Source organism: Dactylosporangium sp. NPDC000521 (assembly GCF_042898305.1).
In the GTDB taxonomy this organism is placed as follows: Bacteria; Actinomycetota; Actinomycetes; order Mycobacteriales; family Micromonosporaceae; genus Dactylosporangium.
In genome coordinates this window covers 1-100,501 of record NZ_JBIAYW010000030.1, presented here as the reverse complement: position 1 = coordinate 100,501, position 100,501 = coordinate 1, and the positions used below count along the sequence as shown (strand labels likewise).

The window sequence follows — 100,501 nt, the reverse complement described above, 5'->3', positions numbered from 1 at the left end:
CTCCCTGGTCGTGTCCCTCCCCGTCGTCATCGGCTTCACCATCCTCCAGCGCTATCTGGTCGCCGGCCTCACCGCCGGCGCCGTGAAGGGCTGAACACCCCGCCCTCTTCCAGGAGATCCGCATGTCTCTGTCCCGCCGCACCATGCTCAAGATCGGCGGTCTCGGCGCCCTCGGGACGACGCTCGCCGCCTGCGCCCCCTCCACCAACACCCCCACCCCGGCCGGCACCGAAGGCCTCAAGGACGACGGCGTCAAGGAGTTCCCCCTGACGAGCTGGTCGTTCAACGAGGCGGTCACGAAGGAACCGATCCAGGCCCAGATCGACAAGTACACGGCCGCCAACGCCGGAACGAAGATCAGCACGCCGTCGTACCCGTACAACGACTACCTCAACCAGCTGCTGCTGCAGGTGCAGGGCGGCCAGCTCACCGGCGCGGTCCAGCTCGACGTCGCCTGGCTCGCCACCCTCGCCGCCACCGGCAAGCTCCTGGACCTCAAGAGCGTCGCGACTGGCCAGGACTACGCCGCCGCCCCGCTCGCGCTCGGCCAGTCCAAGGGCGTGCAGTACGGCCTGCCGTGGACCACCGCCGGCATCGGGCTCATCAGCAACACCGAACTGCTGACGAAGGCCGGCGTCACGAGCGCCCCGAAGACGATCGCCGAGTTCGAGGCGGCGCTCACCGCCGTCAAGGGCCTCGGCGGCGGGGTGGTGCCGTGGGCCGGCATGACGAAGGTCGACCAGCTCAAGGACATCATCCCGTGGCTGTGGGAGTTCGGCTCCCCGATCGTGGAGAACAACAAGGTCGTCATCGGCGACGACCCGTCGGTCGAGGCGCTCACCTGGTACAAGAAGCTCTACGACCAGAAACTCATCGCCCCCGACGTCAACCGCGTCGACGCCCGCGCCCTCATGTCCCAGGGCAAGACCGCCTTCTACGAGGACGCCATCGGCGGCCGCGCCGCCGTCACCAAGTCCTCACCCGACAAGGACCTCGGGACGAAGATGGTCCCCGTCGCCCGGCCCGTGCTCAAGCAGGGCGACAAGCCGCGGCACCTCGCCTGGGGCCAGGTCATCGCCGTGATGAACGGTGCCGGCGCCGCCGCCGCCGCGAACTACGCCAAGACCGTCACCACCGACGCCGGGTACAACATCGACTGGTTCAAGAAGACGGGCCTGCCGCCGACCACCAACGCCGGCCTCGCCGACTCCGCCGTCAAGAACGACAAGTTCGCCACCGACTTCACCAGCCAGATCGGCGCCAACTCCAGCGCCAGCCCGTTCTGGATCTACCCGCAGTTCTCGCAGATGGAGAAGGTCCTGGCCGAAGAGGTCCAGGCCATCCTCATCGGCAAGAAGACCCCGAAGGACGCACTCATGTCCGCCCGCGACCGGATGAACGCCCTCATCAAATGAGCTTCGACGACCTGCTCCGCGGCCGCCCTCTGGTGGCGATTCTGCGAGGTGTACCGGTCGCGCGGGCCCTCGAGATCGCCCGCGCCGTGTGGGACAGCGGCCTCGGCGTGGTCGAGGTCCCGATCCAGACCCCCGAGGCGGTCGAATGCCTGCGCGCCCTCGCCGCCGAGGGGCACCCCGTCGGCGCCGGCACGGTCCGCAGCGCGGCGCAGGTCGAGACCGCCGCCGAGGCGGGCGCGGTGTTCACGGTCGCGCCGGGCCTGGACCTCGACGTGGTGCGGGCCAGCCACGCGGCCGGGCTGCCGCACCTGCCGGGCGTCGCCACTCCTTCCGAGGTCCACCACGCGCTGCAAGCGGGTTGCGAGTGGCTCAAGGCGTTCCCGGCCGGGGCGCTCGGCCCCTCCTGGCTGCGCGAGCTGCGCGGCCCGTTCCCCGAGGCGAAGTTCGTCGCCACCGGCGGCATCGGCGCCCACAACGCACCCGAATACCTGGCCGCCGGCGCCCGCGCGCTGGGGGTCGGCGGCGCCGTCACCGCCGACGGCGGCCTGCCACCGCTCCTGGAGGTCCTCCGCCGAACCTGACCCGCCCCAACGCTCACGAGACGCCACCGCGGCCTGGCCCACGCCACCAGGCACCCCCGCGCCGCAACCACGGCAAGTGCCGCTTCGCACCGCGCGTCGCATGCCCCGCTCCGCGGCGGGCGTCGCCTGCCGCGCGTCGTGGGTCGCGCCGTGCCGGCGTCTCGTGAGCCGGCCCTGAGGAAGGGATCCATGCACAGAGCCGCCCTGGTCGCCGCCACCGCCATGGCGACGGCCCTCGTCACCGTGCCCGCAACCGCCGTGCACGCCGCTCCCGCCGCCGTCACCCTGGTGCCGTACGGCATCGACAGCTCCAACCAGGCCGCCTGGTGGTCGCCGCTGGACACGTACACCCCCGGCAACGACTACGCGTATCTGGCGTTCAACGAGCCCGGCTCCACCGCCGGCACGCACCGCGTCGCCATCGCCCGCCGCGACACCGCCGGCGGCTGGACGAGGCTGCCCGTCATGAACGGCGCCGTCCAGGCCGAGTACGCCGACGACATCGGGCACAACCAGCCGTCGGTCGCGCGGGACGGCAGCGGCCGGCTCCACGTGTTCGCCAGCATGCACAACAACGCCTGGCGCTACTTCCGCTCCGACACCGTCGGCGGCGCGCCGGCCAACCACGCCGCGGACCTGCCGGACCAGGGGGTCGGCGTCACGTACCCGGTGCTGACCACCGCGCCGAACGGCGACCTGTACCTCATCGCGCGGCTCGACGGGAGCACCGCCCGCTCCGGCCGGCTGTACCGGTGGAACAACGCCGCCGCGACGTGGACCCGGGTGGCCGTCTTCGCCGAGTCCGCCAACCGCGCCGTCTACCCCGACGACCTGCAGTTCGACACCGCCGGCAACCTGCACGTCCTGTGGGAGTGGGGGCTGTACCCGGCGACCGCGTTCCGCCATCAGCTCAGCTACCTGCTGTACCGGCCCGCGACCGGCACGTTCGCCGACCACACCGGCGCCGCGGTCACCGTGCCCGTCACCACCGCCACCGCCGACGTCATCCAGCCGATCGAGGCCGGCGAGGTGTACCAGGGTAACGACGGCACCGGACCGGCCGTGCAGAGCGCCAAGCTCACGGTCGACGGCACCAGCCCGAAGGTCGCGTACCGCTACCGGAGCGCGACCGACTTCATGGTCCGCTACGCGTACGTCTCGGGCACCACCTGGGTCCGGGACACGGTGTACTCCGCCGCGCAGACCAGCGCCGCCATCGACATCACCTGGCACCCGACGGAGCAGAAGCGCGTCTACTACACCACCGCTGCCGGGGCGATGTACGTGGCGACCAAGCCCGGCACCGCGTGGACCGCCGCCGCCGTCGCGCCCGGGATCCCCGTGCAGCGCTTCGCGGTCGAACGCACCACCGCCGGCGTCGACGTCCTCTACCTCGTCGACCTCACCAACCTTCGCCTGTACTACGGGAGGAACTGATGCGCCGCCTGCTCGCAATCCTCTTGCTGGCCCCGGCCGCCGCCCTCATCCCCGCGGCCACCGCCCACGCGGATCCCACCGGCACCGGCTACACCCTCGTCTTCGAGGACCAGTTCAACGGCACCGCGGTCGACACCGCGAAGTGGAACTACCGCACCGACTCCAAGGCGTACAGCACCCAGCGCCCGCAGAACGTGTCCGTCAGCGGGGGAGCGCTGAACATCGCCCTGAGGAAGGAGACGTACGGCGGCAAGGACTACACCGGTGGCGGCGTGGTCAGCAGGCAGACGCTGCGCTACGGCTACTACGAGACCCGGGCGAAGCTCAACGACGGCGCCGGCTGGCACAGCTCGTTCTGGCTCATGGCCGGCGACGGCTCGACGACCTACCCGGCGTCGCAGCGCACCGAGATCGACGGCTTCGAGATCGACTCGATCAGCCCGACGCGGATCCATCACGGCGTGCTGACGTGGAAGGGTGGCGGCGTGTCCGCCGGGAAGTCGTACGGCACCACGTACACCAGTGGCACGACCGACTCGAGGGACTGGCACGTCTACGGCATCGACTGGTCCGAGACCAGCACGAAGTTCTACGTCGACGGCGTGCTCAAGTACACCGCGCCCTACCTGCCGACGGACTGGACGCACGACTACACGAGCATCTGGCTCACCAGCATCGCCTACGGCAGCGTCCCCGACGCGAGCAGGTTGCCGGCCGCCGTGCAGTTCGACTACGTGCGCTACTGGCAGAAGGACCACTACGTCGACGACGACGGCCCGGCCGCGTACGGCTACAGCGAGACCGGCACCTGGTCGCCGTCGACGCTGACCGGCTGGACGACCGGCTCGCCGACCCGCTACGCGGCCTGCAACTCCGGTGGGAACACCGCGACCTGGCGCCCCAACCTCCGTGCGGCGGGCACCTACAAGGTCTCCTACTACAAGGTGACGGCCGCCAACAGCGACCCTGCCGCGAGGCTCGCCGTCGCCGGCACCCAGACGACGGTCAACGGCACCTCGGGCACGTCCGGCTGGGTCGACCTGGGCACCTTCACGCTGCCGGCCGGCACCGGCACCGCGGTCACCCTGACCAGCTCGGGCACCGGCTGCGCCCGCGCCGACGCGGTCAAGTTCGTCAGGGTGTGAGCCGCCGCGCCGGTCGCTCAGCGGACCACGCCGCAGGCCCGCGAGCGACCGGCGCGGCCCGACCAGGACCAGGACCACGCCGACGCCGGCGTGGCCCAGCCGGAACCCCGCAGCGGCCGGTCCGGCCACCGCGCGGGGACTGAGCAGAGATTGTTGACTTGCGGAATACTTTCCACGCAAGTACCGTTGCAGCAGGCGACAAACCCGCTCAGCCCTGGAGGCACGAGATGCCCGCGATCACCGTCGAAAACGTCCTTGCGCTGCCCCGCGTGTCCACCCCGGACCCCGTGTCGGCGCGCCCCCGCCCGGTGGTGTCGGTGACGACGGCGCCGAAGGGTTTCGAGGGCGAGGGCTTCCCCGTCCGGCGCGCGTTCGCCGGCGTCGACCTGCGCACCCTCGACCCGTTCATCCACATGGACCAGATGGGCGAGGTCGAATACGCCCCGGGCGAGCCGAAGGGCACCCCGTGGCACCCGCACCGGGGGTTCGAGACCGTCACGTACATCATCGACGGCGAGTTCGTGCACAACGACTCGCACGGCGGTGGCGGCGTCATCCGTGACGGCGACACCCAATGGATGACAGCCGGAAGTGGCTTGCTGCACATCGAGACCCCGCCCGAGCACCTCGTCGTCAGCGGCGGTCTCTTCCACGGCTTCCAGCTGTGGGTCAACCTGCCGAAGGCCGACAAGTTCGCCGCCCCGCGCTACCAGGACATCCGCGGTGGCCAGGTGGCGCTGCTCAGCTCGCCCGACGGCGGCTCGCTGCTGCGGGTCATCGCCGGTGAGCTCGACGGCCACGCCGGCCCCGGCAACACCTACACGCCGATCACGATGATCCACGCGACGATCTCGCCCGGCGCGTCGCTGACCCTGCCGTGGCGCAAGGACTTCAACGCGCTCGCCTACACCCTCGCGGGCAAGGGCAGCGTGGGCACGAAGGGCCGGCCGGTGGAGCTGGGTCAGCTCGCGGTCTTCGGCGAGGGCGACAGCATCACCGTCACCGCCGACGCGAAGCAGGACCCGCGCCACCCCACGATGGACGTGCTGTTCCTCGGCGGAAAGCCGATCCGCGAGCCCGTCGTGGCGTATGGTCCGTTCGTCATGAACACCAAGGCCGAGGTCGTCCAGGCGTTCGAGGACTACCAGGCGGGCCGGCTCGGCACGATCCCGGCCGCGCACGCCGCCGTGCGGGGGGAGGCGTCCTAAGTGGACATCGAGGTCGTCGACGACCCGCAGCAGCACCGCTTCGAGCTGCGGGTCGACGGAGCGCACGCGGGTGCGGCCTACTACCGGCTGCACCCGGGTGAGATCGTCTTCACCCACACCGAGGTCGACCAGGCGTACGAAGGTCAGGGCCTCGGCAGCAAGCTCGCCGCCGGCGCTCTGCAGCAGACCAGGGAGCGGGGCCTGCGGGTCGTCCCGCAGTGCCCCTTCATCGCCGCATACCTGAAGCGGCACCCGGAGCTCAGCTGAGCGGCTGCAGCCCGATCGGGTTCGGGTGCCGTAGCAGCGCCGACGCCTGCACGGCGATCGGGCGCAGCAGTTCGGCACAGCGCGCCGTGGCGGTCTCCCCGAGGGCCCGCCACGGCGTCGCGGCGAGGGCGTCCGTCGTGCGTTCGACGGAGGTGTACGCCTCCCGCGCCCGACCGGTCGCCTTCCCCTCCGGGTCCAGCCATCCGCGGCCGCGCAGCCGGTCGATCGCCGCGGCCCACTCCTCGTCGGTCCAGCCGCGGGCGGGCTGGTAGAACTCCCGGCCGCCCCCGTCGAGCAGCGCGACCCGCCAGGCGTTGCATTCGGCCCCGTCCAGGCCCTCGACCAGCAGCGCCGCGTTGTGCCCGTCGCCGCGGTGCTCCCGCAGCACGGTCGCCGCCTGCCACAGCACGCCGGCCGGGTCCTCGGGCCACGGCAGCATCGCGTTGGCCGCGCCCAGCACCCGGCCGTGCAGGTCGGCCGCCTCCGCAGCCGCCCGCAACAGGCTTGCGACCTCGGTCAGGTCGCCGTCCACCTTCAGCAGGACCCGCCGCGACCCTTCCAGCCGCGCGGCGAGGGCCGCCTCCGGCGTGATCCGCGTCCACACGTCCGGCAGCGCCCGGGTGACCATCCGGGGCGCGAACCCGTAGAACGCCGCGATCACCGGCCCGGCCGGCACCGCGCCGAGCGGGGCGCCGCGGCCGGCGAAGTACCCCCGCCAGAACCCGCGCAGGCCCGCCTCCTCGAACGCGCCCAGCGCGTCCGCGGCGAAGTAGGTGACCGCGTGGACCGGCTCGAACAGGCTCCACATGCGACGTTCGGTCGACAACTCTGTCATGGACCTGACGGTATACGCGGACTCCCCCCGGAGGGCCAGGGACTTTTTCACAATGAGGGGAACCATTCCCGGCATGGCTGTGACGTCGTTCACCGGGGTGAGGTGTACGGAACCGTTTCGTACCCGCGCCGCACGGGAGTAGGGTTCCGATACGAAACGGTTCCGTACACCTGCGATCCAGGACTTGCGGAACCCGGCCCTCGCAGCTTAGGAAGTGGTCATGTCTCCCGCGCCGAAGCCCGACCGCCGTGAAGCGATCTGCGAAGCGGTCTTCGAGCTGCTCGGCGAGGTCGGATACGACCGCATGTCGATGGATGCCGTGGCGGCGCGGGCGCGCGCCAGCAAGGCGACCATCTACCGGGGCTGGCCCAACAAGCCCGACCTGGTGATGGACGCCTTCGAGCACCGGTTCGGCGGCTCGTACGAGCCGCAGGACACCGGGACGCTGCGCGGTGACCTGATGGCGTTGCTCACGGCGGCGTGCGAGGTGGCGAACAGTCCCGACGGCGACGTCATGACCGGTCTGCTGACCGCGGCCACCCGGAACCCGGAGCTGGCCGAGACGTTCCGCCGCTGTGTCTACGAGGCGAAGCGCTCCGCGTACGAGACCATCGTGCGACGCGCGGTGGACCGTGGCGAGCTGCCCGCCGGCACCACCTCCGACCTGCTGCAAGAAATCCTGCACGCACTGGTGCTCAACCGGACCATGTGGCACGAGGGGCCGCTCGACGAGGCCTTCGCCACGCGGGTCGTCGACCGGGTGCTGCTGCCCGTCCTGCGCCAGCCCGCCTGACCGTATTCCTGCCTGAATTCCTGCCTGCTGAAGGCCCACCCGCGAGCCGGGTGCGGTCGCGATCAACCATGCCTTGGGAGGCACAAGCTCATGTCGAACCAATCGGGGGACACGACCGTCGCGGCGACGGCCGGCCCCAGACGCACGGCCGCTGAGGCCACGGCCGACCCCAGACGCTGGCTCGCCCTGTCGGTCATCGCCGTCGCGCAGCTCATGGTGGTCCTCGACGCCACCGTCGTGAACATCGCCCTGCCGTCGGCGCAGGAGGCCCTGCACATCTCCACCGCCGACCGTCAGTGGATCGTCACCGCGTACACCTTGGCCTTCGGCGGACTGCTCCTCCTCGGCGGCCGGATCGCCGACTTCTTCGGCCGCCGCCGGACCTTCCTCGTCGGCCTCCTCGGCTTCGCCGGCGCCTCGGCGCTCGGTGGCGCCGCGGTCAACGCCGAGACGCTCTACGCCGCCCGCGGCCTGCAGGGTGCCTTCGGCGCGCTGCTCGCCCCGGCCGCCCTGTCGCTGATCACGGTCACCTTCACCGAGGCGAAGGAGCGGGCCAAGGCGTTCGGCGTCTTCGGCGCGATCTCCGGCGGCGGCGCCGCCATCGGCCTCATCTCCGGCGGCCTGCTCACCCAGTACGCGAACTGGCGCTGGACCCTGCTGGTCAACATCCCGATCGCGATCGTCGCCTTCGTCGCGGCCCTGCCGGTGGTGCGGGAGAGCAAGGCCACCGGCGACACGAAGTACGACATCCCCGGAGCGGTCCTCGCCACCGTCGGCCAGGTCGCGCTCGTGTACGGCTTCACGAAGGCCGCGACCGACGGCTGGAGCTCCGGCGTGACCATCGGCTGGCTCGCCGCCGCCGGCGTCCTGCTCGCCGCGTTCGTCGTCTGGGAGGCGCGCGCGAAGCACCCGCTGCTGCCGCTGCGCGTCCTGTGGGACCGCAACCGCGGCACCTCGTTCGTCGTGTCGGTCCTCGTCGGCGCGGGCATGCTCGGCATGTTCCTGTTCATGACGTTCTACCTGCAGCAGACGATGGGCTACTCGGCCCTCAAGAGCGGCGTCGCCTACCTGCCGTTCTCGGCCGGCATCATCGTCGCGGCCACCCTCGCGGCGCGCTTCCTGCCCCGCGTCGGCCCGCGCGTGATCATGGCGGTCGGCGGCGTCCTCGCCACCGCGGCCATGATCTGGCTGACCCGTCTCGACCTGCACTCCGACTACGTGGTGGACATCCTGCCCGCGTTCATCGCGATGAGCGTCGGCATGGGCCTCGTCTTCGTCCCACTGAGCAGCGTCGCCCTCACCGGCGTCGCCAACCACGACGCCGGCGTGGCGAGCGCCCTGGTCAACACCACCCAGCAGGTCGGCGGCTCCCTCGGGACCGCGCTGCTCAACACCATCTTCACCACGGCCGTCACCGGCTACCTGACCACCCACGGCGCGGAGCCGCTCCAGCAGGCCGAGGCGGCGATCCACGGGTACAACGTGGCCTTCACCGCCAGCGCCGTCCTGCTCGGCGTCGCCGCCCTGCTGGTGATCCTGTTCATCCGGCGCACCCCGGCCGACGCCAGCAGCACCACCGACCAGGAGCAGGTGCCGGTCCTGGTGCATTGACGCCTCATGTACGACAAGCCAGAACCGTAGCCGACCCGACGCTCGGGCCCTCGCACCGTCACCGGTCGCGGGGGCCTGCGCGGTCCGGCTCCCCGGCGCTCAGCCGGGCGGGGCGGTGCTCTCGCGGACGATCAGGTCGGCCGGGATGAGAATCTGCTCGGCGGTCGGGAAGGTGCCGGCACGGGTCTCGGTGATCGAGCGGGTGAGCGCGGCGGCGGCCGCCCGGCCCTTCGCGAGGACGTCCTGGCGGACGGTGGTCAGCCCCGGCCGCATCCGGGCGGCGAGGGGGCTGTCGTCGAACCCGACCACCGACAGGTCCTCGGGCACCCGCAGGCCCAGGTCGTGCGCGGCCTGGACGACGCCCTGGGCGATCGCGTCGGAGAAGCAGAGGATCGCGGTGGGGCGCGGGTCCTGCGCGAGGAGGACCTTGGCGCCGTCGTAGCCGTCCTCGGGCTGACCATGCGCGAGCCGCACCACCGGCGGGGTGATGCCGGCCGGGGTCAGCGCGTCGAGCCAGCCGAGGATGCGTTGCTGCGCCACGTACCCGTCGACGACCGCGGCATCCTCGCCGACCGCGGGGCCCGGGATGACGGAGCCGGCGGGCAGCAGGCCGTGGGCGCCGCGCACGCCGCTGGTGACGAAGGCGACGCGGCGGTGGCCGAGGTCGACGAGGTGCTGGGCGGCGGCGCGGGCACCGGGGCGGTCGGCGACGTTGACGCACGGGATGCCGTCGGCGGGCACCTGGTCGATGAAGACGAGCGGGATCCTGCGCCGGATGAGCCAGTCCACGGCCGTGGACGCCGGGTCGCACGAGTAGACCATCGCGCCGTCCATGGCGACGTCCCTGGCGGGCACCACGTCCTCGCGGGCGGCGGCGGTCAGCAGCGTCAGGGCCAGGCCCGTCGGGGCCAGCTCCTCCGCGATCGCGCCGAGGAACGTGGTGGCCACCTCGTCGTTGAACGCGTACCGCAACGACTCGGTCAGCAGCACGCCGACGGCGCCGGTCGTTCCGCGGGCCAGGGCGCGGGCCGCGGGGTCGGGCCCCACGTAGCCGAGCTCCGAGGCGACCGCCAGGATCTTGTCCCGGAGGGTGGGGGAGAGCTGGTCAGGCCGGGAGAAGGCATTGGAGACGGTCATCCGGCTCACACCGACCTGGTCGGCGATCGTCTGCAAGGTGACCCTCGCCATGCGCACCTCCCGGCTGTCGTCGCACTGCCCCCGTCAGGGGTCCCGCCGACGATATCCTGCCTCAGCTCGCGGGTCTGCACGCGGCAGCCGGGGCGACCGCGCCGGCGGCCCGGTCCTCAGTTCGCGGGGCCGCCCGCAGCAGCGGGGCGGCCTGCCTCAGCTCGTTGGGCTGCGCGCGGCGACCGCGTCATCCTGCCTCAGCTCGCGTGGCCGCATGCTGCGGCGGGGCGACCGCGTCGGCGGCCCGGTCCTCAGTTCGCGGGGCTGCATGCTGCGGCCGGGGCGGCCTGCTTCAGTTCGCTGGGCTGCGCGCGGCGGCTGGGGCGACCGCGTCATCCTGCCTCAGCTCCGCGTGGCCGCACGCCGCGGCGGCGGGCGACCGCGTCGGCGGCCCGGTCCTCAGTTCGCGGGGCTGCATGCTGCGGCCGGGGCGACCGCGTCGGCGGCCCGGTGCAGGGTCGCCGCGAGCGCCGCGCGGACCCGGCGTGACCTGGCGGCGCGGCCACCGATGAGCGGGGCGGCGGGCGCGACCACGGGCGCCTGGGGCAGCGCGCTGCGGACCTCCCGGGCCATCGCGTTCTGGGACTCGATCATCGCGAACGGGAACATGGCCGACCTCCTCGAACCTGGCCTGCCGGTACTGTACCGGTCCAGTGCCTTGACCGGTACAGTACTGCGATGCACTGTACCGGTCAAGCGGATTCGGGCGGTCGGAGGCAGCGACGCACGTCACTTGCGGCGCGGGGTCGTCCTCCGGGAGGAGGGCTTGCGCTTCACGCTCGCCGCCGACCGCCGGTGGAACAGCCACGCGGCGAGGCCGGTGAGCGCCACGACGCCCAGCACGTACCAGACCCAGGTGTACGACGTCCGCGGCGCCGGCGCCGGAGGTGGTGCCGCCGCGGCCGGGGGTGGCGCGCAGACGATGTCCTGCGGCACGCCGTCGGAAGCCACGTGCAGCACGCCCTGGCAGCGGCCGATCGCCGGCGTGCCCATCTCGGCCACGACCGTCCAGTCGCCCGCGGCGAGCGTGCCGGCGAACGTGAGCGCGTCACCGTTGCGGCGCAGGCCGGCGGGGCCCTCACGGCGCCCGTCGGCGGTCGTGGCCAGCAGCGTGATGCCGACGGCCTCGGTGACCGGGTGGCCGTCCTGCCAGGTCGCCGTCACCCACACCGAGCCGCGGCCGTCGCCGTGCAGGGTGAGGATGACGCCGTCATGGGCGGCGGCCGGCGTCGCGGTGCCGAGCACCGTGCCGAGGGCGAGGGTCAGGGCCGCCGCCACGCAGGCCGCGGCCCGGCGCCACAAGGGCGCCGGGCCGCGATCGGTTGAGGACCGGTTCACGTGCGCTGCGGGATCCAGCTCTGGTACTTGGCGCCGCTCGGCTTCTGCAGGACGAGCAGCCGGCTGCCGAAGTACTGGTTGTTGCTGACGCCGACGACCAGGCCGCTCGCGGACTGCACCGAGATGCCGAACTCCGTCTTGGTGATCGTCCACTGCAAGGCCTTCGCACAGTCGCCCTGGACCAGGGTCGCACCGGCGACGTCCTTGTCACCCGTGGTGGTGATGCAGGCGTTCGTCGCCTTCGAGCGGACCACGAACTTGCCGCCGGCCACCTGCTCCAGCTTCCACTGCTGGTTCGCCCCGCCGTGCTGGCGGTAGATGATGATCGGCGTGCCGGCCGCGCTGCGGGCGCCGAACACGTCGGCCACCCCGCCGGTCAGGCTGTTGCCGAACACCATCCAGGCGCCGGCCGTCGGCGCCGGAGCCGCCGTGGTGTGGACCTTCACGGTCGTCGTCCACGGGGTCAGGGTGCCGTTCTGCGCGAGCGAAATCCCGATCTGGTAGTCGGTGTCGGGGCGCATGCCGACGATCCGGACGTTGGTCGAGCCGACCTGGCCGATGGAGCGTCCATTGAGGACGACCGCGTAGCGGCTGCCGGCCGCGGCCGCGTCCCAGGACAGCCGCACCGAGTTGGCGGTGGTGTCACTGACCCGCAGCTCCTTGAGTCCCGTCGGCGGCTTCGTCGGCGTCGGCGACGCCGTCTTCGTGGGCGTCGGCGAGACCGACTTCGACGGCGAAGGCGTCGGCGACACGGTCTTCGACGGCGAAGGCGTCGGCGACGCCGTCTTCGTCGGGGTGGGGGACGCCGTCGGCGACGGCGGCGGCGGGGTGGTGCCGCCGGGGCCCGCGATCAGGAACTGGTTGTTGGCCACGTTCCAGTTGTTCGCGAGGTAGCTGCCCGGGCTCGGGTTGGTGTTGTAGTAGTCGTCGTGGTTGCAGTCCATCCGGTTCTCACCGGCCTTGTCGGTGCAACCGGTCCGGACCGACGTCTTCAGGCCACCCGAGTCGTTGTAGCACATGATGTCGTACTCATCGAGGCAGTGCCCGGCCTTGCTGGAGTTCGGCGCGTTGTTGTTCACGGCGCCGAGGTTGTGCCCCAGCTCGTGCGCGGCGACGCTCGCCGTCCAGCAGCCGGAGTCGCTGCGGCCGTAGCCGGGGCCGCCGTTGCTGCGGTTGTTCACGCCCGGCTGGGTGTCGCCGTTGAAGGTGCCGATGCCACAGTAGACCTTCGACTCGCCGAAGATCATGTACTTGCGGTCGGTCCGGTTGTACCCGAGGGCCTTGAGCCCCTGGATCGTCGCGTCGAACGTGGCGAGGCCGCCCGCGGGCAGCTCGACCTCGCGCACGTCGACCTTGCAGTCGGCGGTCGTCACGAAGCGGACGTGCCGCTCGCCGCCGGTCTCCTTGGCGCTGGTGTTGTAGATCGCGTCGACGCCGGCGCTCCAGGTGCGGAAGCTCTCCAGGTACTGGTTGAACCGGCTCGCCGTGTTGGCGTCGCGCACGTACAGCACCTGCACGCGCTTGCCGGCCACGCCGTCGCCGTCGCACGCCACGCCGGAGGCGCCGATCGTGTAGCCCAGCGCGGTGTCGGCGCCGGCCTCCGGTACCAGAGCGAAACCGCCATCGGAGGAGACTGAGCCGTCCTCGGCGGTGACCGTCTGTTCCAGCGGGGCGGCCGCCGTGTCCGTCTCGGGGACGACCTGCGTGGGTCCGGCAGCGGTGATCGGGGCGATCGTGCCCCGGACGGTCAGGCCGGACGGCGGGACGTCAGGGCCGTGGCTGCACTGGCCGCGCTCGGTGAGCTGGTACCCGCCGACGCACGGCTGGCCCTTCTTCGCCGGCGTCAGACCCGCGTACACCAGGCCGAGCTCGGGGTTGTCGGCCGGCACGCGACTGATCGCGGCCGGCCCCTTCTCGTTGAACAGGTCGTCGATCGCACCTGGTCCGGCGATCGCCGCACCCGTGCCGACCACCGCGACCGCCACGGTCACAGCCACGCGGCGCAAGACTCGAGACACGCTCGGTTCCTCCGGAGGGGAAAGGGGCGCGCGGCGGGGACGGGCACAGGGCAGAGGTACCCGTCCCCGCCGCGCGCGGGACGGCCGGCCTTCGGGGTGGCAAGGCGGGTGAGTGCCGGTCCGTCCACGTGGGAACGGGCTGACCATAGCGATCCGTCAACGTGCCGTTCCAGCCCAAACGACCCAATTAAGGGACTCATAACCGAGACTTGTGGCAGTCCTGCGTTGCCGCTTTGCCAGGTGGCGTTTCACGTCCCGCGGGCTCGGCGGCCGCTGAACAGGCAGGCATCCTTCCTGTTCAGCGGCGGTGCTCACGGCGGGTGCGCGCCCGCTCCCTCTGCGTCCCCCGCACGATCCGGAAGAGTTCGTGTCGTCGGAGCAACACAAGGTCTTCCGGATCGTCTGTCTTCCGGATCGTCTCGCGTGGGAGGCAGGGGTGGGTTCAGGCGGGCTTGCCGCGGCGGCGGCGTTCGTTCGGCTCCCTGGAGAGGCGGCCGACGAGGCCGAACCGGCTCTGCGGCGGCTGCTCCTTCGGGGCCGGGTCGGCGTCGGCCATGACGATGACGACGCTGGCGCCGCCGAGCGTGGCGGACGTGCCGATGTTGACGGTGCCGTTGCCCTCGATCGCGACCCGCCGCACGATGTCCAGGCCCAGCCCGGTCGACCCCTGGCCGCTCTCGCCGCGCTGCAGCGCCAGCTCCGGGTCGGGGATGCCGGGGCCGCCGTCCTCCACCCGCAGCACGACGTAGCCGTCGTCGCGCCGGGTGACCGCGACCTCGAAGGGCACGCCCTGGGGGGTGTACCGGATGACGTTGCCGATCAGCGCGTCCAGCGCGGCGGCGAGCTCGCTCTTCGCGACGTGGACCGGCGCCGGCCCCTCGGTGCCGATCGCCTTGCAGTCGCGCTCCTGGTCACCGGCGACCGCCGACCAGAACATCATCCGGTCCCGGACGACCTCGGCGACGTCGCAGCCCTGCTCGCCGGTCGACGCGGCGGCGCCGTCGCTGCGCTCGCCGCGGTCGGGGGTGGGGGAGTGCGCGTCGATCGGCTCCCGCATCGCGCGGATGAGCTTGTCGATCTCGACCTCGAGCGCGGCGATCGCGTCGCGGATCCGCTCGGCGTCCTGGCCGTCGTCGAGGGTCTCGGCGTCCAGCCGCAGTGCGGTCAGCGGCGTGCGCAGCCGGTGCGACAGGTCCGCGACCAGCTCGCGCTCGTTGGTCAGCAGCGCCATGATGCGGTCGGCCATCACGTTGAGCGCGAAGCTCGCCTCGGCCAGCTCCCGCGGCCCCGACGGGTCGAGGCGCACGTCGAGGTACCCCTCGCTCAGCGCCCCCGCGGCGCCGGCGAGCTGGCGGGCCGACGCGGTGACCTTCGCGGCGAGGCGGTCGCCGACCCAGACGGAGGCGATGACCAGCCCCAGCGCGACGGCGGTCAGCGCCCACCAGGCGCCGCTCACCCCGTTGGACAGCTCATCCTCCGGGATGAAGACCTCCACAACCGCCGTGCGGCCCGACCCGACGTCCACCGGCTCCAGGTAGGACACGCCGCCGGTGACGTCCGCCGTGACCGGGGCCGCCTGGTCGGCGGCGTGCGCGAGGTCCTTCGGGGCGGCGTGCCCGCTGCCGATCTCGAGGCCTTCCTCGCCCAGGTTGTGCACCGAGACGCGGCTGACCGCCGGGCCACCCGTGCTAGCGATGGCCCGCTCGATCGCCAGGGGGTCGGTGGTCACGGTGAGGACCGCCACGACCACGGCGGTCTGGCGTTCGGCGTCGGCGAAGGCACGCTCGCGGGCGAGCTGCTGCACGACCAGCCCGAGGGGGATCAGGAACGCCAGGGCCACCATCGTGGTGACCGCGACGCAGACGTAGGCGAGGGTCCGCCTCAGTCCGGGGCCGCGAACCTGAAGCCCACGCCCCGCACGGTGTGCAGGTATCTGGGCGCCGAGGCGCTCTCGCCAAGTTTCCGGCGTAGCCAGTACAGATGCACGTCGATCGTCTGGTCCTCGCCCACTGAGGGTTGCCGCCATACCTCCTCCAACAGCTCACGGCGTGAGACCACCCGTCCGGGACGGGCGGCGAGGTACGCCAGCAGGTCGAACTCTTTGCGGGTCAGCGTCAGCGGCTCGCCGTGCAAGTGTGCCTGCCGCTGTCCGATGTCGACGCGCAAGCCCCCCACTTCGATGGCGGTGGGTTCCTCGCGGCTCGCCCGGCCGGTGCGGCGCAGCACGGAGGTCATCCGGGCGTCGAGGTGGGCGGAGGTGAACGGTTTGATCATGTAGTCGTCGGCGCCGGCCTTGAGCAGCCGCACGATCTCCGCCTCGTCGTCGCGGGCGGTGGCGATGATGATCGGCGTGTCGGCGATGCCGCGCAGCATCCGCAGCGCGTCGGCGCCGTCGAGGTCGGGCAGCCCGAGGTCGAGCACCACCAGGTCCGGCGTCTCGGCGGCGAACCGCCGCAGCGCCTCCAGCGCGGTGCCGACCGCGTGCACCGTATGACCCCGGTCGGTCAATGAGCGCAACAGGGCGCCCCGCACGACATGGTCGTCCTCAACCAGCAGCACCGTGGCCATGCGAAGAACATACGTCCTGGCGCAAGTGGCAGCTTTCGCGGTCGATGGACGAATCCGACATGTCCGGGTTTTTCGGGGGTGGTCATCCTCCGTTCGCCGGGACTTCCGTTCGTACGGGTACCGGCGGGTAGCCGTGTGCCGTACAACTGCCGGGCATGACGGTCGATGCATTGACGCGCCGCGCCCTGCTGGTCACCGGCGGCGCCACCGCGGTCGCCGGCGGCGCCACCGCGGTCGCCGGCGGCGCCACCGCGGTCGCCGTGATCACGGCCGCCGGCGCGCACGCCGCGACCCCCGGTCTTTCTGCGCGGCGTGGCTCCGGTCTTTCTGCACGGCGTGGCTCCGGTTTTTCTGCACGGCGTGGCTCCGGCGACCCGCTGCCTGGCGGCGCCCTGCTCTGGGCCAGGTGACACCCACGCCGTCGGCCACCCCCGGCTCGGGTGCCGGACCGCCGGTCGCGGTGACCTGGCAGATCGCCGCCGGCCCCGGGTTCGCCGGCGTGGTCGCCGAGGGCACCGTCACTACCGGATCCGAGCGCGACCACACCGTCAAGGTCGACGCCCGCGGCCTGGCCCCCGCGACGACCTACCACTACCGCTTCGGCGCCGCCGGTCTCTGGTCGCCGGCCGGCCGCACCCGGACCTCGCCCGCCGCCGACGCCGATCTCGCTCTGCTGCGCTTCGGGGCCGGCTCCTGCGGCAACTGGGAGACCGGCTACTTCGCGTCAGCCTGGCCGACCACCGCGTCCGGCACGCGCGGTACGGGACCGACCCCGACGCACAGGCCTTTGGTGGCGTGTCACGGCTGGTCGTCCAGTAGCCGCCCGATCACCTGCAACGCCTGTTCGACGTCCGGCTCGCCGTCGGCGATCGCGTCCGCGTAGAGGAAGCTCTCGCCGATGCGGACCAGGACGAAGGCCAGGGTCCGCGCGTCCATCCTGGGGATGAAGGCGCCGGCCGCGATCTCCTCCTGGATGAGGCCCTCCAGGTGCGCGCGGACCCCCGGCTGGACGACACCGTGCTTCGACGTGAGGATGCGCAGCGCCGCCTCCGGCTCCGCGTCGAGGAAGTGCCGCAGGCTCGGCTGCTCGATGACGCCGGCGAGGAAGTTGCCGATCACCGCGACGATCCGGTCGGCGCCGCGGCGGCCCTCGGCGTGCTTCACGGCCCGCTGCAGGCTGCGCTGGGTGAGCTGCCACAGCACCGCGCCGAGCAACTGGTCGCGGCCGCCGGCGCGCCGGTACAGCGTGGCGCGGCCCATGCCCAGCTCGGCCGCGAGCGAGCGCATGTCGACCCGGCGCTGCTCCAGGAACCGCCGCATGGCCGCGTCGAAGATCTCGTCGGGCGGCATGCCAGGCAGGTTACACGCCTTGAGACAGATCCTGAACTGTCTCAGTGGCGGCCTGGGCGGTCAGGTCGGACGGGTCGGTGTTCGCCCCGCAGAGCACCACCGCCACCCGCCCCGCGTCATCGAGCTGCCCGAGCCCCGCGTAGGCGGCGGCCGCGCCGAGCTCGACCACGATCCGGTGCTCCGCCCACAGACGCCCGCGAGCGCGGACGATCGCCTCGTCGTCCACGAGCACGCTCCGCACCCCGTGACGGACGGCCGAGGCGAGCGCGATCGTCCCCACGCGCCGCGCACCGAGCGAGTCGGCGGCGACGCTGTCCACGGCTACGTCCACGGGACGACCCGCGGCGAGGGCCGCGTGCAAGGTCGGTGCGCCGGCCGGCTCGACGGCGACGACCCGCACCCGGTCGCCGATCGCCGCCGCGATGCCACCGACGAGCCCCCCGCCGCCGGTGGCGACCAGGACGGTGTCCACCTCGGGCAGCTCGAGCGCGAGTGTGCCCTGCCCGGCGACGATCTCCGGCTGGTCGTACGCGTGCACGAACAGCGCCCCGGTCTCCGCCACCCGGATCGTCGAGGCCGCGTAGGCCTCCGCGTACTCCCGCCCGTGCTGGTGCACGACGGCGCCGAGCTGCCGCAGCTTGCGGACCTTCACCGCCGGCGCGACCGCCGGCACGAACACCTCCGCCGGGATGCCGAGCCGCGCCGCCGCGAACGCCACCGCCAGCCCCGCGTTGCCGCCCGACGCCGCGACGACTCCCGCCGCTGGCAGCTCGCCCGCCTCCCGGGCGGCGAGGATCCGGTTGAACGCGCCGCGCGCCTTGAACGAGCCGCTGTGCTGCAGGAGCTCCAGCTTGAACCAGAGCCCGGGCGCCACCTCGACCGACGGGGTGCGCCGCACGTGCCCGTCGATCCGCCGCGCCGCCGCCTCGACCGCATCCCTGTCGACCATGCGCCCACCCTACGTCCGGGCCGCCCGCCTCCCACGGCGCGTCCGGCGGTTCGTGTCGGTGCTGACACCAGTCTCAGCGCGGCGTCCGGGTCGCCGGGGCGGGTACCGCATGGCGGGCCGGCTGCGGGTCAGGGGATGGCGGCCGGCCGCGGGTCAGAGGGTGGCGGGCCGGTCGCGGGTCAGAGGGTGGCGGGCCGGCCGCCGCGGCCCTCCCCGGCGGCGAACCTGGCGGCGCCGCCGGTGGCACCCGCGTGGAGCGAGGCGACGCCGAGGCGGTGCTCGATCGCGAGGGCGTCGTCGAGGGGCCGGCCCAGCGACTCGTACACCGAACGGCGGTCGTTGCGCAGGCACTCCTGCGGCAGGCCGGCGAGCGTCGCGGCCAGGGCCTCCGCCGCGTGCCTGGCCTCGCCGGGCGGCACGACGCGGTCCGCGAGGCCGATGCGGTGCGCCTCCGCCGCGTCGACGGGCCGGCCGGTCAGGATCAGGTCGAGCGCGCGGCCGACCCCGATCAGCTGCGGCAGCCGGACGGTCCCGCCGTCGATCAGCGGTACGCCCCAGCGCCTGCAGTACACGCCGAACGTCGCGGTCTCCTCGACGACCCGCAGGTCGCACCAGATCGCCAGCTCCAGCCCGCCCGCGACGGCGTGCCCGGCGACCGCCGCGATCACGGGCTTGCCCAGGCGCATCCGGGTCGGGCCGAGCGGGCCGTCGCCGTCGGGCTCGACGCGGTTGCCCGCGCCCGCTGCGACCGCCTTCAGGTCGGCGCCGGAGCAGAACGTGCCGCCGGCGCCCCACAGCACGGCGACCGCCGCGGTGTCGTCGGCGTCGAACTCGCGGAACGCCGCCGCGAGCCGCGCCGCCGTGTCCCGGTCGACGGCGTTGCGGGTCTCCGGCCGGTCGAGCACGACCGTCCACACGGACCCGGACCGTTCGATGCGCACACTCATACCGGCCAGTGTCGCCGGAAGGGCGACGGCCGCGCCCGCACCCCGTTCCCGGGTCGGACACGGCCGTGCAAGGTCCGTGCGGTGAGCACACTCAGCGGCGCCGCCGGCGGTAGTTCCCGTAGCGGGTGTGCCAGGTGCCCGCGCCGGCGAGGTGCAGGGCGACGCACAGGAACCCGGCCAGGCTCAGGGTCCCCACGTCGAGCACCGGCCCGGCGTCGGCCCCGAACAGGTCCATCAGCAGCGCGACAGCGAACAGGATCGCGGCGATCACAGCGAACACAACGGCCTCCTTCGTAGTGGTCGCTGAGTACCCAACGGCCGCAAAACCTAATCGACGCCGTCGATGCCGAGCAGGTCGGCGCGGGTGGGACCAGCCTGACCCGTCCCGGCCTGATCCGCGTGACCCGGCCGCGGTCCGGCGACGTTCGTGAGGTCGGGTGCTGACGCGGGGCGCGGGGCTAGTCGATGCCGTCGATGCCGAGCAGGTCGGCGAGGGCGGTCCGGCCGTCGGGCGTGACCCGCACGGCCCGTCCCGACCCGATCCGCGCGACCCAGCCGCGGGCCAGGAACCGCTCGCACAGTCGCGCCCCGGCGACCCCGGCGAGGTGCGGGCGCCGCTCCGTCCAGTCGAGGCAGGCGCGGGCCACCGGCCGCTTCCCGCCGTCGAGCCGCAGGCCCTGGCCGGCCATCCAGCGCAGGCCCGCCTCCGTCAGCGCGAACCCTCCCGCCTGGTCCAGCAGCCCTCGCACCGTCAGCGCGTCCGTGACCGCGACGCCGAGCCGCCCGGCGAGGTGGTCGTAGCAGGTCCGTCCCCGCGCGAGGGCCGCCGACGCCGTCACCGCGCGCAGCCCCGCGGGCCGCGTCACGTCCGGTGCCAGCCGCGCCGACATGTCCTCCAGCAGCGCGGCGACGGAGGCGTCGGCGAGCCGGACGTACCGGTGCCGCCCCTGCCGCTCCTCGGTCAGCAGCCCGCCGGCCGTCAGCCGGTGCAGGTGCTCGGTCGCCGTGGACCGCGCGACCCCGGCGTGCCGGGCCAGCTCGCCGGCGGTCCACGCCCGGCCGTCGAGCAGCGCCAGGCACATCGCGGCCCGGGTCTCGTCGGCGAGGAGTGCGGCGAGCTGCGCGAGCGAGGACGGTGCCGTCATACCGCCCATTGTCCGCGCCGGTCAGTTCGTCCCGGGCCGAACGGTCGCGGTCCTACCGTCGCACCATGCAGACGATCGACGACCCCGGCGCCGCCCTCGCCGTGCTCCACGACCCGGCGTTCGTGGTCCCGCCGGTGCCCGCCGCCACCCATGGCATCGCCTGGCTGCGATCCGCGGTCGGCCGGTTCAGCGGCGGCGACGCGTACACCCGCCGCCGTGCCCTCAGCGAGTCTCTGCTGTCCACAGTGGACCTGGCGGCGCTCCGGGACGCGGCCGCGTCATCCCCGTACCTTCACCCCGTGCAACTCCTGTGCACCGCCCTCGGCCTGCCCTCCTCCTCACGAACGACCCTCGCCGCGGTCCGCACGGTCGCCGCCGCGTACCACCCGGGCACCGGCGACGAACCCGCCGCCGACGAGGCGGTGCGCGAGCTGGTGGACCTGTGCGGCGGCACACCGGACGAGGCCACCGCCGCGCGGATCGGCCTGCTGGTCCAGGCCTGCGACGCGACGGCCACCTTGATCGCCCGGGCCCGCGCCACGAGCCTGGAAGCGGCGCTCCGCGACGACCCACCGGTCCCGGCCACAAAGCGCATAGCCACCCGGCCGGTCACCCTTCCGCCCGGCCACCCCGAGCCGGCCGGCCTCCCCGGCGTCCGCTCCGAGCCAGACAACCGAACGGACGCCCGCTCCGAGCTGGACAACCGAACGGACGCCCACGTCGAGCCCGGAAACCGAACGGGCGTCCGCGTCGAGCTGGACGACCGTCCCAGGACCCGCGTCGAGCCGGACGACCTTCTCGAAGTCCGCGTCGAGCCGGCCGGTCGTTCCGGGACCCGCGTCGAGCCGGGCGACCGTTTCGAAGTCCGCGTCGAGCCGGACGGGCCTCCCGAATCCCGCGTCGAGGCGGGCGGTCGTGGCGGCGTCCACGTCGAGGCGGGTGAAGTGGTGCGCATCAGCCTCCGCGGCATTCCGTTCGGGGCGGGTCCGCGGCGTTGCCCAGGCCGGGCCCACGCGCTCGCGATCGCCGAGGGTGCCGTCAGTGCCTCGGTGTCCGGGAACCCGGGAGGTGGGCGGTGAGCGACTTCCGGTCCCTGCACCGCCCGGGTGCGCCGCTCGTCCTGCCGAACGCCTGGGACGTCGCGTCGGCCAGGATGCTGGTGCGGGCGGGGTTCGTGGCGGTCGGGACGACGAGCCTCGGGGTCGCCGCGGCGAACGGCGTGCCCGACGGGGAAGGTGCCACCGACGCGGACGCGCTGCGGCTCGTCCGGAGGATCACCGGGCTGCCCTGCCACGTGACCGCCGACATCGAGCGTGGCTCGGTGGGCCTGGCGGTCGCGGTCGCCGCCGCGGGGGCCGCCGGGGTCAACGTCGAGGACGCGATGGGGCCGGTCGAGACGCAGGTGCGCCTGATCAGGGCGGTGAAGCGGGAGGTGCCTGAGCTGTTCGTCAACGCGCGCACCGACACGCACTGGCAGCGGGCCGGCGACCTGGGCGAGGCGGTGCGGCGGGTGCGGGCGTACGCGGACGCCGGCGCCGACGGCGTGTTCGTCCCGGGGCTGCGGGAACCGAGCGGCATCGATGCCGTCGTCCGTGCGGTGGACGTGCCGGTCAACGTCCTGCACGACCCTTGCGGCCCCACGCTCGCGGAGCTGACGGAGCTGGGCGTGCGGCGGGTGAGCACCGGGTCGCTGCTGTTCCGTGCGGCGCTCGCCGCGGCCGGGGCAGCTGCCCGCGCGGTCCGCGACGGCACCCCGGTGAGCACCGCCGGCCTGCCGACGTACGCCGACATCGCCGCCACAGGATGACCGAGAACCACGCCGCCAAGGGATGACAACGGGCCGAGCCGTCACAGGACGACAACGGTCGAGCCGCCGAGAGGGATCCGACGGCAAGCGGCCAAAGGCCGGCGACGGCAGGGCTGCCGCCGCGCGTCGCCGGGGACCGGCAGCGTCAGGTGGCCAGCGGCGCTGAGGACTCGCGGTGCACCAGGGTGGCGGCCGCCGGCTCCACGCGGGGCGTCCGCGCCCTGTCCTCCAGGGCCATCGTCATCGCCCGCGCCCCCATCTCCGTCAGCGGCAGCCGGACCGTGGTCAGCGCCGGCGTCACGTCCCGGGCGATCGGCATGTCGTCGAACCCGACCACGCTCATCTGCGACGGCACCGCGATCCCGCGCTCGCGCAGCACGCTGAGCGTACCGACGGCCATGGAGTCGTTCAGGGCGACGATCGCCGTCAGGTCGGGGGAGTCGTCCAGCAGCCGGCGGGTGGCGGCGGCGCCGCTGTCGCGGTCGAAGTCGGCGAAGACGATCCGGCGCGGCGGCAGCGTCCGCCCGTACTGCTTGGCCGCCCGGCGCAGCCCCGCGAGCCGGTCGGTGGTCGTGGTCAGCACCTTCGGGCCGGCGATGACCCCGACCTTGCGGTGCCCACCGCCGAACACCTCCACCCCGGCGAGGTGCCCGCCGTCGGCGTTGGCGGGCATGACCGCGTCACCGGGCAGCTCGTGCCGGCCGATGACGCTGACCCTGCCGCCGGTACGGGTGTAGGCGGCGAGCTTGCCGGTCAGCGCCTTCGTGAACGCCGGGTCGTGGTAGCCGGAGCCGGCCAGGATGATCGCGGCGACCTGCTGGGCCCGCAGCAGCTCCACGTACTCCAGCTCACGCGACGGGTCGCGGTAGCTGTTGCAGATGATGACGAGCCGCCCGTTCGCCGTGGCGACCTGTTGCAGCCCCCGGGTGATCTCGGCGAAGTACGGGTCGGACACGTCGTGCACGATCACGCCGACCGCGGTCCGCTGCGCGCGGGCGAGGAACTGCGCGTGCGCGTTCGGCACGTACTGCAGCTCGTCCACGGCACGCAGCACCCGCTCGCGCAGCTCGTCGGTGACGAGTTTCGTGCTGCCGCTGATGATCCGCGAGGCGGTCGCGGGGGACACGCCGGCACGGCGGGCCACGTCGGCGAGCGTCGCCATCATCCGCCCCCTTCCATTGACTCGTTCGCAGCATACGGGTTAGCGTCGACATCACCAGAGGAAAGCGTTTTCCTGGAGGATCGAAGATGGACCAGCTGCCCGGTGGGGTCGGGATCTCCCGGCTTTCCGTCTACGACTCGCTCGCCCCCGACGGGCTGCTCGGCGGGACGCCGCACATGCACCTCACCTGCTCGGAGGGGTACGTGGTGACCGACGGCGAAGGCCACGTGCAGACCCTCGCGGCGAGCGGCTACCGCGAGACGCGACTCGAGCCCGGCACCGTCGCCTGGTTCCCGCCCGGCACGATCCACCGCCTCGTCAACCAGGGCGGCCTGCAGATCGTCGTCGTGATGCAGAACAGCGGCCTGCCCGAGGCCGGCGACGCGGTCCTGACGTTCCCGCCGGAAGTCCTCGAGGACCCCGCCGCCTACGCGGAGGCCGCGCGGCTGCCCGAGGGCGGCGTGCCGGGCACCGACCTGAGCGCCGCCTTCCGCCGCCGCGACCTGGCCGTCACCGGCTTCCTCATGCTGCGTGACAAGGGCACCGCGGCGCTCGGCGAGTTCCACGCGGCCGCCGCCCGGCTGATCGCCCCGAAGCTGCCCGCCTGGCGCGAGAAGTGGGAGCGCGGCGCGCTCCAGGCCGCGCTGGAGACGGGGAAGCAGATCGACGCGCTCGCCGCCGGCGACGCGAGTCACCTCGGCCACGGCGGCATCAGCGTGCTGCCGCAGCCGAGCGAACACGGCCGGCACGGCATGTGCGGCCTGCTCGACACCTACCACGCCACCGCCGCCTGAGGAGTCCTGTGTCCCGCATCCCGATCGGTATCGTGCTCAACGGCGTCACCGGCCGCATGGGGTACCGCCAGCATCTGGTCCGCTCGCTGCTCGCGATCCGCGAAGAGGGCGGCCTGCCGTCCCGCGACGGCTCGCTCATCTGGCCGGAGCTCGTCCTCGTCGGCCGCAACGCGGACAAGCTGGAGCAACTGGCCCAGCGGCACGGCCTGACCGAGTGGACGACCGACCTCGACGCCGCGCTCGCCCGCCCCGACGTGCAGATCTACTTCGACGCGCAGGTGACCCAGCAGCGGGAGAAGGCGATCCGCGCCGCCATCGACGCCGGCAAGCACGTCTACACCGAGAAGCCGCTGGCGGAGGACACCGACGCCGCCGTCGCGCTGTGCCGCGCCGCCCGGGCCGCCGGCATCAAGCACGGCGTCGTGCAGGACAAGCTGTTCCTGCCGGGCCTGCGCAAGCTGAAGCGCCTCGTCGACGGCGGCTTCTTCGGCCGGATCCTGTCGGTGCGCGGCGAGTTCGGCTACTGGGTCTTCGAGGGCGACTGGCAGGCCGCGCAGCGCCCGTCGTGGAACTACCGCGCCGCCGACGGCGGAGGCATCGTGGTGGACATGTTCCCGCACTGGCAGTACGTGCTGGAGCAGCTCTTCGCCCCGATCCGCTCCGTGCAGGCGACCATCGCAACCCACATCCCGACCCGGGTGGACGAGCTCGGCCAGGAGTATGAGGCGACCGCCGACGACGCGGCATACGGCACGTTCGAGCTGGAGGGCGGCATCGTCGCGCAGATCAACTCCTCGTGGGCGGTCCGGGTCCGCCGCGACGAGCTGGTCGAGTTCCAGGTCGACGGCACGCACGGCAGTGCCGTCGCGGGGCTGCGCGAGTGCCACGTCCAGCACCGCGGCACCACCCCGAAGCCGGTGTGGAACCCGGACCTGCCGGTCACCGAGCCGTTCCGCGCGCAGTGGCAGTCCGTGCCGGACAACGAGCCGTTCGACAACGGCTTCAAGGCGCAGTGGGAGCTGTTCCTGCGGCACGTCGTCGACGGCCCTGAGAACGGCGCGGCGTTCCCGTGGGACTTCGCCGCCGGTGCCCGCGGCGTCCAGCTCGCCGAGCTCGGCCTCCAGTCCGCCCGTGAGGGCCGCCGCCTCGACATCCCGGCCCTCGACCTGTGAACACCCGGCAGCTCGAACGGTTCTCGCTGAACCAGGCCACCACCAAGCGCTGGCCGGTCGACGAGACGATCGCCGGGTGCGTACAGCAGGGAGTGACGCAGATCGGGCTGTGGCGCGACCAGGTGGACACGTTCGGCCTCGAACGGACCGCCGCCCTGGTCCGCGCCGCCGGCATGAGCGTCACGACCCTCTGCCGCGGCGGGTTCTTCACCACGCCGGGCTGGCTCGACGACAACCGCCGCGCGATCGACGAGGCCGCGACGCTCGGCGCGCCGGTGCTGGTCCTCGTCAGCGGTGGCCTCCCCGACGGCAGCCGCGATCTGGACGCGGCCCGCCGGAGCGTCGGTGACGCGATCGGTGAGCTGGTCCCGTATGCGGTCGCGGCAGGTGTACGACTGGCGATCGAGCCTCTGCACCCGATGTTCGCCTCGGACCGCTGTGTGGTGTCCACCCTGTCGAACGCCCTGGACCTCGCGTCACCGTTCCCCGCCTCGGCGGTGGGGGTGGCCGTCGACACGTACCACCTGTGGTGGGACGACCAGGTCTGGACCCAGCTGGCCAGGGCGGGCGCCGAGGCGCGCATCGCGTGTTTCCAGGTCGCCGACTGGATCACGCCGCTGCCGGAGGGCGTGCTGCTCGGCCGCGGCCTGCCGGGCACCGGCTGCGTCGAGCTGCGCCGGTTCCGCGAGGCGGTCGACGCCACCGGGTACACCGGCCCGATCGAGGTCGAGGTCTTCCACGACACCGTGTGGTCGCGCCCCGGCGCCGACGTGCTGGCCGAGTCGATCGAGGGTTACGTCACGCACGTCCTGTGACCACCCGTGCGGGGGCGGCGTCCGGTTTCCCGGCGTCGCCCCCGAGCCATGTCAGGCGCCCAGGTTGCCTTCGACGACCGTCGGCGGGTCCGAGACCGGGGCGGAGGTCGGCGGCGTGGTGGTCGGCGGTGTCGTCGGCGGCGTGGTGGTCGGCGGCGTCGTCGGGTCGGTCGTCGGCGTCATCGTCGCCGTGGGCACGGCGGTCGACGTGGCCGTCACGACCCCGGACGCGGTCGGGACCACCTGCGGGCCGTTGGTCGGGTTGCCTTCGCCGGCCGTGGTGCCCGGGTTGGGCCGCTGCACGGCGGTCACCTGCGGGTTGGGCGCCGGCGACAGGTTGGTGCCGACCTCGTCGCCGGTGGTGCTGCCGCGGTGCGTGCCGGAGTCGGACTTCCCGCCCATCATGTCGGACGTGGTCTCCGCGGCGGCGAAGACGAGCGCCAGCGCCATCGGCACCGCGATCGCCATCGACGTCACCCGGCGGCGCGACATCTGTGTCGTGCCCCGCAGCCAGCGCTTCTGCGTCGGCAGTGGCGCCACGTCGAGGTCGTCCACGGCGAGGCCGAGCAGCAGCTGCCGGGCGTCGGGCCGGTCGAGCGGGTCGCGGCTGAGGGCGGCCGCGACGAGCTCCCGCACCGGGTCGGGGATGCCGTTGAGGTCGGGCTCGCCCTCGAGGATCTTCCAGGCGCGGGCCGCCGCCTCCTCGCCACCGTACGGGTGACGCCCCGTCGCCGCGAACGCGACCAGGCAGCCCCAGCCGAAGATGTCCATGGCGGCCGAGGGCTCCTCGGCGCGCAGCTGCTCGGGGGAGGCCCAGCCGAGGCTGCCGACGATGTTGCCGGTGCCGGTGATGTCGCTCGCGGCGTCCATCGCGCGGGCGATGCCGAAGTCGATGATCCGGACGCCACCGAGCGTGACCATGAGGTTGCTCGGCTTCAGGTCGCGGTGGACCAGGCCGACGTTGTGGATCGCGGCGAGCGCGGCCGCGACGCCGAGCGCCACGCTGTGCAGCATCGCCGGGTCGAGCGGGCCGTCGTCGGCGACGAGCCGCGACAGGGGGATGCCTTCGAGGTACTCGGTGACCAGATACGGCCGGTCCTCGTGCATGCCGGAGTCGAGCACGCGGGCGGTGCAGAAGCCGGGGACCCGCTGGGCGGCCCGGACCTCGCCGGCGAACCGCACCCGGAACCTCGGGTCGCGCGCGAGGTGCGCGTGCACGAGCTTGACCGCGACGCGGGAGCCGTCGGGGGACTGCGCCAGGTAAACGGTGCCCATGCCGCCGATGCCCAGCTGGCCGATCAGCCGGTAGTCGTCGATGCGGATCGGGTCGTTGGCGGTGAGGTCGCCGATGGTGGCCCGGCGTGCCGGGGCGGCCGAGCGCAGCGGCAGGTCCGGCGTGCCGGACTCACCGGCGCCGTCGTGCGTGCCAGCCTCGGTCATCGGGGTCCTTCCAGCCACTGGGCACAGGTCCCATGCAGTTTGATCCGTCCACCGCGAGATGGAAAGACCACCCTGGATGCAACCCTCGTGCCCGTTCGGGCAGATTTGCCCAGGCGGCATCCACACATGGTGTCTCGACAGTAGTCGAGAATTGCGCGGACGTCCGCGCCGGAGGTCACACCTTTGACCCCCCAGCGTTCAACGAATGACGCCCGATCAGATGACGCGCCCCGCCCTCAGCTCAGCGTGGTCGCTCCAGGTGAGCGATCATTCCACGCAGCGCATTCGTGACGACCGCGAGCTGGGCCGGCTCCAGGTAGGACAGGGCGAACACCTCCGCGCTCTGCGACTCCGGCAGCAGCTCTCGGATGAGGCGCTGGCCCTTGCGGGTCAGCTGCAGCACCACGAGCCTGCCGTCGTCGGGATGAGGGCTGCGGCGCACCAGACCGCGGCCGGACAGTGTGTCGACGACGCCGGTCAGCGTCGCCTTGGAGATGCCCGCCTGCTCGGCGACGTGCCTGGTCTCCATCCTGCGCGCGGCCCACACGGTGCGCAGGACCACGAACCCCGTCCACGTCAGCTGCCGCGGACGCAGCACCACCTGCTCGACGTGCTGCCTGACGGCGTTGGCCGCCCGGTGCAGGTGCAGCACGGTCTCCGTCGCCGTCGAGTCAGCGGCGACGTCCTGCATCGCGGTCACCTGTCGTCACGCAACCGCTCATGTCTCGAAACAACACCTCTCATGCCCATGTGGGCGGCCCCCCTCCGGTCCCCATAGAGCACCCAGAATATCGAAAACATAGCGGTTGCGTTGCCCCGTCATCACCCTCAGCAATTCCATGAACGCGAAACGTAGACCGTCTTCGTGCTGTTTGCCCGCTTTGTCGCCACAATTTATCGGCTATCGGATGAATTGAAACTTCTAAAGTGCCCGACTGTACCGATCCAGGGCTCCATCGACGACACTAAAACCATGCGGGTCGCGCTGATGGCCGCCACGACGCTGCTCGGTCTGACCGCGGGCGGCGCCCTGGCGGCGTGCGACGGGCCCGCCGAGCCGGCGCGGCACCAGACCGCCTCGCCGTGGCGGCGCCTGCCGGACGCGCCGTCGGAGCGCACCGAGATCGCCGCCGCCGTCACCGGCGCGAAGATCGTGGTCGCCGGTGGGTACCAGCGCGACGGCGGCAGCGTCAGCACCGTCGAGATCTACGACACCGCCGCCCGCACCTGGACGACCGGCCCGCCGCTGCCGCTCGCCGTCAACCACGCGACGGCCGCCGCTGCCGGAGGGGCCGTCTACGTGTTCGGCGGCTTCCTCGCCGACGGCACCCCGAGCGCCGCGGCGTTCCGCCTGCCCGCCGGCGCGCAACGCTGGGAGTCGGTCGCGGACCTGCCCGAGGCCCGGGGCGCCGGCGCCGGCGCCGCACTGGGCACGTCGATCTTCGTGGCCGGCGGGATCGGCCCCGGCAAGGACGTCCTGGCCGCGTCGATGCTCGTGTACGACACCGCGACCGACCGGTGGCGCTCCGCGCCCGGACCACCCACGCCGCGTGAGCACCTCGGCGGCGCGGCCGCGGGCGGCCGGTTCTACACCGTCGGCGGCCGCGTCGGCGGGCAGCTCCTGGCGGCGGTCGAGTCGTTCGACCCGGCCACCGGCACCTGGACGAAGCGCCCCGACCTGCCGACCGCCCGCGGCGGCCTGGCCGCGACCGGCACCTGCCACGGCTGGGTCATCGCCGCCGGGGGCGAGGGCAAGGCGACGTTTCCGCAGGTCGAGCTCTACGACCCGGCCGCCGACAGGTGGCGCGCCCTGCCGCCGATGCCCAACCCGCGGCACGGCCTGGCGGTGGTGACCGTCGGCGGCACGCTCTACACGCTGCCGGGCGGCCCGAAGCCGGGCCTCTTCGTCGCCGCCACCACCGAGTCCCTCGACCTGGACCCCTGCTGACCCCAGCCCCCTGGCCGGCGCCGACCGGGCCTTTCGCGGTGGCCGGGCCTTTTCGCGGTGGCCGGGTTTCTTCGCGGTGGCCGCTGGTCAGTCCTGGTCGCGGTGACCGCGCCGCAGCAGCCGGTTGCGCTGCCAGATCAGGAACGCGAACAACGCGATCAGCAGCATGATCACGCACAGGAACTTGGCCATCGCGACAGCGTACGACCCCCTCCGCCCCAACCCTGTTCCCGGCTCCCCGCTTCCGACCTCCTTCTTATGGCCTCCGCTCTTCGGCCTCCGCTCTTCGGCCTCCGCTCTTCGGCCTCCGTCCTTCGGCCTCCGTCCTTCGGCCTCCGTCCTTCGGCCTTGCTTGGAGTGGTGCTGTTTCAACGTCCGTGTCCCGTCTGGGCGGCGATGGCCGGGCTGCCCGGCGTGGGCGGGGCGGTTTCCTGCCCTACCGTTCGGCTTCCGGCTTGCGACTCCCGCCTTTCGACCCCGGCGGTTCGGTCACCGCCTTTCGACCCCGGCCATTCGACGCCGGCCGTTCGGTCCCCGCCTGTGACGCCGGCTGTTGGCAGCCGCCCGTCGGCCTTCGTCCCGCCTTGTCCCGCCTTCGGTCGCCGCCATCGGTGGCCGGGCTCTGGCGTTCGGTCTGTGGGCTGCGGGCCCGGCGGTTGTTCCTGCTTCGGGTGGTGCTTTCAGCGTCTGTGTCCCGTCTGGGTGGCGGTGGCCGGGTTCCCGGCGCGGGTGGTGTCCTGGCCTCTGCGCCTGGCCAGCCGGGCGAACGCGACCGCGTCGTCGACGGCGGCGCCGCCTGGGTCGTTGTTGAAGTACACGTACGAGTCGTCGAAGCAGTCGGCCAGTCGGCCGGCCCAGGTGTCGAGGGCGGACCGGCCGTACCGTGGCCACGGCGTCGCGCGGCCCTCGTGCAGGCGCAGGTAGCCCCAGCCGCCGGTCGCCCACAGTGGCGTCACCGGCCGGCTGTGACGGTCCGCCCAGCACAGCGCCGCCCCGCGGGCGTCGAGGACCTGCCGGACCTCGTCCACCCACCAGGTCTCGTGCCGCGGCTCGACCGCCACCCGTACCCCGGCGGGGAACGCGGCCAGCGTCTCGTCCAGCGCCGCCACGTCGAGCTGCATCGTCGGTGGCAGTTGCAGCAGCACCGGGCCGAGCTTGCCGCCGAGGCCGCGGGCCCGGTCCATGAGCCGCCCCACCGGCTCCTCCGGGTCGCGCAGCCGGCGCACGTGCGTCAGGTACCGGCTGGCCTTCACCGCGACCACGAAGTCGTCCGGTGTCCGCTCCCGCCACGCCTCGAACGTCGACCGTTCGGGCAGCCGGTAGAACGCGTTGTTGACCTCCACCGTGGCGAACGCGGTCGCGTAGTGCTCCAGCCAGCACCGTTGCGGCAGGTCGGCCGGGTACAGCCGGCCCTTCCAGTCGCGGTACTGCCAGCCCGACGTGCCGATGAGCATCATGCTGACCGGTTACCCAGAAACCCGGGGGCTGCCCGCGTCAGTGTCGCCTACGTGTACGTACGTCGGTCGCCCGGCCGACTACGTATGCCGCCCCGAAACGATTAGGTAAGTGTTACCGATGTCGCGCGGACCTTACGGCGCGAGGATGGTGTCACAACAATCCAGAGGAGCCCGCAGTGAACGTCCACCCGATCCTTCTGACCGAGATCGTCCGCCAGCGCCAGCTGCACATGCTCGACGAGGCCAAACACTGGTCAAGCCGCGTGAAGCTGCGCCGCAGAGCGGGCCGCTCCGGCACGGCGGCCTGACCGGCCCGCACCGCCGTCACCCAGCAGCCCCGGACCTCGCGTCCCGGTCACCCGATCCCTCCCGGGTGGCACGGACGTCGACCGGTCCGGGGCTGCCGCGTGTCCACCCCTCGGCGGCGGTCCTGAAACGCTGTGGGCCAGCCACCGGTATGCGCGGCCCGGACGGCCGTGTCGTGACCGCGGTGGCGGAACCAGTCGCGCCGTGGCCTGGTGGCCGGACCGGTTGCGTCGTGGCCTCGCCGGCCGGGCCGCGAAGGCGCCCAACCGGCGCCGTGTTGCCGCAACTGCACGCGGACCTGGCAGGGAGAGCCGCCTAGGCCCGACCGCTGGCTGATGGGAGCGACGGTCGTGCCCACGACAGCACGTGACTACGTGCCGCCGACGGCGGCTAGGTATCGCCGCGGTGCTCAAGATACGTAACAGGTACAGATGGAAACTGCTCCTTACGCGGCCAGGATTGGGACATCACCGAGTCAAGGAGTGGTCATGATGCACCCAGTGTTCCTGTTCGTACAGGTCCAGCACCGCCAGGAGAGCCTGCTCGGCCTGCGCCGGCGGCCGTGGCGCAGCGGCGGGGACGACCGGCCTTGGTGGCGCAGGTCGCGTCCGTCACAGCCAACGCACAGGCTGCCCGCCGGTAGGCTGGTGGCGTGCGGGCCAGCCGTAGCGGAGTGAGCCAGGTGATGGTCGGCCGCGACGACGAGCTGCGCAGGTTGCGCAAGCTTCTCGACGGGTCCGAGCCTTCCATCGCCATGCTCGGAGGCGAGCCGGGCATCGGCAAGAGCCGTCTGGTGCAGGAGCTGATCGCGGGGTTGCCCGAGACGGTGCCGGTGCTCGACGGGCAGGCCGATCCCGGCACGCTCAGCCGGCCGTTCGAGGTGCTGCTCGACGCGATCGACAGCGGCCACCGTTCGGTCAAGCTCGACCCGGAGCTGCTTGTGACGGTCACCGACGCGTCGCGGTCCATGATCGACCGGATCCAGGCCGGGCTGGAGATCGTGCGGCTGCTGACGACGCCGGGGCCGTCGGTGGTGGTGTTCGAGGATCTGCACTGGGCCGACTCGGAGAGCGTGGCGCTGTTCGAGCGGATCGCGGACCTGCCCGGCACCAGGCTGCTCGTCGGCACGTACCGGCCCGACGAGGTCACCCGCCGGCACCCGCTCGCCGACCTGCTGACCCGCCTCGAACGGCGGTACATGGTGACCAATGTGCGGCTGGAGCGGCTGAACCTCGCCGAGACGTCGCGGTTCCTCAAGTCCGTCACAGGGCGCCCGCCGACGTACCGGACCGCGCTGTCGCTGCAGAACCGCACCGGCGGCAACCCGTTCTTCCTCGAAGAGCTGATCAAGGCCAACGGCGACGAGGACCTCGACACGCTGTGCGACCGGCCGCTGCCGTGGAACGTCGCGGAGGCCCTGCGCCGGCAGCTCGACGACCTCGACCCGACCGAGAAGCGGATCGTCGAGGCCGCCGCCGTGCTGGGGCGCAAGGTGCCGTTCGACCTGCTCGCGGCCGTGACCAGCCACAGCGAGCCGGAGCTCATCGACGCCCTGCGCGACCTGGTGCGGCGCGGGCTGATGGTGGAGACCGGCGACGACGAGTTCAGCTTCCGGCACGCGCTGACCCGTGAGGCGCTCGCCGACGAGCTGCTGGCCCGGCAGCGCCGCCGCCTGCACGAGCTGGCCCTGGAGACGCTGCTGTCGACCGGCAGCAAGGACTACGCGCTGGTGGCGCACCACGCGCGCGGCGCCGGCCGCTACCTCGACATGGTCGAGGCCGCCCGGCGCGGGCTCTCCAAGTATCTGGCGATGGGCTCGCCGTACCAGGCGCTGCAGCTGGCCGAGATGGGCCTCGACGAGCTGCCCGACGACGTGGAGCTGCTGTCGTGCGGCGCCCGCGCCGCCTGGCTCGCCGGGCTCCTCGACGACGCGCAGGAGCTCGGCCGGCGCTGGCTCGCCGCGGCCGGCACCGGCGACGAGCGCGCCGACGCGCTGCGGCTCCTCGTGCGGCTCAGCTGGGAGGTCGGCAGCAGCGGCAGCATGCAGCAGCGGGCCGAGGAGCTGCGGGCCGAGATCGAGCACCTCGGCGACGGGCCGTCGAAGGCGTACGCGTACGCGGCGATCGCCCAGGCGTACATGCTGATGGACAACACCGAGTCCGCCATCGAGTGGGCCGACAAGGCGATCGGCCTCGGCGAGCGGCTCGGGCTCCCCGGCGTCTGGCTCGCCGGCAAGGTCGAGAAGGGCTCCGCGCTGGTCAACTTCGCCGCCGGGGTCGACGACGGCATCAAGCTGCTCAACGAGGCGGCCCAGGAAGCCGAGCAGGCGGGGGAGTGGCTGCTCGCCGCGCGGTCGCTCAACAACCTGTACAACCTCCTGCCCGGCGGCCCGGCCGACTGGGCCGCGGCGCTGGAGCGCATGCGCACCTTCGCGGAGCGGGCCGGCTTCGAGTCCCTGGCCGTCGCCGCGTACTTCCAGGGCCGTGCCCGGCTCGCCGTGCAGGAGGGCAACCTCGGCGGCGCCCTCGCCGAGCTGGAGTCCGCCCGCCGCCGCGACCGCGGCCTGCTGCGCACCCGCAACGGCATCGACTACCACGGCGTCTTCTTCGCCGGCCTGCTCCTGGAGGCCGGCGAGCTCGACCGCGCCGACACCGTCATCCGCGGCATGGTCGAGGCCACCGACACCTACACCATGCTGACCCAGACGTCGGTGCCCGGCCTGCAGTTCCACCTGACGGCCCGCCGCGGCCAGACCGAGCAGGCCCGCGAGCTGCTCCGCGCGGTCCTCGACGCCGTCCGCGTCACCGGCGTCACCGGCCGCGACTTCGCCCACGACCTCATCTCCGCCGGCCTCGCCGGTGGCCTCGCCGTCGACGAGCTGCGCCCGGTCGCCGCCGCCATCGACGACCCGTTCTTCGACGACGCGTGGCGCTGGCTCGCCGACGCCCAGATCGCCGAGGCCGCCGGCGACCATCAGGCCGCTCTCGGCGGGTACCGCCGCGCCGTCGCCGAGCCGTCCATGCTCCTGCCCGCCACGAAGGGCTCCGGCCACGTCGGCGCCGCCCGCTGCCTGCTCGCCCTCGGCGACCTCGACGCCGCCCGCCAGCACGTCCGCATCGCCGAACCCCTCCTGGCCCGCTGGTCCGGCTGGCGCGTCGCGGAGCTCTCCGCCCTGCGCGGCCGGCTGGGCCTCGCCGCCCCCGTCGCCGGTGACCAGGCGCTGACGCCCCGCGAGCGCGAGGTCGCGGTGCTGCTCGCGGAGGGCCTGACCAACGCCGAGCTCGCCCGCCGCCTCTACATCTCCCCCCGCACGGCGGCCGTGCACGTCTCCAACATCCTCAGCAAGCTCAACCTGGAGTCCCGCACGCAGGTCGCCGCCTGGGTCCGTGCCGGCAGCTGACTCCTGTCGCGTTTGCCGCCGATGTACGACTCCCGCCCGCCCGTCCCGCAATGCACATCCACCCGGCCGCTTCCCAACCCTCGCACCTTCTGCGGCTTCCGCGACATGGACGTCGCGCGTTCTCTGCCGGTGAGATGATCGCGCAACGTCGATCCGCGCCGGTGAAGCTGGTCGTGTGTCGGGTGCCGTGGGCGGCCGGGCATCGTATCGTGGGCGGGTGCTGGTCGTCACGAACGAGCTCGCCGGCCGGGCCGAGGCCGAGGCGGTCGAATCCGCCCTCGACATCCTGCGCGAAGCCGGCGACGTCGAGACCGCGACCTGCGGCCACGTGGACGACGTCGACAGGATCCTCGACGCCCGGCGCGGCCGGCGGCTGGTCGTCGTCGGCGGCGACGGTTCGCTGCACACGATGGTCGGCGCCCTGCTGCGCCGCGGCGAGGCCGCCACCTGCGAGGTCGCCCTCATTCCCCTCGGCACCGGCAACGACTTCGCGCGCGGCGTCGGCATCCCCGTCGACGACCTGCACGCCGCCGCCCGGATCGCCGCCGCCGGCATCGCCGGCCCGATCGACCTGATCGTCGCCGACGGCGACGGCGTCGTCATCAACGCGGTCCACGTCGGCGCCGGCGCCGAGGCGGCGCTGAAGGCCCGCCCCCTCAAGCGGCACCTGAAGATCGCCGCGTTCCCGATCGGCGCGGTCCTCGCCGGGTTCACCGCCAGAGGCTGGCGCCTGCGCGTCACCGTCGACGGCACGCTGGTGTCCCGCGGCCACCGGCGGGTCCTGATGGCAGGCCTGTCCAACGCCCCGACCATCGCCGGCGGCACGGGCGCGCTCGCCCCTGACGCCGACCCCACGGACGGCCTCGCCGACATCACGGTGTCGTTCGCGGTCGGCCCGCTCGCCCGGGTCGGCTACGCCCTCGCCCTGCGCAGAGGCCGCCACCCAGGCCGCGACGACGTCGTCCACCTCCGCGGCCGCGACGTCCGCATCGAGGGCGAACCCTTCCACGTCAACGCCGACGGCGAACTCACCGGCCCCTTCCGCACCCGCCACTGGACGGTCGCCCCAGGCGCCTGGCTCCTCGTCCGCTGACTGTCGGCTCCCTTCGGGGCAGGCGAAGCCCACCCGGGTGGCTTCTGACGCCTTCCGCTGATCCCAACCCAGGCCGCACCCGCCGCAACCACCCCTCAGACCAAACCGAGAGCCCAACGAGGCCGACCATCCGCGAGACGGAAGCCGACTGGCGGTGACCGGAAGGCGGTGGCCGTCAAACCGGGGCCGCGAGGCGGTGGCCGAAAGACCGGGGCCGGAAGGCCGAGGCCGGAGTGCGGGGGCCGAAGTGCGGGGGCCGAAGGATGTCGGCTGGAAGGCCGGTGCCCGTGCGGCGGTGGCTGAAGACGGAGTCCCGGATGCCGGGCGGTGGTGGGCGGAGATCGAGTCCCAGATGCCGGGCCGGAAGGCGGTGCCCGGAACGTAGCGGCCGGAAGGTAGCGGCCGGAAGGCCGGAGTCGGGAGGCGGTGGTCGGGAGATCCAGGGGCGGAAGACCCAGGCCGGAATCACCAGCCTGGGGAACCGAGTCGTCGGGCCCCGCGGAGACTTGCCGGGAGTGTGAGCCGGCGCGGGAGGTTGAGGCGGACGACCGAGCCGCTTGCACCGCTCGACGCGGTCGTCCACCCAACCGGGGCTTCGGCGCAGGGGCACTGTCAGGTCAGGTCAGGTCAGGCCGGCCAGGCGGAGCAGCAGGCCCTTCACCTCCGTCGCGTCGACCGAGTCCAGGGACAGCGACGGATCGCCGCACATCCAGACCGGGCCGTCTTCCACGGTTGAGGGGAGGAGGCCGTGGGAGCCCTTGACCGCCTTGGCGCCGGCGTCCAGGCCCACGACGCTCATCATGTAGCGCATCCCCAGCTTCTTCCGAGCCAGTGCGACCCCCGCACGGGCCTTCGCCGCGCCCGGGGCGGCGGGGTCGAAGAAGAGCTCGGCCGGGTCGTACCCGGGCTTGCGGTGGATCTCGACGAGCTGGGCGAAATCGGGGCGGCGGGCGTCGTCGAGCCAGTAGTAGTAGGTGAACCACGCGTCGGGCTCGGCGAGCAGGACCAGCTCGCCGGCGCGCGGGTGGTCGAGCCCGGTCCGCGCCTTGCCGGCGGCGTCCAGGACCTCGCCGACGCCGGGCAGGCCCGCGCACAGCTTCTGCACCACCGGCAGGTCCGCCTCGTCGCGCACGTAGACGTGGGCGATCTGGTGGTCGGCGACGGCGAACGCCCGTGACGTCCACGGGTCCAGGTACTCCATGCCGTCCTGGGTGTAGACGTTGAGCAGACCCTCCGCGCGCAGGAGGCGGTTGACGTCGACGGGCCGGCTCGCGTCGGTGATGCCGTACTCCGAAAGGACGACGACGGTGACGTCCCGGGCGGCAGCGGCGGCCAGCAGGGGAGCGACCACGTTGTCCAGCGCCGTGGCGGCCGCGGCGGCCTCCGGGGAGGACGGGCCGAAGCGCTGCAGGTCGTAGTCGAGGTGCGGCAGGTACACCAGGGTCAGGTCCGGCGACTTCTCGACCATGATCTGCTCGGCCGCCCGGGCGATCCACTCCGAGGACGGGATGCCGGCGCCGGGACCCCAGTAGGTGAAGAGCGGGAACTCGCCCAGCCGGGCGGTGAGCTCGTCGTGCAGCGCCGGCGGGTACGTGTAGCAGTCCGGCTCCTTGCGGCCGTCGGCGTAGTAGATGGGGCGTGGGGTGACGGTCCAGTCGACGTCGGCGCCCATCGCGTACCACCAGCAGACGTTCGCGACCGTGTAGCCGGGTTCGGCCCGGCGGGCCGCGTGCCACAGCTTGTCGCCGCCGACGAGCGCGTTGTGCTGCCGCCACAGGAAGATCTCGCCGAGGTCGCGGAAGTACCAGCCGTTGGCGACGACACCGTGGTCGGACGGGAGCGTCCCGGTGAGGAACGTCGATTGCACGGAGCAGGTGACGGCGGGCAGGACCGGGCGCAGCGGCACGGCGGCGCCGACGGCGGACAGGTGCGGCATGTGCGGCAGCAGCCTGGGCGTCAGCCCGACCACGTCGAGGACCAGCAGGGGCTTGCTCATCGAGGCTCCAACGTTTTGAGACCGAGGTCGTGCAGGATGTCGCGGGCATAGGCGAGCTCGGCGGCCATCCCCGCGGCGAGCTGTGCGGGGCCGGTGGGGCGCTGGGACTCCGGCAGCACACCCCAGGTGTAGGTCTCGACCTCGAGGTGGTCGCACCCGGCGACCGGCCCGCCGAGCAGCGCCGCGAGGCCGGCCCGCAGCACGTCGGTGGTCGCCTGCAGCGGCGGCTCCGGGGAGGCGTGCAGCGGCACGTGGTAGTGCACCCGCCACGGCCCGCCGTCGCCGCTGGCGAGGGCCTCGTCGAGGTCGTCGAAGGACGCCGCGCAGCCACGGGAACGGGTCTGGTGCATGAAGCGCGGCTCGACGTAGGCGGCGAGCGCGGGCACGGACGGGTCGTCGACCGCGAGCGCCGCCGACACCTGCACCTTCACGACCGGCAGGCCGGTGCGGGCGAGCCGCTGCACCGCGGTGACCGGGTTCTCCCACGCGCAGGCCAGGTGCGCGAGGTCCAGGCAGACCCCGAGGTACCTGGGGTCGATCCGGGCCAGGTGCACCGTCGCCTGGAGGGTGTTCTCGATGACGCACCCCGGCTCCGGCTCGAACGCGACCCGGACCGGCCGGTCCAGGAACGACAGCCCGTAGGCGAGCTGGTCCAGGGCCCGGTGGACGGCGGCGACCTGCGGGCCGTCCCACGGGTCGCGCCAGCCTAGCGGCAGCGTCGAGATCGAGCCGCGCTCCGCGTCGTCGGGCAGCAGGTCGACGAGGACCCGGGCGAGGTCCATCGTGTACCGCAGCCGCCGCGGGTCGGCCCAGTCCGGCAGGTACACCGCCTTCTTCACCACCGGCGCCTGGAACGCCTCGTACGGGAACCCGTTCAGGGTCACCACTTCGAGCCCGCGGACGTCCAGCTCGTGGCGCAGTCGCCGGCGCAGCGAGGCGTCACCGGCGAGGGCGGCGGCCACCGGCGCGGCGAGCCACAGCCCGAGGCCGAGCACGGGCGTGTCGAGGCACGACCTGACCCGCGCCGCGTAGACATCGAGTTGCGTCAGGATCCCCGGCAGGTCCTCCGCGGGGTGGACGTTGGTCCCGTAGGCCAGGTGGACCACCTGGCCGTCGGGGTGGCGCAGCCGCATCACGACCCGCCGCGGAGGATCGAGTTCCCCTCGAAGGTGGCATCGACGGAGGCCAGGTCCGAGACGTCGAGGCGCTTCGACTGGCCGTAGAACTCGACCGGGTTGCGCCACAGCACCCGGTCGACGTCGTCGTCGCTGAACCCGGCGGCCAGCATCGCCTCGCCGGTCCGCAGCGTCAGCAGCGGGTCGGAGCGGCCCCAGTCGGCGGCCGAGTTGACCAGGACCCGGTCCAGGCCGTGCTCCTGCAGGATCGCGACCATCCGCGACGGCGTCATCTTCGTGTCGGGGTAGATGGAGAACCCCATCCAGCAGCCGCTCTCGGCGACCCGGGCGACGGTGACCTCGTTGAGGTGGTCGACGACGACCCGGCCCGGGTCGATCCCCGACTCGCGGACCACGGCGATGGTCCGGTCGGTGCCGCGGGCCTTGTCGCGGTGCGGGGTGTGCACCATCGCCGGCAGGTCGTGCTCGACGGCGAGGGCGAGCTGCGCGGCGAACACCTCGTCCTCCTCCGGGGTCATCGAGTCGTAGCCGATCTCACCGACCGCGACGACGCCGTCCTTCTCCAGGTACCGGGGCAGCACCTGCAGCACGTCCCGGCAGCGCGGGTCGTTGGCCTCCTTCGGGTTGAGCGCGATCGTGCAGTGGTGCCGGATGCCGAACTGCGAGGCCCGGAACGGCTCCCACCCGACGAGGGAGTCGAAGTAGTCGGTGAACGAGCCGACGCTGGTGCGCGGCTGCCCGAGCCAGAACGCGGGCTCCACGAGCGCCCGGACGCCGGCGGCGGCCATCCGCTCGTAGTCGTCGGTGGTGCGGGACGTCATATGGATGTGCGGGTCGAAGATGCGCATCACGAGACCTTTTCCTGGAGGCGGTGCAGCAGCGCGGTGGCGTCGTCGGCGACGGCGCGACCGGCGGCGTGCCGCTCCTCGACGAGCCCGGCGAGCATCGTGGCGAGCTCCGCGTCGGCACGGGTGTCGAGGTCGGCGACGTCGGCGAGGGGCAGGCCCATGAAGACCGCCTTCAGCACGCCCTGCCGCCACGCGGCGGCGGGCAGGCACGCGGCGGCCGGCCCGAGCGCGGCGGCGACGAGCCGGGTGTCGTTGGTGCGCAACGCGTCGAGCAGGATCGCCGGGAACGCGTCCTGCACCGGCAGCAGCGGCAGCGCCCGCAGCACCGCACGCTTCTCGGCGGCGTCACCGTACCGGTAGAGCGGCTCCAGCTCGGTCTGCAAGGCGCTTGCGGGCAGCCGGGTCAGCAGGAGGACCCGCGCCGCGTCGTCAACCGTCCACCCGGGCAGCCCGGCGAGGGCCCACCGGCCGCAGCGGCGGCCCGCGGCGGGGAACAGCCGGCCGATCGCCGACGGCTGGCGGGCCACGGTCTCGCACGCCGTGTCGAGCCACACCGTGTCCGTCAGCTCGGCGGTGAGGGAGTCGTACAGGTTCATGGCACCTCCTGGAATCGGTCCAGTGACTGCGCTTCGGCGGCGCGCAGGAAGGCGAGGGAGTCGCGGGCCACCGTGGGCGCCGCGTGGCTGTGGCGGGGCAGCTCGACGGCGACGAGGCCGCCGTAGTCGGTCTCGGTGAGGGCGCGCAGCACCGCGGGGAAGTCGACCTCGCCGGTGCCGAACTCGAGGTGCTCGTGCACGCCGCGGCGCATGTCGTCGATCTGCACGTTGACGAGCGACCCGGCGACCCGGCGCACGCAGTCCTCGGCGGGGATCGGCTCCAGGCAGCGGCAGTGGCCGATGTCGAGGGTCAGTCCGAAGTGGACGGGTGCGCCGAGGTCGGCCCGCAGCCGCTCCCAGTCGTCGATCGACTCGACCAGCATGCCCGGCTCGGGCTCGAAGCCGAGCATCATCTCCGCTCCCTCGGCGGCGGCGAGGACCTCGGCGCTGCCGGTGACGAGCCGCCGCCACGCGAGGTCCGGCGGCACCGCGGGCGGGCGGACGCCGGCCCAGAAGCTGACCGCCTCCGCGCCGAGGTCCGAGCCGATCCGCACGGCCCGGCTCAGGAAGTCGATCCGCGCCTCGGGTTCGTCGTCCAGCAGCGTCGGCGCGTGCTTGTGCCACGGGTCGAGCAGGAAACGGGCGCCGGTCTCGATGACGACACCGAGGCCGAGCTCGGCGAGGCGGTGGCCGAGCGCGCGGACGTGCCGCCAGAGGCTGGCGTCGTACGGGTCCAGATGATGGTGGTCGAGGGTCAGCGCCACGCCCGTGTAGCCGAGCCCGGCGATGACGGTCAACGCGTCGTCGAGCCGGTGGTTGCTGAAGCCGTTGGTCCCGTAGCCGAATCGGAGGCTCATGTCGGTGACAGCCACTTCGCGAGGCGCCGTCCGAGCGGTGCGGCGGCCGCGACCGCGATCCCGGCGAGGGGCGCGCCGGCCCGGGCGGTGAGCGCGCCCTGCAGCGTCGGCAGGTTCACGATCCCGGCGCCGACGGACGCGCGGATGTTGCTCGCCGTCGGCTTCTCCAACGCTTTCAGCTGCGCCTCGCCGTAGCGTTTCGCGTACCAGCCCGACAGCGCGGCGGGAATCCACGACCACCGCCCGACGGGGCGCGACGGCAGTGCCGCCGAGACGGCGACCGCGGCGGATCCGGCGAGCGTGGCCGCGGGCAGCGCCGGCGTGGAGCCGTGGACCTCCGCTCTGGACAGGGCCGTCACGGTGTACGTGTGGGCGAAGACCGTCGCCGCGGGGTACACGGCCGAACGCAGCCGCCCACCGCTCGCGCCGAGCAGCACGTCGAGGGCGCGGCAGGCGGCCATCGCGGCGGGGCCGGCCGGGGTGTTCTTCAGCTTCAGGTCGTACGCCCAGACGGCACCGGCGAGCGGCACGGCGACGGCGAGGGCGCGGCGGCCACCGGCGAGCCCGGCGAGGCCCACCCCGGCGGCGGTCAGCCCGGCGGCGACCCCGAACGCGGCGCCGGGGGTGACGCGGCCCGAGGGGATCGGCCGCTCGGGCCGCTCGGTGGCGTCCAGGTCCCGGTCGGCCCAGTCGTTGGCCGCCATGCCCGCCCAGTACAGGAGGACCGACGACCCGGCGAGCACCGGCGTGCGCGGCCCGAGGGTGCCCGCGGCCGCCGCGCCGGCGACGACGTCTCCGGGCACGCTCAGCGCCGCGGGGGCACGGACCAGCTCGGCCAGGGTCCGCCAGTCGGGACGGCCGGTGTTCACAGCGACCGCACGAACGCGGCGAGGGCCTCGAACTGGGCGCCGAGGGCGTGGTCGACCTCGCCGAGCGGGTCCTTGAAGAAGAACGCCAGCTCGGTCAGCGGCCCGGTCCGGCCGGCGGCGTGGGCGGCCGCGGTGAGCCGGGCGAGGTCCAGGACGAGCGGTGCGGCGAGCGCGGAGTCGCAGCCGTGCCAGGTGAACTCCATCCGCATCGGCGTGCCGAGGAAGCCGGCGAACGTGATGAGGTCCCACGCGGTCTTGAAGTCGCCGATGTCCGGCACGTACTCGATGCGGGTGTGGCCGTCGGGCTGGTACCCGAGGGTCTCGCTGAGGACCCGCTGCTTGCTGGCGGACTTGGCGGCGTTGGCGGCGGGCTCGGCGAGGGTCGCGCCGTCGCCGCCGCCCAGCAGGTTGGTGCCGGACCAGGACTTCACCCGCAGGTTGCGCATCGCGAACATCGGCGCCAGCACCGACTTGATGAGCGTCTCGCCGGTCTTGCCGTCATGACCCGCGTACACGACGTTCCGGGTCTGCGCCAGCTCGTGCAGTGCGGGCAGGCGGGCGCCCGTCGACGGGGTGAAGTCGACGAACGAGCAGCCGGCCTCGAACGCGGCGTACGCCATCAGCGAGCTCGGCGGCAGCGTGTCCAGCGCGTCGCGCAGCGTGTCCAGCGAGTCGTGCGCGGGGTGCGGCGTGGCGGCTGCCTCGGTCGAGGCGACGTTGACGACGACCACCCGGGCGAGGTTGTGCCGCCGCCGGAAGTCCAGCAGGTCGGCGGTGACCGCGGCGGCGACCTCTGCCGCGGTGCCGTGCGGCAGCGGACGGATCTCCTCGTCCACCGCCGACAGCTCCGGGTGCAGCGTCGCGACCAGTCTGGCGGGCACGACCCCGGCCTCGGCCAGAGCCTCGGCCTTCTTCACCACACCGATGGTGGCGATGTCGTGCCCGCCGAAGACGAGGTCGCCGAACCCCGGCAGCGCATCGCTGCGCAGCGCGGGATGCTCGGTGGCACAACCGATCGGCTCGGTGAGCCCGGCGCGCACTGCTGCGGCACCGACGATGCTGGTGACGGCGACAGAGCCGCGCGCGCCTACCAGCCACACACCCGTTTGCACCGGGCCCTCCCAAAGGCGGTTGGAATTGTGTGACGATCTTGTGGCGACATCGCCGATTGTCGCTGATTTGGCAGCGTAGAACGCGTGTCCGCCTTCCGCTAGTGGCAACCGAACTTTTATACAAACGAAAAAAACTTCGCACATGTACGTGCAAAAGGCCGCCGGGCTCAACGCCGGGCGACGGCTCGCTCGACGGCGGTCCAGACCCCCGACGTGACCAGGTAGATCCCGGCCGCAACGGGTGTGATCACGGAAAACGCCACAGTGCCGAACGACAGGAGGCGCACCAGAACGGGCGAGTCCTTGGGCAGTTGCCGCACGTTCCAGACGGCGATGGCGGTGAGCGCGGCGGCGATCAGCCACCCGGCGGCGATCGCCGGATGGTCGAGCAGCCTGGCGGTCAGATCGGCACCGAGCAGGGTGTGCCCGCGGACGGCGTCGCCGGTGAACTCGCGGTACAGCAGCCAGATGAACGGCGCCTGAGCCAGCATCGGCAGCAGGCCCGCGAGCGGCCCGGACCCCTCCGCCCGCATGAGCTCGGCGGTCTTCTCGGCGAGGACGACAGGATCCTTGCCGTGCCGCTCCCGCAACTTCGCCAGCTGCGGCGCGAGCTTGGCCCGGACCTTTTCGGCGCGGTACGCGCGGAGACTCAGCGGCAGGAGTGCGGCCCGGACGGCGAGGGTGGCGATGACGATGGCGGCGGCGACGGATCCGGTGGAGTTGGCGAGCAGGGTGAGGACATGGTGCAGCACGGTGGGAGCCCTTCGGCTTGGACGCGCGCACGCACGCGCCGGCCGCCGCACGGGTCGGCAGGGCAGGAGAGCGCGCGGGAAGTGGACGAACGGAGTCGGGAGAGGACTACCGCTGTCCGGGCGCGCGGGGCCGGGGCCGTCCGGCCGCGTCGGGGTCCATGGCCCGGGTCGGCTGCGCCCGCCGGGATCGGGCCCTGGCGGGGACGGGCACCACCCGCCGCGCCGCCGCGGGCGCGCCGGTGAGCAGTCGCGCCGCGAGGACGATCGCGAGCGCCGTGAGCACCGCCGTCGCCATGGCGACGGCGTCGGCCGGCGAGGTCACCGAGGACCACGCGGCGAGCAGAGTGGTCAGCGACCACGACATGCCCCCGAGAATACGACACGGCACCACCCCCGCGCCGCCCTCATGTCCGGTGAGACGGCTCGCCGCACGTACCGCCGTCACGGCAGGTGAGGCGTCGGCAGCGGGGCGTGAAATGTCGGAGATCGATTTTTCCGGCGGGTGTAGAGTGCCAGTAGAACTGCCCGGCACGCACCTCGCAGTGGCGTGATCCGTCCGGTGAGCCAGACGGCTCCATGGCGGAGACGGTCCTGAAGGCGGACCGCCGTGCTCGCGCGGGTACGTGTTTCGGCATCGGTCAATGCGCAAGGGTTGGTCCGGGGGACGGTCGCGACGCGCAACGGGGTGTCGCGGGCGGCTGCGGAGACGTCGCGGCCGCGGCGCGAATGCTCGCGTCTGACGCGCCAGGCGGCGCCGGACACCGGGCAAGGCCGACCTGGCCGTGCTGGAACGCTACGCCGACCCGCGGCTGCTGCGCGCCGGCCGCACGCGCCTGACCGCGCTGATCGCCAAGGTGTCGAACAACCATCAGGGCGCGGTGCGGGCCGAGCAGTGGCTGGCCGCCGCGCAGGCCGCCGTCGACCTCTACGGCGAGCACCCGGCGGTGGCGTTCACCGACCTGGCCGCGGAGATCGCCACCGAGGTCCGGCTGCTGCGCGCGATCGAGGCCGAGCTCGCTGGGCACGAGACCGAGCGGGAGACCTGCTACCGGTGGACCGACCCGGCGCAGCTGGCCCGCAGCCTGCCCGGCCTGGCCCGGGTCGGCGGTCCCGCGGTCACCGCCGTGATCGGCGACCCCAGGCGGTTCCCGAGCGCCGCGCACTTCAAGTCCTACCTCGGGCTCGCGCCCCGCGCGTCGGAGACCGGCAACACCGACCGCAAGGGCCAGCCCATGTCCAAGGCCGGCTCCCGACTCGCGAGGGCCACCCTGATCCGCGCCGCGGACTGGGCCCGCAAACAGGACCCCCAGCTCGCCCGGGTCTACTACCAGCAGATGACCGAACGCGGCGCCGACCACCTCAAAGCCAGCTGCGTCGTGGCCGCCCGCCTCGCCGAACGACTCTGGACCGTCATGCACCGCCGCATGCCCTACGTCATCTGCGACCTCGACGGCACCCCCGTCACCCCCGAACAGGCCAAACACATCATCGCCGAGCAGTGGACCGTCACCGAAGAGGTCCGCCGCCGACGGCGCAGCAACAAAACCCGGGCGGGGAAGGCCCCTCAGCAAGCCCACACGGGGCATGACAGGTCACACGCACGAACCGCGGACAAACGAGGCGACCTTCCCCACCAACGATCCTCCGGCCAAGGCCCAGCACGGTCAAGCCGGACCTTGACAACCCATCCTCGATAGGGAATCAGACGGCGTGCATGGCGGGGACGGGCTGGAGGCGGCGGGTCGCCTTCTCGCGGTACATGCCGGCGTCGGCGGCGCGGAGCAGGGTGTCGAGGGTGGTGTCGGGCGCGGTCGCGGCGCCGATGCTCGCGTCGATGTGGACCGGCCGGCCGTCGATGGTGATCGGGGCGAGCAGCGCGGCGCGCAGCCTGGCCGCGACCTCGCCCGCCGCCGCGGCCGGGGTGTCCGGCAGCAGCACCACGAACTCGTCGCCGCCGAGCCGGGTGACCAGGTCGCCCTCGCGGGCGTGGGTGCGCAGGCGGGCGGCCACGAGCCGCAGCAGCTCGTCGCCGGCCGCGTGGCCGAGGGTGTCGTTCACGGCCTTGAAGCCGTCGAGGTCCAGCACCAGCACCGACGTGGGGGTGCCGGGGGTGAGCGCGGTGCGGGTGTGCTCGTCGAGCAGGTTGCGGTTGCCCAGGCCGGTCAGCGGGTCGTGCAGCGCGAGGTGGCGCAGCTTCGCGCGGGCCTCCCCGAGCTGCCGCAGCTGGTTGCGGTGTCCCCGGGCCAGCAGGCCGGCGAGGACGGCGACCACCAGGTGCAGCGCGGGCGCCATCGTGACGAGGTCGGCGGGCATCGGCCGGCCGGCGATCTGGTCCGCCCAGACGTAGAGGGCGATCCCGCCGCCGGCGGTCGCGAGCCAGGCCAGCAGGGCGCCGGCGAGCTGGCAGCGGAAGGCGCCGATGACGATGGCGATGACGAAGATCGGCCAGAGCCCGACGTCGTGGGCCCAGCGGCTGGTCGCCAGGACCGCGCCGACGCACGTGGCGGTGTCCAGCGCGACCAGCAGCGGGTTGAGGATGCGGTACCGGGGGAGGGCGATGCTGCGCAGCGCGTACACGGCGACGAGGTTGGTGAGGATCAGCGGGAGCACCCAGATGGTCGTCAGGGCCGGCAGCGACATCAGCGCGATGGACACGACGATCCACAGCACGGAGACCGACCGGCTGATCAGGCCGGCCCACTCGATGCTGCGCCGGACGCGGTACAGGGGCAGATCCACGCCTTGACGTCGACCGCCTGTAACCGAACCTGAGAAGCTTCTGAGTGAAGCTGAGGAAAATCTCAGGTTGAACCCCTAGGTGGCGGCTTTCAGGTGCGTTCCGGATACCCCTCAGGGTTCACGGTCCGTAAGGTCGGCGTCGTGGCACTCATCGAGACGCGTGCGCTGACGAAGCGCTACGGGGGTGGCGTCACCGCCCTTTCGGAACTCTCCCTGGCGGTGGAGCCGGGGATCATCGGGCTGGTCGGCGCGAACGGCGCCGGCAAGTCCACCTTCATCAAGATCATGCTCGGGCTGCTCCAGCCGTCCGGGGGTGAGCTGCGGGTGCTCGGGCTCGACCCGACGACGCAGTCGGTGGAGGTACGGCAGCGCGTCGGGTACATGCCCGAGCACGACTGCCTGCCGAGCGAGACATCGGCCGCCGAGTACGTGACCCACCTGGCCCGGATGAGCGGCCTGCCCGCCAACGCGGCCCGGGAGCGGGCCTCCGAGGCGCTGCGGCACGTCGGGCTCTACGAGGAGCGGTACCGCCAGATCGGCGGCTACTCCACCGGCATGAAGCAGCGGGTCAAGCTGGCCCAGGCGCTCGCGCACGACCCGGACCTGCTGCTGCTGGACGAGCCGACCAACGGCCTCGACCCGGCCGGCCGCGACGCGATGCTGGAGCTGGTGCACCGCATCGGCACCGAGTTCGGCATCTCGATCGTCGTGTGCTCGCACCTGCTCGGCGAGGTCGAGCGGATCTGCACGTCGCTGATCGCGATCGACGGCGGCAAGCTCCTGCGCTCCGCGACGGTGTCGGACATGACGACCAGCCGCGACGTGCTCACCGTCGAGGTGAGCGAGGGCGTCGAGCAGCTGGTCGCCCGCCTCACCGAGCAGGGCCTTCCGGTGTCCCGGGACGGCGCGTCGCTCATGGTGCCGATGGACAGCGAGGACGTGTACGACCGCATCCTCGTCGCGGTCGCCGAGCTGGACCTGCCGCTGCACCGCCTCGACCAGCGCCGCCACCGCGTCGCTGAGCTCTTCCAAACCCCGTCAGTGACCGGACCGGCCGGGCCGGCAGCACAGGAGGTCGGCCATGGCGCAGCCAACTAGCGTCATCCACGACATCGGCTACCAGCGGTACACGGGCCCGAGGCTCGGCCGCTGGTACGCCAACCGTTCCCTCTACGAGCAGAGCCTGCGCACCGCGTTCGGCATCGGCCGGGGCGCCAAGGCGAAGATCTTCCCGTGGCTGGTGATCGGCATCGCGCTCAGCGTCGCCGTGATCGCGATCGCGGTCCGGTCGCTGACCGGCGAGCCGCTCATGAGCTACCGGTCGTACGCCGCCAACATCACGTTCCCCGTGATGCTGTTCCTCGCCATCGTCGCGCCGGAGCTGGTCTCCCGTGACCTGCGGGACCGCACGTTGCCGCTGTACTTCAGCCGGCCGCTCAGCCGCTCCGACTACGCGCTGACGAAGTACGCGGCGCTGGCGACGGTCGTGCTGGTGCTGCTCGCCGTGCCGCAGCTGCTCATCTACATCGGTGCGGTGTTCACCCGGACCGACGGGTTCTCCGGCGCCCTGAAGGAGCTCGGCGACATGGGTCCGGGCCTCGCCGGCGCGGTCATCCGGTCGCTGGTCCTCGCGTCGATCGCGCTGCTGGTCGCGTCGCTCACCGGGCGGCGGGCGTTCGCGGCGGCGTTCATCGTCGGCGTGTTCATCATCACCGCGCCGATGGTCGGCATCCTCAACGTCATCGGCGGTCAGGACAGCGCGCTGAGCCACCTCGCGTTCCTGGTCAACCCGATGACCCTCCTGCTCGGCTTCGAGCAGTGGGTCTTCGGCAAGCTGCCCGACGGCGTCCCGATCGGCGACTACGGTCCCGCGTACGGCGTCGGCACCGTCCTTGTGCTCGCCGCCTGTGTCAGCCTGCTGCTGCTTCGTTACCGGAAGGTGGCCGCCTGATGGGCACCGTCGATCTTCAGCACGTTTCGCGCTGGTACGGCAACGTCGTCGCCGTCAACGACGTGACGATGACGCTCGGCGCGGGCGTCACGGGCCTGCTGGGCCCGAACGGCGCCGGCAAGACCACGCTGCTGCACATGATGTCGGGCTTCCTGGCCCCGTCGAAGGGCACGCTGACCGTCGACGGCGCGCCGTCGTGGCGCAACCCCGACGTGTACCGCACGCTCGGCCTGGTCAGTGAACGGGAGGCCGTGCACGGCTTCCTCACCGGCAAGGAGTTCGTCGTCGCCAGCGCCCGGCTGTTCCGCCTGGCGAACCCGGAGGAGGCCGCCCGCCGCGCCCTGGCGATGGTGGAGATGGAGCCGGCCCAGGACCGGCGGATCGACACCTACAGCAAGGGCATGCGCCAGCGGATCCGGGTCGCGTCCGCGCTCGTGCACGACCCGGGGGTGCTGCTGCTGGACGAGCCGTTCAACGGCATGGACCCGCGCCAGCGCTTCCACATGATGGACCTGCTGCACAAGATGGGCGACGACGGCCGCACCGTGCTGTTCTCCTCGCACATCCTGGAGGAGGTCGAGCAGGTGTCCGGCACCGTGCAGGTGATGGTCGCCGGCCGGCTCGCCGCCTCCGGCGACTTCCGCACCATCCGCCGGCTGATGACCAACCGGCCGCACGTGTTCTCCATCCGCTCCAGCGACGACCGCCGCCTCGCGGTGGCGTTGATCGCCGAGGCGTCCGTCGCGGGTGTCGACCTCGACGCGACGGGCCTGCAGGTCCGCGCGTCCGACTACGGCTCTTTCACCCGGGCGCTGCCCCGCATCGCGCTCAAGGAGGGCGTGCGGGTGCGGCAGCTGCTGCCCGCCGACGAGTCCCTGGAAAGCGTCTTCTCCTACCTGGTGGGTGCCTGATGAATCCGACCATCGCCCGCATCACGCTGCGCGGCCTGCTCGGCCGCCGCCGGATCTGGCTGCTGGTGCCGCTGCCGGTCATCCTCGTCGGCTTCGCGGCGGCGGCCCGGGCCTTCGGGGAGCCGCCGGCGGAATGGGGTGAGCCGACCATCGTCGGCCTCGGCTTCGCCGCTGTGCTGCCGGTCATCGCGCTGATCGTCGGCACCGGCGTGCTCGGCTCCGAGATCGACGACGGCACGATCACGCACATCCTGTCCAAGCCGATCCCGCGCTCGGAGATCGTGTTCACGAAGCTCGCCGTGGCGGTCGGGGTGACCGGCGGGTTCGCCGCCGTGCCGCTGTTCATCGTCGGGCTGCTCGCCGAGTCCACGCCGCTCGCGTTCGCCCTCGTCGTCGGCGCGTTCGTCGGAGCCCTCGCCTATTGCGCGCTGTTCCTGGCGATCAGCGTCATCACCCGCCGGCCGGTGCTGCTCGGCCTGGTCTACGTGGTGCTGTGGGAGGGCCTGCTGGGCAACCTGCTGTCCGGCACGGCGAAGTTGAGCATCCAGCAGTACGTGAAGACGATCGTCGACTGGCTCGCCCCGACCGACGTGCTGTCCGGTTCGGTGTCCGTACCGGTGAGCTTCGTCATGGCGGGCGTGTTCACCGTCGGGATGACGGCGCTCGCGGTGCAGAAGCTGCGCACGTTCGCGGTCGCCGGGGAGACGGGCTGACGTCGCCCTGACATCGCCCCAGGCGGCGCGACGGGTTACCGTCCGCGGGTGAGTTTCCACCGCGTCTACAGCGTCGCCGTCTTCATCGTGCTGGCGTCGCTGGACAACGTGGCGATCAGCCTGGTGCCGCCGCTCTACTCGCCGATCAGCCGCTCCCTCGGCGTCGGCGAGGGAGCGCTCGGCGTGGTGACCGCGGTCGGCTACCTCGTGACCGCGGTCGCCGCCGTCGGCTGGGCGTACACCGGCGACCGGACCGACCGGAAGCCGGTGCTCATGGCGGGCACCCTCATCTGGGCCGGCGGCACGGTCGCCACGGTCCTCGCCGGCGGCTACTGGGCGTTCTTCGCCGCGCAGCTGGTCGCGGCGGTCGGTCTCGGCGCGGTCGGCTCCGTCGGGTTCTCCGTCGTCAGCGACCTGATCTCGCCCCGCCGCCGCGGCCTCGTGATGAGCCTGTGGGGCCTGTCGCAGGGCGCCGGCACCCTCGCCGGTGTCCTCGTGGCGAGCCAGCTCGGCGGCACGGACTGGCGGCGGCCGTTCTGGGTCCTCGCCGCGCTCGGGGTGCTCGCGTCCGCCGCGTACTTCACGACCGCCGACATCCGGCGCGGGCAGAGCGAACCGGACCTCGCCGCGGTGTTCGCCGCCGGCGAGGAGTACGAGCACCGGATCTCCCGCGCCGACCTGCCCGGCATCGTCGCCCGCCGCACCAACGTGTGGCTGATCCTGCAGGGGCTGACGGCGCAGGCCGCGTTCGGGTCCCTCGTCTGGCTGCCGCGGCTGTTCCAGGCGAAGGCGGAGGCGCAGGGCTACGACGAGCAGCAGGCCATCGCGATCGGCGGCATCCTCGCAACCCTCTTCCAGCTCGGCGGCGTCCTGTCCGTCGTCGGTGGGATGATCGGCGACCGCTGGCAGCGGCGCGACCAGGGCGGCCGGGCGAAGGTCGCCGCGATCGGGATCCTCGCCGGGGTCCCGCTGTACGTACTGCTGTTCTTCGCCCCGCTGACGCTGCCCGCGCCGGACGGGCGGCCGGCGACGACGCTGGTGCTCGGGGCGCTGTTCACGACGCCGAGCCTCCTGGCGGCGTTCCTGTGCGCGCTGCTGGCGCTCGCGCTGACGTCGGCGAACTCGCCGAACTGGTTCGCGCTGATCGCCGACGTGAACCCGCCGGAGCACCGCGGCACCGTGTATTCGCTGGGCAACCTCGTCAACGGGGTCGGGCGGGCCGCGGGGAACGGGCTCGTCGGGGCGGTGTTCGCCGCGCTCGCGCGCAGCTTCCCGCCGCCGGCGAACCTCGCCGTCGGGCTCGCCGTGTTCCAGGTCTTCTTCGTGCCCACCGGCGTCATGTACTGGCTGGCGTCGCGCACCGCCCCGGCGGACATCGAGGCGGTGCACGAGCTGCTGCGGTCGCGCGCTACAGCGTCCGCAGATGAAAGCCCCCGTCCACGTCGATGACCTGACCGGTGGAGAACGGCAGCAGGTCCGTGGCGACGGCGACGACGGCGCGGCCGACGTCCTCGGGGGTGCCCCAGCGCCGGATCGGGGTGATGCCGTCGGTGAGGATGAGCTTGTCGTACTTCTCCTTCACCGCGCCGGTCATGTCGGTGGCGATGATGCCGGGCCGCACCTCGAACACGGTGATGCCGTGCTCGGCGAGCCGGGCCGCGAACAGCTTCGTCATCATGCCCAGGCCGGCCTTCGTCACGCAGTAGTCGCCCCGGTTGACGCTGGCGGTGTAGGCGCTCATCGACGAGATCGTGACGATCTTGCCGTGGACGCCGGCGTCGATCATCCTGCGGGCGACCTGCTGGGTGAGGAAGTAGGGGCCCTTGAGGTTGATGCCGACGAGCCGGTCGAACGACTCCTCGGTCGCCTCCAGGAGGTCGGCGCGGACGCTCGGCGCCACGCCCGCGTTGTTCACCAGGAGGTCGATGCCGCCGAAAGCGTCGTGCGCCTCCTGCACGAGCCTTGCACGGTCCTCGGCGTCGCCGACGTCCGCACGGACGAGGGCGGCCTTGGCGCCCCGCCGGAGGATCTCGGCGGCGGTGTCCTCGGCGGCGGCGAGGTTGGACGCGTAGTTCACCACCACGTCGAAGCCGGCGCCGGCGAGGGCGAGGGCGATGCCCCGGCCGATCCCGCGGGACGCCCCGGTGACGAGCGCGGCGCTCACCGCCGCACCCCGCCGCCGCCGAGACCGCCGCCGGAGGCGCCGTCGGAGGAGCCGTCCGAAGCGCCGCCGGGCGAACCGCCGGGTGAGCCGCCGAAGAACGTGTAGTACGGGCCGTCGACGAGCCGGCCGATGTACAGCGCCAGCTCCCGCAGGTGGTAGTCGCCCCACATGCTCGACTCGCCGTTCGGCACCGACTGGCCCGGCGCGACGTGGTCCCAGCCGTTCGGGCGGTGGTACACCGAGTGCAGCAGCAGCCCCTCGTGCCGCGGGTCCGTCGACAGGTAGGGCTCCTGCAGCAACGTCCTCGCGACCGTGAGCCCCGCCTGGGTGTACCTGTCGTCGCCGGTCACGCGACCGAGGCGGAGCAGGCCCTGCGCGGCGATCGCGGCGGCGCTGGAGTCGACCGGCTCGTGGGCGTTGAACGGGTCCGCGGGCGCGTCGGCGTCGAGGTGCACCAGGCCCGGCGCGCCCGTGTCCCAGTACGGGATCCCGTCGGCGGGGGAGTGCTCGATGTAGAAGTCGCACGTGGCTTGCGCCGCCGCGCGGAACAGGTCGGATGCGACGACCCGGTCGCCGCTCTCCAGGAACTCCAGGAGCTCGGCGAAGCCGAGCATCGCCCACGCCAGGCCCCGCGTCCACGTCGAGAACGCCGAGTAGCCCTGCTGCGTGCTCGGCGCCCGGAAGCGCCCGTCGTTGACGTTGAACAGGGCCTCGTGCGCCGTGCGGCCCCGGATGTCGTACACGTCGCGGCCCTCGCCGAAGTAGACGTTGTGGCGGGCGGTGCTCTCGGCGTGCTGCACGAGCCGATCGAGGAGGTCGATCCGCTCGTCGTGCTCGCCCATGAGCACGTGCCCGAGGCGGTGCGCGACGGCGAGCGACCGGCACGAGCGGATGGTGTCGACGAAGAGCGACTGCGGCCCGTTGAACGAGTAGATGTAGCCGCCGCCGTCCGCGGTCCTGCTCCAGCGGGCGGCCTGCACGGCGCCGCTGACCTTCAGCGCCAGCTCGGCGAAGTCCAGGTCGGCCTCGCCGGCGCGGCCCTCCAGGATGAGGCGGCGCAGCGTCCCGTACGTGCTGACGTTGTTGAACCCGTGGTCGTGCACGCCGACGTGGCTGACGTGCGGCGCCATCACGCCGAGCGTGTGCCGGCGGCCCTGCTCGAAGAAGTGCGGGTCGCCGGTCGCGTCGAACTGCAGCAGCGCCGAGCCCACCTGGAACCCCTGCGTCCACTCGGTCCAGCCGCGCGCCGTGTACCGCCCCTCGACGGTGAACACGGGCGCTCCCTGGCTGCCGCCCGGGGGGCAGGACGCGTCGATCGCGTCGATCTTCCCGGCGGACAGCTCCCACATCCGCCCGGTCGCGGCCAGCAGATCCTTGGGCGCGAGCCCGTCATCGATGCGCAACATGCCCCCGAGGATAAGGGGAAAGCGCTTTCCTGAGAACCCCGGAGAACGGGTGCCTTTCGCGTCCCCACGCCGCCGGCGCCCGCCTTCGTGGCAGGATGGCGCGTGATGGAAGCGACGGCTGTTGAGGAAGTCACCGATCGCTGGGTCGCCGCCTGGACCACCGGCCGCACCAGCACCCTGTTCACGCTGCTCGCCGCCGGCGCCCGGGTCGAGTCCAACCTGGACCCCGACGGCGACTTCATCGAGAAGCTCACCGGCTTCGCCGCCGGGCTGACCTCGGTGTCGGTCTTCTCCCGCACCGTCATCGACCAGCGCGTCGCGATCGTGTACGACTGCGCGGTCGGCGCCGAGCAGTTCCGCCTCGCCGAGTTCCTGGTGGTGACGCCGACCGGCCTGATCGCCGAGGTCCGCCGCGTCTACGACCTGTACGCCGTCGAACGGCTCATGCCCGAACTCCTGCTGGAGACCTGAGCCCGCACCGCGCCTGCACCTCGGTTGCTCCGGGCGGCGCCTCCCGTCCGGGGCGCCGGGAACGTACCGTTGTCTGGGCGGGGACAAGGGAAAGGCCGGGCCCCCGAAGGGACCCGGCCGTTTGACAACTCAATACATCAGGACATCGCGGCGGCGGAGACGAACGTGTAGCCGAGGCCCTGGATGCCCTCCACGGTCTGCTTCAGGTACGCAGTGCCGAGGTACGGGTGGTAGAAGAAGCTCGCCACGCCGTCGCGGACCGCCAGGTTGGTCTTCGCGTTCGCGATCAGGTCGGCGGGCAGGACCGCCGGGTGCTGGTTGAACGGCTCGGGCTCGATGTTGCCGATGTTCTCGGGGATGACGGTCGAGCCGTAGACGTCGCGGACCGTGTACGGGAAGAACTGCCCGACCATGCGCGCGGTGCTGTTGTCGACGGTGCCGCCGGACAGGACACCGGGGAAGTACAGGCCGCGCTCGTAGCGGACGCCGACGAGGGCGTTGATCGTCTTGTAGTCCAGCGCGCTCGCCGCGTAGTGCGGGAACTCGAAGATGGTCGGCTGCTTCAGGCCGGCGAGGGCCCAGTCGGTGCGGGAGGCCATGACGCGGGCTGTGACGTTGAGCGCCGAGTCGTTCTTCACCGGGCCGTCGTAGATGACGGCGTCGTTGGCGTCGACGTGCGCCGTGAAGAACTCGAAGTCGTTGGCGCTGACGCCGTCGTACGGGTTGTTGAGCGCGTCGAGCTGGTGCGTGTAGCCGTGCTGGAGCAGGGTGCCGCCCTTGCTCTGCATGTACTTCAGGGCGCTGACCACCAGTGGCCGCTGGCGCAGCGTGTAGTCCTCGGCCTTGCCATTGTTGTTCACGCCTTTCGGGTCGCGGTACCGGCTGTAGACGGCGACGGTGAAGGGGACCTTCTTCGAGGACAGGTAGTCGGCGATGGCGCGCAGCTCCGCCGGGTCGGCGTCGGGGCCGACGTCCTCGATGCGGACCAGGGCCCGGTGCCGGGCGGCGGTCTGCGGGGCGAGCACCGAGTACAGCAGGTCCGAGAAGGCCAGGTAGCGGTCGTTGGAAGTGATGTACGACAGCGGGATCTCACCGAGGTAGGTGAGGTTGCCGGACCGGATGCCCCACGGGAACGTGGTGCCGTCGGCGCGCACCGCGGTGCCGACGGAGACGGCCTTCGCGGGGTCGGAGACGACGTAGTCCATGATGCCGCCGGCGTTGCGCACGTCCCGGGTCATCGTGGTGCCGTTGTAGACGACCTGCGACACGGGCGAGGTGTCGTAGCCCTTCCAGGTGTACCCGTACTTGGCGACGAAGTCCGCGGAGCGGGCGGTCAGCTGCCAGATGTTGTTGTACATCCAGACGACCGGCTTCGTGCCCGCGAGGGTGTCGTCGAGGAACGCGGTGGGCAGCGGCTCGTCGTAGGTGGAGCCGACGTAGACGACCGCCGAGTACGCCGCCATCTCGCCGGCCTTGTAGCTGCCGACCGGGTGCGCGGTCCAGGACCCGAAGTGCGAGACGAGGTTCGTCGCCATCATCCCGTAGTCCTCGCCGAGCCACGAGTACGGGCCGGTGTTGTCGTAGAGGACGAGCGTCTTCGTCGCGGCGTTGGAGCCGGGGGCGCCGGTGCCGGAGCGGGTCGCGGTGGGAGCGGCGGCGAACGCCGGGGTGGAGGGCGTGGTCAGGGCGAGCGACGCGGCGACGGCGACCGCCGCGACCGAGCTGAGGAGCTTTCGCATGTCGTACAAAATCCTTAAAAATCAGGCGGCGACGGTGGACGGCATGGGAGCGGGGTGCATGGCGAGGCCCAGGAGCGCGGCGACGGCCTGCTCGGTGCGGTGCGAGGCGAGCCCGTCACCGTAGGGGTTGCCGTTGGCGGTCATGGAGTCGCGCAGTGCCGGGTCGTCGAGCAGCCGGGCCGCCTCGGCGACGATCAGGTCCTCATCCGTGCCGACGAGCTTGGCGCAACCGGCGTGCAGCGACTCGACGCGCTCGGTGACCTCACGCAGGACCAGCGCCGGCACCTTGAACGACGGCGCCTCCTCCTGGATGCCGCCCGAGTCGGTGAGCGTCAGGTACGCGTTGGACAGCAGCCGGGCGAGCGCCGGGTAGGGCAGCGGGTCGGTGATCGTGACCCGCGGCACCCCGGCGAGGCCGGCCTCGACCTGGTCGCGCACGGCCGGGTTGGCGTGCGCCGGCAGGACGACCCGGATGTCCGGGTACGCCTCGATCAGGCGCCGCACGGCGGCGAGGATGCGGTCCAGGGGCTCGCCCCACGACTCGCGGCGGTGCGCGGTGACCAGCACCAGCCGGGCCTCGCCGTGCGCTGCGGCGTCCACCGCGGCGGCGATGCGGGAGTCCTCGAAGGGCATCTCGCGGGCGGCGATCGACAGGGCCGCGTCCACGACCGTGTTGCCCGTGATGAGGACGTTCGCCGGGGCGATGCTCTCGTCGAGCAGGTTGGTCGCGGCGAGGGCCGTCGGCGCCAGGTGCAGCGCGGCGAGCTGGCCGACGAGCTTGCGGTTGGCCTCCTCCGGGAACGGCGAGTCCAGGTCGCCGGAGCGCAGCCCCGCCTCCAGGTGCACGACCGGGATGCGCCGCCAGAACGCGGCCATCGCGCCGGCGAGCGTCGTGGTGGTGTCGCCCTGCACGACGACCGCCGCCGGCCGGCGCTCCTCCAGGAGCGCGTCGAGCGAGGAGATCATCGCGGTGAGCAGCTCGGGCTGGCTGCCGGTGACCCGCTGCAGCGGCAGCGTCACGTCGGCCTGGACGTCGAACGCGTCGAGCGCCTGGGTCACCATCGTCGGGTGCTGTCCGCTGGCGACCAGCACCGGGGTGAGCCGGCCGGCGGCGCGCATCGCGGCGGCGACGGGCGCCAGCTTGATGGCCTCGGGACGGGTACCGGCGATGAGGAAGACTTCGGGAGACATGTGCGTGACGTCCTTTACGAGAGAACCGGCTCTTCGACCAGGCGTTCGGTCTTCGCCCAGGCCTGTCGCCGGCTGATCTGCCGGCCGATCGCCCGCCAGGTCGAGACCAGGCCGAGCAGGAGGAAGAAGGGGTAGGCGGCGGCGGCGACCAGCAGTCGCCAGAGCTTCTCGTCGCCGAGCTGGAGGCGGTGGACCGTGGCCCAGACGAGGCCGGGGACGGTCATGCCGATCGCCCAGAACAGGAAGACCTGCCCCATCTGCGCCCACGAGTGGATCAGGACGGTGTCGCCGTGGCCGGGGATGAGCCGCCACATCGCGAAGCCCCAGAGGCCGAACACGCCGGCCGTGCCGAAGGCGTTCATCCACGGTGCGAGCAGGTAGTACAGCATCTCCAGCAGGGCGTGGTTGCGGATCTGCCGGGAGGCGACCAGCTTCGGCACGTAGCCGACGCACTGCAGGTTGCCCTGGGCCCACCGGGTGCGCTGCCGCAGCAGCCGCTTCACGTCGACGAGGCCCTGCTGGTTGACGTTGGCGATGGAGGTGTACCGGATGCGCTCGCCGTTGAGGTGCATGCGCAGCCCGAGCTCCAGATCCTCGACCAGGCAGTGCGACCAGGGCGCGTCGCCGAGCCGCATCAGCGACGACAGCCGGGCGAACTGCCCGTTGCCGCCCAGCCCGACCGTTCCCGCGGCGTTGCGGAGCAGCTGGCTGGCGTTGGCGATGGCGGCGAACTCGAGGTCCTGCACGGCGCCGAGGACGCGGTTGCGGTTGTGGATGCGCACCCGGGTCTGCACCGCGCCGACCCGCGGGTCACGCATCTGACGGGACACCTCGGTCAGGATGTTGGCGCTGCCCCGGCCGTCACCGTCGATGACGCCGACCGCGACCAGCGCCGGGTCCTCGCCGCGCAGCAGGGACAGGTCCCGGATCGCCCGGAACGCGGCGTTGAGCGCCTCACCCTTGCCCTTCCGGGCGTTGGGGAAGTCCCGGCGCAGCACCGTCAGATTCGGGTGGTCGATGCCGGCAAGGACGTCGGGGGTGCCGTCGTCCGAACCGTCATCGACCACCATCACCCTGGTGCGCGTGCCTGCCGGGCCCTGCAGTGCCAGTGCGGCGCCGACGGTCCGGCCGACAACCCGTTCCTCGTTGAGAGCGGGCACGACGATCCAGAAGGTCAGTGGCTCGTGCTCGTTCGGCGCGACGGCATCGCGCCGGCGACGACGACCGGCGGTGGCCGAGTCGCGGGTGGTGAAGGCCACCAGCGCCAGGTTGTATGCCGGCCAGAGCGTCAGGAGCGCGAAGCCGACCAGAAGGATCGCCGTCATGCGTCAGGCTGCGCTGCGGTTGAAGCGGGACGCCCGCACCATCAGGACACCGGTGACGACGAGCGCGACACCTGCGGCGACGATGGCGAAGACAGGGCTTCCGGTGACTGGCAGCGACGCGGCGGTGGATCCGCCGGCCACGACGACACCGGTGACTTTCGGACCTGACATGACAGCTTCCCCTCGGCTATCTCTCCTGCGGTGCCAGGCGGCTCCGTGTTGGCAACCGTTGTGCACCTTGTCCTGAGAAGCTTGGGGGCGCCGAGCGGCAATCACAATGGGTGAGCATGGTCGGATACGCCTGCGCGGACCAAGTCCGCCCAACGACCTGACAGAGCGTTTACCCAGGCAAAACTCGACCGCTACGCAGAGTGGTCGGACCGTGTGCGGTAGCTCTCAGTGAAGGAGTCCGGGTGTTGCCAGTCGGTTGCGAACTCCGCCCAGAGCGACAGGGCGACGCTGGCGCTCTCGGGCCGGTCGGCCGGCCGCTTGGCCATGCACTGGCGGCACAGCTCCGCTACGGAGCGTGGCAGGCCGGGTGCGAGCAGGACCGGGGTGGCGACCGGCTGCAGCAACCTGGCGCCCGGTGCGTGCGGCGAGCGGCCGGTCAGCATCTGGTACAGCAGGACGCCCAGCGCGTAGACGTCCCACGCCGGCGCGTGCTCGACGCGTGAGGCCGCGGGGTGCGCGAACGGCACCGCCAGCCCGAAGTCGATGATCTTGACCCCGGCGGTGGTCAGCATGACGTTGTCGGCGGTCAGGTCGCGGTGCGCGATGCCGCGGCGGTGCGCGACGGCGAGGAGCTCGGCGACCGACGCGGCGATCTCGACCGCGTGCTGCCACGGCAGCGGCCCCTCGGCCAGGCGTTTCGTCAGCGGTACGCCGTTGAGCAGCTCCATCGCGACGCAGGGCACCTTCGCCCGGCCGGTGTCGAGCTCGCCGTACCCGAAGATCTTCGGCACCGTGGGGTGCCGCATCCGCTGCATGAGCAGCGGCTCCCGGCGGGCCGAGTGCACGGCCCGGCCGTTGTTGGCGAACGCCGGCGCGAGGACCTTCACGGCGGCGGGGCGCAGCTGCTCCAGGTCGACGGCCTCGTAGACGAGCGACATGCCGCCGCGGGCGATCGGGCGGACCAGCAGGAAGCGCTCCAGCACCCTGCGCCCAAGCTCGATCTCCGACACAGTCGCCGACTATTCCCTAAAAGCTGCCGATCGCGGAAGTCCCAGCGAGGTTTGCCACAGCCCGTGTCGAACCGATAAGTCCGGATATGTCAGGCGTACCAAAGGAACCGCACAGCCGATCGAAACCCATAGTTGACATCCGGGTAACCGTGGCTGACGCTGGCCGCAGGAATCGCTCCCACAGGAGACGGGATGACTGACGAGCCATCGCCGCCAACCGTCACCGAGGTCGCCGCCGCCGCGGGGGTCTCCGCGGCAACCGTGTCCCGCGTCCTCACCGGCCGGGTCAGGGTCAGCACCTCGGCCCGGGTGTCGGTGCACGACGCCATCGCCCAGCTCGGCTACGTCCGCCACCGCGGGCCACGCCGGCCCGACCGGCTGCCGCAGCGGCTCCCCGTCGCCGCGCTCGTCTTCGAGCCCACGGCCCGGCTGTTCCACGACACCTTCTCCGCCCGGCTGCTGGCCGGCGCCGAGGAGGAGCTGACCCGCCACGGCATCCCGATGCTGACGATGTCCGCGACCCGGGGCACGATCGCGTCGGCGACCCAGTTCCTGACGACCGGCGGCGTCGGCGGCGTGCTGCTGCTCGGCGGGCACAGCAGCCACCCCCTCGCGGTCTCCCTCGCCGCCTCCCGGGTGCCGCTGCGGGCCACCGGCCGCCCCGCCGACGGCCTCGACATCCCCTTCGTCGACGTCGACAACCGCGACGGCGCCCGGCAGGCCGTCGAGCACCTCATCCTGCGCCACCGCCGCGCCATCGCCGCGATCGCCGGGCCGCCCGACTCGCCCGCCGCCGTGGACCGCCTCGACGGCTATCGCCGCGCGATGGAGGCGGCCGGTAGGGTGCCCCACGTGGCGTACGGCGACTTCACCACCGCATCCGGCGGCCACGCCGCCGCCTGGCTGCTGGACCGCATGCCGCGCCTCGACGCGCTCTTCGTCGCCTCCGACGCGATGGCCGCCGGCGCGCTGCAGGCCCTGCGCAAGGCCGGCCGCCGGGTCCCCGAGGACGTCGCCGTCGTCGGCTTCGACGACGCGCCCCTCGCCTCCTACACCACGCCGCCGCTCACGACCGTGCGCCAGCCGGTCTCCGAGCTCGGCGCGGTCGCCGTCTCGCTGCTCCTCAACGGCCCCGAAAGCTCGCAGGACTGCCCGGTGCTGCCGACCGAGCTCATCGTCCGGGCGTCAAGCTAGGGACGTGATGCACGACGGTCAGCTCCGGGCGGGCGATGTCCTGGCCCGCCGGTACATCCTGAAACGACCCGTGGGCGCAGGCGGCATGTCCGTCGTCTGGCGCGCCTGGGACAGCACCCTGGAGCGCACCGTCGCGGTCAAGGTCCTCGACGGTCCCGTCGGCACCGACATCGGCCAGCGCGACCGGATCCGGCGCGAGGCCCGCGCCGCCGCGCGGATCGAGCACCCCAACGCGATCGGCGTCTACGACTACGGCGAGACCGTCACCACGCACGGCCGGATCGCCGCGTACGTCGTCATGCAGCTCCTCGACGGCACCTCCCTCGCCGGCCGGCTCGCCGATGGCCCGCTGCCGTGGACGGACGCGGTCGCGGTCGCCGCCACCGTCGCCGACGTGCTGCACGCCGCCCACCGCCGCGGCGTCGTGCACCGCGACGTCACCCCCGAGAACGTCATGCTCACCACCGACGGCGTCAAGCTGCTCGACTTCGGCATCGCCGCCGACGTCGGCCAGCGCGACACGCTGACCTTCGGCACCCCGCCCTACGTCGCGCCGGAGCGGCTGGTCGGCGCGCCCGCCAGCGGCTCCACCGACGTCTACGCCCTCGGCGTCCTGCTGTTCGAGATGCTGACCGGCCATCCGCCTGTGCAGGCCGCCACGTGGGAGGAGCTCGAGCGCGCCGTCGCGGCCGGCCACCGACCGGCGCTCAACGTGCACGGCCTGCCACCCGCGGTCGCCGCCGTCTGCCTGCGCTGCCTCGCCACCGACCCCACCGAGCGGCCCACCGCCGCAGAGGTCGCCGCGACCCTGGAGTCGTCGTCCCAGCGGCGCGGACGCCGGTGGGTGCCGATCCTCGCCGTGGCGTTGGCGGCGTCGGTACTGGCGGGCGTCGCCTACGCGTGGCGCAGCCGCGACGACGGGCAGAACGCCGCGCCGGGCCCGACGGTCAGCATCTTCGTCTCCATCCCGCCGCCCGTCACGGTCCAGCCCACGCCGACGGCGACCCGCACCGCCTCGCAGGCGTCCCCGCAGGGCCGCCCGTCGTCCGGGGCGCCCGCGGCGTCGTCGCCGCCCTCGCCCGCCCCGTCCCGGCTCACCCCGCAGCAGGCCGGCCAGGTCGTCCTCGACGTCGTGGACCGCCGCTCCGCGACCGGGGAGATCCGCTCCGACGTGGTGGACGACATCCGCAACCAGGTCAACAACATCGTGGGCAACCCGACCGGCGCCGCGTCCCGCATCGCCCGGCTGCGCAACCAGCTGGTGGACCGCCGGCGCGAGGGCTCCATCACCACCGCCGCCGCGTACCAGGAGCTCGACGCCGCCGTGGGCGTGCTCGCCGCGTCGCTGACCTGACCGGCCGGGCGGCCGTGCCGCTCGTCCCCGTCGGCTGGGCGGGCAGCGCGCCGGCGACCGTCGTGGGGTGTGCCCGCCGCGTCGAGCGGTCGTGCCCGCCGCGTCGAGCGGTCGTGCTTGCGCCGCGTCGGGGTGGTCGTGCTTGCCGCGGCGGGACGGTCGTGTTCGTCGGGGCGGTCCTCAGCTGGGTGTGACGACGCGGTGCCGGACCGCCCACATCGCCGCCTCGGTGCGGGACGCGGCGCCCGTCTTGCGCAGCAGGTTGGACACGTGCACCGTCACGGTCCGGACCGAGATGCCCAGCGAGCTCGCCACCTGCTGGTTGGACATGCCGGCGGCGAGGCAGCCGAGCACCTCGATCTCCCGCGCGGTCAAGTCACCGCCGGCCCGCAGGCTGTGCAGCAGCGTCTCCGCCTCGGTGAGCCGCCAGCCGGGCCAGTGCGCGAGCAGCGCCACCGCCCGCTCCGCGTGCTGCCGCGCGTCGCCCGCCCGGCCGAGCCGCAGCAGCGCGTGCGCGACGGCCGTGTGGACGGCGGCGTCGTACGGCGCGGCCTCCACCACCTCGACCTCCGCGCCACCACCGCGTCGCGCACCGGCCACGCCGCCGTGCGCGGCCGCCCCGCCGCCGTCGCGCGGCGCGCCCGGGTCGCCGTGGCTCAAGACGGCCCGGACGTTCGCGGTGGCCGCGCCGCCGGGGTGCGGGACGGTCGTGGCGCCGGGGTGCGCGGCCGCCGGGTCGCCGCGGCGCGTGGTGGCCGGGTCGCTGTGGCGCATGGCGGCCCGGGCGCTCGGGGTGGTCGCGTCACCGGGCCGCAAGGCGATCGCCGTGCCGGACTGCGGGGTGGTCACCGTGCCGAGGTGCGGGGCGGTCGCCGTGGCGGCCTGCGGGGCGGGCGGGCCGCCACGGTCGGGGGCGGCGGCGCCGTGGTGCAGGGCGGCCGGCAGGAGGTCGACCGCGGCGGCGTCCCGGCCCGCCGCGACGGCCAGGAGCAGCCGGAGCTGCGGCGCCGCGCCGGCCGCGTCGCCGACGAGGTCCTCGACCGTCGCCGCCGGGACCCCGCCGTGCAGGGCCCACCGGGCCGCCTCGACCAGCCGCGCGGGCCGGCAACGGCCGACGCACTCGGCGAGCGCCAGGGCAGGGTCGGCCGGATGGACCCCGCGGGCCGCGACGGCCACCCGCAGCACCCTGACCAGGCCCACGTCGCGCCCCTCCCCGTCGGCGCGGGCCAGGAGGCGCACCGCGAGCGCGTCGTCGCCGCGCTCGACCGCGAGGAGCCCCGCCGTCGCCACGAACCTGACCCGCTCCAGCGGATCCGTCTCGATCGGCAGCCGCGACCAGGTGAGCGCCTCGGCGCGGGCGAGGTCCCCGGTCCGCAGCGCGTGCGCGATGCCGAGCGCGGTCGTGCGCCCCGCGCAGAACTCCAGCCCCGCCCGGCCGATCGCGGCCATCGCCTCGTCGAACAGCCGCCGCCCCGTCACGTCGCCGAGCCCCGGCAGGCTGACCGCAACGAGGTTGTTGATCGCCCGGCCGACGGTCACCGGGTCCCGGTCGTGCTCGGCGATCTGCCGGCACGCGTGCAGCAGCGCCACGCCCCGGTCCCGCCCGCCGCCCAAGGCCAGCGCCGTCCCCAGCGTCACCCCGGCCGAGGCGATGCTCTCCCCGCTGCGCTCCGCGGCCACCATCGCCGCCTCGGCGAGGGGCACGACCGCATCCGGCTCGCCGGTCCGCAGCGCGCTCGCCGCCTCGGCCGCCAGCTGCCGTGCCCACGCCTGCCCGGTCCAGCCCGCCCCTGCGGCGCCCGCTGCTCCTGTACCCCCTGCCGCTCCCGTACCCCGTGCCGCCTCCCGGCCGCCGCCCTGTCCGGCCGCACCCGGGTCCGCCACGTCCCGCGCCGCCAGGCTCTCCCCGGCCGCGCCCCGCTCGCCCCAGGCACGTCCGGCCGCACCCTGGTCCGGCCCGCCCAGCGCCGTGCCCTGGTCGCGCCGGGCAGGTCCGGCGCCATCCAGGTCCGCCGCGCCCCGCCCCGCCCCACGCCCCGCGGCCCGGTCGCCGCCGATGCGCTCGGCCGGACGCCCGCCGGCCGCGGTCCGGTCCGGTGAGGTCGCGGCGGCGAGGGCAGCGCGGGCGTCGGCGAGCGAGGCGACGTGGCCGGCGCGGTCGGCGAGGCACCAGCGGATCTCCGCGAGGAGCCGGTGGGCGTCGGAGACCTCCGCGGGGTCCGACGCCCGGCGCAGCAGCTCCGTGGCGTGCCGCTCGGCGACCGTGAACCGGCCCGCCACGAACGCGGCGAGCGCGCCCGCCCGCAGCAGCTCCCGCCGGTCCGCCGCCGACGCGTCGCCCGCGTCCGGGGCGCGCAGGCCGAGGTGGACCAGGTCCAGGGCGGCGTCCGGCAGGCCGGCGGCCAGGCTGGCGTGCGCTCCCCGTACGGCAGCGGCAGACGCCTCATCGAGACGGCCCAGCGCCGCCGAATGCCTGGCCAGGGCGGCGTCGTCGCCGAGCTCGACGGCGAGAGCGCGGGCCAGGCCGTGCACCCGGGCCCGCTCGCTCGGCAACGCGCTGCCGGCGAGGGCGTCCCGCAGCAACGGGTGCCGGAAGCGCAGCGGCCCGGCCGGGGCCAGGTCGGGGGCGATGACCAGCATCCCGAGGTCTAGCAGCCTGCGCAGGGCGGGCTCGATCTCGCCCTCGCAGACGTGCACGAGGACGTCGGTCTCGACCGGGTCGCCGAGCAGCGCCGCGGCGCGGGCCACCCGCCCGACCAGCGCCGGCTCGCCCGCCAGGGGCTCGACCAGCAGGCCGGCGACGTGCGCCGGCAGCGCCGCCCCGGCCAGGTCGCCGCGGATGGTGGCGGCGCCGGCCAGGTCAGTGCGGGCGGTGACGAGCTCCGTCAGCCAGAACGGGTTGCCGCCGGTGCGGGTCAGCATCGCCCGGACCGTCTCCGGCGGCGGCGCGCCACCGCGGTGCGCCTCGATCAGCTCGGCGGTCTCGCGCGCGTCGAACGGCGCCAGGTGCACCCTGACCACCGACGGCGCGCCGCTGAGCCGGCGCAGCGTGCGGGCGGCGGCCGGCGCGAACGCGGCCTCCTGCGGCGGGCGGCTCGTCACCAGCAGCAGCACGGGCAGCGCGGCGGCCGCGGCGAGCTCGCCGACGAGCGTGAGGCTGGCCGGGTCGAGGTCGTGCAGGTCCTCGACGACGAGGACGCCGCAGCGCCCGTCGAGCAGCCGGCGGACCACGTCGACGGCGGCCCGCAGCATCGCGGCGGGCGCCAGCCGGGTGCCGCCGCCGGGGGCGGGGGAGCGCTGCGCGAGCTCGGCCGGCACGCCGCCGTCGAGGGGGTGGCCACTGAGGACGGACGCCAGCCAGTCGTGCGGTGCCGCGCCGAGGGTACGGGCGGCGCCGGCCAGCACGACCGGTGGCGGCGGGTCGAGCCGGTCGAGCGCCTCGGCGACGAGCCTGCTCTTGCCGCTGCCCGCCTCACCCGTGACCAGCACGACCCGGGGCGCGGCCGGCGTCGGGGGCGCCGCCCGACCCGCGGCGGACAGGGCCTTCCAGGCCTTCCAGGCACCCGTGATCTCGGCGAGCTCCTCGGCTCGTCCGATGAACGGGGTGGCGGGCATGCGGCCACGATACGCACAAGTGCGTACAGACGCTGTGTGTGTCGATCGGGGACGCTGACGGGCATGGAAGAGTCGCAGCCGCGCCCCCTGACGCTGGAATGGGCCGCCCGGACCGAGGTCGGGATGGTCCGCAGCACCAACCAGGACTCGATGTTCGCCGGTGGCAGGCTCCTCGCCGTCGCCGACGGCATGGGCGGGATGGCCGCCGGCGACGTCGCCAGCCGGCTGGCGATCGAGGCGATGACGCCGCTCGACGAGGAGTTCGCCGGCAGCGACCTGCTGACCGCCCTGCGCACCGCCGTCTCCGACGCCAACCGGCGCATCCGCGACGAGGTCGAGGCGGACCCGGAGAAGCAGGGGATGGGCACGACCCTGACCGCGATCCTGTTCTCCGGCGACCGGGTCGGGCTCGTCCACATCGGCGACTCCCGCGCCTACCTGCTGCGCGGCGACGACTTCACGCAGGTGACCCGCGACGACACCTACGTGCAGATGCTCGTCGACGAGGGCCGCATCACGCTCGACGAGGCCGCGACCCACCCGCAGCGGTCCCTGGTCAGCCGGGTCCTGCAGGGGCAGCCGACCGACCCGGTCTACTCGGTGGTCCCGGCGCGGGCCGGCGACCGGTACCTGCTGTGCAGCGACGGCCTGTCGGGCGTGCTGCGGGCGGAGACGATCGAGGAGGTCCTGCGCGAGTACGACGACGCCGGCGAGTGCGCCGACCGGCTCGTCGACCTCGCGATGCGCGGCGGCGGGCCGGACAACATCACCGCGGTCGTCGGCGACATCGTGGGCGACGACGTGCCCGAGCGGAAGGGCCTGCGGCACCGGCTGCGGACGTGGCTCGGCCGCGACGAGGTCAACGGCGCGCGGCTGCCGGCCTGACCGCCGCCGGGATCCGGACGTCGTCCGGGGTCCACGCGGCGACCCGCTGGGCGGCGGCCACGGTCACGCGGTCCGGGTCAGCCGGAACAGGGCCCGCACCATCGCGCCGGTGAGCCTGCCGCTCGCTCCGGCAGCGCCGGGCCCGGCTCGCCGCCGTCCAGGAAATTGTCACAACCCGGCGATAACCTCGGGCGGCTCGGATCGTTGACCGGTTTGAGCACGAATCCCCCAGTGCCCGTCCCCTCGCGAAAGCGACACGACCGTGGTCAGCAACCCGTGCATGTTCTGGCTCGTCCTGGTCACCGCGGGCGCCGCGTTCAGCGCGGCGGCCTCCGCCGGTCCGGTGCTGTCCTTCGGCGCCGTGGCCGCCGGTGTCATCGCGGGCTCGCTCGTCCACGCCGTGTCGCTGATCCGCCTCGCGCTGCGCATCCACCACGGCCGCAGCGACTTCGGCCCGTGCCGCGGCGCCGGGTTCCTCGGCATGGGCGCCCTGTTCACGGGCGTCGGCGTGGCCGTCACCGGGTTCGTCGCGCTGACCACGTCCACCGCCGCGCCCGGCGTCGCCGCCGCCGTCACCACGCTCGTCGCCGCGCCCACGTTCCTGCTCGGCCTGCTCCTGCTGCCCGGCACGGCCCCCACGGTCCGCGCCCGGCTGCGCCGCCTCCTCGACGGCGCCGGCATCGGCGTCACGCTGTGCTACAGCGTCTGGGTCCTCGCCGCCGCCACCTCCGTCCTCACCGGGCCGCTGCCCGGCGCGGTCACCTGCTGCGTGGCGGTCACCTGCTGCGTCTCGGTCGCCGTCGCCGTCGTCACCGGGCTGCGTGCCGTCCGGCACCGCCCCGCCGCCCTCGCCTGCGCCGGTGGGTCCGCGCTGTCGATCGTCGGGCTCGGCGTCTTCACCGTCCTGCTCTTCGAGCTGCGCCGCCCCGGCGAGCCGCTCGCCCCCGGCGCCGGCTGGGTCTCCGCGGGTCTCGCCGTCGCCGGGCTCGCGCTCGTCGCCGGCCCGTTCCTGATCCTCACCGGCGCCCGCCGCGCCGACGACACGCCGACCCGACCGCACGCCGCCGACGCCGGCGGCACCCTTGCCGGCTATCCGCTGCTCGTCGGCCCGGTCCTGCTCGCCGTCGCGGTGTCCGTGACGCACCTGCTCACCGGCGGCCGGTTCGACGCCGTGGCGGTCGGTCTCGGCGTCGCCGCGGCGATGGCCGTCGCGGGCCGGGAGGGCCTGGCGGCCCGCGACATCCGGCGGTATGCGCGGACCCTCGCCACCCGGGAGGCGCACTTCCGGGCGCTCGTCGCCGGCTCCACCGACGTCGCCATCGTGCTGGACGCCGAGCTCGTCGTGCGATGGCAGTCACCGGCCGCGGCCCGCCAGTTCGGCCTCTCCGACCAGGACGTCCTCGGCCGCCCGCTCACCGACCTGCTGCACCCCGCCGACGCGGCCCCGGCCGGCGACGCGCTGCGGGCCGTCCTCGCCGGCCGCCAGCACGTGCTGCTGCAGGCCCGGCTGCGCGACGGGTTCGGCCACTGGCGCGACACCGAGTCGACCTTCAGCGACCAGCGCGCCGCCCCCGAGGTCGGCGGCGTCGTCGTCCACGTCCGTGACGTCGGCGACCGCGCCCAGCTGCAGCGCAGCCTCGACGTGATCACCTGGACCGACGACCAGACGAGCCTCGCCAACCGGCGCAAGTTCCTCGCCGCCGTCGCCGAGACCCACCGGGGCTCGACGGCCGAGGCGGGCTGTGTGCTCGTCGCCGAGCTCGACCGCTTCGAGAGCGTCGCCGACCTGCACGGCCCGACCGTGGCCGACGCGGTGCTCATCGAGGCCGCCCGCCGGCTGCGCGCCGCCATCGGCCCCGAGGACCTGCCCGCCCGGCTCGGCGGCGCCGCCTTCGCCGTGCTCACCGGCGCGCCGCTCGTGCACGCGTTCGCGCTCGCCACGCGCGTCGCCACCGCCTTCGCCGAGCCGTTCCACCTGCCCGGCCACACCGTCCACCTCACCGCCGACGTCGGCGTGGCCGACCTGCACGGCGCGGCCGGTGCCGAGGATGTCCTGCGCCGCGCCGACATCGCCCGCCGCCGGGCCCGGCAGACGTCCCGCGGCCGCGACGGCGGCCGGGTCGAGTGCTACGACAGGTCCTTCGAGGCCGCCCTCGTCCGCCGCACCGACCTGGAGCAGCAGCTGCCCGGCGTCGTCGGCCGCGGCGAGCTCGACCTCGTCTTCCAGCCCGTCGTCGACCTCGGCTCCCGCCTCCCCGTCGGCACCGAGGCGCTGCTGCGCTGGCGGCACCCCCGGCTCGGCGCCGTCCCGCCGCACGAGTTCCTGCCCGTCGCCGAGGAGCTCGGCCTCGCCGACGAGCTGGGCGAGTGGGCCCTGCACCAGGCGTGCCGCCAGCTGTCCCGCTGGCGCGCCGACGGCCGCGACCTGTGGATGTCCGTCAACGCCTCGGCCCGCCAGCTCGCCGCACCCGGCTGGCTCGCCACCGTCGCCACCGCCGTCGACACCCACTGCGTCCCCGCCGAGTCCCTGATCATCGAGGTCGCCGAGGCATCCCTGCCCGACGACGCCGGCGCCGTCGAGCAGCTCGCCGGCCTGCGCGCCCTCGGCGTCCGCACCGCGATCGACCACTTCGGCACCGGCCCGACCGCCCTCGCCCACCTGCGCCGCCTCCCCGTCGACGTCCTGAAGATCGACCAGGTGCTGTTCAGCGAGCCCGCCGGGCAGCGCGCCCCGGCCACCCCGATCGTCGACGTCGTCGTCGGACTCGCCCGGCGGCTGGGGATCGACGTGGTCGCGTGCGGCCTGGAGACCGAGTCCCACGTGGACGTCGTCCGGGCCGCGGGCTGCCGCCTGGGCCAGGGCTACCTGCTCAGCCGCCCCGACCACGCCGAGCACGTCGAGGCCTACCTGGAGCGCCACCGCGCGCCGCTCTTCTGATCGGAGGGGCACACAGCGCGGCGCCGCTCCCTTGACGTGATCGCCCATGGCCATGGAATTCGAGTACGCGGTGCCCCAGCCGCCGCGCAGGAACACCACCCTGCGCACCGTGCTGATCGTCCTCGGCGTGCTCGCCGTGCTGTGCTGCGGCGGTGCCGGTGCCGGCGCCTACCTCCTGTTCCATCACCATGGACTTGGTGTTCGCCGAGGGCCCCGCCAAGCGGGTCGTCTTCACGCTGGTCGAGGAGGGCGACGCCTGGAAGGTCTGCGGCGTGCCCTCCTGAACGGCGGGGTTCAGTAGTCGGCGGGGCGTGGGTGCGGCGGGGTGTGCAGGGTCAGGATCAGGTCGAGGACCAGCGCGGTCCACCCGGTCTGGTGCGCCGCCCCGAGCCCCGCCCCCGTGTCGCCGTGGAAGTACTCGTAGTACAGCAGCAGGTCGTGCCAGGCGGGGTCGTTCTGGAACAGCGGGACGTCGCCGAAGACGGGGCGCCGGCCGGTGTCGTCGTCGCGGAAGAGGTTGACCAGGCGCCGCGACAGGTCGTCGGCGACCGCGGCGAGGGTGGCCATCTTGCCGCTGCCCGCCGGGTACTCCACCTGCAGGTCGTCGCCGAAGAACTCGGAGAAGCGGCGGACGGCCTCGATCAGGATGTAGTTGACCGGGAACCAGATCGGCCCGCGCCAGTTGGAGTTGCCGCCGAAGAGGCCGCTGGTCGACTCGGCGGGCTCGTAGCCGACGGTGTAGTCGGCCTCGCCGATGTGCACGGTGAAGGGCTCGTCCTTGTGGGCGCGTGACAGCGTCCGCAGCCCGTACGGGGAGAGGAACTCCTCCTCGTCGAGCATGCGCTGCAGGATGCGGATCAGCTGGTCGGGCCCGACCATCGACAGCAGGCGCAGCTGCTGCCCGCCGCGGCTCTTCTTCGCGCCGACGACGTCGCCGTACTCGGGCTTGTTGGTGAGGAACCAGCGCAGGCGGGCCGCGACGTCGGGCAGGCGGCGCAGCGTGGAGGAGCTGATGATGGTGGTGGCCGTGAGCGGGAGCAGGCCGACGACGGAGCGGACCTTCAACGGGATGCGCTGCCCGTCGGCGGTGCGCAGCACGTCGTAGAAGAAGGCCTCCTCCTCGTCCCAGAGGCCGAACTCGTAGGCGGCGTCGGCGATGTACGCGAAGTGTTCGAGGAACTTGGCGGCGATGTCCTCGTAGACCCGGTCGTGCACCGCGAGGGCCAGCGACATGTCGAGCATGTTCAGCGCGTACATCGCCATCCACGCCGTGCCGTCGGACTGCTCCAGGCGGCCGCCGACGGGCAGGGCCGCGGACCGGTCGAAGGGGCCGACGTTGTCCAGGCCGAGGAAGCCGCCCTCGAAGACGTTGTTGCCCTCGGCGTCCTTGCGGTTGACCCACCAGGTGAAGTTGAGCAGCAGCTTGTGCAGGACGCGGGCGAGGAAGTCGAAGTCCCTGGAGCCGTCGATCGCGAAGACGCGCAGCGCCGCCCACGCGTGCACGGGCGGGTTCACGTCGCCGAACGCCCACTCGTACGCCGGGATCTGCCCGTTGGGGTGCATGTACCACTCCCGCAGGAGCAGCAAGAGCTGGTCCTTGGCGAAGCCGGGGTCGACCCGGGCGATCGCCACGCAGTGGAACGCGAGGTCCCAGGCGGCGTACCACGGGTACTCCCACGGGTCCGGCATCGACAGCACGTCGCAGCTGTTCATGTGCCACCAGTGGCTGTTGCGGCCGTGGCGGCGGCTGTCCGGCGGCGGCTCGGAGACGGGGTCGCCCTCCAGCCAGCGCGCGACGTCGAAGTGGAAGAACTGCTTGCCCCACATCAGGCCGGCGACGCCCTGCCGGACGATCATCGCCTCCTCCGGGGTGGCGGTCGGCGGCACGAGGTCGGCGAAGTAGGCGTCGGCCTCGGCGAGCCGCCGGGACATGGTCATGTCGAAGTCGGTGCGCAGGTCGGCGGGGGCTAGGTCCTTCGCGCCGGGCGCGTTGAGGTTGAGCCGCAGCCGGATCTCGTGGGTGCCGCCCGCGGGCACGGAGATCAGGTAGTGCAGGGCCGCCTTGGTGCCGACGAGGTCAGGGTTGACCGTGTCCTTGCCGTGCAGGATGTGGTCGTTGATGCCGTCCTTCGGGTACTCGCGGCCCGGTTTGCCCCAGATGCGGTCGCCGTTGGTCTCGTTGTTGCAGAACAGCGGGCGGGGTGCGCCGTCGCCGGTCAGCGCGAGGCGGCCCAGCAGCCGGTGCTCGGCGAGCAGGCCGTTGTCCTTGACGCGGATCTCCGGCTCGTAGTCGCGGCCGGGCAGCCCCCACGCCCACGTGTTGCGGAACCACAGGGTCGGCAGCAGGTGCAGGGTCGCCGGCTCGGGCCCCATGTTCCTGGCCGTGATCCGGATGCACATGTCGGTCGGGCCGGCCTTGGCGTAGTCGACCTCGACGGCCCAGTACCGGTCCTCGTCGAAGACGCCGGTGTCGACCAGCTCGTACTCGGGCTCGTCGCGCCCCCGGCGGCAGTTCTCGGCGACCAGGTCGTCGTACGGGAACGTGCGCTGCGGGTAGTGGTAGCGCCACTTCATCCACGAGTGGGTGGGCGTGGAGTCCAGGTACCACCAGTAGTCCTTGACGTCCTCGCCGTGGTTGCCGAGGTCCCCGCCGAGACCGAACATCCGCTCCTTGAGGATCGGGTCCTTGCCGTTCCACAGGGCGAGGGCGAAGCAGAACGTCTGGCGGTCGTCGCAGATGCCCGCCATCCCGTCCTCGTTCCACCGGTACGCGCGGGAGCGGGCCTGGTCGTGCGGGAAGTAGTCCCAGGCCGTGCCGTGCGGGCTGTAGTCCTCCCGGACCGTGCCCCAGGCGCGCTCGGACAGGTAGGGCCCCCAGCCCCGCCATGGGCGCTCACCGCTGTCGGCCTCAGCGAGGCGTCGGCGTTCGGCGTTCCCATCGTCCTCGATCACGAAGTCATTCTCCGTCGCAGATGTTTCGCTCAAGTTGAGCACGGTCTCATACAAGTTGGATGTCGCTTTTGTCGGCCCGTCCAATCTTGCCTTGATCAATAATCCTGTCGCGAGTCACTCGCGTCCTGCCACTCCTTGCCACCAAGATTGTGCCCATGGTGGTGTTCGGTGCGCAGGTATGCGGTGATTTGTCGGCTGGAGCGGAGCGTGAGTGGCTGGTTCCTGACGGTGCCGGCGGCTATGCGATGGGGACCGTGTCCGGGCTGCGAACCCGCAGGTACCACGGCCTTCTCGTGGTCGCGGAGCCCGGCCGGCCCGCCCGGCGGCACCTCGGCCTCGCCGCGCTCGACCCGGTCCTCACGATGCCGTCCGGCGCTACTGTGTCGCTCGCCACGCACGAGTGGGACGGCGGCGTCGTCAGCCCCGAGGGCCACACCCTCCTGGAGCGCTTCGAGCTCGTCGACGGCCTGCCGCGGTGGCGCTGGCGGATCGGGCCGGTCGTCCTGGAGCGCACGCTCGCCATGGTCCACGGCAGTCCGCACGTCGGCGTCGTGCACCGGCTGGTGAGCGCGCCCGGCCCGGTCACACTGACACTCAAGGCGCTCGTCACGTGGCGCGACGCCCATGGCGAGCGGGGTGCTTCCGGTCCGCCTCCGGTCGTCGCCTCCTCCAGCGACGGTGCCGTCGTCGAGCGCGCGTTCCGGCTGCACGGCCCTTCCTGGGAGCCGGGCGGCCAGTGGTACCGGGGTGCCTACGCCCGCGCGGAGGCCGCCCGCGGGCTCAACGCGACCGAGGACCTCTGGTTCGCCGGGCAGTTCCGCGCCGAGCTGCGCACCGGCGAGGCGCTCGAGGTCGAGGCGTGGGCCGGCGAGGACCAGGCCCGGGGCGCACAGCGGATCATCCACCGTGCGGAGGAGCGCAACCGGGCCCTGGTGCACGACGCTTCCGATGCGGTGGATGCCGCTCTGGTACTGGCGGCCGACGCCTTCGTCGTCGCCGGTGCGCAAGGCGCGCCGGACGTCGTCGCCGGGTACCCGTGGTTCGGCACCTGGGGCCGCGACACGATGACCAGCTACGAGGGGCTGTTCCTGGCGACCGGCTGGTGCGACGAGGGCCGCGAGCTGCTGCGCGCCTACGCCGCCACGCTGTCCGAGGGCATGCTCGCCAACACCGCCGACACCGGGCAGACGGAGTACAACACGGTCGACGGCACCCTGTGGTTCCTGCACGCCGTCGAGCGGCACGTCACCGCCGCCGACGACGAGGACCTGGCCCGGGAGATCCTGCCGGGCCTGGAGCAGGTGATCGCCGCGCACGTCGCCGGCACCCGCTACGGCATCCGGGTCGACCCGGCCGACGGCCTCGTCACGCAGGGCGCTCCCGGCGTCGCGCTGACCTGGATGGACGCCCGCGTCGACGGCGTCCCCGTCACGCCGCGGTCCGGCAAGCCGGTCGAGGTGAACGCGCTGTGGATCAACGGCCTCGCCGCCGTCGCCGGGCTCAAGGAGCGCCTCGGCGGCGACGCCACCGGGCTGCGCCGGCTCCGCGAACAGGCGGCGGCCAGCTTCGAGTCACGCTTCAGGATGTCGCGGCCCGCAAGCGACGTGCAGGATGCCGCGCCCCTGTACGACGTGGTCGACGGCCCCGGCGGCGACGACCCGTCGACCCGCCCCAACCAGCTCCTCGCCTGGAGCCTGCCGCACGCCCCGCTGCGCGGCACGCCCGTGCCGGCGCTGCTGTCCTCCCTGCTCACGCCGCTCGGACCGCGGTCCCTGGCGGCGGACGACCCGGCCTTCACCGGCGCGCACCGCGGGTCGCCCGCCGACCGGGACCGCGCCTACCACCAGGGGACCGTGTGGCCCTGGCTGATCGGCCCGTACGCCGACGCGGTGCGGCACGGCCCGCAGGGCGATCACCGGGAGCTGCTGGCCGGTATCGAGGCACATCTGTACGAGTGGGGTGTGGGTTCGGTCAGCGAGACGGCGGACGGACAGGCTCCGCACCGGGCGACAGGATGTCCGTTCCAGGCCTGGTCGGTCGCGGAGACGCTGCGCGTCCGACGGAATGTCGGTTGACCTTTACACCCTAGAAATGAGATTTGCCCCGCCGGTAACCCTCGCCCGGCAGGATGAGTCTCAAGCCCACCCACCGCCTCACACGCGAGTTTGATATGCGTGTGTCAGCGTTGGCGCGCGTGGGTAACAGGGCGGGCGTTTTGATCGACAACTCGAACTGTGGGGGCGGCCACGTGGACCAGACCATCGGCAAGGCGGCGACACCGATGAGAATTCTGATGCTCTCGTGGGAGTACCCACCCGTCGTCGTCGGCGGGCTGGGAAGGCACGTGCACGCCCTCGCCACCTCGCTGGTGACGGCGGGGCACGAGGTCACCGTCGTGACCCGGCACGCGCCCGGCGCTCCCCTGGAGGAGTACTCCGAGGGCGTCCGGATCGTCCGCGCGGCGGAGGACCCGCCGCTGTTCCCCCTGGCGACCTCCACGCTGCTGGCGTGGACGATGGCCTTCAACCACACCCTGACCCGGGCCGCCCTGCGTGCCGCGGCCACCGGGCAGTACGACCTGATCCACGCCCACGACTGGCTGGTCACGCACACCGCCGTGACCCTCAAGGAGTGCCTCGACCTGCCGCTGGTCGCGACCATCCACGCCACCGAGGCCGGCCGGCACCAGGGCTGGCTGCCCGACGAGATGAACAAGTGCATCCACTCCGTCGAGTGGTGGCTCGGGCACGAGGCCTGCCGCGTGGTGGTCTGCTCTGAATACATGCGCTGGGAGGTCACCCGGCTGCTGGACCTGGCGCCCGCCCGCGTCTCCGTCGTCGCCAACGGCGTCGACTCCAGCGTCTGGAAGGCGCCGTCCCGCGCCGTCAACGCCGCCCGCGCCCGCTTCGCCGGTGACGGCCCCCTCCTCGGCTACGCCGGCCGCCTGGTGTACGAGAAGGGTGTGCAGGACCTCATCGCCGCCCTGCCCGAGCTGCGCTCCCGGCACAACGGCCTGCGGGTCGTCATCGCCGGCGACGGCCCGCACCGGGCGGAGCTCCAGGAGGACGTGCGGCGGCTCCGGCTGCAACGCGCTGTCAGCTTCGCCGGCTTCATGGGGGAGGGCGAGCTGCCCGCGCTCATGGCCGCCACCGACGCGCTCGTCGTGCCGAGCATCTACGAGCCGTTCGGCATGGTGGCGCTCGAGGGTGCCTCCGCCGGCGCACCCCTCGCCGTCGCCGCGACCGGTGGCCTGGCCGAGATCGTCGAGCCCGGGGAGACCGGCGTGACCTTCCCGGCGAAGAGCCCGGACGCGCTCGCCGCGTCCGTCGGCACCCTGCTGGACGACGAGCCCTTCGCCCGCCGGGTCGCCCAGAAGGCCCGGACGATGGTCGGCCAGAAGTACGGCTGGTCCACGATCGCGGCCAACACCGCCGACGTGTACCGCACCGCCATCACGGAGGCGCCCGGCTTCGCCGCAAAGCAGGCCGCCGCGGTCCTCGAACACGGGCGGCCGCAGATCGTCGTGCCGGACGGCAACCTGTTGACGATCTGAGTCGCGTCTTTGAACGGCCCCGGCGGGAAGTTTGCCGGGGCTGTTCGCATTTGGGGTCTCGCGTCGCAGCCAGATGGCGATTAGGGTTCCTGAGGTACAGCGACCGGAATCGATCAGGACGGCGACTAAGTGAGCGGGACGGCTGACGAGGTCCTCGGCAACAGGTACCGGCTGATCGCGCCGGTCGGGACCGGGGGCATGGCGGTCGTCTGGCGGGCTCAGGACCTCGTGCTCGACCGGGACGTGGCGATCAAGCTGCTCGCCGAGGAGCTCGCCAACAAACCCGGCAACCGGGAGCGCATCCGGGCCGAGGCGCAGGTCGTCGCCCGCCTCCAGCACCCCAACATCACCGCCGTGCACGACTACGGCGAGGCCGGCGACCTCGCCGCGGGCCGGCACGGCCGCCGCCCGTACGTCGTCATGGAGCTCCTCGAGGGCGAGCTGCTGTCCAACCGGCTGCGCGGCGGACCGATGTCGTGGCGCCGCGCCACCCAGATCTGCGCCCAGGTCGCCGCCGGGCTCGCCGCCGCGCACGATCGCCACGTCGTGCACCGCGACATCAAGCCCAGCAACATCATGCTCACCGCCGCCGGCGCGAAGATCCTCGACTTCGGCGTCGCCGGGCTCACCGGCTCGTTCGACCCCGACGACGAGGACGGCACCGTCTTCGGTACACCCGCCTATCTCGCGCCGGAGCGGCTCCTCGGCGGCGGCGTCATCCCCGCGACCGACGTCTACACCGTCGGCCTGCTCGTCTACCGGTGCCTCACCGACCGGCTGCCGTGGCACGCGGACACGCCGACGCAGATGATCGCCAACCACGTGTACGAGCCGCCGCACCCGCTGCCGGACATCCCCGGCCTGCCGGCCGGCATCGCCCAGCTGGTCGGGCAGTGCCTCGCCAAGGACCCCGACACGCGGCCGCCCGCGGCGTACGTCGCCCGTACGCTCGCCGCGGCCACCGGCATCCACGTCGTCCTCCCCGGGGAGGACGGCTCCTCCACGCAGGAGGTGTACGCTCCCGCGGCCCCGGTCCCGGCCCCGCGGCACTGGGAGGCGCCCGAGCCGACCTTCGGCCGGGAGGTGACGGTCCCGCGCAACCGGCGGGCCGCCCGGCGCCGCAGCCGCCGCGCCCTCGCCGGGTCGGTGTTCGCCGTGCTCCTCGCCGTCGGCGCCGGCGTGCTCGCCATCTGGAAGCCGTGGGCGCCCCGGCCCGCCTGCAGCGTCGACTACGCCAGCCGGCCCGAGCCGGCCGAGAACGTCGACAAGGGCTTCGCCGCCCGGATCACCGTCGCCAACTCCGGCAACCGGTCCGCCGCCCCGTGGCGGCTGTCCTTCCTGCTCCCCGGCGGGCAGGAGATCACGCGGATCAACGGCGGCCTCGCCAGCTGGGAGCGGGTCGGCGGCGGGGTGCGGGTCATCGGCGCGTACGCCATCCCGCCCGGCAAGGCGCTCACGATCGGCATGAACGGCGCCGGCGGTGTCCTGCCGATGCCGACGAGCTTCACCGTCAACGACGTCGCCTGCGACCCGCGGTACGCCGACCTCAGGCGCGGCGCCAGCCTGCCGCCGATCACGGACCTCGTCGCCGCGCCGGAGGACGGCAACCGCCCGGACGCCACGACCCCGCCGGAGGGACCACCGGACGGCGGGCCGCCCGGTGGGTTCGACGGCGACCGGCCGCCGCCGCCGCCCGGCGAGGACGGCGGGGCCGGCGGGGGCGGCGGTCCGCGCCCGTCCGGGCAGCCGAACGGCAGCAGACCCGCGACCGCCGCGACGACGGCGCCGCCGCGGTACACGCAGCGCCACGCCTGAGCGGTTCTTCCCGCCGGCTCCCCGCGGCTTCTGCTCGGCGGTTTCCGCCGGTTCGGGGCTTCCGCGGTGGTTCGCGCCGATTCGGGCGGCCCTCGCGACTTCTGCGACGACGGCGCCTTCGCGTTACGTTCGGAGGCGTGCGCTTCCCTGGTCCTGTCGGGTTCGTCTTCGGCGGCGGCGGCGTCCTCGGCGCGGTCGAGGTCGGCATGGCCCGGGCCCTGCTGCACGCCGGGATCCGCCCCGACCTCGTCGTCGGCACCTCCATCGGCGCGTTCAACGGCGCCGCCGTCGCCGCCGCCCCGGACGAGCGCGTCGCCGACCGCCTCACCGAGCTGTGGGTGTCGCCGGAGGCCCGCACCATCTACGGCGACTCGCTGCCCCGCCAGCTGGGCCGCTTCGCCCGCCGGACCCACCTGCACTCCCCGGCGCCGCTGCGCCGGCTGCTGACCCGCGAGCTCGGCGCCGACACCACCTTCGACGACCTGCCGGTGCCCTTCCAGTGCTGCGCCGCCAGCATCGAACGCGCCGCCGAGCACTGGTTCGACAAGGGTCCCCTCGTCGAGGCGGTCCTGGCGAGCTCCGCCGTGCCCGGGCTGCTGCCGCCCGTCCACCTCGGGGAGGAGCACTTCATCGACGGCGGGATCGTCAATTCCGTGCCGGTCGGCCGCGCCGTCACCCTGGGGGCGCGCACCGTCTTCGTCATGCAGGTCGGCCGGATCGAACGGCCGCTGCGCCCGCCGCGCCGGCCGTGGGAGGTCGCGCAGGTCGCGTTCGAGGTCGCCCGCCGGCACCGCTTCGCCCGCGAGGTGGCCGAGGCGCCGCCCGGCGTCACCGTCCACGTCCTCCCGACCGGCGGCGGCTCCGCACGCGACGACTCACCGCTGTCCTACCGCAACATGACCCTGGCCCGGGCCCGCATCGACCGCGCGTATGAGGCGTCCCGGGCGTTTCTGGAAGCGACTTCCTGATGCCGCCCCGCTGGCTGCGCCGCACCGTGCTCACCCCGGTGTTCCTCGCTGTCATCGTCGCGGTCCTGGCCACGATGCCGGTGTTGCTGCTGGTCGCGGCCCTGGCCGCACCGTTCGGGTCCGGACGGCTGCGCGCGCTGCGGGTCACCTGGATGCTCGCCGTCTACCTGCTGCTGGAGGCCGTCGCGCTGGTCGTCCTGTTCGGGCTCTGGGTCGGCAGCGGGTTCGGCTGGAAGCTGCGCGGCCCGCGGTTCCAACGGATCCACTACGCCCTCACCGGACGCTTCCTGCACGTGTTGTACGACCAGGCGCGCTGGGCGCTCGGCGTCAAGGTCGCGGTGGTGGGCACCGACCCGGACGTGGCGGCGCCGGGCCGGCCCGAGCTCGTCTTCTGCCGGCACGCCGGGCCGGGCGACTCGTTCCTGCTCATCCACGCGCTGGTGAACTGGTTCGACCGGGAGCCGCGCATCGTGCTCAAGCACACCCTGCAGTGGGACCCCGTCATCGACGTCATGCTCAACCGGCTGCCCAACCTGTTCCTCACCGACGGCGGCGGCGACCCGTCACACGTCGCCCGGCTCGCCACCGGCCTCGACGACAACGACGTCCTCGTGCTCTTCCCCGAGGGCGGCAACTTCACCCCGACCCGCCGCGAGCGCGCCATCCAGCGCCTGCGCGACCTCGGCCTGCACGCGATGGCCGAGCGCGCCGCCCGCCTCCGGCACGTCCTCGCGCCCCGGCCCGGCGGGACCCTCGCCGCCCTCGACGCCGCCCCCGGGGCGGGGGTCATCTGGGTCGCGCACACCGGCCTCGACAAGCTGCTCACCGCCGGCGACGTGTGGCGGCACCTGCCCCTGGACCTGACCATCACCATGCGCTGGTGGTCCGTCGACGCCGCCGAGGTGCCGGCCGGTCACGAGCAGCGGGTCGACTGGCTGTACGAGTGGTGGGCCCGCATCGACACCTGGATCGACCGGCACAGGTAGCTTCTGCCGCTCGCGGGGCTTGTGCGGCCGGCGGGTCCCGGCTGTTTTCGGCGTTTGTGCGGTCGGCGGGCTCCGGTCGCTTCGGGTTTGTGCGGCCGGCGGGCTCCGGTCGCTTCGGGGCTGTGCGGTCGGCGGGTTCCGGTCGCTTCGGGTTTGTGCGGCCGGCGGGTTGCGGTCGCTTCGGGGGCTCGTGCCGCCGGCGGACGGCGCTCGTGGAGAATGGCCCGATGCGATTCGGCTTGCTGGGCACGGGACACTGGGCTGCGAAGACACAGGCGGTGGCCCTCGCGGCGCATCCCGGCGCCACGCTCGCCGGTGTCTGGGGCCGTTCCCCGGCGAAGGCCGCCGCGCTCGCCGAGTCGTTCGGGGCCAAGGCGTACGACGACGTCGACGCCCTCCTGAACGACGTCGACGCGGTCGCGATCGCGCTTCCGCCCGAGATCCAGGCGAGCCTCGCCGCCCGGGCCGCCCGCGCCGGCAAGCACCTCCTGCTCGACAAGCCCCTCGCGCTGACCGTCGAGTCCGCCGCCGCCGTCGTCGAGGCCACCGCGGCGACCGGGGTCGCGTCCGTCGTGTTCTTCACCAACCGCTTCATCCCCGCGGTCGACACGTTCCTGCGCGACAACGCCGCCCTCGGCGGCTGGTACGCCGCGCACGCCACCATGTACGCCTCGATCTTCCAGCCCGGCAACCCCTATGCGGGCTCGACCTGGCGCAAGGAGCACGGCGGGCTCTGGGACCTCGGCCCGCACGCCCTCTCGGTGATCCTGCCGCTGCTCGGCCCCGTCGTCGACCTCAGCGCCGCCGACGGGCCGCACGACACCGTGCACCTCCTCCTCAGGCACGACAGCGGCGCCGCGAGCACCCTGTCGCTGACCCTGGACGCCGCCCCCGACGCCACGTCGTTCGGGTTCTCGTACTTCGGCGAGCACGGCGCCCTGACCCTGCCCGCGTGGGGCGACGACACCCCCGTCGACGCCTTCGGCCACGCGGTCACGGCCCTGATCGCCGCGGCCGCCGGCACCCCGCACCCGTGCGACGTGCGCTACGCGGCGCTCATCACCGGGATCCTGGGCGCGGCGGACCAGGCCCGCCGCACCCAGACGATCGTCACCGTCTGACGTTCTCCGGGTCTCAGCGCATCCGGGACACGGCGTCCCGGATGCGGCGCACGTCGCGGATGCGCCGCTCGTACGTCGTCGCGAGGCCCACCAGCACCAGTCCGGCCACGGCGAGCGGAGCCCACCGGGGCAGCAGATCCCAGTACACGGCGACCTCGTGCAACGCGACGACCGTCAGCACCAGTCCACCGGCGACGGCGGGCGCCTGCAGCCGGCGCACGGCCCCCGCGACGACCACGACCAGCGCCCCGGTCCCGAGCAGCAGCCGCCGCACGGGTTCGCCCTCGACCACCAGCACCGACGCGAGGCTCGGCCCGAACGCCGCGAACAACGCCGGCCCGTACGCCACCCAGCTCCCGAGCGGCTGCGGCCCTGCCGCCCGCTTCCGCGCCGCGTACCAGCCGACGCCCGCCGCGACCGCCCCCGCCGGCAATGTGTAGGCCTCCAGCAGCGCCACCTCGTTCGAGGCGAGCACCAGCCAGTACGCGACCAGCTGCGCCGCCCCGGCCACTCCCGCGAACGCGACCCTGGGTCCGCCGGTGAGCGCCCGCAGCCCGAGCGCGAGCCCCCAGAGGCTGCTGATCCCGGCCATCGCGGCGAGGTCCCCGCTGGTGAGCAGGAACGCCACCGCCGCCGTGGCGTGCGCGACCACCTCCAGGACGAGCCCTTCCCCGGCCCGCGCGCTCTCGCCCTGGCCGGGCCGCCCGTCCCAGCTCTGCCCAGCCCCGCCCTGCGCCCCGCCGCCTGGCGCCGCTCCTGCCGCTGCTCCTGCCGGTGCCGCCGCCCCTTGTGTGGCACCTGCTTGCGTGGCTTCCGTCTGTGCGGTTTCTGCTTGCGCGGCTTCCGTGCGTGCGGCTCCTGCTTGCGTGGCTTCCGTCTGTGCGGCTCCTGCTTGCGTGGCTTCCGGCTGTGTGACTCCTGCCTGTGCGGGCCATGCCGGCGCGGCCCCGGTCTGCGCCGCCTCTCCCTGCGTGGTTCCTGTCCGCATTGCTCCTGTCTGCGAAATTCCCGCCGGCAGAGTGCTGTCGTACCCAGGGAGGACCTGTGCGCCGCCGTTCCGCACGCCAGTTGCGGCCGGCCGCAGCCGGCGGATGACCACCGACGCCGCGAGGACGGCGGCAGCCGCGAGAAGGACCCAGTAGCCGGCCCATCGCAACGGCAGGTCCGCCGCACGGGCCGAGGCGAACGCCAGCCAGCCGGCGCTGACCGCACCGACCAGCCAGCCGGCCGTCCTGGCCGCCGGGGTCCGCCCCGCCACGCCGATGATGGCGCCCGTCACCAGGACCGCTGCCAGGGCAGCGAGGGTCGCCGGTCTCGTCGCGAGACACCCGGCGAACCCGGCCCCGGCCGTGAACCAGCAGGTGAACGCCCCCACGTTCACCCGCATCGCCCGCGCCCTGGGCCTGACCAGCGCCGCGGCGAGCGCGGTGCCGAGCCCGCCCGCGAGCGTCACCGCGGGCACCGCCGGCCACGGCGCCTCGACAGCCACGCAGCCCAGGACGACGGCCATGGTGAGGGGCGCCCCCGCGAGCGTCCACACGGCGGTCCGGGTCCGCCTGGTGATGAGGACCGCCAGCACCGCCACGAGCCCGAGCGCCACCGCGGCAGGCCCCGGCCCGAACGCCTGCGCCTCCCCGGCCCACCAACGCCCGCCCGGATCGAGCCCCACACCGCTGGGCGCCCCTTGCCAGACGGCGCCGAGCCACCGGTACGGCCGCACCAACGCCCCGAACACCGCCGGCGCCACCGCGATCAGCAGGACCGCCGCAGGGATGACCGCGGGAAGCACCGCCGGCACCAACCTTGCGGCCGCCGGTCCTCCCGCAGCAGGACCCCCGTCCCGGACCCGGCCCCACCCGGCCGGGCCGGACGCCGCGAACCACACCGCCAGCACCACCCCGGCCGCGAACACCCCGAACGGCAACCGCCCCCCGTCCGCCGCCGACAGCCCGACCGCGGCCAGCGTCACCCCCAGCCCCCCGAGCGCGACTCCGAGCACCCCCGCCCAGCCGCCCCAGCCCGACCCGTCCGGTGCCGCACCGACCCCGCCCCGCACCGCCCCAGACGTGCCCTGAACCGCACCGATCCCGCCGTGCGGCGCCCCAGACGTGCCCTGAACCGCGCCGGTTTCGCTCTGCGGCGTGCCGATCCCGCCGTGCGGCGCCCCAGACGTGCCCTGAGCCGCACCGGTCCCGCCGTGCCCCGCTCCGATCCCGGTGTGCGGCGCCCCGGACGCGTCCTGCGCCGTGCCGATTCCGTGCCGCGCCGCACCGATTCCGCTCTGTGCGGCTCCGATCCCGGCGTGCGGCGGCCCGAACGCGTCGTGCGCCGTGCCGATCCCGTCCTGTGTCCGGGTGAACCTGCCCAGGGCCACGATGGCCAGGATCGTTGCCAGCGCCAGGCCGCCCGCCGCGCCGAACATCGGGGCCGGCACCGACAACGCCTCACCGGTGGCGGCGAGCCGGACCGCGGCGGCCGCGAGCAGCGGCAACCCCGCCAGCCCGAGGGTGACCCCAGGTGCCGCGAGTCTGGCGGACCCGCTGCGCGTTGCGAAGACCGCGCAGATCACCGTCAGCCCGGCCATGGTGAGCAGCGTCGACAGGGGAGTGTCCAGCCCGACGAGGACCGCGTGCGCGGCGACCACCGGCAGCGCCATCGCCGCCCACCCCCCGGCCGGAACCCCCGCCCGCGCCGGCGCGCCGATGGGCGTCGGCCCGCTTGTGGTCGCTGGTCCGCCGATGGGCGCCGGCCCGCTTGTGGCTGCTGATCCGCCGGGTGGTTGCCAGCCAGTGGGCGCAGGCTCCTGCACGGGTGTTGCAGGCGCCGGACCGGCCAGTCCGGCCACGGGAGTACCCACAGCCCGGGTGGACCAGCGCAGGGCGGCGACCGCGAGAGCCGCCAGGACCGCGAAGTCGAGCACGGACACGACCGGCAGCGCCGCGTCGAACGTGCCCGGGACTGCGAACGCGAGCAGCACCAGCGTCGGCCACACCACCAGGCGGGAGCGGGTCAGGACGAAGACGGCCGCGGCGACGGGCACCAGCGCGGCCGCCACCTGCCAGGAGAAGATCCGTCCCAGGGTGGATACCGGGCCGTGCCACGCGGGCAGGGCAACGCCGACGGCAGAGCCGGCGGCGAACAGGGCGGCGTAGGTGTAGGGGACCGCGGTCGCGCCGGCCACGACGTACGCGCCGACCCGGGCGCCCGCGCGGACCCGGTCGGGCAGCACGGTCGCGGCCAGCGCGAGCAGCACCGGCACGCACGCGAACGCGATGGCCCGGTGGTCCGGCAGCACCTCCGCGAGGATCCGCACCGCGACGAGCGCGACGATGCCGACCGCGACCGCGGTGCCGACGTGCGCGGTGATCCGGTGGGCGAGGCCGGCGGCGACGATGACCGCGGCCAGGGCCAGCATCGCCCCGCCGGCGCCGAGCGCGCCGGTCACGCCGTCCACGGTGGACAGTGCGAGGAGCCCCAGCGGCGCGGCGGTCGCGACCGCGATCCCGGCGCCGACCCATGCGGCCTTCGCCACCGTCCGGGCGAGCAGCACGTCGAGCGCCGCCACCGCGACGAACGTGAGCGTCCAGCCCGTCGCCTCGAAGGACCGGCCGGCCGCCAGCAGTGGCAGCACCGGCTGCACCGTGAGGAGGGCCGCGAAGCGGGGGCCCTGCAAGCCGGTTGCGAGCGCGTACCCGCCGGCGACGACGGCCGTCACCGCGAAGACCAGTCCCGCGAACGTGCTCGGCCGGGTCGTGTCGGCGAGCCCGGCGAGGTTGACGTACCAGGCGGCGTAGCCGTCCAGCAGCACGAGCAGCAGCCCCAGCGCGGCGAACGTCTCGGCCGTGGACCGTAGCCCCCGGGCCAGCGCGAGCGGCGGCACCGCCAGGGTGACGACCGTGACCGTCGCGAGGATCGCGGCCCGACCCAGCACCCCGAAGCTCGCCCACGCGACGGCCGCGAACACGATCGCCGCGCTGCCGAGCAGCAGGCCACCGAGGATGAACAGCAGGTTCTGCACCGTGCGAGGGCTGGCCTCCGCCGCGGGCACCGCGGCCGGGGGCACCGCGGCCGGCCCGTGGACCGTCGGACCGCCCGGACCCGGCACGGGCACGGGGCGGACCGGCGGCTGCGGGGGTGCGGGCGCTGGTCGTACCGACGCCGCTGCCGCCTCGGAGAGCGCCCGGCGGGCCATCTCCACCGCCTGGCTGACCCGGGCCGCAAGCATGTTGCGCTGTGCGCGCACCGCGTTCAGCCGCTGGACCGCCGCCTGGTACCTGGAGCGTGCCTCGTCGAGCTCCGCGCGGGCCGCCTCGACCTCGACGAGCAGCTCGTCGGCGCGCGTGCCCAGCCGCACCACCTCTGCGGCATCCGGGAACGGCGGGCGACCGCAGCCGGAGCAGCCGGCGTCAAGGTCGGCCTGGCCGCCGCAGAACGGGCACGGATACGTCGTCATGGTGATCAGGATGACGCCGCGAGGTGGTTGCTGGTATCCGGTGCCCTACTCATCCCCGTCTGAGTAACAGGATCTTCCTGTCCGGTGTGTGACGGGGCATGCTGGCTGGATGCGGTTGCTCACCGAGGCTGAGTACAAGGCGACGATGGAGCCCGAGCCGAGGCAGATCGGCCCGGACGACGAGCCGCCCTTCGACTTCTGGCCCTACTTCGACGCGATCCCCGAGGAGCACCTGGGCGGGCACGACTTCAGCGAAGGAAGCGTCAACTACGCGTGGCAGATGCCCAACGGCGGTCTGCAGCACGTCCTGGTGAACTGCGAGACCCCGAACGTCTTTCTGGTCCTCGTCCTCGACCTGCGCACGGAGACCGTCCTCGGCCACTACCTGCTGGACATCTACGGCGTGTGACCCTAGTCGTCCAGGCCACGCTCGATCGCATACCGCACGAGGTCGACACGGCTGTGCAGCTGCAACTTGCCGAGGGTGTTCTGCACGTGGTTCTGCACCGTGCGGTGCGAGAGCACGAGTCGTTCGGCGATCTCCTTGTACGTGACGCCCTTGGCCACGAGCCGCAACACCTCGGTCTCGCGCTCGGTCAGCCGCGGCGCGTCCGGGTCCTCGGCCCGCGTCACGGTGGCCAGCCGCCGGAACTCACCGAGCACCAGCCCCGCCAGCCCGGGCGTGAACACGGCGTCACCCTCCGCGGTCCGGCGCACCGCCGCGAGAAAGTCCTCCCGCGCCGCGGACTTCACCAGGTATCCGGTGGCGCCGGCCTTGACGGCGTCGAGCACGTCCTGCTGCTCGCCGCTCGCCGACAGCATCAGGATCCGCACATCGGGGCAGGAGGCGAGCAGCCCCTGGATGACCTCCACCCCGGACAGGTCGGGCAGCTGCAGGTCGAGCACCACGACGTCGGGCCGCACCGACCCGGCGATCCGGATCGCCTGCGCCCCTTCACCGACCGCGGCGACGACCTCGTACCCCGCCTCGGCCAGATCCCGGGCGACACCCTCGCGCCACATCGGGTGGTCATCGACCACCATGACCCGAAGCCGTCCCGCTGCGTCCACACGAGCACCCTATCGGCCCGCCATCCAGCCGGCTGCCCGCTCCTGCCACGGCACCCCATGATCCGGTGCGGTTCCGGTGGCCAGGACCGCCGTAACCGTTCGGGATCACGGGGCGAGGCCGCGTGCGCCAAGAGATGGCTCGCGACGGGACCGCAGGGCACGAGCTGGCGTCTGGTGACACCGTGGGCCAGGGGTGGCGCGGCGCGAGACATGGGCCAAGGGGACGCTCACGACGGGGCCGCAGGGCATGAGGTGGCGTTTGGCGAGTCCGTGGGCCAGGGGTGGCGCGGGGCGAGGCCGTAGGCATGAGGTGACGCCTGGCAAGGCCATGGACCAGGGGTCGGCGCGCGGCGAGACCGTGGGCAAGTGGTGGCAGCGGCGCAACTCGGGGTTGGGTGAGCACTGCAGCAGCGGCTCGTGTCGCGGCTGCAGTTGGCGCCGCGTGAGGTCTCGCGCTGCCGGGCCGGCATCGGGGCCTGCGGCGCGGACGAGGCAGGGTGATGAGGCGCTTCCGGAATGGGCGAGGTGGGCGCCCTGCAGGACGTCAAGCCGCGCGGACGGGCGTCGTGTGCTGCGGCGTGAAGGAGGCGGGGGCGATGGGGGCAGGAATGGGTGAACTGGGCTGTTCTGTTGGGCGTTGAGCTGGCCGTCGCGCTCAGGGTGACGGCCTGCCCGGTTGCCGCGGCGGCTGTGGGTGTGCGGGGGCGGGCCGTCGTGTGCCGCGGTGTGGACGAAGCGGGCGATGGGGTTGCGGTTCAGGGGTGGGCGAGCTGGGCTGTCCTGCAGCGCGTTGAGCTGGCTGTCGTGCTCGATGTGACCGTCTGCCCGGTCGCTGGCCGCAGGGGCGCGGGCCGGCCGTCGTGTGCTGCGGCGTGGAGGAGGCAGGGGTGGGTGAGCCGGCCGTCGCGCCCAGCATCGCCACCTGCCCGGCGGCCGCAGGAACGCAGACGGGCCGTCGTGTGCCGCGGTGCGAACGAGGCAGCGGCAACGGAGCGCGTAAGCGAGCGAAGAACAGCACGGGGCAGCCCACCTGCATGAGCCGCAGCCCTCAGGGCGCCAGGAAAGCCGGCCGGCAGCGGTCCGCGCAGAGGTGGGGTCAGCGGGGGACCTGGAGCTCGATCTCGGTGCCCGTGGTGGGGCCGCTGGTGACGACGGTGGTGCCACCGAGGTCGCGGATCCGGCCGCGGATGGACTGGGCGACGCCCAAGCGGCCGGCCTGCTCGGCCTCGGCGAGGCGGCCTTCGGGGATGCCGGGGCCGTTGTCGCGGATGGTGATGGTCACGGTGTCGTCGAGCTCCTCGACCAGCAGCCAGGTCTTGGCGGCCGGGCCGGCGTGCAGGTGGACGTTGTCGACGGCCGCCGCGACGGCCGCGGCGACCTCGGCGGCGACCGGCGCCGGGAGAAGGACCTCGGTGGCAGGAGTGGCGACGCTGACGCCTGTCGCGCTGTGGTGGTCGAGCAGGGTGCGCAGGTCGACCAGGTCGTGCCCGGCATCGGCCCGGCCGGGCAGCCCTCGGGAGCCGGCGGCGCGGGACACGGCGGTCCGGGACGCCCGCCAGCGCCAGGCCAGGAACCCGGGCGCGCCGCGGGTGCCGCCCGCCCCCGGCCCCCCGCGGCCACCGGCCGCCCGCGCACTGCCCAAAGCCGTGGAACCAGCGGTGGCGCTGGAGCCGGTAGTGGCCACAGGGGTCGGGTCGGCGCCAGCGGCGCCCCGGAGGGGCGGAGAGCCGGCGGCGGAGACCGAGGCGGCGCGGGACAGGCGGACCGGGAGGCGGAACGGCCGGCGGCCGCCGGCCGCCGCGGAGCCCGGCGTGGAGCGGCCGGTGGAGTGCGGGACGGGGCCGCTGGAGGTGACCAGGGCTCGGAGCGTGGCCTCCTGCTCGCCGGCGAGCCGGCCGAGCTCGGCCGCCTCGCCGCCCAGCTCGGCGCCGCGGCGCTGGAGGAGGGCGAGGACCTGCAGGACGGAGTCGTGGATGCCGCGGGCGAGGCGCTCGCGCTCGCGGGTCGCGGCCTCGAGCTCGGTCGCGCGCTGCAGGCGGGCCTCGGCGTCGATCGCGAGGCGCGCGATGTGGCCGATGCCGATGCCCGCCAGCACCATGAGGACCGGGCCGTTGACGGTGGCCTGGGAGAAGCCGTCGCGGACGACGACGTCGGCGGCGCTCATCAGCAGGGCGGCGATCGCGCCGCGGCGGCGGCCGCCGGAGATGGCCCAGGCGACGACCGGGCTCGCCACCCACGCCATCGGCAACGTGGGGGCGCCGAGGCCGAGGCCGTCGGGCTGGACGATCCAGCGGGTGGAGAGCAGGCAGCAGGCGGTGACGGCGAGGTCGGCGGTGAGCAGCGGCCAGCCGCGGCGCTCGGGGCGCGCATAGGCGAGGCTGCTCACCACCGTCCAGGCGGCCATGACGGACAGGACCAGCCAGCCGCCGAGGGGCCAGTAGTAGTGCTGGAAGTTGCCGATCATCAGCACCGCCGCGTAGCCGAGCGCGGCGATGCGGAAGACGAGCAGCGCCCGCCACAACGGTCCCTCGAGGGCCTTCATGGCGAGGTCAGACCCAGTGGATCGGCGGCAGGCCGGCCTCGACGAGCGCGGCGTCGGTCTGGCTGAAGGGCTTCGAGCCCAGGAAACCGGCCGGGTTCATGGGGCTGGGGTGGCCGGCCTCGATGACCTTGTGCTGGGGGTTGGTGACCAGGACGGCCTTCTTGCGGGCATAGCCGCCCCACAGGACGAACACGACCCGGCGGGGCATCTCGTTGAGCGCGGCGATCGCGGCGTCGGTGAAGTGCTCCCAGCCCTTGTTGGCGTGGGAGGCGGCCTTGCCGGCGCGGACGGTGAGCACCGCGTTGAGCAGCAGGACGCCGTCGCGCGCCCAACCGGTGAGGTCACCGTTGGTCGGCGGGGTGACGCCGAGGTCGTCGCGGAGCTCCTTGTAGACATTGCGCAGCGACGGGGGGATCGGCACGCCGGGGCGCACCGAGAAGCTGAGCCCGTGGGCCTGGCCCTCCTTGAAGTAGGGGTCCTGACCGAGGATCAGCACCCGCGCGGCCTCCGGGGAGCAGAGCCGGAACGCGGTGAACAGGTCGGGCAGCGGGGGATAGACGGGGCCGGCCGCATACTCCGCCTCCACGAACGCCTCGAGCTTGTGCACGATCTCGAGATCCAGGTGCGGCTTCATCAGGTCCCGCCAGCCGGCGGGGAGCAGCTCGAGCAAATCCAACGACATGCACCGCACTCTACGAAAGAGGTACGACATTTTGGAGCCGGGTAAAACGCGGGGGTATGTCGGAATTGGCAACATCGCCGCGCCGAACCCGGGAGACTGGAGGCGTGGCGCACGTAGGACCGGTCGGGCATGGTGGCGAACCGTTGACAGTGCTCTGGGCGTGGCGACAGGCCCAGCTGGAGCAGGCCGCCCACGACCGGGCGGCATCGCCGCGGCCAAGGCAGCACCAAGATCAGCCAAAGGACAGTCTTGCACAGGACGGACCGGCGGAAGGGCCGAAACCCGGCGATCTGGGCTATCTCGCGCAGCTCCAGCAGCGGCTGCGCGACAGCGTGCGCGACGTGCGGGCGGTCGTCGCGCGGCTCGCCGAGGTGCCCCAGGAGCAGCGCACGGTCCTGCACAGCGCGATCGCGGCGGACCAGGCCGCGGCCGAGCGCGGCTTCGGGTGGCTGCTGGACCACTTCGACCAGCCCAGCGCCGTGGTGCCGCACCTCGCGCAGCTGGCACCGGCGCTCGACGCCCTGATGGGGCCGCACAGCCGCCAGCTGGACCTGTTCGAAGCGGCGCTGGTCGAGGCGGTGGAGACCGACGACCCGGACACGCTGCGGGAAGCCTGGCGGTTCGTCGTCGGCTGGTTGCGCCAGGCCAAGGCCTTGCAGCAGGAGGAAACGCCGTTCTGGACGGCCACCGTCATCGCCCATGACCAGCGCCGCGACGACGTGGCGGTGCTGCGGCTCGCCACGGACCTGCCGTACCCGGCCCGCGCCGGGCAGCGCGCCGTCATCGAGCACCCGATGGTGCCGGGCGCGTGGCGGCCCTGCTGGATCTCCGCCCCGCCGGCCGACGGCAACCGGCTCGAGCTGCACGTGCAGGCGATCCCCGGCGACGACGCCACCGGCGCGCTCGTGCACGGCACGCGGGTCGGCGACGCGGTGCGCCTGCACCGGGCCGAGGGTGAGTTCGTCATCGAGCAGCACGGCCGGGCGATCCTGATCGTCGCCGAGGACGTGCACGTCGCCCCGGTGAAGGGGCTGCTGGACGAGCTGGCGGCCCGCCAGGACGACCGGGTCGTCCACCTGTTCTGGGGTGTGTCGACCCGCGACGACCTGTACGACCTGGAGTCGCTGCGCGAGCACGCCGCGGGCTGTGCCCACGCCACCGTGCACCCGGTGGTGGCGAGGGGGCCGGCGCACCCGTACCTCAGCGGATCCCTGCCGCAGGTGGTGGTGGACTTCGCCGACTGGAAGTCGCACGACGTCTACCTGTGCGGCACGCCGCTCGCGGTCGGCGTGATGCGCAACATGCTGCTGGAGCGGTCGGTGCCGGCCGGCCGGATCCACACCGTCACCCTGGACCGGCTCGCCACGACACCATCGTCGCGGTGACCACGGTGTTGCCCGTGTAGGTGCTCGTCGCCCGGTCGAACGTGCCGCCGCAGGTGACCAGCCGCAGCTGGGGACGGGTGGCCGGGCCGTAGACCAGGTCGGCGGGGAACTCGTGCTTCGGGTAGAGCCGCACGCCGTCGACGGCGAACGTGACCGTCGAGCCGTCGCGCCGGGCCACGACGATCGCGTCGCCGGGTTCGAGCAGGCCGAGCCGGTAGAAGACGGCGGGCCCGCTGCCGACGGTGTCGACGTGCCCGACGATGACGGCGTTGCCGGCCTCGCCAGGCGTCGGTCCTCGCCGGTACCAGCCGACCTTCGCCGCCTCGCGCAAGGACGGCGGGGTGAGCGTGCCGTCGCGGTCGACGTCGACCCGCTCGACCGCGGCCTCGACGGAGATCGCCCCGATGCGCAGTTGGACGGGTGTGGAGGCGGCCACGGGAGCGCTCCCGATCCCGGCGGAGCCCGAGCCGGAAGAGGCCGTCACGACGGGTGGTGGCGCGCCGGTACCGTAGCCGGCGCCGACGAACGAGACGCCTGTGATGGCCAGGGTGATGACGCCCACGGCGGTGCCGCCGCGCCAGGTGCCGTTGGGCCTGACGAGCAGGTGCCGGGGCTGGTACCGCCGGCTCACACCGTGCGGCGCCGCAGCAACAGCGCCCCGGCGGCACCGAACAGCAGCAGCCCTCCGCCGACGGCCATCAGCGAGCGGTTGGGGCCCCGCGCGGTCGACCCGCCGCCGGTCGGCACTCCGCCGGTGGGCGTCACGACCAGCTTGACCAGTGAAGAGCTGCCGTCCCCGCAGTCGATGCTGATGTTGTACGTGCCGGCAACGGTCGTCCCGGGGATGGCGACGGCGACGGAGAACGAACCGGGCGTCGTCCCCGCTGCCATCGGAATACGATCCGGCAGCCCGAGCGAGGTGCCGGCGACGTCGGCGGACTTCACACCGTCGGCGCAGACCGTGCTGAAGGTGACGCTCTCGCCCGGCTTCACCGTGTCCGGCGTGACCGAGCCGGCGCCTTCGGCCGACGCGACGCCAGGAAGGACGAGCGCGGCCGCCGTGCCCGCGAGGACGCCGCCGGACAGCAGGATTCTTCGCATGCTCCCATTGGCCACCAGCGCGGGGTGACCGCCGAACACCCCCGGCGTAGGAACTCGCTGGGGAGTGCGTCCGCGACGGCTGTGGGAGAATTGGCCAGGGGTTTAACGAGTAGGAAATATCGCACGTGAGCGACCCGCCTCACGGTGGGGCGGGTGCATCTGGAATCCTGCGCGTCGGCGCCATAAGCGCCGGTCGCGGGCAATGGCGGCCGCGGCCAGGAGCCGGACTGCGGGACGAGACGGGAACGACGCGCATGAGTGAGTACAAGATCACATACCCGGACGGCGAGCTCGACCTGCCGGCACGCAAGGCGACGGAAGGGCCCGAGGGTCTCGAGATCTCCAAACTGCTCAAGGAAACCGGTCAGGTCACGCTTGACACCGGGTTCGTCAATACCGCCTCGTGCGTATCGTCGATCACCTACATCGACGGCGACGCGGGCATCCTGCGCTACCGGGGCTACCCGATCGAGCAGCTCGCCGAGCGCTCGACGTTCCTGGAGAGCTCCTACCTGCTCATTCACGGCGAGCTGCCGACGCCGGCCCAGCTGGAGGAGTTCACCGGCCGCATCCAGCACCACACGCTGCTGCACGAGGAGATGCGCCGCTTCTTCGACGGCTTCCCGCGCGACGCGCACCCGATGGCGGTGCTGTCCTCCGCGGTGAGCGCGCTGTCGACGTTCTACCAGGACAGCCTCAACCCGTTCGACCCGGAGCAGGTCGAGATCTCCACGATCCGCCTGATGGCGAAGGTCCCGACCATCGCGTCGTACGCCTACAAGAAGGCGATCGGCCAGCCGATGCTGTACCCGGACAACTCCCTGGGCTACGTCGAGAACTTCCTGCGGATGACGTTCGGTGTCCCCGCGACGCCGTACGAGATCGACCCGGTGGCGGTCAAGGTCCTCGACATGCTCCTGCTGCTGCACGCCGACCACGAGCAGAACTGCTCGACGTCCACGGTCCGGCTCGTCGGCTCCAGCCAGGCCAACCTCTTCGCCTCCGTCTCCGCCGGCGTCAACGCGCTGTTCGGCCCGCTGCACGGCGGCGCCAACCAGGCCGTGCTGGAGATGCTCCAGCAGATCCACAACGAAGGCGGCGACGTCGCCGGCTTCGTCAGCCGGGTCAAGGACAAGAAGGACTCCAGCACCCGCCTGATGGGCTTCGGTCACCGTGTGTACAAGAACTACGACCCGCGGGCCGCGCTGGTGAAGAAGGCCGCGCAGGACATCCTCGGCCGGATGGCGAAGCCCGACCCGCTGCTGGACCTGGCGATGCAGCTCGAGGAGATCGCGCTCTCCGACGAGTACTTCGTCTCCCGCAAGCTGTACCCGAACGTGGACTTCTACACGGGCCTCATCTACAAGGCGATGGGCTTCCCGACCACCATGTTCACCGTCCTCTTCGCGCTCGGCCGGCTCCCCGGCTGGATCGCCCAGTGGCGCGAGATGATCAACGACCCGGAGACCAAGATCGGCCGCCCGCGCCAGGTCTACATCGGTTACGGCGCCCGGGATTACACGCCGATTGCTGGTCGGTAAAGACCCGCAGCGTCAACCGGTTCTTGCTCGTTTGTACCTTGACGGAGATCGACCCCGGCTGTCTCATACATGAGGTCCATCTGGGGTCGTTGTCCGTTTTCGTGCAGGGGAGACCGGTTTTTCATGAGCGCGCCAACGTTGTCGCCGCTACTCACCGCGGCAGTGCAGGACCGGACGTCCGGAGCGACCGGCGTGGCCCGGCAGGTCCTCGACGGCCTCGCGGAGTTCGTCCACGACCCGGTCACGCTGCGTGCGGTGGTGGCGCCCCTGCCGGGTCTGCTGCCGGGGTACGCGTCGATGTGGCACATCGCCCGCGCCGCCAACGACGCCGACCCCGGGCGGGCGCTGCGGGCGATCCGGGAGCAGCTCGACCGTGACGTCGAGGCGAGCGTCGCCACCGCGACGCGCCTGCTGCACCAGCGCGGCGGCTGGGCCCGCACCGCCCCCAGCAGCGCCCTGGTGAAGGCCGTCGCGGCGCAGCTGCCCGCCGGCACCGTCGACGCGCCCGGCACCGAAGGGCTGCTGCCGGTGACCGGTATCGCCGGCGCCGACGCGATCAGCCCCACCCGGGTGCTCAACATCAAGGGCACCCTCGCGCTCGCGCAGAGCATCCCCACGATCGTGGTGACCACGTCGCTGAAGCTGGCGCCGGAGCGGGTGTTCGACGGGCTCGGCTCGCCGCTGTTCGAGCGGATCCCGCTCTCCTCCTTCTGGGCCGTCGTCCTCGACGGCGAACTGCTCACGCCGGCCGAGGTCGGCCGCCGCGCCGCGGCACTCCGCTGAGGCCGGGATCGGCCGCCGCGCCGCTGACGAAAAACGGCTGATGCTGTGGGATTGTGTGCGGTTCCGCGCCCCCGGACGCTCTACATAGGACAGTTCCGCGGAAGACGGGAAGACGGCACGGTGCAGGGGCTGTGCAGTGGCTCACGTTGGGAGTACATTGCGTTGCATCCCAAGGACTCCGGGGCCGCCGCTTCCCCCGTGGCGGCGGCCCCGGTCTTGATGTAGGTAGTTCACGGGTTTCGATGCACACCGTCGCGGAGACCACATCGAGCATGGTGACCGTCTCCCGCCGCCGCCCCATGGCCCCGGCACACGCCGCCGGCCCGCGCCCGCGCACCGTCTGGCTCGTCGGCGGGATGATCCTGCTCGCGATCCTGGTGCTGGCCGCGGTCACCGTCTTCGTCTGGCGGACCCGGCACCCCGGCGGAGACGGCGCGGCGCACACCGTCACCGCGCCCGTCGCGGGCCGCGACTCGGCGACCCTGGACCTGCTCAGCGGGGCCACCACGGTCACGGTCGTCGCCGCGGACCTCGGCGACACGCTGTTCCGGGTGAGCACGCCCGGCGACGGCCGGACCGTCCCGAGCGTCACCACCCTCGACGGCCGCGTCGGCGTGCAGCTGCGTGACGCGGGCAACGGTGCGGCCGGCAAGGGCGTCGTCGGCGTCGAGCTCAACCGTGCCGTCCGCTGGACGGTCCGGTTCACCGCCGGCGCCACGAGCAATACCGCCGACCTGCGCGGGCTGCGCGAGATCGGCGGCGTCGAATACGTGGGAGGGGTGTCGGGCATCGAGCTGACCCTGCCCGCCGCGAAGGGCGTCGTGCCCGTGCGGATGAGCGGCGGCGCCTCCACGTTCCGCGTCCACCTGCCGCAGGGCGGACCCGTGAAGGTCGTCGCCGGCGGCGGCGCCGGGAGCGTCACGCTCGACGGCACCCGGCACGACGGTGTGGCCGGCGGGGCCGCGTTCTCCAGCGGTGACCCGGCCGCCGCCGACAGGTACGAGATCGACAACGCCGCCGGCGTCTCCAGCGTCGTCGTCGACCGGTACTGACGCCGGCGCGGATGCCGATCGAGGTGGACGGCGCCGCCGGTACCGACGCCGGAAACGGAACCGGAAGACCTAGGACGAGGGAAGGATCATCCCGGCGCCTGAGACCGGAGCGTCGACCGGGAGGTCGGGCAGCCCGAACAGCTCCGTCAGCCCGGTGACCTGCAGCAGCCGGTGCACGAACGGTGACGGGCTGCGCACCTCCATCCGGCCGCCCACGTCACGGGTCTTGTTGTTGATCGCGACCAGGGTGCCGATGCCGATCGAATCCATGAACGGGACGCGCCGCAGGTCGACGGTGAGTACCGCCGGCCGGTGGGCGTCGATCGTGTCGAGCACCACGGACCGCAGTGCGCCGACCGTCGCGGCTTCCAAGGGACCCAGCACTTCCACCACAAGTACGTCTCCGGAGCGGTGTGTCCGGACCATCGCGTCGCCCATTCGAGTCGCGTACCCAGTCCGGCAAACCGGAAACTCACGGGTTGGCCGAGATGAGCAGTGGCAGGACACACACGTATGCCGTGAGCAGGACGCAAGCCTCCGGGCGGGTGATCCTGCTGCCCCGCCACAGCAGCAGCCAGGCGAGGACCGCGGCGAACACCATCGCGGTGACCGCGGCGAACCCGAACGGCGCGATCGTCGAGCTGCCCGCGGCGAGGCCGACGACCGCGCCGCCGATCAGGCTGTTGAAGATGTTGCTGCCCAGCAGGTTGCCGACGAGCAGGTCACCCTCGCCGCGCCGCTGCGCCTGCACCGACGTCATCAGCTCCGGCAGCGACGTGCCGAACGCGACCAGGGTGAAGCCGATGACCTGGTCGCTGACGCCCCACCGGTGCGCGAGCGTGACCGCGTTGGCGACCAGCAGCTGCGCACCGCCGAGCGTCGCGGCGATCCCGGCGACGGTCCGCAGCGCCTCGACCCACCACTGGCGGGGCCCCGGCGACCAGAAGACCCACCAGCGGCGCGTCCGGACCGGCGACACGAACGCGGCCACGTCCTCGGGCAGCGGATCCCCGTCCTGTACCCGCGACAACCGCACCAGCAGGGCGAGTGCGCCGACGCTGAGGACGGCGAGCAGCAGCCCGGCGACGAACTTCAGCCCGACGAGGGCGAACGCGCCGAACACCGCGACCGCGGCGGCCATCAGCGGCGCCTCCCGCACCGGCACCGACGAGCGCACCATCACCGGCGACACGACCGCGACCACACCCAGGACCAGGGTCACGTTGAGGATGTTGGAGCCGACGAGGTTGCCCAGCGCCAGTCCCGCGTTGTCGCGGACCGCCGCGGTGCCCGACACCACGAACTCGGGGGCGCTGGTGCCCAGCCCGATCACGATGACACCGACGATGACCGGTGCGACCCGCAGCAGCGTCGCGAGCCGGCTCGCGCCCACCACCGCCTGGTCGGCGCCCACGGTCAGCAGGGCCAGCCCGAGCAGGCCGAGCCCGACGACGAGCAGCGTCGACATCCGTCTCCTAGATCCGGGTCAGGGGACCGACACAGTACCTCCCCGTGTCGATCCCGCGATCCGTAACCGGTTCCGGGGGAATCAGGCTCCGCACCGCTGGCGGAATGCGCTTGTGAGGCTTATCGTTTTCATCGAGACCGGCGTCTTCCCCCGTGGATGCCGGTCTCACCATTTCTCCAGCCGTCCGGCATCCGGCCGTTCGTGCGCCCGCTTGCTGGCTCATGGTCGGGCGTTGCCACGCCACCGGACCAGGGCCGTCGCCAGGACCGCCGCGACGATCGAGGCCCCCAGGACCGCCGCCGCGGCCGTGTCGGCGCCGCCGTCGGGCACCGACAGGCGGGCGATCAGCAGGCTCACCGTGTAGCCGACCCCGCCGAGCATCGCGACCGGCAGCACGTCACCCCAGCGGACCTCCGGCGGCAGCGCGCCGAGCCCGACCCGCACCGCCAGCCACGCGCCGAGCAGGATCCCGGCCGGTTTGCCGATGAGGAGCCCGGCCGCGGCCCCTCGTGCGAGCGGGTCACCGACGACGTCGCCGGCCGCGGCGAGGGGGATGCCGGCGGCGGCGAGCGCGAAGACCGGCACGATCACACCGGCCGAGACCGGATGCAGCCGGTGCAGGAGGCGATCACAGGGCGATTCGGCGTTTGCGGCAGCTGTACGAACCGGCGTCAGCACCCCGAGCAGGATTCCCGTCACGGTGGCGTGGACGCCGCCGCCATGAACGCACACCCAGGCGCCGGCGGCGACCGGCACGACGAGCCAGGCGGGGGTGTACCGGAGGCGGTGCAGCTGCCCGTACAGCAGGCACAACGCCAAACCGGCGGCCAGCCACCACACCCGGACGTCGTGCGCGAACAACACCCCGACGAGCGCGATGGCGCCCAGGTCGTCGATGACGGCGAGCGACAGCAGCAGCACGCGGACCCCGGTCGGCAGGGCCGAGCCCGCGAGCGCCAGGACCCCGAGCGCGAACGCGATGTCCGTCGCGACCGGGATCGCCCACGCCCCGCCGTGCGAAGCGGCGCCGCCGGACACGACGATCGCGACGACCGCCGGCACCAACATCCCGCCGAGCGCCGCCACGACCGGCAGCGCCGCGGCCCGCCAGCCGGCGAGCTCCCCGACGGTCAGCTCGCGCTTGACCTCCAGCCCGGCGACGAAGAAGAAGACGGTCAGCAGCCCGTCGGTGACCCAGCCCGCCAGCGACAGGTCCAGGTGCAGCGCGCCGAGCAGCGCCGAGGACGGCAGGCGCAGCGACCAGAACCGCTCGTACGTGCCGCCGGGCAGGTTGGCCCACAGCAGCGCGAGCCCGGTCGCCACGAGCAACAGCCTGCCGCCGGTGGTCTCCAGGCGCAGGAACTCCAGCAGCATGTCCAGCCGCCGCGGGGTGCGACGTGCCATCGGGGGCCTCCTCCAGCAGGCAGTATCATCCTGTCCTGCCGACCAGACTTCCCGGCGCACCTGCGGCGAATGCTACCCCATCGCGCCGACAGTCCACTGTGGACCGCCACCGCACCGCCCCTGCCCGGCGGAGTTCTCCCCGCCGAGTCATCCGACGGGCGCCGTCCGACGGGTGCCTTCCGGCCTCCGTCTTCCGGCCTCCGTCGTTTGGCTTCCCCTCTTCCGGCCTCCGTCGTTTGGCCCCGTCTTCCGGCGGGCGTCTTCTGGCCTCCGTTGTTCGGCCCTGGGCCGTTCGGCTTCCGTCGTTCAGCCGGGTCTGTGGCCGAGGTTCCTGATGGGGCCGCTGATGTGGGCCGCCACCGTGGTGGCTCATCCGGTCGGGATCTGAAGCCGCGCACCTCGGCCGGGGCCGTTCGCCCGGGGCTTTCTGGTGGGGGTCGTTTGGCTGGGTCATTCGGGCGGGGGTTCGATGCGGGCTGGACGCTGTGGCTGTTCGCCGCTGCCGTGTGGCTCGCGCGCTGACCGGTTTGCTCAGGTTCCCGCTCCGACGGTCGATTGGGCCGTCGGAGAAGGGGAGCGTGGCCGTGAGCGACGAGTTGGGTGACATCGTTCAGGAGTTTCTCGTGGAGTCGCACGAGAACCTGGACCAGCTGGACCGGGACCTGGTGGCATTGGAGGCGGCGCCGGGGTCGCGGGAGCTGCTGTCGTCGATCTTCCGGACGATCCACACGATCAAGGGCACCTCGGGCTTCCTGGCGTTCAACCGTCTGGAGAAGGTGACCCACGTCGGTGAGTCGCTGCTGTCCCGCCTCAGGGACGGCGCGCAGGGTATGACGCCGTCGACGACCGACGCGCTGCTGCGGATGGTCGACACGGTCCGCGGGCTGCTGTCGGAGATCGAGGAGCACGGCCGCGAGCTGGAGGGCGACGACTCGGGCGTGATCGCCGCCGTGAATGCCTGCATCACCGACGGCTCCGCACCCGCGACGCCCGCCCCGGCCCCTCAGCCGGCGGCTGCTGAGAGCGCTCCGGCGGCCGTGGTGAGCGGTGACGTCGTCGAGCCCGCGGCGGCCGCCGAGGTCGTCGTGGTGCAGCCGGTCACCGTGGTGTCCATTCCGCAGACCTCAGAGCCTCCACAGGCCCCCGCCGCCCCGGCGCCCCCGCCAGCCGCCGCCCCGCCCGCCGCCCCGGCGCCCCCGCCAGCCGCCGCCTCTCCCGCCGCCGCGCCGACATCCGTCACGAAACCGGCTGCCGCCCCGCCCGCTGCCGCCGCCGCGCCAGCGTCCGTCACCGAGCCCGCAGCCCCCGCAGCCCCCGCAGCCCCCAATGCCCCCGCAGCCCCGGCCGCCGCACCGGCGTCCGGCACGAAGCCGGCCACCCCCGGTGGACCAGGCGGCGGGGAGGTGGCGCCCGAGGACGGGGTGTCGAAGCGCAGTGTCGCGGATCAGTCGATCCGGGTGGATGTGGATCTGTTGGACAAGTTGATGAATTT

85 protein-coding genes and 1 pseudogene are annotated in these 100,501 nt (G+C 73.2%); 42 read left to right on the top strand and 44 right to left on the bottom strand.

Annotation, left to right across the window (positions count from 1 at the left end):
* Window positions 1–122: 122 nt before the first annotated feature.
* The 6 genes from ACFY3L_RS49075 to ACFY3L_RS49050 all read left to right on the top strand — a co-directional run bounded on the left by ACFY3L_RS49075 (window position 123) and on the right by ACFY3L_RS49050 (window position 6,053).
* On the top strand, window positions 123–1,415 hold the full coding sequence (locus ACFY3L_RS49075; RefSeq protein WP_389340884.1) for an ABC transporter substrate-binding protein: 1,293 nt from the start codon (window positions 123–125) through the stop codon (window positions 1,413–1,415).
* Window positions 1,412–1,996 carry a bifunctional 4-hydroxy-2-oxoglutarate aldolase/2-dehydro-3-deoxy-phosphogluconate aldolase gene (locus ACFY3L_RS49070; protein WP_389340881.1) on the top strand — a complete coding sequence of 195 codons (585 nt, stop codon included), beginning with the start codon at window positions 1,412–1,414 and terminating at the stop codon, window positions 1,994–1,996. The genes ACFY3L_RS49075 and ACFY3L_RS49070 overlap by 4 nt, the downstream gene beginning before the upstream one ends.
* A gap of 189 nt (window positions 1,997–2,185) precedes the next feature.
* Window positions 2,186–3,433 carry a BNR-4 repeat-containing protein gene (locus tag ACFY3L_RS49065; protein ID WP_389340878.1) on the top strand — a complete coding sequence of 416 codons (1,248 nt, stop codon included), beginning with the start codon at window positions 2,186–2,188 and terminating at the stop codon, window positions 3,431–3,433.
* Complete coding sequence (locus tag ACFY3L_RS49060; protein WP_389340875.1) at window positions 3,433–4,578, top strand: family 16 glycosylhydrolase; 1,146 nt, start codon at window positions 3,433–3,435, stop codon at window positions 4,576–4,578. Before ACFY3L_RS49065 ends, ACFY3L_RS49060 begins: the two co-directional genes overlap by 1 nt.
* A gap of 227 nt (window positions 4,579–4,805) precedes the next feature.
* Window positions 4,806–5,786: a pirin family protein gene (locus tag ACFY3L_RS49055; RefSeq protein ID WP_389340872.1), complete on the top strand. Its 981-nt coding sequence runs from the start codon at window positions 4,806–4,808 to the stop codon at window positions 5,784–5,786.
* Window positions 5,787–6,053 (top strand): GNAT family N-acetyltransferase, encoded by a 267-nt coding sequence (locus ACFY3L_RS49050; protein ID WP_389340869.1) that lies wholly within the window; start codon window positions 5,787–5,789, stop codon window positions 6,051–6,053.
* Here ACFY3L_RS49050 and ACFY3L_RS49045 read toward each other — a convergent pair.
* Window positions 6,046–6,861 carry a hypothetical protein gene (locus tag ACFY3L_RS49045; protein WP_389340908.1) on the bottom strand — a complete coding sequence of 272 codons (816 nt, stop codon included), beginning with the start codon at window positions 6,859–6,861 and terminating at the stop codon, window positions 6,046–6,048. The two genes, ACFY3L_RS49050 and ACFY3L_RS49045, sit on opposite strands and share 8 nt — an antisense overlap.
* Before the next feature lie 247 nt (window positions 6,862–7,108).
* Here ACFY3L_RS49045 and ACFY3L_RS49040 point away from each other — a divergent pair, with 247 nt between their 5' ends.
* Window positions 7,109–7,681 carry a TetR/AcrR family transcriptional regulator gene (locus tag ACFY3L_RS49040; protein WP_389340866.1) on the top strand — a complete coding sequence of 191 codons (573 nt, stop codon included), beginning with the start codon at window positions 7,109–7,111 and terminating at the stop codon, window positions 7,679–7,681.
* Window positions 7,682–7,771: 90 nt separating this feature from the next.
* Entirely contained in the window at window positions 7,772–9,292 is a 1,521-nt protein-coding gene (locus ACFY3L_RS49035; protein ID WP_389340863.1) for an MFS transporter, read from the top strand.
* A 99-nt stretch (window positions 9,293–9,391) separates the two neighbouring features.
* Here ACFY3L_RS49035 and ACFY3L_RS49030 read toward each other — a convergent pair whose 3' ends face one another.
* From ACFY3L_RS49030 to ACFY3L_RS49005, 6 genes are all read right to left on the bottom strand, one after another.
* Window positions 9,392–10,480 (bottom strand): LacI family DNA-binding transcriptional regulator, encoded by a 1,089-nt coding sequence (locus ACFY3L_RS49030; RefSeq protein WP_389340860.1) that lies wholly within the window; start codon window positions 10,478–10,480, stop codon window positions 9,392–9,394.
* A 399-nt stretch (window positions 10,481–10,879) separates the two neighbouring features.
* Window positions 10,880–11,089, bottom strand: coding sequence for a hypothetical protein (locus ACFY3L_RS49025; RefSeq protein WP_389340857.1), 210 nt, complete (start codon window positions 11,087–11,089; stop codon window positions 10,880–10,882).
* A gap of 120 nt (window positions 11,090–11,209) precedes the next feature.
* Window positions 11,210–11,818 carry a hypothetical protein gene (locus ACFY3L_RS49020; protein WP_389340854.1) on the bottom strand — a complete coding sequence of 203 codons (609 nt, stop codon included), beginning with the start codon at window positions 11,816–11,818 and terminating at the stop codon, window positions 11,210–11,212.
* On the bottom strand, window positions 11,815–13,815 hold the full coding sequence (locus ACFY3L_RS49015) for an RICIN domain-containing protein (RefSeq protein ID WP_389340851.1): 2,001 nt from the start codon (window positions 13,813–13,815) through the stop codon (window positions 11,815–11,817). The genes ACFY3L_RS49020 and ACFY3L_RS49015 overlap by 4 nt, the downstream gene beginning before the upstream one ends.
* 463 nt (window positions 13,816–14,278) lie before the next feature.
* Window positions 14,279–15,679 carry an ATP-binding protein gene (locus tag ACFY3L_RS49010; protein WP_389340848.1) on the bottom strand — a complete coding sequence of 467 codons (1,401 nt, stop codon included), beginning with the start codon at window positions 15,677–15,679 and terminating at the stop codon, window positions 14,279–14,281.
* A gap of 38 nt (window positions 15,680–15,717) precedes the next feature.
* A complete protein-coding gene (locus ACFY3L_RS49005; protein WP_033363396.1) occupies window positions 15,718–16,404 on the bottom strand; it encodes a response regulator transcription factor in 687 nt (228 codons plus the stop codon).
* Between the two features lie 155 nt (window positions 16,405–16,559).
* Between ACFY3L_RS49005 and ACFY3L_RS49000 the strand changes: the two genes are divergently transcribed.
* Together ACFY3L_RS49000 and ACFY3L_RS48995 are read left to right on the top strand one after the other, a co-directional pair.
* A complete protein-coding gene (locus ACFY3L_RS49000; protein WP_389340846.1) occupies window positions 16,560–16,814 on the top strand; it encodes a hypothetical protein in 255 nt (84 codons plus the stop codon).
* Window positions 16,811–17,287, top strand: coding sequence for a PhoD-like phosphatase N-terminal domain-containing protein (locus ACFY3L_RS48995; RefSeq protein ID WP_389340843.1), 477 nt, complete (start codon window positions 16,811–16,813; stop codon window positions 17,285–17,287). The genes ACFY3L_RS49000 and ACFY3L_RS48995 overlap by 4 nt, the downstream gene beginning before the upstream one ends.
* Here ACFY3L_RS48995 and ACFY3L_RS48990 read toward each other — a convergent pair.
* The 5 genes from ACFY3L_RS48990 to ACFY3L_RS48970 form a co-directional block, all read right to left on the bottom strand.
* Window positions 17,203–17,754, bottom strand: a complete 552-nt coding sequence (locus ACFY3L_RS48990) for a QsdR family transcriptional regulator (RefSeq protein ID WP_389340840.1) — start codon at window positions 17,752–17,754, stop codon at window positions 17,203–17,205. The two genes, ACFY3L_RS48995 and ACFY3L_RS48990, sit on opposite strands and share 85 nt — an antisense overlap.
* A 10-nt stretch (window positions 17,755–17,764) precedes the next feature.
* Window positions 17,765–18,703, bottom strand: a complete 939-nt coding sequence (locus ACFY3L_RS48985) for a serine/threonine dehydratase (protein ID WP_389340837.1) — start codon at window positions 18,701–18,703, stop codon at window positions 17,765–17,767.
* A 179-nt stretch (window positions 18,704–18,882) separates the two neighbouring features.
* A complete protein-coding gene (locus tag ACFY3L_RS48980) occupies window positions 18,883–19,650 on the bottom strand; it encodes a crotonase/enoyl-CoA hydratase family protein (RefSeq protein WP_389340834.1) in 768 nt (255 codons plus the stop codon).
* A 91-nt stretch (window positions 19,651–19,741) separates the two neighbouring features.
* Window positions 19,742–19,930 (bottom strand): hypothetical protein, encoded by a 189-nt coding sequence (locus ACFY3L_RS48975; protein WP_389340831.1) that lies wholly within the window; start codon window positions 19,928–19,930, stop codon window positions 19,742–19,744.
* Between the two features lie 178 nt (window positions 19,931–20,108).
* Window positions 20,109–20,804, bottom strand: a complete 696-nt coding sequence (locus tag ACFY3L_RS48970) for an ArsR/SmtB family transcription factor (RefSeq protein WP_389340828.1) — start codon at window positions 20,802–20,804, stop codon at window positions 20,109–20,111.
* Between the two features lie 56 nt (window positions 20,805–20,860).
* Here ACFY3L_RS48970 and ACFY3L_RS48965 point away from each other — a divergent pair, with 56 nt between their 5' ends.
* Together ACFY3L_RS48965 and ACFY3L_RS48960 are read left to right on the top strand one after the other, a co-directional pair.
* On the top strand, window positions 20,861–21,874 hold the full coding sequence (locus ACFY3L_RS48965) for a hypothetical protein (protein WP_389340825.1): 1,014 nt from the start codon (window positions 20,861–20,863) through the stop codon (window positions 21,872–21,874).
* Window positions 21,871–22,602, top strand: a complete 732-nt coding sequence (locus ACFY3L_RS48960; RefSeq protein WP_389340822.1) for an isocitrate lyase/phosphoenolpyruvate mutase family protein — start codon at window positions 21,871–21,873, stop codon at window positions 22,600–22,602. Before ACFY3L_RS48965 ends, ACFY3L_RS48960 begins: the two co-directional genes overlap by 4 nt.
* Window positions 22,603–22,747: 145 nt before the next feature.
* Here the strand turns inward: ACFY3L_RS48960 and ACFY3L_RS48955 are convergent, their stop codons facing one another.
* Complete coding sequence (locus tag ACFY3L_RS48955) at window positions 22,748–23,764, bottom strand: LacI family DNA-binding transcriptional regulator (RefSeq protein ID WP_389340905.1); 1,017 nt, start codon at window positions 23,762–23,764, stop codon at window positions 22,748–22,750.
* Window positions 23,765–23,850: 86 nt separating this feature from the next.
* On the opposite strand from ACFY3L_RS48955, the gene ACFY3L_RS48950 reads away from it, so the two are divergent.
* The 3 genes from ACFY3L_RS48950 to ACFY3L_RS48940 are packed head-to-tail and all read left to right on the top strand — an operon-like array spanning window position 23,851 to window position 26,545.
* The gene (locus ACFY3L_RS48950) at window positions 23,851–24,558 is read left to right on the top strand and encodes a cupin domain-containing protein (RefSeq protein WP_389340819.1); all 708 of its coding nucleotides are present in this window, start codon (window positions 23,851–23,853) and stop codon (window positions 24,556–24,558) included.
* 8 nt (window positions 24,559–24,566) lie between these two features.
* Window positions 24,567–25,730 (top strand): Gfo/Idh/MocA family protein, encoded by a 1,164-nt coding sequence (locus tag ACFY3L_RS48945; protein WP_389340816.1) that lies wholly within the window; start codon window positions 24,567–24,569, stop codon window positions 25,728–25,730.
* Window positions 25,727–26,545 carry a sugar phosphate isomerase/epimerase family protein gene (locus ACFY3L_RS48940; protein WP_389340813.1) on the top strand — a complete coding sequence of 273 codons (819 nt, stop codon included), beginning with the start codon at window positions 25,727–25,729 and terminating at the stop codon, window positions 26,543–26,545. The genes ACFY3L_RS48945 and ACFY3L_RS48940 overlap by 4 nt, the downstream gene beginning before the upstream one ends.
* 51 nt (window positions 26,546–26,596) lie before the next feature.
* Here ACFY3L_RS48940 and ACFY3L_RS48935 read toward each other — a convergent pair whose 3' ends face one another.
* Window positions 26,597–27,985 (bottom strand): serine/threonine-protein kinase, encoded by a 1,389-nt coding sequence (locus tag ACFY3L_RS48935; RefSeq protein WP_389340810.1) that lies wholly within the window; start codon window positions 27,983–27,985, stop codon window positions 26,597–26,599.
* A 241-nt stretch (window positions 27,986–28,226) separates the two neighbouring features.
* Window positions 28,227–28,676, bottom strand: coding sequence for a MarR family winged helix-turn-helix transcriptional regulator (locus ACFY3L_RS48930; RefSeq protein ID WP_389340807.1), 450 nt, complete (start codon window positions 28,674–28,676; stop codon window positions 28,227–28,229).
* Window positions 28,677–28,958: 282 nt separating this feature from the next.
* Between ACFY3L_RS48930 and ACFY3L_RS48925 the strand changes: the two genes are divergently transcribed.
* Window positions 28,959–29,933, top strand: coding sequence for a Kelch repeat-containing protein (locus ACFY3L_RS48925; protein WP_389340804.1), 975 nt, complete (start codon window positions 28,959–28,961; stop codon window positions 29,931–29,933).
* A gap of 680 nt (window positions 29,934–30,613) precedes the next feature.
* Here ACFY3L_RS48925 and ACFY3L_RS48920 read toward each other — a convergent pair.
* Entirely contained in the window at window positions 30,614–31,390 is a 777-nt protein-coding gene (locus ACFY3L_RS48920) for a DUF72 domain-containing protein (protein ID WP_389340801.1), read from the bottom strand.
* Between the two features lie 176 nt (window positions 31,391–31,566).
* Here ACFY3L_RS48920 and ACFY3L_RS48915 point away from each other — a divergent pair, with 176 nt between their 5' ends.
* The 3 genes from ACFY3L_RS48915 to ACFY3L_RS48905 all read left to right on the top strand — a co-directional run bounded on the left by ACFY3L_RS48915 (window position 31,567) and on the right by ACFY3L_RS48905 (window position 36,189).
* The gene (locus tag ACFY3L_RS48915) at window positions 31,567–31,698 is read left to right on the top strand and encodes a hypothetical protein (RefSeq protein ID WP_389340798.1); all 132 of its coding nucleotides are present in this window, start codon (window positions 31,567–31,569) and stop codon (window positions 31,696–31,698) included.
* A gap of 650 nt (window positions 31,699–32,348) precedes the next feature.
* Window positions 32,349–35,096 carry an ATP-binding protein gene (locus ACFY3L_RS48910; protein ID WP_389340795.1) on the top strand — a complete coding sequence of 916 codons (2,748 nt, stop codon included), beginning with the start codon at window positions 32,349–32,351 and terminating at the stop codon, window positions 35,094–35,096.
* 217 nt (window positions 35,097–35,313) lie between these two features.
* Complete coding sequence (locus tag ACFY3L_RS48905) at window positions 35,314–36,189, top strand: diacylglycerol/lipid kinase family protein (RefSeq protein ID WP_389340792.1); 876 nt, start codon at window positions 35,314–35,316, stop codon at window positions 36,187–36,189.
* A gap of 622 nt (window positions 36,190–36,811) precedes the next feature.
* Here ACFY3L_RS48905 and ACFY3L_RS48900 read toward each other — a convergent pair.
* The 9 genes from ACFY3L_RS48900 to ACFY3L_RS48860 form a co-directional block, all read right to left on the bottom strand.
* Window positions 36,812–38,185 (bottom strand): alkaline phosphatase family protein, encoded by a 1,374-nt coding sequence (locus ACFY3L_RS48900; protein ID WP_389340789.1) that lies wholly within the window; start codon window positions 38,183–38,185, stop codon window positions 36,812–36,814.
* Complete coding sequence (gene eboE / locus ACFY3L_RS48895; RefSeq protein WP_389340902.1) at window positions 38,182–39,318, bottom strand: metabolite traffic protein EboE; 1,137 nt, start codon at window positions 39,316–39,318, stop codon at window positions 38,182–38,184. The genes ACFY3L_RS48900 and eboE overlap by 4 nt, the downstream gene beginning before the upstream one ends.
* Complete coding sequence (locus ACFY3L_RS48890) at window positions 39,318–40,169, bottom strand: TatD family hydrolase (RefSeq protein ID WP_389340786.1); 852 nt, start codon at window positions 40,167–40,169, stop codon at window positions 39,318–39,320. Before ACFY3L_RS48890 ends, eboE begins: the two co-directional genes overlap by 1 nt.
* A complete protein-coding gene (locus tag ACFY3L_RS48885) occupies window positions 40,169–40,765 on the bottom strand; it encodes an EboA domain-containing protein (protein WP_389340783.1) in 597 nt (198 codons plus the stop codon). The genes ACFY3L_RS48890 and ACFY3L_RS48885 overlap by 1 nt, the downstream gene beginning before the upstream one ends.
* Entirely contained in the window at window positions 40,762–41,622 is an 861-nt protein-coding gene (locus ACFY3L_RS48880; RefSeq protein ID WP_389340780.1) for a sugar phosphate isomerase/epimerase family protein, read from the bottom strand. Before ACFY3L_RS48880 ends, ACFY3L_RS48885 begins: the two co-directional genes overlap by 4 nt.
* Complete coding sequence (locus ACFY3L_RS48875) at window positions 41,619–42,491, bottom strand: SCO3242 family prenyltransferase (protein WP_389340777.1); 873 nt, start codon at window positions 42,489–42,491, stop codon at window positions 41,619–41,621. Before ACFY3L_RS48875 ends, ACFY3L_RS48880 begins: the two co-directional genes overlap by 4 nt.
* The gene (locus tag ACFY3L_RS48870) at window positions 42,488–43,603 is read right to left on the bottom strand and encodes an inositol-3-phosphate synthase (protein WP_389340775.1); all 1,116 of its coding nucleotides are present in this window, start codon (window positions 43,601–43,603) and stop codon (window positions 42,488–42,490) included. The genes ACFY3L_RS48875 and ACFY3L_RS48870 overlap by 4 nt, the downstream gene beginning before the upstream one ends.
* A gap of 167 nt (window positions 43,604–43,770) precedes the next feature.
* Window positions 43,771–44,355 carry a YidC/Oxa1 family membrane protein insertase gene (locus ACFY3L_RS48865; protein WP_389340773.1) on the bottom strand — a complete coding sequence of 195 codons (585 nt, stop codon included), beginning with the start codon at window positions 44,353–44,355 and terminating at the stop codon, window positions 43,771–43,773.
* 106 nt (window positions 44,356–44,461) lie between these two features.
* Window positions 44,462–44,719, bottom strand: coding sequence for a hypothetical protein (locus ACFY3L_RS48860; protein WP_389340771.1), 258 nt, complete (start codon window positions 44,717–44,719; stop codon window positions 44,462–44,464).
* Between the two features lie 418 nt (window positions 44,720–45,137).
* Between ACFY3L_RS48860 and ACFY3L_RS48855 the strand changes: the two genes are divergently transcribed.
* The gene (locus ACFY3L_RS48855) at window positions 45,138–46,052 is read left to right on the top strand and encodes a transposase (RefSeq protein ID WP_389340769.1); all 915 of its coding nucleotides are present in this window, start codon (window positions 45,138–45,140) and stop codon (window positions 46,050–46,052) included.
* Window positions 46,053–46,056: 4 nt separating this feature from the next.
* On the opposite strand, the gene ACFY3L_RS48850 is transcribed toward ACFY3L_RS48855, so the two are convergent.
* Window positions 46,057–47,094, bottom strand: a complete 1,038-nt coding sequence (locus tag ACFY3L_RS48850) for a diguanylate cyclase domain-containing protein (protein ID WP_389340767.1) — start codon at window positions 47,092–47,094, stop codon at window positions 46,057–46,059.
* Window positions 47,095–47,235: 141 nt separating this feature from the next.
* Between ACFY3L_RS48850 and ACFY3L_RS48845 the strand changes: the two genes are divergently transcribed.
* The 5 genes from ACFY3L_RS48845 to ACFY3L_RS48825 are packed head-to-tail and all read left to right on the top strand — an operon-like array spanning window position 47,236 to window position 52,118.
* Window positions 47,236–48,192, top strand: a complete 957-nt coding sequence (locus tag ACFY3L_RS48845; protein ID WP_389340765.1) for an ABC transporter ATP-binding protein — start codon at window positions 47,236–47,238, stop codon at window positions 48,190–48,192.
* On the top strand, window positions 48,176–49,045 hold the full coding sequence (locus ACFY3L_RS48840; RefSeq protein WP_389340763.1) for an ABC transporter permease: 870 nt from the start codon (window positions 48,176–48,178) through the stop codon (window positions 49,043–49,045). Before ACFY3L_RS48845 ends, ACFY3L_RS48840 begins: the two co-directional genes overlap by 17 nt.
* Window positions 49,045–49,956, top strand: coding sequence for an ABC transporter ATP-binding protein (locus tag ACFY3L_RS48835; RefSeq protein WP_389340761.1), 912 nt, complete (start codon window positions 49,045–49,047; stop codon window positions 49,954–49,956). The genes ACFY3L_RS48840 and ACFY3L_RS48835 overlap by 1 nt, the downstream gene beginning before the upstream one ends.
* Window positions 49,956–50,669, top strand: coding sequence for an ABC transporter permease (locus ACFY3L_RS48830; RefSeq protein ID WP_389340759.1), 714 nt, complete (start codon window positions 49,956–49,958; stop codon window positions 50,667–50,669). Before ACFY3L_RS48835 ends, ACFY3L_RS48830 begins: the two co-directional genes overlap by 1 nt.
* Before the next feature lie 48 nt (window positions 50,670–50,717).
* Window positions 50,718–52,118 (top strand): MFS transporter, encoded by a 1,401-nt coding sequence (locus ACFY3L_RS48825; RefSeq protein ID WP_389340757.1) that lies wholly within the window; start codon window positions 50,718–50,720, stop codon window positions 52,116–52,118.
* Here ACFY3L_RS48825 and ACFY3L_RS48820 read toward each other — a convergent pair.
* Both ACFY3L_RS48820 and ACFY3L_RS48815 read right to left on the bottom strand, forming a co-directional pair.
* A complete protein-coding gene (locus tag ACFY3L_RS48820; protein WP_389340755.1) occupies window positions 52,078–52,833 on the bottom strand; it encodes a 3-ketoacyl-ACP reductase in 756 nt (251 codons plus the stop codon). The genes ACFY3L_RS48825 and ACFY3L_RS48820 overlap by 41 nt on opposite strands.
* The gene (locus tag ACFY3L_RS48815; protein WP_389340753.1) at window positions 52,830–54,239 is read right to left on the bottom strand and encodes a hypothetical protein; all 1,410 of its coding nucleotides are present in this window, start codon (window positions 54,237–54,239) and stop codon (window positions 52,830–52,832) included. The genes ACFY3L_RS48820 and ACFY3L_RS48815 overlap by 4 nt, the downstream gene beginning before the upstream one ends.
* Before the next feature lie 102 nt (window positions 54,240–54,341).
* Here ACFY3L_RS48815 and ACFY3L_RS48810 point away from each other — a divergent pair, with 102 nt between their 5' ends.
* Window positions 54,342–54,710, top strand: coding sequence for a hypothetical protein (locus tag ACFY3L_RS48810; protein WP_389340751.1), 369 nt, complete (start codon window positions 54,342–54,344; stop codon window positions 54,708–54,710).
* A 137-nt stretch (window positions 54,711–54,847) separates the two neighbouring features.
* Here ACFY3L_RS48810 and ACFY3L_RS48805 read toward each other — a convergent pair whose 3' ends face one another.
* The 5 genes from ACFY3L_RS48805 to ACFY3L_RS48785 form a co-directional block, all read right to left on the bottom strand.
* A complete protein-coding gene (locus ACFY3L_RS48805) occupies window positions 54,848–56,449 on the bottom strand; it encodes a DUF2334 domain-containing protein (RefSeq protein ID WP_389340749.1) in 1,602 nt (533 codons plus the stop codon).
* A 21-nt stretch (window positions 56,450–56,470) separates the two neighbouring features.
* Window positions 56,471–57,640, bottom strand: coding sequence for a non-hydrolyzing UDP-N-acetylglucosamine 2-epimerase (wecB, locus tag ACFY3L_RS48800; protein WP_389340747.1), 1,170 nt, complete (start codon window positions 57,638–57,640; stop codon window positions 56,471–56,473).
* A 14-nt stretch (window positions 57,641–57,654) separates the two neighbouring features.
* Window positions 57,655–58,965, bottom strand: a complete 1,311-nt coding sequence (locus ACFY3L_RS48795; RefSeq protein ID WP_389340745.1) for a glycosyltransferase — start codon at window positions 58,963–58,965, stop codon at window positions 57,655–57,657.
* Between the two features lie 3 nt (window positions 58,966–58,968).
* A complete protein-coding gene (locus ACFY3L_RS48790) occupies window positions 58,969–59,136 on the bottom strand; it encodes an LPXTG cell wall anchor domain-containing protein (RefSeq protein ID WP_389340743.1) in 168 nt (55 codons plus the stop codon).
* Between the two features lie 191 nt (window positions 59,137–59,327).
* A complete protein-coding gene (locus ACFY3L_RS48785) occupies window positions 59,328–60,146 on the bottom strand; it encodes a serine/threonine-protein kinase (protein WP_389340741.1) in 819 nt (272 codons plus the stop codon).
* A 192-nt stretch (window positions 60,147–60,338) separates the two neighbouring features.
* On the opposite strand from ACFY3L_RS48785, the gene ACFY3L_RS48780 reads away from it, so the two are divergent.
* Window positions 60,339–61,340, top strand: coding sequence for a LacI family DNA-binding transcriptional regulator (locus ACFY3L_RS48780; RefSeq protein WP_389340739.1), 1,002 nt, complete (start codon window positions 60,339–60,341; stop codon window positions 61,338–61,340).
* Window positions 61,341–61,347: 7 nt separating this feature from the next.
* Complete coding sequence (locus ACFY3L_RS48775) at window positions 61,348–62,694, top strand: serine/threonine-protein kinase (RefSeq protein WP_389340899.1); 1,347 nt, start codon at window positions 61,348–61,350, stop codon at window positions 62,692–62,694.
* Window positions 62,695–62,874: 180 nt separating this feature from the next.
* Here the strand turns inward: ACFY3L_RS48775 and ACFY3L_RS48770 are convergent, their stop codons facing one another.
* Window positions 62,875–66,309, bottom strand: a complete 3,435-nt coding sequence (locus tag ACFY3L_RS48770) for a LuxR C-terminal-related transcriptional regulator (protein WP_389340737.1) — start codon at window positions 66,307–66,309, stop codon at window positions 62,875–62,877.
* A gap of 63 nt (window positions 66,310–66,372) precedes the next feature.
* Between ACFY3L_RS48770 and ACFY3L_RS48765 the strand changes: the two are divergent.
* A pseudogene (locus ACFY3L_RS48765) lies at window positions 66,373–67,119 on the top strand (PP2C family protein-serine/threonine phosphatase); the annotation flags it as partial.
* A gap of 355 nt (window positions 67,120–67,474) precedes the next feature.
* Window positions 67,475–70,132, top strand: coding sequence for a putative bifunctional diguanylate cyclase/phosphodiesterase (locus tag ACFY3L_RS48760; RefSeq protein WP_389340735.1), 2,658 nt, complete (start codon window positions 67,475–67,477; stop codon window positions 70,130–70,132).
* Window positions 70,133–70,426: 294 nt separating this feature from the next.
* On the opposite strand, the gene ACFY3L_RS48755 is transcribed toward ACFY3L_RS48760, so the two are convergent.
* A complete protein-coding gene (locus ACFY3L_RS48755; RefSeq protein WP_389340734.1) occupies window positions 70,427–73,084 on the bottom strand; it encodes a glucosidase in 2,658 nt (885 codons plus the stop codon).
* Window positions 73,085–73,239: 155 nt separating this feature from the next.
* Between ACFY3L_RS48755 and ACFY3L_RS48750 the strand changes: the two genes are divergently transcribed.
* From ACFY3L_RS48750 to ACFY3L_RS48725, 6 genes are all read left to right on the top strand, one after another.
* Complete coding sequence (locus ACFY3L_RS48750) at window positions 73,240–75,159, top strand: amylo-alpha-1,6-glucosidase (RefSeq protein WP_389340732.1); 1,920 nt, start codon at window positions 73,240–73,242, stop codon at window positions 75,157–75,159.
* Window positions 75,160–75,365: 206 nt separating this feature from the next.
* The gene (locus tag ACFY3L_RS48745; RefSeq protein ID WP_389340896.1) at window positions 75,366–76,637 is read left to right on the top strand and encodes a glycosyltransferase family 4 protein; all 1,272 of its coding nucleotides are present in this window, start codon (window positions 75,366–75,368) and stop codon (window positions 76,635–76,637) included.
* A gap of 129 nt (window positions 76,638–76,766) precedes the next feature.
* Complete coding sequence (locus ACFY3L_RS48740; RefSeq protein WP_389340730.1) at window positions 76,767–78,452, top strand: protein kinase; 1,686 nt, start codon at window positions 76,767–76,769, stop codon at window positions 78,450–78,452.
* A gap of 137 nt (window positions 78,453–78,589) precedes the next feature.
* Window positions 78,590–79,420, top strand: coding sequence for a patatin-like phospholipase family protein (locus tag ACFY3L_RS48735; protein ID WP_389340728.1), 831 nt, complete (start codon window positions 78,590–78,592; stop codon window positions 79,418–79,420).
* Entirely contained in the window at window positions 79,420–80,406 is a 987-nt protein-coding gene (locus tag ACFY3L_RS48730; protein WP_389340726.1) for a 1-acyl-sn-glycerol-3-phosphate acyltransferase, read from the top strand. Before ACFY3L_RS48735 ends, ACFY3L_RS48730 begins: the two co-directional genes overlap by 1 nt.
* Window positions 80,407–80,633: 227 nt before the next feature.
* Complete coding sequence (locus ACFY3L_RS48725) at window positions 80,634–81,527, top strand: Gfo/Idh/MocA family protein (RefSeq protein WP_389340724.1); 894 nt, start codon at window positions 80,634–80,636, stop codon at window positions 81,525–81,527.
* A gap of 13 nt (window positions 81,528–81,540) precedes the next feature.
* Here ACFY3L_RS48725 and ACFY3L_RS48720 read toward each other — a convergent pair whose 3' ends face one another.
* Window positions 81,541–85,980, bottom strand: a complete 4,440-nt coding sequence (locus tag ACFY3L_RS48720; RefSeq protein ID WP_389340722.1) for an SCO7613 C-terminal domain-containing membrane protein — start codon at window positions 85,978–85,980, stop codon at window positions 81,541–81,543.
* A gap of 109 nt (window positions 85,981–86,089) precedes the next feature.
* On the opposite strand from ACFY3L_RS48720, the gene ACFY3L_RS48715 reads away from it, so the two are divergent.
* Entirely contained in the window at window positions 86,090–86,389 is a 300-nt protein-coding gene (locus ACFY3L_RS48715) for a hypothetical protein (RefSeq protein WP_389340720.1), read from the top strand.
* A gap of 2 nt (window positions 86,390–86,391) precedes the next feature.
* On the opposite strand, the gene ACFY3L_RS48710 is transcribed toward ACFY3L_RS48715, so the two are convergent.
* From ACFY3L_RS48710 to ACFY3L_RS48700, 3 genes are all read right to left on the bottom strand, one after another.
* The gene (locus ACFY3L_RS48710) at window positions 86,392–87,024 is read right to left on the bottom strand and encodes a response regulator (RefSeq protein ID WP_389340893.1); all 633 of its coding nucleotides are present in this window, start codon (window positions 87,022–87,024) and stop codon (window positions 86,392–86,394) included.
* 1,123 nt (window positions 87,025–88,147) lie between these two features.
* Entirely contained in the window at window positions 88,148–89,593 is a 1,446-nt protein-coding gene (locus tag ACFY3L_RS48705) for a DUF5931 domain-containing protein (RefSeq protein WP_389340718.1), read from the bottom strand.
* Between the two features lie 7 nt (window positions 89,594–89,600).
* Complete coding sequence (locus tag ACFY3L_RS48700; RefSeq protein ID WP_389340716.1) at window positions 89,601–90,275, bottom strand: uracil-DNA glycosylase; 675 nt, start codon at window positions 90,273–90,275, stop codon at window positions 89,601–89,603.
* Window positions 90,276–90,424: 149 nt separating this feature from the next.
* Between ACFY3L_RS48700 and ACFY3L_RS48695 the strand changes: the two genes are divergently transcribed.
* A complete protein-coding gene (locus ACFY3L_RS48695) occupies window positions 90,425–91,660 on the top strand; it encodes a hypothetical protein (protein ID WP_389340890.1) in 1,236 nt (411 codons plus the stop codon).
* On the opposite strand, the gene ACFY3L_RS48690 is transcribed toward ACFY3L_RS48695, so the two are convergent.
* Both ACFY3L_RS48690 and ACFY3L_RS48685 read right to left on the bottom strand, forming a co-directional pair.
* Window positions 91,620–92,291, bottom strand: coding sequence for a class F sortase (locus tag ACFY3L_RS48690; protein WP_389340714.1), 672 nt, complete (start codon window positions 92,289–92,291; stop codon window positions 91,620–91,622). The genes ACFY3L_RS48695 and ACFY3L_RS48690 overlap by 41 nt on opposite strands.
* On the bottom strand, window positions 92,288–92,761 hold the full coding sequence (locus tag ACFY3L_RS48685; protein ID WP_389340712.1) for a hypothetical protein: 474 nt from the start codon (window positions 92,759–92,761) through the stop codon (window positions 92,288–92,290). Before ACFY3L_RS48685 ends, ACFY3L_RS48690 begins: the two co-directional genes overlap by 4 nt.
* A gap of 254 nt (window positions 92,762–93,015) precedes the next feature.
* Here ACFY3L_RS48685 and ACFY3L_RS48680 point away from each other — a divergent pair, with 254 nt between their 5' ends.
* From ACFY3L_RS48680 to ACFY3L_RS48670, 3 genes are all read left to right on the top strand, one after another.
* Window positions 93,016–94,302 carry a citrate synthase gene (locus ACFY3L_RS48680; protein ID WP_389340710.1) on the top strand — a complete coding sequence of 429 codons (1,287 nt, stop codon included), beginning with the start codon at window positions 93,016–93,018 and terminating at the stop codon, window positions 94,300–94,302.
* Window positions 94,303–94,425: 123 nt separating this feature from the next.
* Window positions 94,426–95,085: a hypothetical protein gene (locus tag ACFY3L_RS48675; RefSeq protein ID WP_389340708.1), complete on the top strand. Its 660-nt coding sequence runs from the start codon at window positions 94,426–94,428 to the stop codon at window positions 95,083–95,085.
* Window positions 95,086–95,327: 242 nt separating this feature from the next.
* Window positions 95,328–96,137 (top strand): hypothetical protein, encoded by an 810-nt coding sequence (locus ACFY3L_RS48670; RefSeq protein ID WP_389340706.1) that lies wholly within the window; start codon window positions 95,328–95,330, stop codon window positions 96,135–96,137.
* Window positions 96,138–96,206: 69 nt separating this feature from the next.
* On the opposite strand, the gene ACFY3L_RS48665 is transcribed toward ACFY3L_RS48670, so the two are convergent.
* The 3 genes from ACFY3L_RS48665 to nhaA form a co-directional block, all read right to left on the bottom strand.
* Entirely contained in the window at window positions 96,207–96,563 is a 357-nt protein-coding gene (locus ACFY3L_RS48665; protein WP_389340887.1) for an STAS domain-containing protein, read from the bottom strand.
* 46 nt (window positions 96,564–96,609) lie between these two features.
* Window positions 96,610–97,605, bottom strand: a complete 996-nt coding sequence (locus ACFY3L_RS48660) for a sodium:calcium antiporter (RefSeq protein WP_389340704.1) — start codon at window positions 97,603–97,605, stop codon at window positions 96,610–96,612.
* Window positions 97,606–97,824: 219 nt separating this feature from the next.
* On the bottom strand, window positions 97,825–99,009 hold the full coding sequence (gene nhaA, locus ACFY3L_RS48655; RefSeq protein ID WP_389340702.1) for a Na+/H+ antiporter NhaA: 1,185 nt from the start codon (window positions 99,007–99,009) through the stop codon (window positions 97,825–97,827).
* Window positions 99,010–99,593: 584 nt separating this feature from the next.
* Here nhaA and ACFY3L_RS48650 point away from each other — a divergent pair.
* On the top strand, window positions 99,594–100,501 hold a 908-nt coding region (locus ACFY3L_RS48650), incomplete at its 3' end, for an Hpt domain-containing protein (RefSeq protein WP_389340700.1).

What these genes read in the sequence shown, in the direction of transcription:
- ACFY3L_RS48745 (WP_389340896.1), top strand. Translation starts at nt 75,366, where the DNA reads ATGAGAATTCTGATGCTCTCGTGGGAGTACCCACCCGTCGTCGTCGGC.
- ACFY3L_RS49045 (WP_389340908.1), bottom strand. Translation starts at nt 6,861, where the DNA reads ATGTGGAGCCTGTTCGAGCCGGTCCACGCGGTCACCTACTTCGCCGCG.
- ACFY3L_RS48950 (WP_389340819.1), top strand. Translation starts at nt 23,851, where the DNA reads ATGGACCAGCTGCCCGGTGGGGTCGGGATCTCCCGGCTTTCCGTCTAC.
- ACFY3L_RS48955 (WP_389340905.1), bottom strand. Translation starts at nt 23,764, where the DNA reads ATGGCGACGCTCGCCGACGTGGCCCGCCGTGCCGGCGTGTCCCCCGCG.
- ACFY3L_RS48925 (WP_389340804.1), top strand. Translation starts at nt 28,959, where the DNA reads ATGCGGGTCGCGCTGATGGCCGCCACGACGCTGCTCGGTCTGACCGCG.
- ACFY3L_RS48710 (WP_389340893.1), bottom strand. Translation starts at nt 87,024, where the DNA reads ATGGTGGTCGATGACCACCCGATGTGGCGCGAGGGTGTCGCCCGGGAT.
- wecB (WP_389340747.1), bottom strand. Translation starts at nt 57,640, where the DNA reads ATGTCTCCCGAAGTCTTCCTCATCGCCGGTACCCGTCCCGAGGCCATC.
- ACFY3L_RS48985 (WP_389340837.1), bottom strand. Translation starts at nt 18,703, where the DNA reads ATGGTCGACAGGGATGCGGTCGAGGCGGCGGCGCGGCGGATCGACGGG.
- eboE (WP_389340902.1), bottom strand. Translation starts at nt 39,318, where the DNA reads ATGCGGCTGCGCCACCCCGACGGCCAGGTGGTCCACCTGGCCTACGGG.
- ACFY3L_RS49000 (WP_389340846.1), top strand. Translation starts at nt 16,560, where the DNA reads ATGACGGTCGATGCATTGACGCGCCGCGCCCTGCTGGTCACCGGCGGC.
- ACFY3L_RS49070 (WP_389340881.1), top strand. Translation starts at nt 1,412, where the DNA reads ATGAGCTTCGACGACCTGCTCCGCGGCCGCCCTCTGGTGGCGATTCTG.
- ACFY3L_RS48705 (WP_389340718.1), bottom strand. Translation starts at nt 89,593, where the DNA reads ATGAAGGCCCTCGAGGGACCGTTGTGGCGGGCGCTGCTCGTCTTCCGC.
- ACFY3L_RS48815 (WP_389340753.1), bottom strand. Translation starts at nt 54,239, where the DNA reads ATGTTGCGCATCGATGACGGGCTCGCGCCCAAGGATCTGCTGGCCGCG.
- ACFY3L_RS48660 (WP_389340704.1), bottom strand. Translation starts at nt 97,605, where the DNA reads ATGTCGACGCTGCTCGTCGTCGGGCTCGGCCTGCTCGGGCTGGCCCTG.
- ACFY3L_RS49055 (WP_389340872.1), top strand. Translation starts at nt 4,806, where the DNA reads ATGCCCGCGATCACCGTCGAAAACGTCCTTGCGCTGCCCCGCGTGTCC.
- ACFY3L_RS49075 (WP_389340884.1), top strand. Translation starts at nt 123, where the DNA reads ATGTCTCTGTCCCGCCGCACCATGCTCAAGATCGGCGGTCTCGGCGCC.
- ACFY3L_RS48840 (WP_389340763.1), top strand. Translation starts at nt 48,176, where the DNA reads ATGGCGCAGCCAACTAGCGTCATCCACGACATCGGCTACCAGCGGTAC.
- ACFY3L_RS48900 (WP_389340789.1), bottom strand. Translation starts at nt 38,185, where the DNA reads ATGAGCAAGCCCCTGCTGGTCCTCGACGTGGTCGGGCTGACGCCCAGG.
- ACFY3L_RS48795 (WP_389340745.1), bottom strand. Translation starts at nt 58,965, where the DNA reads ATGACGGCGATCCTTCTGGTCGGCTTCGCGCTCCTGACGCTCTGGCCG.
- ACFY3L_RS48770 (WP_389340737.1), bottom strand. Translation starts at nt 66,309, where the DNA reads ATGCCCGCCACCCCGTTCATCGGACGAGCCGAGGAGCTCGCCGAGATC.
- ACFY3L_RS48790 (WP_389340743.1), bottom strand. Translation starts at nt 59,136, where the DNA reads ATGTCAGGTCCGAAAGTCACCGGTGTCGTCGTGGCCGGCGGATCCACC.
- ACFY3L_RS48920 (WP_389340801.1), bottom strand. Translation starts at nt 31,390, where the DNA reads ATGATGCTCATCGGCACGTCGGGCTGGCAGTACCGCGACTGGAAGGGC.
- ACFY3L_RS48860 (WP_389340771.1), bottom strand. Translation starts at nt 44,719, where the DNA reads ATGTCGTGGTCGCTGACCACTCTGCTCGCCGCGTGGTCCTCGGTGACC.
- ACFY3L_RS48805 (WP_389340749.1), bottom strand. Translation starts at nt 56,449, where the DNA reads ATGCGAAAGCTCCTCAGCTCGGTCGCGGCGGTCGCCGTCGCCGCGTCG.
- ACFY3L_RS48930 (WP_389340807.1), bottom strand. Translation starts at nt 28,676, where the DNA reads ATGCAGGACGTCGCCGCTGACTCGACGGCGACGGAGACCGTGCTGCAC.
- ACFY3L_RS48665 (WP_389340887.1), bottom strand. Translation starts at nt 96,563, where the DNA reads ATGGTCCGGACACACCGCTCCGGAGACGTACTTGTGGTGGAAGTGCTG.
- ACFY3L_RS49025 (WP_389340857.1), bottom strand. Translation starts at nt 11,089, where the DNA reads ATGTTCCCGTTCGCGATGATCGAGTCCCAGAACGCGATGGCCCGGGAG.
- ACFY3L_RS48885 (WP_389340783.1), bottom strand. Translation starts at nt 40,765, where the DNA reads ATGAACCTGTACGACTCCCTCACCGCCGAGCTGACGGACACGGTGTGG.
- ACFY3L_RS48775 (WP_389340899.1), top strand. Translation starts at nt 61,348, where the DNA reads ATGCACGACGGTCAGCTCCGGGCGGGCGATGTCCTGGCCCGCCGGTAC.
- ACFY3L_RS48980 (WP_389340834.1), bottom strand. Translation starts at nt 19,650, where the DNA reads ATGAGTGTGCGCATCGAACGGTCCGGGTCCGTGTGGACGGTCGTGCTC.
- ACFY3L_RS48880 (WP_389340780.1), bottom strand. Translation starts at nt 41,622, where the DNA reads ATGAGCCTCCGATTCGGCTACGGGACCAACGGCTTCAGCAACCACCGG.
- ACFY3L_RS49065 (WP_389340878.1), top strand. Translation starts at nt 2,186, where the DNA reads ATGCACAGAGCCGCCCTGGTCGCCGCCACCGCCATGGCGACGGCCCTC.
- ACFY3L_RS49060 (WP_389340875.1), top strand. Translation starts at nt 3,433, where the DNA reads ATGCGCCGCCTGCTCGCAATCCTCTTGCTGGCCCCGGCCGCCGCCCTC.
- ACFY3L_RS48700 (WP_389340716.1), bottom strand. Translation starts at nt 90,275, where the DNA reads ATGTCGTTGGATTTGCTCGAGCTGCTCCCCGCCGGCTGGCGGGACCTG.
- ACFY3L_RS49035 (WP_389340863.1), top strand. Translation starts at nt 7,772, where the DNA reads ATGTCGAACCAATCGGGGGACACGACCGTCGCGGCGACGGCCGGCCCC.
- ACFY3L_RS49040 (WP_389340866.1), top strand. Translation starts at nt 7,109, where the DNA reads ATGTCTCCCGCGCCGAAGCCCGACCGCCGTGAAGCGATCTGCGAAGCG.
- ACFY3L_RS48890 (WP_389340786.1), bottom strand. Translation starts at nt 40,169, where the DNA reads ATGCGCATCTTCGACCCGCACATCCATATGACGTCCCGCACCACCGAC.
- ACFY3L_RS49005 (WP_033363396.1), bottom strand. Translation starts at nt 16,404, where the DNA reads ATGGCCACGGTGCTGCTGGTTGAGGACGACCATGTCGTGCGGGGCGCC.
- ACFY3L_RS48990 (WP_389340840.1), bottom strand. Translation starts at nt 17,754, where the DNA reads ATGCCGCCCGACGAGATCTTCGACGCGGCCATGCGGCGGTTCCTGGAG.
- ACFY3L_RS48780 (WP_389340739.1), top strand. Translation starts at nt 60,339, where the DNA reads ATGACTGACGAGCCATCGCCGCCAACCGTCACCGAGGTCGCCGCCGCC.
- ACFY3L_RS48680 (WP_389340710.1), top strand. Translation starts at nt 93,016, where the DNA reads ATGAGTGAGTACAAGATCACATACCCGGACGGCGAGCTCGACCTGCCG.
- ACFY3L_RS48835 (WP_389340761.1), top strand. Translation starts at nt 49,045, where the DNA reads ATGGGCACCGTCGATCTTCAGCACGTTTCGCGCTGGTACGGCAACGTC.
- ACFY3L_RS48675 (WP_389340708.1), top strand. Translation starts at nt 94,426, where the DNA reads ATGAGCGCGCCAACGTTGTCGCCGCTACTCACCGCGGCAGTGCAGGAC.
- ACFY3L_RS48730 (WP_389340726.1), top strand. Translation starts at nt 79,420, where the DNA reads ATGCCGCCCCGCTGGCTGCGCCGCACCGTGCTCACCCCGGTGTTCCTC.
- ACFY3L_RS49030 (WP_389340860.1), bottom strand. Translation starts at nt 10,480, where the DNA reads ATGGCGAGGGTCACCTTGCAGACGATCGCCGACCAGGTCGGTGTGAGC.
- ACFY3L_RS49010 (WP_389340848.1), bottom strand. Translation starts at nt 15,679, where the DNA reads ATGGTGGCCCTGGCGTTCCTGATCCCCCTCGGGCTGGTCGTGCAGCAG.
- ACFY3L_RS48715 (WP_389340720.1), top strand. Translation starts at nt 86,090, where the DNA reads ATGCGGTTGCTCACCGAGGCTGAGTACAAGGCGACGATGGAGCCCGAG.
- ACFY3L_RS48970 (WP_389340828.1), bottom strand. Translation starts at nt 20,804, where the DNA reads ATGGGCGGTATGACGGCACCGTCCTCGCTCGCGCAGCTCGCCGCACTC.
- ACFY3L_RS48725 (WP_389340724.1), top strand. Translation starts at nt 80,634, where the DNA reads ATGCGATTCGGCTTGCTGGGCACGGGACACTGGGCTGCGAAGACACAG.
- ACFY3L_RS48965 (WP_389340825.1), top strand. Translation starts at nt 20,861, where the DNA reads ATGCAGACGATCGACGACCCCGGCGCCGCCCTCGCCGTGCTCCACGAC.
- ACFY3L_RS48720 (WP_389340722.1), bottom strand. Translation starts at nt 85,980, where the DNA reads ATGACGACGTATCCGTGCCCGTTCTGCGGCGGCCAGGCCGACCTTGAC.
- nhaA (WP_389340702.1), bottom strand. Translation starts at nt 99,009, where the DNA reads ATGGCACGTCGCACCCCGCGGCGGCTGGACATGCTGCTGGAGTTCCTG.
- ACFY3L_RS48935 (WP_389340810.1), bottom strand. Translation starts at nt 27,985, where the DNA reads ATGACCGAGGCTGGCACGCACGACGGCGCCGGTGAGTCCGGCACGCCG.
- ACFY3L_RS48750 (WP_389340732.1), top strand. Translation starts at nt 73,240, where the DNA reads ATGGTGGTGTTCGGTGCGCAGGTATGCGGTGATTTGTCGGCTGGAGCG.
- ACFY3L_RS48760 (WP_389340735.1), top strand. Translation starts at nt 67,475, where the DNA reads ATGTTCTGGCTCGTCCTGGTCACCGCGGGCGCCGCGTTCAGCGCGGCG.
- ACFY3L_RS48685 (WP_389340712.1), bottom strand. Translation starts at nt 92,761, where the DNA reads ATGCGAAGAATCCTGCTGTCCGGCGGCGTCCTCGCGGGCACGGCGGCC.
- ACFY3L_RS48670 (WP_389340706.1), top strand. Translation starts at nt 95,328, where the DNA reads ATGCACACCGTCGCGGAGACCACATCGAGCATGGTGACCGTCTCCCGC.
- ACFY3L_RS48830 (WP_389340759.1), top strand. Translation starts at nt 49,956, where the DNA reads ATGAATCCGACCATCGCCCGCATCACGCTGCGCGGCCTGCTCGGCCGC.